This window comes from Lachnospira rogosae (ex Hitch et al. 2025) (genome assembly GCF_040096455.1).
In the GTDB taxonomy this organism is placed as follows: Bacteria; Bacillota; Clostridia; order Lachnospirales; family Lachnospiraceae; genus Lachnospira; species Lachnospira rogosae.
In genome coordinates, this window is record NZ_JBBMER010000007.1 from 57,672 (window position 1) to 173,014 (window position 115,343).

A 115,343-nucleotide genomic window follows, 5' to 3' on the forward strand; every position below is an offset into this window, starting at 1 on the left:
GACTTTAATCCGTGAACTAAAGCAGCCTTTGTTGCTGTCTCTGCTGCCATCTGTGCTGCATATGGAGTAGACTTCTTAGATCCTCTGAATCCGAGTCCACCTGCTGATGCCCAAGATAAAGCATTACCTTCTGCATCTGTTAAAGTAACGATTGTATTATTGAAAGATGACTGAATATGTGCCTGTCCTCTTTCAACGTTCTTCTTAACACGCTTCTTTGTCACTTTTTTTGTAACTTTCTGAGCCATGATAAATAACCTCCTGTGAGTTTAACAATTTAACAATTATTATTTCTTCTTATTAGCTACTGTCTTCTTAGGTCCCTTGCAAGTTCTTGCATTAGTCTTAGTCTTCTGACCTCTAACTGGAAGACCCTTTCTATGACGAATTCCTCTATAACATCCGATTTCCTTTAATCTCTTGATGTTCATGGCAACTTCTCTTCTTAAGTCACCTTCTACTAAATGCTCTGGATCTGCATCTATAACTTTAGCGATCTTTGCAACTTCTTCATCTGTTAAATCCTTAACACGAGTATCTGGATTAACACCAGCCTCTGCAAGAATCTTAGTTGCTCTAACTCGTCCAATACCATAAACATAAGTAAGTCCGATTTCGATACGTTTTTCTCTTGGTAAGTCTACACCTGAAATACGAGCCATGTGTTCTTTAACCTCCGTTAATCAAATATATATGTTATTAATAAATTACCGTGTAGTGATTATACATACGCAGCCCGTCAGTTGCCTGCCGTCTGAAATGTGTGCGTTGCCATAACAACTACTATATAAAATAGCAATGTCCACCTTACAACTTAGCCGGGTGGTTCATCGCTGCAGCCGCAAAACTACATTGTCTGTCTATCATAGTGATTAATAGAACAAACATCAATGTTATGACATCAACTAGTGATATCGATATCATAACGCACAAACATGAGAAGTATCAGCTACTTCTCTCCATAAGGATTAACCCTGTCTCTGCTTGTGCTTAGGGTTCTCACAAATAATCATGATTCTACCCTTTCTCTTAATGACTTTGCATTTTTCACAAATTGGTTTAACTGATGATCTAACCTTCACTGCAAAAGCCTCCTTTCAGACAAGTTCGTTGACTATTATAGCATAGTCATATTTTTAAATGCAAGTTAAAATTGCAATTTAAAACAAAAAAATTTGCACAAAAATATTATATATTTTTAGATGTTTTTTGAAATAATTACTTATCTCTCCAGATAATTCTTCCCTTAGTAAGGTCATATGGAGAAAGCTCTATTGTTACCTTATCGCCTGGAAGAATTCTGATAAAGTTCATTCTTAACTTTCCACTGATAGTTGCAAGTATCTGATGTCCATTCTCAAGTTCAACCTTAAAAAATGCATTAGGTAACTTCTCAACAACTTTTCCTTCGATTTCTATTACATCTGCCTTTGACATATTTGCCTCCTTATTATTAAATCTCTGTTTGCTTTACCGGTTATTATACTTCTTAATTGCAAGTTTAATATCTTCATTGGTCAGCTTAATATTACGACTTATCTTGTCTTTTATTGTATCGTCACATATTTTGATAAGCTGAATATGTTTTAACTTTTTCTTTTTAGGCTCATCAACCTGCCTGAGCCTGCCATCAGTTACATATACATATTCATTATCAACACCTGTAATAACATATGTTAATCCCTTATCGTGTCCTGCTAATGATGTAGCAAAATATCCTATATAATTATTCAAATCCTGCCCTCCATTATCAGTTATTCTACTAATGATAGTATTTCTGGTCCAGCTTTCGTTACAAGCACAGTATTCTCATAATGTGCTGATAATGAATGGTCAAATGTTGATGCTGTCCAGTTATCATCTAACCATCTGACTTTATAATCGCCTGCTGATACCATAGGTTCAATCGCAAGTGTCATCCCCTCATAAAGCCTGATACCTCTTCTGTCCTGTCTGAAATTAGGTATCTCTGGTTCTTCGTGAAGTTCTGTTCCTATTCCGTGACCTACAAGATCTCTGATAACTCCATATCCAAACGACTCATTATATTGTGCAATTGCATTGGAGATTTCATATAAGTGGCATCCTTCTTTGGCATATTTAATACCCTCGAAGAAACTTTGTCTTGTCACTTCTATCAATTTAGCCGCTTCATCGCTTATCTTTCCAATACCGTAAGTTCTTGCGGCATCAGAATGATAACCCTTGTGTATCACTCCTGCATCAAGGCTTACTATGTCACCTTCTTTTAGTACACGCTTCTTTGATGGAATTCCGTGTACTATCTCGTCATTAACTGATACACATATTGCGGCTGGATACCCCTGATATCCCTTAAATGAAGGAATACATCCGTAGCTTTTTATCATTTCCTCACCAATCTTATTAATATGATAAGTTGTAACACCCGGTTTACATTCCTTTTCAAGTTCATTAAGGACTGTACCAAGTATCTTACCAGCTTCTCTCATTAATTCGATTTCGCGTTGTGATTTAACTGTTACAGACATATTCAGCCTACTTTCCTAAAACATCAACAATTGCATTAAATACATTTTCCATTGACTGTGTACCATCAACCTCAGCTAATACACCTTTCTTTGAATAGTAATCAATCAATGGCTGTGTCTGCTCATGATATACAGATAATCTGTTCTTAACTGTTTCTGGCTTATCATCATCTCTTAATATAAGCTTTTCACCACAAGCATCACATATGCCTTCAACCTTAGTAGGATTGAACTCGATATGGTATGTTGTACCACAACCAACGCAAGCTCTTCTTCCTGACATTCTATTGATAATATTTTCGTCTGGAACTTCTACGTTAATAGCGTAGTCTACTGTTTCATTATTAGCAGCAAGTGCCTTATCAAGTGCTTCTGCCTGAGGTATTGTTCTTGGGAAACCATCTAATACATATCCATTAGCACAGTCAGCTTCCTTAAATCTATCCATTATAAGGTCTACAACTAATTCGTCTGGTACAAGCTCACCCTTGTCCATATATGTCTTAGCTTTCTTGCCAAGTTCTGTATTATTCTTGATATTTGCTCTGAAAATATCTCCTGTTGAAATATGAGGAATTGAGTATTTTTCAGCTATTTTCTTTGCCTGTGTTCCCTTACCAGCTCCAGGAGCTCCTAACATAATAATCTTCATATGTTTACCTCATTTCTTTTTTATATACAAAGGACTCGCCCAACATTACTGTCAGGCAAGTCATCTAATACTTATAAGCTATTCGCTTAAGAATCCTTTATAATAACGATTAACCATCTGCGATTCAATCTGCTTTAATGTTTCAAGTACAACACCAACGATGATGATTACTGATGTTCCACCAAATGAAACGCTTGCATTAAAGAACCCTGTACACATAATAGGTATTAATGCGATGATGAGTAATCCAACTGCACCTACGAATACGATGTAGTTTAATATATTATTAAGATAATCACTAGTAGACTTACCAGGTGTTATACCAGGGATAACTCCACCAGCTTTCTTTAAGTTATCAGCTACTTCAATTGGATTAAATGTAATTGATGTATAGAAGTATGCAAATATTATAAGCAATACAATATACAATACTAACCCGATAGAATACTTAGGTGCTGATATTCTGCACCAGTATGAAGAGCTTAAATATCTGGTCCATTCGTATGACTTTCCAAATAACTGTGCAATAATTACAGGGAACTGCATAAGTGATGATGCGAAAATAACAGGCATTACACCAGCAGTATTAACCTTTAAAGGTATATTAGTTGACTGTCCGCCAAATGTCTTTCTACCACTAACCTTCTGTGAATACTGAACAGGAATTCTTCTCTCTCCATCCTGTAAGAAGCATACTAAAACTACCATTACAACAAGAATTGCAATAATAATTGCAGCTGCTAATACACCCTTTGCAATAGTTCTAGGTGCAACAAATGTGCTATACAATGTAGCAAAATCACTTGGCATACCAGAAATAATGTTAATTAAAAGTACAATTGATATACCATTACCAACACCATTTTCAGTAATTCTTTCACCAAGCCACATAAGCATTGCAGAACCTGCTGTAAGTGCTGCAACAACTACGATTATGCTTACAATATAATGTAATGTACTAAAGCCCTGATATCCCTTGATAAGTCCAGATCTACCAAAACCTACAGCCATAGCTATACTCTCTATAAGAGCAAGAGCAATTGTTACATATCTTGTAATTGCTGCAATCTTCTTCCTACCATCTTCACCTTCTTTTTGCATTTCCTCTAACTTAGGAATTGCAATAGCAAGAAGCTGCATAATAATAGATGAAGTAATATATGGCGTTATGCTTAACGCAAAGAGGGACATTCTTTCGAATGAACCTCCTGTAAATGCGCTAAGATAGCTCAAATCACCAGTATTAATTCCACTAAGTAAGCTACTGAAATACTCTGTATCTACTCCTGGAATAGGAAGCAAACTTCCTACTCTAACAATAACAAGAATCATAAGAGTATATAAAATCTTTTTTCTTATGTCTTTGTTCTTAAAAGCGCCTACAAGTGTCTTTAACATATTAGATCACCTCGCAAGAACCACCAAGAGCTTCGATCTTTTCCTTTGCAGAAGCACTGAAAGCGTTAGCCTTAACGTTGAGTTTCTTTGTGAGTTCACCGTTAGCAAGAATCTTGATACCATCCTTAGGATTCTTAACGATACCTGATTCAATTAATGTATCAACTGTAACTTCTGCACCATTATCAAATCTTTCTAATGTGCTGATGTTAATAGCAACAAATTCCTTACGGTTTCTGTTAGTGAAACCTCTCTTAGGAATTCTTCTATATAATGGCATCTGGCCACCTTCGAAACCTGGTCTTGGTGCTCCTGAACGAGCTTTCTGTCCCTTATGACCCTTACCAGCAGTCTTGCCGTTACCTGAGCCATGTCCACGACCTCTTCTGAAATTATCACTCATTACTGAGCCCTCTGCTGGGCTTAAATTAGATAAATCCATCTTTGCACCTCCTTATCCGATTTATTAATTAAATTTCTTCTACCTTTAACATATAACCAATCTGCTGAATCTGTCCTCTTGTTGCAGCATTGTCTGGAAGTTCTACTGTCTTATGCATCTTTGTAAGACCCATAGCTTCAACAGTTCTTCTATGCTTTGGAACAGCACTGATTGGAGACTTAACTAAAGTTATTCTTAACTTCTTATCAGCCATTTTAACCTCCATCTGTCAATAACGACTATATCAATGTTTATTTGTTAATTAGCCAAGGATCTCGCTAACAGACTTTCCACGAAGTCTTGCAACTTCTTCTGGAGTCTTCATAGACTTAAGACCTTCTATTGTTGCTAATACAGCATTCTGCTTGTTATTAGAACCAAGTGACTTTGTACGGATATTCTTAATACCTGCAAGCTCAAGTACTGAACGAGCTGGACCACCTGCGATGATACCAGTACCTTCTGGAGCCTTCTTAAGAAGAACTGTTGCTCCTCCGAACTTTCCGATGAAGTCATGTGGAACTGATGAATTCTCGTCCATAGGAACTTCTACTAAATGCTTAATGGCATCTTCTTTTCCCTTACGGATAGCTTCAGGAACTTCAGCTGCCTTACCAACACCAGCGCCAACATGTCCGTTGCCGTCACCAACAACAACTAAAGCTGCAAAACGCATGTTACGTCCGCCCTTTACAACCTTTGTTACACGCTTGATTGATACTACATTATCTCTTAATTCTAAATTGCTAGCATCAATTATTGTACGTTTCATACTGTTTGTTTCTCCCTTCCGCTTAGAATTCAAGGCCAGCTTCTCTTGCTGCCTCTGCTAATGCCTTTACTTTACCTTCATATACAAATCCGCCTCTATCATAAACGACAGTTGTAATACCTTTTTCTAATGCCTTCTTAGCAACTACTGTACCAACTACTGTAGCAGCTTCAACGTTATTAGTCTTTTCAAGTTCTGCCTTTACGTCCTTATCAAGTGTTGAAGCAGAAACAAGTGTCTTACCAACTGTGTCGTCAATAATCTGAGCGTACATATGATTATTGCTTCTAAATACAGCTAAACGTGGTCTTTCTGCTGTACCGCTGAAACGATTACGTAATTTTCTATGTTTATTTTCACGAACTACTGTTCTTGACTTCTTACTAACCATTTTGTATTCACTCCTTTAATTATTTCTTACCAGTCTTACCAACCTTACGTCTAATAACTTCATCAGAGTACTTGATACCCTTGCCCTTATATGGCTCTGGAGCTCTCTTAGCTCTGATTTCAGCTGCGTACTGGCCAACTTTTTCTTTACTAATACCTTTTACGATGATAACGTTAGTACCATCAACAGTTGTTTCGATTCCTTCTGGATCTTCCATTTCGACTGGATGAGAGTAACCTAAAGCTAATACAAGCTTCTTACCCTGCTTCTGAGCTCTGTAACCAACACCGTTGATTTCAAGCTTCTTCTCATATCCTTCTGTAACACCGATTACCATATTATGAATTAATGTTCTTGTTAATCCGTGTAATGACTTCATCTTCTTTAAGTCGTTAGGTCTAGAAACAACGATTTCTGAACCTTCCATCTTAATGTCCATCTCAGCAGGTAAAACTCTTTCAAGTGTACCCTTAGGACCCTTTACAGTCACTTTGTTATTTTCTGCGATCTCAACAGTAACACCTGCTGGGACAGCGATAGGCATTCTTCCTATACGTGACATGCCGTGCACCTCCTAATTTTGATTAAGAAAACACTTTAAAAATAGGAACGTGTTTTCTTTGTGAGTGAGTATCTATTATAAATTACCAAACGAAGCAGAGAACTTCTCCACCAACGCCCAGCTTTCTAGCTTCCTTATCTGTTACAACACCTTTGTTTGTTGAGATAATTGCAACACCAAGACCACCGAGAACTCTTGGAAGTTCATCCTTGCTAGCATAAACTCTAAGACCTGGCTTAGAAATTCTCTGGAGACCTGAGATAATCTTTTCATTCTTATCAGCACCGTACTTTAATGTAACACGGATGTCGTTGAAATTACCATTCTCAACAAGCTCATAAGACTTGATATAACCTTCATCTAAAAGAATCTTAGCTATAGAAAGCTTCATCTTTGAAGATGGGATATCAACTGTGTCGTGCTTTGCTGTGTTTGCATTACGAATTCTTGTAAGCATATCTGCAATTGGATCTGTCATTTTAAATGTTCCTCCTTAAATAATTCACTGGTTTCCCTTACCGGGACTACGTCAATTGTTCATGCATATATAGCATACGGCTGTACGCCGTATAACTATGTTAATGCATATATATCAAGGTAATAGTGGCAAACCACTGTTGATTAATTACATATTGTAATTATCAATTTATCTTACCAAGATGCCTTCTTAACTCCTGGGATCTGACCCTTGTAAGCTAATTCACGGAAGCAAATTCTGCAGATTCCGTACTTTCTTAAAACAGAATGTGGACGACCACATATTGTACAACGTGTATAAGCTCTTGTAGAGAACTTAGGTGCTCTCTGCTGCTTAACCTTCATTGAAGTCTTAGCCATTAAAATTTACCTCCTATAATTAATTCTTGAAAGGCATGTTGAACATTCTAAGTAATTCACGTGCCTCTTCATCTGTATGAGCTGTTGTTGCAATAATAACATCCATACCTCTTACTTTGTCAATCTTATCGTATTCGATTTCTGGGAAGATAATCTGCTCTTTGATACCTAAAGCATAGTTACCTCTTCCATCAAATGATTCAGCGCTTACGCCTCTGAAGTCACGAACTCTTGGTAATGCAAGATTAACAAGTCTGTCAAGGAATTCGTACATCTTCTCACCACGAAGTGTAACCTTGCATCCGATTGCCTGACCTTCTCTTAACTTGAAGTTAGCAATTGAATTCTTAGCTCTTGTAAGAACTACCTTCTGACCTGAAATAGTCTCGAGTTCTTTAACTGCTGCATCGAGAAGCTTTGAATTTTCTTTAGCTTCACCAACACCCATATTTATTACGATCTTGTCGATCTTTGGAACCATCATTGGGTTCTTGTAACCGAACTTATCTGTCATTTTTTTAGTGATTTCGTTTTCGTATAAATCTCTAAGTCTACTCAAAATTATTGCCTCCTTCCTTTATTAATCGATAACTTCGCCAGTTGCCTTAGCAACACGAACTTTCTTACCATCCTTGAAGTCATAACCAATCTTAGATGTCTTATCACCCTTAACTACATAAGCGATGTTTGAGATATCGATTGGTGCTTCCTGGTGGAGAATTCCACCCTGCTGATTAGCTGCACTTGGCTTAGCATGCTTTGTTACCATGTTAACGCCCTCAACTAATGCTGTATGGTTCTTAGCATTTACAGACATAACCTTGCCTGTCTTGCCCTTGTCTTTACCTGCGATTACCTTAACAGTATCACCTTTTTTAATTCTTACAGCTGACATTGTGGTACCTCCTATAATACTTCTGGAGCAAGAGAAACGATCTTCATAAACTTCTTTTCTCTTAACTCTCTAGCTACTGGTCCAAAGATACGAGTTCCCTTAGGAGTCTGATCATCCTTGATGATTACAGCAGCATTTTCATCAAATTTAATGTATGAGCCATCTTTACGACGTGCGCCCTTTACAGAACGAACAACAACGGCCTTAACAACATCGCCCTTTTTAACAACGCCGCCTGGTGTTGCTTCTTTAACAGTAGCGACAATCACATCACCGATATTTGCATATCTTCTTGTAGATCCACCCATAACTCTGATGCAAAGAATTTCTTTAGCACCTGTGTTATCGGCAACCTTAAGTCTGGTTTCCTGTTGTACCATAATACTACCCCTTTCAGTAATATCAATTCTAATTCTAAATTGTTAAAATTATTTAGCTCTGCTGATAATTTCAACTAATCTCCATCTCTTATCCTTAGATAAAGGTCTAGTTTCCATTACCTTAACAACGTCACCGATTAAACATTCGTTGTTCTCATCGTGAGCCTTTAACTTGTATGTTCTCTTTACAATCTTGTTGTAAAGTGGATGCTTAACGTTATCTTCTACAGCAACAACGATTGTCTTATCCATCTTATTGCTGATAACTTTACCTGTACGAGTTTTTCTTAAATTTCTCTCTTCCACAGTTATTCTCCTTTCTTAGGAAATACTTACACATTTATAAATGTAATTTAAGCATTCTTCTGAGCAATTACAGTCTGAATTCTAGCAATGTTCTTTCTAACTTCTTTAATTCTGCTAGTGTTATCTAACTGATTTGTTGCGTTCTGGAATCTTAAATTGAAAAGTTCCTTCTTAGCAGCTACTAATTCTTCATTCAATTCTGCAGCTGATTTTGCCTTTAAATCTTCTACATACTTATTAATTTTCACTGTTATCACCGCCTTCTAAGTCTGCACGTGAAACGATCTTGCACTTGCAAGGAAGTTTATGAGTTGCAAGACGTAATGCTTCTCTTGCTGTTTCTTCAGGTACACCTGAAATCTCGAACATAACACGTCCAGGTTTAACTACTGCTACCCAGCACTCTAAGTTACCTTTACCTTTACCCATACGAACACCGATAGGCTTACCTGTTACCGGCTTATCTGGGAAAATCTTTATAAATACTTTACCGCCACGCTTAATGTATCTTGTCATAGCTACACGGGCTGCTTCTATCTGGTTTGACTTGATCCAGCATGGTTCTGTTGCAACGATACCATATTCACCATTAGTGATTCTGTTACCTCTTGTTGCCTTACCTGCCATAGAACCACGGAACTGTCTACGATGTTTAACTCTCTTAGGTAGTAACATTACTTATCGCTCCCTTCCTTGTTAGTCTTTGTTGGAAGTACCTCACCTTCATAGATCCATACCTTAACACCAACTTTACCATAAGTTGTGTTAGCTTCTGCAAATCCGTAATCGATATCTGCACGAAGTGTCTGAAGAGGAATTGTACCTTCGCTATAGAACTCTGTACGAGCCATATCAGCACCGCCGAGACGACCTGAACAAGATGTCTTAATACCCTTAGCACCCTGCTTCATTGTTCTTCCCATGCAAGACTTCATAGCTCTTCTGAAAGAGATACGATTCTCTAACTGCTGTGCGATGTTCTCAGCTACTAACTGAGCATCCTTATCTGGTCTCTTAACTTCTTTAATATCAATGCTAAGTCTCTTAGCACTTGTAAGCTTTTCAACCTGCTTCTTGAGTGCTTCTATTTCAGCACCACCCTTACCAATAACAACACCTGGCTTAGCTGTGTGAATGATAATCTTTAATCTATCTGAAGCTCTTTCTGTTTCAATCTTTGAAATTCCTGCAGCATATAACTTATTCTTAAGGAATTTTCTAATGTTATAATCTTCTACAAGGTTATCTGCAAAAGTTTCTTCTGCATACCACTTAGAGTCCCAGTCTTTGATAACGCCGACTCTTAAACCATGAGGATTAACTTTCTGTCCCATAAAATCTCCTTTCTATTCTTTAGGAAATGCAATTATCTTTCATTTAATATTACAGTGATATGGCTCATTCTCTTTTCGATTCTATAAGCTCTACCCTGTGCTCTTGGATGGACTCTCTTCATTGTTGGTCCCTTGTTAGCGTAGCATTCTTCTACATATAACTTGCTTGGGTCCATACCGTTATTGTTCTCTGCATTAGCAGCAGCTGACTTTAATAACTTCTCTATAAGTGATGAAGCATATCTTGGGTTGTACATAACGATACCAAGTGCTTCTTCAAGGCTCTTGCCTCTAATAGCATCTAATACGAAACAAGCCTTCTGAACAGATACTCTTGCGTAAGATAACTTTGCGCTTGGTCTTGTGTCCTTAACAGCGTTTCTTTCACGTTTAATCTGGGATCTATGTCCTTTAGCCATCGATTAAACCTCCTTTCAAATAATACAAATTATCTACTCTTCTTTTCGTCTTTGCCGTGTCCTCTGTAAGTTCTTGTAGCAACGAACTCACCGAGCTTATGACCAACCATATCCTCTGTAACATATACAGGAACATGCTTTCTTCCGTCATGAACTGCAATTGTATGGCCTACGAATGAAGGGAAAATTGTTGAACGACGTGACCATGTCTTAATAACCTGCTTGTCGTTTGATGCGTTTAATGCATCTACCTTCTTAAGTAAGCTTTCGTCCGCGAATGGTCCTTTTTTAAGTGAACGAGCCATAGGTTGAAACCTCCTTATAATCTATCAAATCTTAGTTAAATGTTAATTAAAATGTACTATTAATTACTTAATAGCCTTTCCATCTCTTCTTCTTACGATAAGCTTGTTAGAAGCTTTTTTCTTCTTACGAGTCTTAAGACCCATAGCAGGCTTACCCCAAGGTGTCATTGGGCTTGGACGACCAACTGGTGCTCTACCTTCACCACCACCGTGTGGATGGTCGTTAGGGTTCATAACAGAACCACGAACTGTAGGTCTGATACCCATATGTCTCTTACGTCCAGCCTTACCAAGATTAATAAGGTTGTGATCTCCATTACCTACAACACCGATTGTTGCGCGGCAGATAATTGGTACCATTCTCATTTCGCCAGAAGGAAGTCTTAATGTTGCATACTTGCCTTCCTTAGCCATTAACTGAGCTGAGTTACCAGCAGAACGAACAAGCTGTCCACCCTTACCTGGATATAACTCAATGTTGTGTACCTGTGTACCTACAGGAATCTCTGTAAGTGGTAAGCAGTTACCAACTCTTACTTCAGCACCAGCACCATTCTGTACTGTCATGCCATCTGTTAATCCCTGTGGAGCAAGGATATATGATTTCTCACCATCTGCGTAGCAGATAAGTGCGATATTAGCTGTTCTGTTAGGATCGTACTCGATACCGATAACCTTTGCAGGAACGCCTTCTTTATTTCTCTTGAAATCTATTAATCTATATTTCTGTCTGTTTCCACCACCATGATGTCTAACAGTGATCTTACCCTGGTTGTTACGGCCAGCAGTCTTACTCTTCTTAGCGAGTAATGATTTCTCAGGAGTTGTCTTTGTGATTTCTGAGAAATCTGATCCAGTCATGTTTCTTCTGGAAGGTGTATATGGGTTATAAGTTCTAATTCCCATTATATTCTCTCCTTTCGAGCTTGTGTAATATTGTTTTCTACACTATTAAATGTTGCTAAATCTTAAAGTCCTTCAAAGATTTCGATATCTTTGCTATCAGCTGTTAACTGAACAATTGCCTTCTTAGTCTTAGCAGTTGTACCAACTGTTCTTCCTCTTCTCTTCTTCTTGCCAACGCTGTTCATTGTGTTAACGCTGGCAACCTTTGTTCCTTCGAACATCTTTTCAACAGCTTCTTTAATCATAGTCTTGTTAGCATCTGTATGAACTAAGAATGTATACTTCTTGTCTGCCATATCAGCCATAGACTTTTCTGTTATAACTGGTTTGAGGATTACATCATAATACTGTACGTTTGCCATTATGCATACACCTCCTCTAATTTCTCTACAGCGGCCTTAGTAACAACTAATGTTGTGTACTTAAGTACGTCATATGTGTTGATTTCGTTAGTAGCTGTAACCTTAACTGAAGGAATGTTTCTTCCTGAAAGAACTACGTTCTTGTTCTCTCCTTCAAGAACTACTAATGCGTTTTCAACCTTTAAGTTGTTCATAACTTCTACGAACTTCTTTGTCTTGATTTCATCTAACTTGAACTCATCAAGTACAACGATCTTGCTTTCTGCAACCTTTGAAGATAATGCAGAGAGAAGAGCGATTCTCTTTTCCTTCTTATTCATCTTGAATGAATAATCTCTTGGCTTTGGTGCAAATACGATACCGCCGCCTGTCCACTGTGGAGCTCTTGTAGAACCCTGTCTTGCATGACCAGTTCCCTTCTGTCTCCAAGGTTTTCTTCCGCCACCAGAAACTTCTGAACGTGTCTTAGCGCTCTGTGTTCCCTGACGATTATTTGCAAGCTGGTTAACTACTGCCATGTGTACAAGATGTTCATTAACTTCAACACCAAATACTGCATCGTTTAATTCGATTGAGCCAACTTCCTTGCCTTCAATATTGTAAACAGATACGTTTGCCATCTGTGTGGTCCTCCTTCCTTAGTAAAAACTACTTGCTAGCCTTTACTGTTTCTTTCAGTGTTACTAATGATTTCTTAGGTCCAGGTACAGCACCCTTAACTAAGATTACGTTGTTTTCAACATCAACTCTTACTACTTCAAGATTCTGGATTGTGATTCTCTTAGAACCCATATGTCCAGGCATTCCTTTTCCCTTGAATACTCTACCAGGTGTTGTTGCTGATCCGTTTGAACCCTGATGTCTGTGGAACTTAGAACCATGAGCCATAGGTCCTCTTGACTGGCCTAATCTCTTGATTGCGCCCTGGAAACCTTTACCCTTTGAAATAGCAGTTGCATCTACCTTATCGCCTGCTGCGAAGATATCAGCTTTGATTTCATCCTTTACTGAGTATTCTGAAGCATTTTCAAACTTGAATTCTCTTAAGAATCTCTTGTAAGGAACCTCTGCCTTATCAAAATGTCCTTTAACAGGCTTGTTTACTAACTTTTCTCTAATGTCAGCAAAACCAACCTGAACTGCATCGTAACCGTCGTTCTCTACTGTCTTAACTTGTGTTACAACACAAGGACCAGCCTGAAGAACAGTTACAGGTGTTAAAACACCGTCTTCATTGAAGATTTGAGTCATTCCGACTTTTGTAGCTAAAATTGCCTTCTTCATTGATATTCCTCCTGTTTAATCTACAGCGGACAAGATGATTATGCCGTTTCCGGCGTAATCATCTGGAAGCAAAATCCTAGCGGATTTTCTTCCGACTTTAGTCCGGAAGTTTCTATATTATATTGTAATAATATTTTATACGTCATAAGCGCATCCTGTCATCCTAGAACAGCTAATATAAGTGGAACCCGCACCACTGTGCTACACTTTCGTGTATCGTTACTTCTATATTAAACCCTTAGGATTATTGCTCTTAAATAATAATGAAAAATTGTGTAATGATTAGTTCATTACCTTAAGGTTGATGAATACACCAGCTGGCATTTCTAATTTAGATAATGCATCTACAGTCTTCTGAGATGGTGATAATACATCGATGAGTCTCTTATGAGTTCTCTGTTCAAACTGTTCTCTTGAATCCTTATACTTGTGAACAGCTCTAAGTATTGTAACTACTTCCTTCTTTGTTGGAAGAGGTACTGGACCACTCACATTTGCTCCTGTCTTCTTAGCAGTTTCGATGATTTTCTTAGCTGACTGATCGATTAACTGATGATCATAAGCTTTCAGTGTAATTCTTATTACCTGATTTGCCATAAAAAAAGTCGCCTCCTTCGCACTTTATTGTTTAAGCACGACAAGCGGTGACTGTACACACTCCCACGCGTATCGAGAAACCGCTATTGGTATATCCCGATTAACCAACGTGTCATTTCTGCATCTTGCAGATGATATTAGGTACAGTGACTTGTCGCCAGATTCTTCGCCGGACTTGCCGGCCTTGACATTCGCTCCACGGAAAACCTACCCTTACGGATAGCAACCTCACGCTTCTACGCTATCAATGTCACAGCAAGTATTAATATACACTACCCCTACTATAAAATCAACCAGAAAAATATTATTTTATTGTATTTTTTTAAGTACAATCATATAATATTTCTCTGGTTTAATTATTATCCATTCTAGTTGTTATTTATCCACAATATGCTTTATTTAATGAATATTTATAAACATTTCTGCTTTATTTACACACACCTTTTACTGGTTTGCAATTCTTTCCGCAAGGTCATTAAGATATACCCATCTGTCCATCTTTTCCTCAAGCTGTTGTTCTTTTTCAGCCTTCTCCTTAGATAAGTCATTAAGCTTTCCGTAATCAGTTGCACACTTAGACATCTCTGCATCTATTCTTTCTATATCATTTTCCAATGCCGCTATGTCATCATCAATAGTTTCGTACTCTTTCTGTTCCTTATAAGTAAACTTAAGACGTTCGCTTCTTGACTTATTATATTCCTTGCTTGTAAGTGTCTTACTGCCAGATACAGCCTTCTGCACACTATCCGTATCGCCACCTGATACTCTTCCTGCTGCCGTGCCTCCTGCTGTTACATCTACACCTGCCACTACACTATTACTGCCTAATGATAAATTACTTTTTGAAACTCCATTTTCTGACGCATTATATATAGAAGAAACACATTTTTCTTTATAGTCTGAATAACCTCCTTCATACTGTGTAAGGTGCCCTCCAGCCTCAAATGCAAATATTCTATCAACCGTCCTGTCGAGAAAATATCTATCGTGAGAAACAGTAATTACAATTCCTGCAAACCCATCAAGATAATCCTCTAATACTTCAAGCGTTTCAATATCCAGGTCATTGGTTGGCTCATCAAGTATGAGTACATTAGGTGCACTCATAAGCACACTTAAAAGATACAGTCTTCTCTTTTCTCCTCCAGACAGCTTTCTTATTGGTGTCCACTGCTGCTTAGGCGGGAACAGGAACTTCTCACACATCTGGCTTGCTGTTGCTTTTCCATCAACCGTCTGCACATACTCGCCTATGCTTCTTACGAACTCAAGCACTGTCTGATTCTCATCAAGAGGCTCATTCTCCTGCATAAAATAGCCTATATGAACTGTATCGCCTATCTCAACACTTCCACTGTCAGGCTGTATCTGTCCTGTTATTATCTTCATAAGTGTAGACTTGCCACAGCCATTGCTTCCAATTATGCCTATTCGGTCATCCCTTAAGAAAATGTATGTAAAATCATTAATGTATGTGTGTCCATTATAAGCTTTAGTTATATTGTTAAGTTCTATTGTCTTTCTTCCAAGACGTCTGCTTACAGAGCTCATATCCATAAGGCTTTTGTCAAACTTAGCTCTTGCCTGTCTTGAAGCTTCTTTCATATCTTCAAAACGATCTATTCTTGCCTGCTGCTTGGTTGAACGTGCCTGACAGCCTCTCCTTATCCACTCAAGTTCTCTTCTTAATGTGTTCTGTCTTTTAGCCTCTGTAGCTCTTTCCATCTGTTCTCTTTCAGTCTTTAATTCAAGGAATCCTGAATAATTAGATTCATAACTGTAAAGATCTGCGTGGTCTATCTCAACTATCTTGTTAGTTACATTGTCAAGGAAATACCTGTCGTGCGTTACCATAAGAAGTTCACCCTTAAATGCCTTGATATACCGCTCAAGCCACACAACCATATCATTATCCAGATGATTAGTCGGCTCATCAAGTATAAGTACCTCTGTAGGTTCAACTAACACTTTTGCCAATGCAACCCTCTTTTTCTGTCCACCAGATAGCTTGTCCATAGGAGCATCATATACATCTATGCCCAGCTTATTAAGTATTTCCTTCGCCTTTGGCTCATTCGATGAATCTTTGCCACGAAGCACATATGAAAGTACATTTTCATCTTTAATATAATCTGGTGACTGTGCAAGATATGTAACAGTAACTTTTCTTCCTTTTATAATATTACCCTCATCAGGTTCTTCAATGCCGGCAATTATTTTAAGCAGTGTAGACTTTCCAGTTCCATTAACTCCTATAATTCCGATCTTGTCACCCTTATTAATCCCAAGTGTGACATTGTCAAGAAGCACTTTCTCACCAAATGCTTTGCTCACTTTTTCAACATTTAATATATTCACAATAAAAACCTTCCCTTATATATAATGATATATGACAGTTTAATCATCAAGCTTATAGAATTCCTTCATCTTAGCAGCAAGCTCTGGCTTTTCTTTCTCCAGCCTGCTTATATGTTCCTTTCTATGCTGTATCATATGAGCATACGCTTCTGGATTGTTCTCTTTAAATCTCTGTAACACTTCTTTTCTATGTTCCCTTAAATGCTTTAACGCATCCGGATTTAACTTCGCAATCTTAGCCTCAAGCCTTAATCTTCTCTGTTCAATATGCTCCTCTAACTCTTCTGCATTGCTGTTCTGTGCAAGCTCAGATAAGTGCATTTCAACTCTCTCAAGAAGTTCATCTTCATCAAATAAGCCAATTCTACCCCAGGCATTCTTGCTTTCCGCCTTATCAAGAACATTTTCCGCAAACTCAGATGACCCCACATCAATACTGCTTGTAATGTCATCTGTAACCTGTACGGCATATTTATCAAGCCATTCTGCGGCGTCCTTGCCAAACGCCCACTCTATCTCTGCAAGCCTTTCGTTATCCTCAATAAAATCCTCGTGTACAGCAACCTGCTCAGGACTGCCAACAAGCGGATAAGGCCTGTCAACACCGGCATCTCTTAAAGCAAGCGATATTGTTCTTCTTGTGACACCTTCCTCAACAAGACAGCCAGCACCCAACTGCCTTAACTGGTCATTTACATGGTCAACGTGCTCAGTTATATAAAAATGTATTCCTTTACCCTTTAATATTTTATTAAATGATACAAGCCTGTCTGCTGCTGTTATATCTATGCTTCCGATACCGCTCGCATCAACTATTATAATCTTTGTATCATCATTTATGGCATTTTCTATATCCTGCAAAAATGTAGACACATTTGCAAAGAAAAGATTACCACTGAATCTATATAATAATGTGTGTTCTATCTGCAAAGCGTTCTTGTTACGATTAAGATTATAGAAACCCTCGTGTCCTGGTATACAGCCAAGAAATGATCTTGGAGGAACAACTGCCCTTATTATTACAGCTATAAATGAAAGAATAACACCTATAATAACGCCATATATAGTTCCAAATAATAATACGCCAAACATAGCCGCAAGAAATATAAAGAACTCCGCCCTGTTGACTTTTCTAAGTTTATCAGCAAGCTTATATTCAACTATTCCGATAAGTGCAGCAACGACAATTCCTGTAAGAATAGGCACAGGAAGATATTCAAGCACAGGTGTCGCAAAAAGCACGACAACAAGCATTGTAATTGAAGCTGTAACTGACATAAGCTGTGATTTACAGCCAAACTGGTCAGCTATACCTGTTCTTGATACGCTTCCGTTAAGAGGGCAGCTTCCTGATACCGAAGAAGCTATATTGGCTAAAGAATAAGCAAGCACCTCTCTGTTATTATCAACCTTATATCCATATCTGTTAGCATAGTTATTAGTGGCAAGCAGTGTCTGTGCCATAATAACAAGTGCACAGGTAAGTCCAAGTATAATTATATCTGATGTATCTGTCTTTAATAATGTAAAATCGGGTACCATAAGCTTCGGAAATCCCGAATCAACGTGAGGCAGAAGCTTAACCCCTAATCTGTCAATGTGTAAAAATGCTGTTGCCATTGCACCAAGCACCATAAGCACAACTGACATTGGAAACTTCGGAATATATTTCTTTGCAACAAGTATAATTACAACTGTTCCAAATCCAAGAACTGCCGATAACACATTAAAATATTGAAGTTGTCCCCATATGTGGATACCCAGTTCAATAAGTTCTCCTGTACCTGCAGAACCACCAAACAGCTTTGGAACCTGCATAAGTATTATTGTAATACCAATTCCACTTATAAAACCTCCCATAACCGGCGTTGATATGTAATTAACTATTCGTCCTGCTTTAATAAGACTGAATATCAAGAGCCATATTGCAACAACAAATGTAATGACCGGCACAAGCTTCATCGCTTCCTCAGAGCCTGAAGTAACGCCAAGTGCCGATAACGTACCGCCTACAAGCACCGCCGGCGTTGCATCTACACCAAATACGAACTGTGGTGATGTTGTTGTAAAAGCATATATAAGCACTGGTATAAGCGAACCATACAGTCCATATGCCGCTGGAAGCCCTGCTATCTGGGCATACCCCATAGATATTGGTATTGACACTAACGCCACAATAATTCCTGCTATAATATCATTCTTTGCTGTTTTAAAAGATATATTTTTCAAATGTGCATTTTCCTTTCCTTATATATATTATGCAATTATCAATAGTTACTTTTAACACTAATACCATATAACAATTTATATTTTTTGTCTGTTATATGTTACAGTAAAATGGTATATTTTTCAAGTTACGCAATATATGCACAACTATACATTTAACATATTACATACCGCCGCACATTAATTATATCCTAATCACTGTATTAAATGATTATTATACACTACCATACGTTAATTATATCCTAATCGCTGTACTTTTTGATTGCCCCAACCATACAATCTGTTATATACTTAATATATATGCTTAAACAAGAAAGGACTTAATTACAATATGTTTGTTGCAGATAATTGGAAAGATTATGAAGTTATAGATACATCCTGTGGAGAAAAGCTTGAACGCTGGGGCGATTACATTCTTGTCCGCCCAGACCCACAGGTTATATGGGACACTCCTAAGAACGACAACAGATGGAAACATATGAATGGACATTATCACAGAAGCTCTAAGGGAGGCGGCGAATGGGAATTCTTCGACCTGCCACAAAGCTGGACAATAAAATACGAAAGTCCTTCTGTTGATGTTCCTCTTACATTTAACTTAAAGCCATTCAGCTTTAAGCACACAGGAATATTCCCTGAGCAGGCAGCCAACTGGGACTGGTTCTCTGAAATTATAAAGAAAGCTAAAGATAATGAACCTGACAGACAGATAAAGGTTCTTAACTTGTTTGCCTACACTGGTGGTGCTACTCTTGCCTGTGCAGCCGCTGGTGCTCATGTTACACACGTTGATGCCTCTAAGGGAATAATTGCGTGGGCTAAAGAAAATGCCACATCATCAGGACTTATTGACAAGCCTATCCGCTGGATAGTCGATGACTGTGTTAAATTTGTTGAAAGAGAAATAAGACGTGGCAATCACTACGATGCTATTATTATGGACCCTCCATCATATGGCAGAGGTCCTAAGGGCGAGATATGGAAAATAGAAGAAGCTATACACCCACTTGTTAAGCTGTGTGCAAAGCTTCTTTCTGACAAGCCATTATTCTTCCTTATCAACTCCTACACAACAGGACTTCAGCCAGCAGTTCTTACTTATATGTTAAGCACAGAACTTAAAGATTTTGACGGCTACTGTAGTTCTAATGAAGTCGGACTTCCTGTATCCGCTAACGGACTTGTGCTTCCTTGTGGAGCTTCTGGAAGATGGTGCGGTTCTGAATATTAATTACCAATTAAAATGCTGCCATTTTATGTGGCAGCATTTTATACTATATTTTATTATATTATTTTTCTTGTATTATTTTTTATATATTATTCTTTATGCTCTTTTCCTTCATAATCAGTTCTTCCATAAGTCTGCTATAATCCTCCGCGCCAACCGGAAGCTTAACCTGGATACCATTACATGCTGAATAATAAGCTCCTGCACACAACATCAGGGAATTGATTCCTTCATCTCCTTTCGCCACAAGATATGTATCATTATGTTCTAAGGAAGCTCTGGCAAATCTTTCAAGCAGCTCTGTATATGGCTCTGGTGCCTTTGGAAACTCAATTGTTTCTTTCACATATTGCATATTTTCCCTTGAATTAACCATCTCCGTTTTTATATACTCTTCTACATCCTGATGTCTTGTTATAGTAAGTGTATTATCTTCAAGCAACAGCTTTGCTTTTGTTCCTATTATTTCCAGTCTTTCTTCATGACACGCTTCTCCTGTTGTCAGTACAAATGAAGCCGTCATGCCATTATCATAATCCATAATAATAGTATCTTCATCATCTACTGCAAAATCATTATATTTGCCAAATGGTATAAGTGCAAACATTCTCTGCGGCATACCAAAAAGATACTGGAACATATCAAGAATATGCTGTCCCTGGTTAATAAGTGCGCCGCCGCCTTCACCTGTAAAACTACTTCTCCATGCGCCAGAATGATGATAATATGATGTTCTTAAATATCTTGAATTAATAAGATTCACCCTTCTTAGTTCTCCCAGCTCACCTGCATCAATCATACTCTTAATCTTCATATACTTAGGATATAATCTCTGATGAAACACCATACCATATATTCTTCCACTCTTTTTAGCTGCTTCATTCATAGTAAGTGCTTCTCCTATATCTGATGCTGCCGGCTTATCGCACAAGACATCCTTTCCTAGCGAAAATGCCTGTACCGCAAGCTTAGCATGCGTTTTATGAGGAGTTGCTATAATTACTGCATCAAATAATGTATCTACATCTTCTGCTTTAAACATATCATCTGCACTTCTGAATATTTTCACATATTCACCATCAGTATTTACAAGAGTCTCTCCCCATTCCATAAGTTCATCTCTTCGTATAACTACTGCTGTTAGTTTTATATTGGATACCTCACCTGATACTATCATCTGTACATATTTTTTTCCCATATTTCCAACACCTATAAGAGCTGCTCTTAATATTTTATCTGACATAATATGTAATATTCCTTTCTACTTCTTTAACAAATATTTTCTGAATTCACAATATATTATTAAGATATTTATTTATTTTTAGCTATACATATCTTTTCAATACAGCTACTTACCTTATTACTTGTCCTTACTGCTTCATCAAGCAATATTGACGCATACGCATCTGCAAATGCATCTTCCATGCTATATGGTGATTCTGCCTCACCTCTGCTATACTTTGCTGTTCCTATCATAAGACCTGCTATTGCAGTTTCATCTTCTGACAAACCACGCATCCCTAATTCCGGTTCATACAATACATTTTCACCACACATTATTTTCTCTATTTCACGAACGATAGACAAGTTAGGATTAGTATCTTTGGTGTGCGTTGCATTCACATCTGTCACAATCTTTTGATACTGTCCTTCATTATTTTCATCAAGATAATACAGCTCATTGTTAATAAGTTCCCCTCTGACACCCTGCACCTTTATCATATTCTTTCTGATAGGTGAGCGGTACTGCTCAGAGTCAAAATCATACCATGCAACCTTTCCGCTCTCAAACTCAAATACTGCTACACATCTTTTTTTAGGAGCTGTTCTGCCATCTGTAAATTTGTCATATCTCGTAAGTGTCTGAGTTGTCGGAAATTCATATATTTTACCTGACACCGTGTAGTTTTCATCCGGTTTTATACCAAGATATGCTCTTATAAGACTGAAACCGTGATATTCGTGTGCAATGGATATATTCAGACAACTGATATCGCCAAGTACACCACTATTAACAAGATTAATCCGTGCTTTATTATATGGATATTCCCTGTATTGTTCAGCAACAACCTGTTTCTTATCTGTTTTATCATCAGACATATGATATCTGTATAACTTTTTAAGCGAATCCATATCCAATGCTGCTGGTGTCTCAGAAAGAACAGTTATTCCTCTATCCATCCATTCTATTGAAACATCACAGATACTTGTTTTATTCACTGCTACAACAGCAAAATCCGGTTTATAACCTACACACTCTTCTATAGAAGTTGTAGTGTGTATACTGAATTCTTCTGCCATCTTATCTGCTTTTTCCTGTGTCCTGCAATACATCGCATCAAGACGTAATATATCCGGCATTGCTTTTGCTATTCTGACATAATAAAGTGAACGCCAGCCTGAGCCTATTATTATAAAATGATACTTACCCATATAAGCTTCATACCTCCTGAAAATAAATAATATCAATTAATTTACAAAACATTTTCTCTTTTCAGTTTTCTACAAACATCTATAATAATACTATGATCCTGTTCATGATTAAAACCAGAGCATGTTATTGTACCTATTACTGTCTGGCAATTCTCAAGTCTTATTGGAAACGCGCCTCCTACCTGTGCATACTCTGATGGTTCTAAAGCCCATTTTTCTTTAATATTCATATCGCAATTCTCAAGCATATAGTGTGCCCATAATGAACTATGTCCAGTATGCATCGCCGTCTTTTTCTTACGCTCAATCATAATATCATTACTTACAGCATTACCATCACTGGAATAATGAAACAATCTTCTTCCGGCTATTGCAATATCTATACATATTTTATTGTCACGTTTTTTCGCTTCTTCTATAAGTGCCATCCCAATTGCAAGTGCTGTTTCTGATGAAAACTCCCTGAATTTCAATTCTTTTTCTTCAGCTTCGCATTGTTTCATAAGTTCTTTAGCAGTCATACCTTTTTACCCCTTTAATCTATTATTCTATTTTGTATTTTATCTACCATCTTGTTTTACAGTCGCTTCATTTTTTGTTTGCTATATCATAACGTATGTGTGAATTGCATAGCAATGTAGCAATCCTGATACAACAGCGAGTGACAAAATTCACTTTTGACACTCACATCATATCATTTATATAGTCTTATAAACATTAAAAAAATATTTAATAATTTTACTTTCACTTATTTATTACGATAAATTTTTTCTAACTTGTTCATCGTAAATTGACAATAGCACCTGTGTGATTGCCTGTTGAAATACTCTATTAACAACCAACCATATTATAAATAAGACCTACTATCGATAAACTGTAGATTTTATAAATGAGTCTGATGCTGTAACAGCAATCCTTTCTTGTATCAAAAATGACAAAATTAAATTTATAGAGCAATCATCACTTATTAGGATCTATGCCGAAGAAGACATAGTATTTACAAAATAGAATATTATTTGTTTCAATTTTGTTTAAAGATTATTTGTTTTATGACATCGTTTAGTCAGCGCTATTAAACTTATTTTGCTATTTTTCCATTTATTTCAGAACGAAAAAAGGGCTTCCGAAAAATCTCGGAAACCCTTAAAATTACTATAATAAATAACAATTATTCAATGATTGTTGCAACAGCACCAGAACCAACTGTTCTACCACCCTCACGGATAGCGAAACGAAGACCCTGCTCCATAGCTACGTTATGGATAAGTTCAACTGTCATTTCTACGTTATCACCAGGCATGCACATTTCTGTACCAGCTGGAAGTTCGCAAACACCAGTAACATCAGTTGTTCTGAAGTAGAACTGTGGTCTGTAGTTGTTGAAGAATGGAGTATGACGTCCACCTTCGTCCTTTGTTAATACGTAAACCTGAGCTGTAAACTTGTGGTGTGGTGTGATTGAACCTGGCTTACAAAGAACCTGTCCTCTCTGGATCTCATCTCTCTGAACACCTCTAAGAAGAGCACCAATGTTATCACCTGGTTCTGCTTCATCAAGGAGCTTTCTGAACATTTCGATACCAGTTACAACAACCTTACGGATGTCTTCGTGGATACCAACGATTTCAACTTCCTCGTTAACCTTAAGAACACCTCTTTCTACTCTACCAGTAGCAACTGTACCACGACCTGTGATAGAGAAGATATCTTCGATAGGCATAAGGAATGGCTTATCTGTATCTCTCTGTGGATCTGGAACATACTCATCGATTGTGTGCATAAGTTCAAGAATCTTATCACCCCATTCGCTGTTTGGATCTTCAAGAGCCTTAAGAGCTGAACCCTGGATGATTGGTGTATCATCGCCTGGGAAATCATATTCGTTAAGAAGTTCTCTGATTTCCATATCAACTAATTCAAGAAGTTCTGGATCATCAACCATATCACACTTGTTCATGAATACTACTACGTAAGGAACGCCAACCTGACGAGCAAGAAGGATATGCTCTCTTGTCTGAGCCATAACACCATCAGTAGCAGCAACAACGAGGATAGCAGCATCCATCTGAGCAGCACCAGTAATCATGTTCTTTACATAATCAGCATGGCCTGGGCAGTCAACGTGTGCATAGTGTCTCTTCTCTGTTTCGTACTCAACGTGAGCTGTAGAGATTGTGATACCTCTTTCTCTTTCTTCTGGAGCCTTATCAATATTTTCAAATGCAACAGCTTCACCTGTACCAAGTCTCTCATGAAGAGTCTTTGTGATAGCAGCTGTAAGAGTTGTCTTACCGTGATCTACGTGTCCAATTGTACCAATGTTGCAATGTGGTTTTGTTCTTTCAAATTTAGCCTTTGCCATTGTTTAAAATCCTCCTAATTAATTAAATAGAATATTTGTCTGCAAGCAGACTTCTCATAGCTGAAATCTATTATATTATCTTTTAAAGAATATTTCAACTATATTTTGAGTAAAAGCATAGTAAACCAATACTTTTATCTGAATTATACGGCAAATTTACATATTTATTATATACACAAATCTGCCTGATATATACCACTGCGAAATACAGTAACCCGTATTCCGCAGTACATTATATAATCAAGATAATTATTAAGTCATCTGACATCAGCCAGACACTTCTAACTATCATCTATCACTTAATAACTAATTATTTAGCTCTTGAAGCGATAACCTTGTCCTGAACAGACTTTGGAGCCTGCTCATACTTATCGAAGAACATAGAGTAGTTACCACGACCCTGTGTCTTAGAACGAAGGTCTGTAGCATATCCGAACATCTCTGAAAGTGGAACGAAAGCCTTAACCATCTTACCACCACTGATGTCTTCCATACCTTCAATACGTCCTCTACGTGAGTTGATATCACCGATAACATCACCCATATATTCTTCTGGCATTGTAACTTCAACCTTCATAATAGGCTCAAGAAGTGCTGGAGCTGCCTTAGCCATAGCATCCTTAAATGCCATAGAACCAGCAATGTGGAATGCCATTTCTGATGAATCGACTTCATGGTAAGATCCATCATAGATATCTGCTCTAAGTCCGAGAACTGGGAATCCAGCTAAGATACCTGAGTTAGCAGCTTCTCTGATACCATCAGCAACTGAAGGAATGTATTCCTTAGGAATAGCACCACCAACTACTGAAGACTCACAGAAGAGAACTGGAGGTTCATTAATTAATACTGTATTCTTTGTCTCAACATCGAACTTATCAACGTTAGCTTCAAGTGGTGAGAAACGTACTTTACAGTGACCATACTGACCACGTCCACCTGACTGCTTAGCATATTTGCTATCGATATCAACTGGCTTTGTAAAGCATTCTCTGTAAGCAACCTGAGGTGCACCTACATTAGCTTCTACCTTGAATTCACGAAGAAGTCTGTCAACGATGATATCAAGGTGAAGCTCACCCATACCAGCGATGATTGTCTGACCTGTTTCCTGATCTGTATGAGCACGGAATGTAGGATCTTCTTCAGCAAGCTTTGCTAAAGCTTCACCCATCTTACCCTGGTCATTCTTAGTCTTTGGCTCAATAGCAAGTTCGATAACTGGCTCTGGGAATTCCATAGACTCTAAGATAACTGGATGCTGCTCATCACAGATTGTATCACCTGTAACTGTTATCTTAAGACCTACTGCAGCAGCGATATCTCCTGAGTAAACCTTATCTATTTCTTTTCTCTGGTTGGCGTGCATCTGAAGAATACGTCCAACTCTTTCCTTCTTGTTCTTATTAGCATTAAGTACATATGAACCACCGTTTAATGTACCTGAGTAAACTCTGAAGAATGCTAACTTACCAACGAATGGATCTGTCATAATCTTGAATGCAAGAGCTGAGAAAGGTTCATCATCAGATGACTTTCTAGTCACTTCATTACCGTCTTCATCAACACCTGTGATATCTGGGATATCTGTAGGAGCTGGCATATATTCGATAACTGCATCAAGAAGCTTCTGAACACCCTTGTTCTTGTAAGCTGTACCGCAAAGACAAGGAATAGCTGTACCTTCGATAGTACCCTTTCTTAAAGCTGCCTTTAATTCTGGAACTGTAAGCTCTTCATCATTAAAGAACTTCTCCATAAGGTCTTCATCAAGTTCAGCACACTGCTCGATAAGCTTATCGTGGTATTCTTCTGCCTGATCCTTTAAATCAGCTGGAATTTCACCAACTTCAATATCATCACCTTTATCGCCATTGAAGATATAAGCCTTCATTTCAAATAAGTCGATGATACCCTTGAACTCGTCTTCCTTACCGATAGGAATCTGTACAAGTACAGGGTTCTTTCCAAGCTTAGTAATAAGCTGGTTGCATGATCCGAAGAAATCTGCACCCATCTTATCCATCTTGTTCATAAATGCCATACGTGGTACGTTGTACTTATCAGCCTGACGCCATACGTTCTCTGACTGTGGTTCAACACCGTTCTGTGCATCGAATACACCTACAGCACCATCAAGTACTCTAAGTGAACGCTCAACTTCAACTGTGAAATCAACGTGACCAGGAGTATCAATAATATTAATACGGTACTCTGGCTGTGTCTTATCTGGCTTACCTTCTTTTTCAGGTGTCCAGTGACATGTTGTAGCAGCTGAAGTGATTGTGATACCTCTTTCCTGCTCCTGGGCCATCCAGTCCATAGTAGCAGTACCTTCATGAGTATCACCAATCTTGTGGTTAACACCAGTATAATAAAGGATACGCTCTGTTAATGTTGTCTTACCAGCATCAATATGAGCCATAATTCCGATATTTCTGGTTCTCTCCAATGGATATTCTCTTCCAGCCATGGATAAAACCTCCTATAATTATTATTAGAATCTGTAATGAGCAAAAGCCTTGTTTGCTTCTGCCATCTTGTGCATATCTTCTTTTCTCTTTACAGATGCACCTGTGTTATTAGCTGCATCAAGAATCTCATTAGCGAGTCTTTCTTCCATAGTCTTCTCGCCTCTTGCTCTTGAGAATGTTGTCATCCAACGAAGAGCTAAAGCCTGTCTTCTATCTGGCTTAACTTCGATAGGTACCTGGTATGTTGCTCCACCGATACGTCTAGCCTTTACTTCGAGAACTGGCATAATATTGTTCATAGCCTCTTCGAATACTTCTAAAGCAGGTCTTTCAGTCTTAGCTGCGACTCTGTCAAATGCTCCGTATACAATCTTCTGTGCTACTCCTCTCTTACCATCAAGCATAATGTTGTTGATAAGCTTAGTAACCACCTTGTTATTGTAAATAGGATCTGCTAATACATCTCTCTTCTGAGTATGTCCTTTACGTGGCACGGTTCTTCCCTCCTTAACATTGTATTGTCGTCATTGTTAGCACTAATGAACGCCTTACAGCTTCATCAGCCTGACACATCACGACGTTTCATTAATTCATCGGTACTCACAAATTAAATTGTGTTCGCGCCGTATATCTTAAACCTGCAACCTTCGGATTAATCTAACTCCGGCACTAATTAATTTAATTGTTCGTAAATTATTGTATGCAATAATCTGCAAATATTCTGACTTACCCTGTAAATCAATCACAGACTTATGATGCTTAATTCTTTATGAATTACTTAGCATCCTTAGGTCTCTTAGCACCGTACTTAGAACGTGCCTGTCTTCTCTTTGCTACACCTGCTGTATCAAGTGTACCTCTGATGATATGATATCTTGTACCTGGTAAATCCTTAACTCTACCACCTCTGATAAGAACAACGCTATGTTCCTGAAGATTGTGGCCCTCACCTGGAATATATGAAGTAACTTCAATTCCATTAGAAAGACGTACTCTGGCGATCTTTCTAAGAGCTGAGTTAGGCTTCTTAGGTGTTGCAGTCTTAACAGCTGTACAAACACCTCTCTTCTGTGGTGCAGATACGTCTGTAGCCTTCTTCTGAAGTGAGTTATATCCCTTCTGAAGAGCTGGTGCTGTAGACTTCTTAACTGTTGACTTTCTTCCCTGTCTTACTAACTGGTTAAATGTTGGCATTCCTTTTTCACCTCCCGGAATTAGAATAATGAATGGTTGCACTTAGTATAATCACTAAGAAAATGCGTGAGCCTGTCCTCTTAAACTGCTCATCTTTATAATCAGCGTACATAAATAAGAACTTGCTTATTCGCACGCTTATTTAGTATATATTTTTAGAATAAATTCGTCAAGAGTTTTTCAAAAATTTATTATTAGAAATATTACTAAAATATCACATTACTATGCTGTCCTTGTTATTGATATTTTATAAAACAAAAAAGAAGCCGCTTTCCTAAGGATAACGGCTTCTATATTTATTATCTTACGCTTCTGTATCTTCTGTTACATCAGCATCATCGCTAACTTCGACATCAGCATCTAATGTATCTACATTTTCTGTAAAATCAAGTGTTTCATCTGAATCTTCAGTAAAGCTTAACACTTCATCATCTGACTCTTCAATCTCATCATAAGCTGTTGCTGTGTCAAGTTCAACATTCTGGTATCTCTTCATACCTGTACCAGCAGGTATAAGCTTACCAATGATAACATTTTCTTTAAGACCGATAAGTGGGTCAACCTTACCATTAATAGCTGCATCAGTAAGAACCTTTGTTGTCTCCTGGAATGAAGCAGCTGAAAGGAATGAATTAGTAGCAAGTGATGCCTTAGTAATACCAAGAATAATTGGTGTACCAGTTGCTTTTCTCTTACCTTCTTCTTCAAGCTTTTCATTAACCTCTGTGAATTCAAGAGTATCAACCTGTGAACCAGGTAAGAAATCTGAATCACCAGCAGATTCAATAACTATCTTCTTAAGCATCTGTCTAACAATAAGTTCAATATGCTTATCATTAATATCAACACCCTGAATACGATAAACCTTCTGAACTTCACGAAGCATATAATCCTGAACAGCTCTTACACCAAGGATTCTAACGATATCATGTGGGTTCTCTGAACCTTCTGTGATTTCTTCACCCTTAACAACAACCTGTCCTTCCTGAACCTTAACTCTTGTATCCCTTGATACAGGATAAGCTTTTGAGTTCCCCTCATCATCAGTAATTACAATATCTGTCTTCTTCTCTGTCTTAGAGAAGCTAACAACACCACCGAATTCTGCAAGGACTGCAAGGCTCTTTGGCTTTCTTGCCTCGAAAAGTTCCTCTACTCTAGGAAGACCCTGAGTAATGTTATCACCAGCAACACCACCAGTATGGAAAGTTCTCATAGTAAGCTGTGTACCAGGCTCACCGATAGACTGGGCAGCGATAATACCAACTGCTTCACCAATCTGAACTGCCTGACCTGTTGCAAGGTTAGAACCATAACACTTAGCACATACACCGATATGTGAACGGCAAGTAAGAATAGTTCTTATCTTAACCTGTGTTACACCAGTCTTAATGATAGCTGCAGCTCTCTTAGGAGTTACAAGGTGGTTAGCTGCAACGATAATCTCTCCTGTAGCCGGGTCTTTGATATCTTCTGCAAGATATCTTCCAGTAATACGTTCCTGTAATGGCTCAAGAATATCTTCCTTGGCATCACTTGAATTAGTAGCTCTATCGTTAACAAATGAATAAACATACATACCAGGTATTATCTTACCAACGCTGCAATCAGTCTCTCTTATAATAAGATCCTGAGAAACATCTACAAGACGTCTTGTAAGGTAACCTGAATCGGCTGTTCTAAGGGCTGTATCTGAAAGACCCTTACGAGCACCATGGGCTGAAATGAAGTATTCCAGTACATCAAGACCTTCACGGAAGTTAGACTTGATTGGAAGTTCGATTGTATGACCTGAAGTATCTGCCATAAGACCACGCATACCTGCAAGCTGCTTAATCTGCTGGTTAGAACCACGGGCACCAGAGTCAGCCATCATAAAGATGTTATTATACTTATCAAGACCAGAAAGAAGTGCATCAAGCAATGTCTTATCTGTTTCCTGCCATACTCTGATAACATTCTTATATCTTTCTTCATCAGTTGAACGACCTCTGTTGTAGTTAATGTTAATCTGTTCAACCTTCTTTTCAGCATCAGCTATAAGCTGCTTCTTAACCGGTGGCACTGTCATCTCCGAAATAGAAACTGTCATAGCCGCTCTAGTAGAATACTTGTAACCCATAGCCTTAATATCATCAAGAACTTCAGCAGTTCTTGTTGTACCATGCGTATTGATAACGTGCTGTAAAATATCCTTTAACTGTTTCTTTCCTACATGGAAATCAACTTCTGGAAGAAGTAAATTCTCTTCCTTGCTTCTATCTACATATCCTAAATCCTGAGGAAGTATTTCATTGAAAATAAATCTACCAAGTGTAGACTCTACAACACCTGAAATCTCTTCTCCAGCTGCATTAGTCTTAGTCATCTTAACTTTAATCTTAGAATGAAGTGTTATAATTCCATTCTCATAAGCAAGAAGCGCTTCATTAACACTCTTGAATATCTTACCTTCCCCCTTAACACCAGGTCTTTCCTGTGTAAGGTAGTAGATACCAAGTACCATATCCTGTGAAGGAACAGCAACAGGGCCACCATCAGATGGCTTAAGTAAGTTGTTAGGTGAAAGAAGCATAAATCTACACTCTGCCTGAGCTTCTACAGACAATGGAAGATGTACCGCCATCTGGTCACCATCGAAATCGGCATTGAAAGCTGTACAAACAAGTGGATGAAGCTTAATAGCCTTACCTTCTACAAGGATTGGCTCAAATGCCTGAATACCAAGTCTGTGAAGTGTAGGAGCACGGTTAAGCATAACTGGATGCTCTTTGATAACATCTTCAAGTACATCCCATACTTCTGTCTCAAGATGCTCTACGCTCTTCTTGGCTTTCTTTATGTTCTCAGCAAGACCACGCCTTACTAATTCTCTCATAACAAATGGCTTGAATAACTCAATAGCCATTTCCTTAGGAAGACCACACTGATAAATCTTAAGTTCTGGTCCAACAACGATAACTGAACGTCCTGAGTAGTCAACTCGCTTACCAAGAAGGTTCTGTCTGAAACGTCCCTGCTTACCCTTTAATAAGTCTGATAAAGACTTGAGAGCTCTGTTACCAGGTCCTGTTACAGGACGGCCATTTCTACGTCCATTATCTATAAGTGCATCAACAGCTTCCTGAAGCATTCTCTTCTCGTTACGAACAATGATTTCTGGTGCTCCAAGATCAATAAGTCTTGCAAGACGGTTATTTCTGTTGATAATTCTTCTATAAAGATCATTAAGATCAGATGTTGCAAAACGTCCACCCTCTAACTGAACCATAGGTCTTAAATCTGGAGGGATAACTGGAATTTCTGTAAGAATCATCCATTCTGGCTTAGTACCAGCAGCAATGAACGCATCCATAACTTCAATTCTCTTAATAAGTCTTGCAGCCTTCTGTGAAGTAGTAGTAGCAAGCTCTTCCTTGAGCTTAGCTACTTCTTCTTCAAGGTTGACGTTGTGAAGAAGCTCTAAAATAGCCTCAGCACCCATTCCAACTCTGAATGTATTACCATACTGATCATAAAGATCTCTGTACTCAGTTTCTGTAAGAATCTTCTTGAATGGTATATCTGTTTCGCCTGGATCAATTACGATATAAGAAGCGAAGTAAAGTACCTTCTCAAGATTCTTAGGACCTATATCAAGGATAAGGTCCATACGGCTAGGTATTCCCTTGAAATACCAGATATGTGAAACTGGAGCAGCAAGGTGGATATGACCCATACGATCTCTACGTACACTTGCCTTAGTAACCTCAACACCACACTTATCACATACGATGCCTTTATCTTTAATCTTCTTATACTTACCGCAATGACACTCCCAGTCTTTGCTAGGTCCGAATATTCTTTCACAGAACAGACCATCTCTTTCTGGCTTTAAAGTTCTGTAATTGATAGTCTCAGGCTTAGTTACCTCGCCGTGAGACCACTCTAAAATACTCTCAGGAGAAGCAAGCTTTATCTGAATTTTATCAAATTTCATTGATTTATTTGACTTAATCTCTTCTGCCATTATAGTGCTCCCTTCTATTATTCTTCTATATTTCCGTCACCGTAATCATCATAGTCATCATCTAAGCTGTCATAATCGAAATCGTCATATTCTGATCCGAGTTCTTCTATGGTTGCCTCACCGTCATCACCCTGCTTTTCTGCGTGATAACCTGCGTTCTTTAATTCATTTTCTTCATCACGGCTACTTCTCTTATAACCACCATCATCAAGAACCTTCTTGAAATCTGTAACTTCATATTCTGAACTTTCAAGAAGCTTAACTTCGTTATTGTCCTGATCAAGAACTCTTACATCAAGAGCAAGTGACTGAAGTTCCTTAAGGAGAACCTTGAATGATTCAGGAATTCCTGGTTCAGGAATGTTCTCACCCTTAATAATAGCTTCATATGTCTTAACTCGACCAACAACATCATCAGATTTAACAGTAAGGATTTCCTGAAGTGTATAAGATGCACCATAAGCTTCAAGAGCCCATACTTCCATTTCTCCGAATCTCTGTCCACCAAACTGGGCTTTACCACCAAGTGGCTGCTGAGTTACAAGTGAGTAAGGACCAGTTGAACGAGCATGGATCTTATCATCAACAAGGTGATGGAGCTTTAAGTAGTGCATGAAACCGATAGTAACCGGACTATCGAAGTATTCACCTGTTCTACCATCGCGAAGTCTTACTTTACCATCTCTTCCGATTGGAACGCCCTTCCATTCAGCTCTGTGAGCTCTGTTATCTGAAAGGAACTGGAATACGTCATCTCTTAAAAGATCCTTGTATTCAGCAGTAAATGTTGTCATATCAGCAGGATATTCTTCACCATTAGCTTCTGCATCTGCCTTTTCGCGTGCAAGCTCTTCATCATCAAATGGATGATTAGCATAAGCATTGGCCATATCAAGTGTATCCATAATATCATTCTCGTTAGCTCCATCAAAGATAGGTGTCGCTACGTTAAAACCTAATACTTTGGCAGCAAGGCTTAAGTGAATTTCAAGCACCTGTCCAATATTCATACGCGAAGGCACACCAAGAGGATTAAGTACAATATCAAGTGGACGTCCATTAGGAAGGAATGGCATATCTTCTACTGGAAGAACTCTTGAAACGACACCCTTGTTACCGTGACGACCAGCCATCTTATCACCTACAGAAATCTTTCTCTTCTGTGCGATATAGATACGGACATTCTTGTTAACACCTGGAGCTAATTCATCTCCATTTTCTCTTGTAAATACCTTAACTCCTACAACGATACCATAAGCACCGTGTGGAACTTTAAGTGATGTATCTCTTACTTCTCTTGCCTTCTCACCAAAGATAGCTCTAAGAAGTCTTTCTTCTGCTGTAAGCTCTGTCTCACCCTTTGGAGTAACCTTACCAACAAGGATATCACCAGCTCTTACCTCAGCACCGATACGAATGATACCATCTTCATCAAGATCCTTAACCGCATCTGAACCTGTAGAAGGTAAATCTCTTGTGATTTCTTCTGGTCCTAACTTAGTATCTCTTGCTTCTGTATCATATTCTTCTATATGAATTGATGTATAAACATCATCTCTTACTAATCTCTCACTAAGAAGTACAGCATCCTCATAGTTGTAACCTTCCCAAGTCATAAAACCGATAAGAGGGTTCTTACCAAGGGCAATCTCACCATTAGATGTTGAAGGACCATCTGCGATAACATCTCCTGCCTTAACCTCATCTCCCTTAAATACGATAGGTCTCTGGTTATAGCAGTTACTCTGGTTACTTCTTGAGAACTTTGTAAGCTTGTACTCGTGAACCTTTCCACTTGTCTCTTTTACAAGAATTCTGTTAGATTCTGATGAAAGTACAACACCATCTTCTTCTGCAACTACACATACACCTGAGTCACATGCTGTCTTATTCTCTATACCTGTACCGATTACTGGTGCTTCTGTCATAAGAAGAGGCACCGCCTGACGCTGCATGTTAGAACCCATAAGGGCACGTGTACAGTCATCATTCTGAAGGAAAGGTATCATAGATGTAGCCACTGAGAACACCATCTTAGGAGATACGTCCATAAGATCAATCATACTCTTATCGAATTCTGATGTTTCTTCTCTGTAACGTCCTGATACTGTATTCTTAACGAAGTATCCATTCTCATCTATCTCTGCATTAGCCTGTGCTACATGGAAATCATCTTCCTCATCTGCTGTGAAGTAATGTACTTCATCTGTAACTCTAGGATTCTTAGGGTCTGTCTTATCGATTATACGATAAGGTGCTTCGACAAATCCGTACTCATTAATTCTTGCATATGAAGCAAGTGAGTTAATAAGACCGATATTAGGACCTTCAGGTGTTTCGATAGGACACATTCTACCATAGTGTGTATAATGTACATCTCGAACCTCGAAACCTGCACGATCTCTCGAAAGACCACCAGGACCAAGTGCTGAAAGACGTCTCTTATGTGTAATCTCAGATAATGGGTTATTCTGATCCATAAACTGAGAAAGCTGTGAACTACCAAAGAATTCCTTGATAGCTGCTGTTACAGGCTTGATATTAATTAATGACTGTGGTGAAATACCGCTTAAGTCCTGAGTTGACATTCTTTCACGAACAACTCTTTCCATTCTTGAAATACCAATCCTGAACTGGTTCTGTAATAATTCACCAACAGCTCTTATTCTTCTGTTACCAAGGTGATCAATATCATCCTTGTATCCAATGCCATACTCAAGGTGCATATTATAATTAATAGATGCAAGAATATCTTCTACTGTAATATGCTTTGGCATAAGGTCTGCTGTATTCTTAGCAATAGCATCCTTGATATCATCAAGTGACTCATTATCAGCTAAAATCTGTGCAAGGACCGGATAATAAACAGCTTCGTTAATTCCTAATTCCTTAGCTTCTTCTGTTGTGATATCTACCCACTTAGTGATATCTACAGCAAGATTAGAAAGAACCTTAACTGTTCTCTTAGTAACCGCACCTTCTGCACCCTTTAATTCAGCAGCAATAAATACCGCTGAAACAGCTGCATTCTGAATCTTCTCAGCTGTTTCTCTTGTAAGCTTATCACCAGCATTAGCAAGAATTTCACCATTGCCATCTACAACGTCTTCTGCAAGAATGTGTCCTGCAATTCTGTTTCTGAATGAAAGCTTCTTATTAAATTTATAACGACCTACTCTTGCAAGGTCATATCTTCTAGGATCAAAGAACATACCAGAAATAAGTGCTTCTGCACTCTCAACTGATAATGGTTCTCCTGGTCTTAACTTCTTATAAAGTTCAAGTACACCTTCCTGATAGTTAGTAGATGTATCCTTCTCCATTGTTGCAAGAAGCTTAGGCTCTTCACCAAATATGTCAAGAATCTCTGCGTTAGTACCAAAACCAAGTGCTCTTATAAGAACTGTAATAGGTACTTTCTTATTACGATCAACCTTAACATAGAATACATCGTTAGCATCTGTTTCATACTCTAACCACGCACCTCTGTTAGGAATTACTGTTGAACTGTAGAGGAATATCTTTCCATACTTATCCTTCTGTATATCATAATAAATACCAGGTGAACGTACCAGCTGGCTGACAATAACTCGTTCTGCACCATTAATCACAAATGTACCGGTCTTAGTCATTAAAGGAAGGTCACCCATAAAGATTTCATGTTCGCTTATATCTTCGCTCTCTTTATTATGAAGTCTTACACGTACCTTAAGTGGAGCTGCATATGTAGCATCCCTTTCCTTGCACTCTTCTATAGAGTACTTTCTCTCTTCCTCACATAATGCAAAATCAACGAATTCAAGACTGAGCCTTCCGTTATAATCTGCAATTGGAGAGATGTCGCTAAAGACTTCCTTTAAGCCTTCATTTAAAAACCACTGGTAAGAATCTTTTTGTACTTCAATAAGGTTAGGCATCTCAAGAACTTCTTTCTGTCTTGAGTAACTCATACGCATCGATTTGCCTGACTTTACTGGACGTATTCTGTTTTTCTCCATTGACGTTTCACCCCTTAGTTTTCTTTACTTTACATTAATTTATTACATTATCGATATGCGTGCAAATACTATGCACACCATACCATAATAGTGCATTATTCATAGTAACAAAAAAAGTTCCAGCTGTCAATACAACAACTGGAACTTTTTCATATTTTATATAATATACCAAATATGCTTCAAAAAATCAAGTGATTATTCAGCATACCGCAATATATTAAAAATTCTGTTCATATATGCTATGCCATACTGCATATATATGTCAAGCAAGTATCAAACTGACAATCTGAATTACTTAAGAGTAACCTTAGCACCTTCAGCTTCAAGCTTCTTCTGGATTTCTTCAGCTTCTTCCTTAGAAGCACCTTCCTTAACAACCTTAGGAGCGCCATCAACAACTTCCTTAGCTTCCTTTAATCCAAGACCTGTGATTTCACGAACAACCTTGATAACCTTAACCTTGTTAGCACCAGCTTCTGTAAGTTCTACGTCAAATTCTGTCTTTTCTTCAGCTGCTGCACCTGCTGCTGCACCTGCTGCTACAACAACACCTGCTGCTGCAGAAACACCAAATTCTTCTTCACATGCTTTAACTAAATCATTTAATTCTAATACTGATAAACCTTTAATAACTTCGATAATTTCCTGAGTAGTCATTATTATAATCTCCTTTTTAATAGTCTTTTAATTAAGTTTCGTGGCAGGCTGACATAGTCACACCTGTCCGTCAATAATCATACTGATTATGCCGCGTAATTATGCAACCTCTTCGTTCTTCTCAGCAATCTGCTTAATAACACGAGCAAAGTTTGTAATAGGTGACTGGATGCTTCCAAGGAACTTAGCAAGAAGTTCATCTCTTGAAGGAATGTTAGCAATAGCTGCGATTCCAGTAGCATCATAGTAAGTACCTTCAACAACACCACACTTAAGTTCAAGCGCATCTGCTGTCTTAGCAAAGTTAGCTAAAACTCTTGCTGGAGCTGTAGCATCTTCCTTGCAGATTGCAATAGCGTTAGGTCCTTCAAGAACTTCTGCCATTGGCTCGAACTCTGTACCTGCAATTGCTCTCTTTACTAAAGTATTCTTATAAACCTTGTAAACAACACCAGCTTCTCTTAACTGCTTACGAAGCTGTGTATCCTGCTCAACAGTTAAGCCACGGTAGTCAACTACCACAACGCCCTGAGCGCCTTCTAAGCTTGCTTTGATTTCGTCTACGATAGGCTGCTTAAGTTCTACTTTTGCCATGAATATTTACCTCCTGTTAGATTATATCTGTCGCCAGATAATATTCTGCCCAGACGTACATGTATCAGGCTCATTCAACAACAACCATAACACTTTAAGTATTATGCTTCATTGCTCTAACAAAAAAGTCCTTCTATCTATAAGACAGAAGGACTGAATAAACTGATAATCAATGCTTTACGCATTAAGTCTGTCCTCGGTAGGCGTATTACCTTTAACCCTTTCGGGACCTGCTGTCTTAGGCAAAATGTGAAATCACTTTCACTTTAATTATATTATGAAACCATCGCATCAATCTGATACAGATTATAAATCTATATCCAAATCAACCAGATAGTAACACAAACATTGATAGTATACTATCATAATATATTGGTTGTCAACCGTTATTCACAAAGAATATATTAATTCTTCGTAATATTGCGTTGTATAACCCAAATCCTGCAATAAGCTAATCCATTCATCAGCTTACATATGATTAATTAATTATAATTAACCAACGTACTTAGCTGTGCTAACCTTTACACCAGGACCCATAGTAGCTGTAAGAACAACACTCTTTAAATACTGTCCCTTAAGTGAAGTTGGTTTAGCCTTAACGATTGCATCCATAATAGCCTGGAAGTTGTCTGATAACTGCTCCTCTGTGAATGAAGCCTTACCAATTGGCACATGAATGATATTTGTCTTATCAAGTCTGTATTCGATCTTACCAGCCTTGATATCATTAACAGCTTTTGTTACATCCATTGTAACTGTACCAGCCTTAGGGTTTGGCATTAAGCCCTTAGGTCCGAGTACACGTCCTAAACGACCAACAACGCCCATCATATCAGGTGTAGCAACTACTACATCAAAATCAAACCAGTTATCATTCTGGATCTTAGGAATTAATTCCTCGCCACCAACGAAATCTGCTCCTGCTGCTTCAGCTTCTTCAGCCTTAGCACCCTTAGCAAATACTAATACCTTTACAGTCTTACCTGTTCCGTGTGGAAGAACAACAGCTCCTCTGATCTGCTGCTCAGCGTGACGTCCATCACAACCTGTTCTGATATGAGCTTCAATTGTCTCGTCGAACTTTGCAACTGCACTCTTCTTAACTAAAGAAACAGCTTCAGTTGCTTCATATAATGTCTGGCGGTCAATATTCTTGGCTGCCTCAACGTATTTCTTTCCTCTTTTCATTATATAAACCTCCTAGTGGTATTATCGGAAGGATTTCATCTTTCCTCCCACATATTGAACAATCCCGAGATTAATTCTCAGCCACATGTTCTTCTATGAAAATCAACAAATTATAAAATAAAATCTTGTCTAAATGTCTTTAAAGACCTTTAGCAATCTTTATTCAAAGCCTCGTTATAGAATTAGTCTTCTACAACAATACCCATACTCTTAGCAGTACCTTCAATCATTGAAGTAGCTGCTTCGATTGTAGCTGCATTTAAGTCTGGCATCTTAAGTTCAGCAATCTTCTGAACTTCTGCTCTCTTAATTGTAGCAACCTTATTCTTGTTAGGCACGCCTGAACCTGACTTAATATTGCAAGCCTTCTTAAGAAGAACTGCAGCAGGTGGAGTCTTTGTGATGAAGCTGAAACTTCTATCAGCATAAACTGTGATTACTACAGGGATAATTAAGTCGCCCTGATCTGCTGTCTTTGCATTAAACTGCTTTGTAAATTCTACAATGTTAACACCATGCTGACCAAGTGCTGGACCAACTGGTGGAGCTGGTGTAGCCTTGCCGGCAGGAATCTGTAATTTAATATAACCTGTTACTTTCTTTGCCATTGTGGCACCTCCTAAATATAATGTGGTTTATGGCGGCTTTAAAGCCTCCCACTTCTTGTAAGACCTAAATCTTACAGTAATTTCACGTCTGTGAAATCAATCTCGACCGGTGTTTCACGACCGAACATCTCAACATTAATTGTAACACACTGCTTGCCTTCATTAATGCTGACAATTTCTCCTACTGTATCCTCCCAGGCACCTGAAAGAATCTTGATTTGATCGCCTACCTTACCAGCAAACTCAACTACTGGCTTAGCTTCTTCATCATCAGAGCTGATTCCGAATGATCTTATCTCAGCTGGAGATAATGGTACTGGTTTAGATCCAGGACCAACAAACCCTGTTACGCCCCTAGTGTTTCTGACAACATACCAGCTGTCGTCATTCATCACCATCTTTACAAAGACATATCCAGGAAACGTCTTCCTCTGAACCGTCTTCTTCTTGCCGTCCTTAACTTCCACTACTGTTTCAAGCGGAACAAGAACTTCAAAAATCTGGTCCTGAAGATTTCTGTTTTCAACAGTTTTCTCGATATTAGCCTTAACCTTATTCTCATATCCTGAATAAGTATGGGCAACATACCATTTTGCTTCGTCCATCTGATCACCTTTTCCTTACTTTACAATGAATTCAATTCCAAAGCGAACAATCAAGTCCACAACTGAAATAATTACACCTAATAATACGGATACAACCAATACAGCGATGGTTTCCTTTGTAAGTGACTTCTGGTCTGGCCAAATAATCTTAGAGAACTCTGCCTTTAAGCCCTTGAACCAGCTCTTTTTCTGTTTTTTTGTCTTAACAGCTTCACTCATCTTAATACCTCACTGATACCAATTACTTTGTTTCCTTGTGTAATGTGTGTGACTTACAGAACTTGCAATATTTCTTTGTTTCCATTCTGTCCGGATGAGCTTTCTTTTCCTTAGTCATGTTGTAATTGCGCTGTTTACACTCAGTACATGCCAATGTTATCTTTACTCGCACAACTTCCACCTCCAATTATTTATTTTGCAGGTGTTATTAACACCAATTGGTTTTTCTTTAATACCTGAACTGTTGGGTAAGTTTCGGGCATAAAAAAAAGACCGCTTCCATAGCCAGCCTAATATAACATATTTTTTGATATTTCGTCAACCAGATTTTTATAATTTATACATTATTTATATAAATATTTTCAAAAAACCTTAAACATTCTACTATATGTATATTGCAAAATCAAGCCATTCCTTATAAAATATAATAAAGTTTATGGATATAGCAAATGGAGTTACTGTATCTGCAACTGATGACAGTTAAAGTTATATATTTATGTGTTTTATATGTAATTATAGTAATATATTAAATATTTTGTGACGATACACATTATACCAATTATACATACAGACAGGGAGGTGACTGTTATGATTAGTAGTGTATACAGCTATTATTTATCCCAGTACGGGAACAAATCTAATTCCAAGTATGACTCACATACAAGAACTCAGCTTAAGAACACATATAGCAAGGTTGTTAAGATTAACAGCCAGACTCCTGTGTACAAATTAGACTTATCAACTGCTGCCCAGAAATACGCCATTGATTTAAAAGAACATGCAAGAGCGTTAGAGAATATTACTGAGGATTTATCTGACGGTGCTGATGGTACAATGACATTTAAGAAGTCTGCTGTATCAAGCAATGCTTCTGCCGTCAATGCCAGTTACATTACCGACTTTGGTGCAGCATCAGATGATGAAAGCTTTGATATAAATGTTAAACAGTTAGCCTGTTCACAGCTTAATACAGGTAACTACCTACAGCCACGTTCAAAGCATATAAAACCTGGCGAATATTCTTTTGATTTATCAATCAATGATGTTATATATGAGTTCCAGTTTAAAGTGGACAACTCCGAGACAACTAATAATATACAGAACAAGATTGCAAGACTTATCAACCGCTCCAACATAGGACTTACAGCTAATATCAAGGAAGATAGTCTAGGCAATACAGCTATTAATATTGAATCAGAATCAACCGGCATTAATGGAACAACTCCTGTTATATTCTCCATAAAGTCAGATGATGCTAACAACCAGCCGCTCATTGATACTCTTGGACTTGACAGGGTTACACAATATCCAGCCAACGCCATATTTGATGTTGATGGTGATGAACGCTCATCTATGAGCAATTCAATAACAATTAACAAAGCATATGATGTCAAATTATCAAAGGTAACAGAAGAACCTGTAACAATAAGCCTCAAGGCAGATGCAGACTCTATTGTGGAAAGTCTTAACGAACTTGTAGCTGGTTACAACAACCTTATCTCTGTTACTAATGATGAGAATAATAATCATTTTCAGGGAACAGAAAAGCTCCAGAATGAAATCGCATCAATTGCACGCTCATACAAGAAGCAGCTTGCAGACAGCGGACTTTCGCTTAATAAAGACGGAACTATAAGTGCTGACAAGGAAGTTATTATTAACGCTGATAATAAAGACGCCTTAAGCCACATTTATGAAAGCCTTAATTCGTTTAAGAATTCCATTAAAGAAAAGGCTGAGGATATTGCACTCAACCCTATGGACTATGTCAACAATAAGATTATTGCATACAAGAATCCATTAAGGTCATTCCCTGATCCTTATAACCTTTCGGCTTATACCGGAATGATGTTTAACGGATATATTTAGACTTATAAGACAAGATGTGTTTACAGCAACTGTGTTTGACAAAAATTGTTATAGGACAAAATGTGTTGATAGAAACCATATCTGAAAGAACATATAAATAACCCCTGTTCATAGAAGAAAACAACAATTCATTATCTGCTGTTTTCTTGTATAACAGGGGTTTTATCTTTTATTAAATTACATATATTATATATCAGGGCGTATTGAACTGGATTAATCTATCAATACATAATCCATCAATATATTCTATTACTTGCAGACAGCCTCTGCACAGTCCTTAAACTGTGCGATGAATGCTCTTACCTTTACAAGAGCATCAGCCTTAGCTGAATCATCACTTGACTTTAATGCAGCTGATAACTCTTTAACAGCATCATTACCATCAGCCTCATCTACTGCCGGCTGTGCACCTGCTGTTAAATCTCTTGTTGCATTATACATCTCAAGAGCTACATTAACTCCGTCAACAGTCATTCTAAGATACTCATCTGTATCATCCTTCTTATCGCCTTTAAGTTCTGGAACAACTGTATCTATACAGTGAAGTACATTTGCGCAATATCCTTTTGCTTCATTTAATACTTCTAACTGTTCTTTCTTCATATCCTCCATGACATTACCTCTCATCCTTAATTAGTCTAATAAATATATCGGCACTCACCGCATTTACTTAACACCTTACTTTTCATTAGCAATAAGTGTTTCTATTGCATTCTGGTCAATATCACCATTATCCATTCTTGGAAGTGGAGCTTTGCTTATGATTGTCTTCTGGATTTCCCAACGGTAACCCTTCTTTTCGTTATATTTATTAATAAGCCTCACAAATCTTTCTTCTCTTACATCTTTATCTATTGGCACGATAATTGCTGTAAGCTTGTCATCATATAAAGTAACATAGCTTTCTGCAACTCCGTCCAGTGCACTAATCTGCCTTATTGTAACTGTCCTGCTTATCTTCTCTCCTGTTGGAAGAAGAATAATCTCAGGGTTACGTTTTAAAAGTACAAGACGGCCTTTATCATTAATTCTTCCTATATCACCTGTATGATATACTCCATCCCTGATGACACGCTTAGTATATGCCTCATCTTTATCGTAACCTTTCATAACGCAGTCACCACTTACCACAATCTCACCATCAGCTTCAATTGCAACCTTAGAACTAGCAAATATCTTGTAAGTGCCATCCATAGTATCATTAATTCCAATACACCCTGACACCTCTGTCATTCCAAATACATTGTATACCTTCAAATCCCTATCCTTTAACGCCTCAAATAATCTGAACGGACAGCTTGCACCTCCTATAATTATAGTCTTAAGATTTTCATTAAGTGCTTTTATTCTCTTCAGATATTCAATCATAGATGGTGTTCCAGGCAGTATTGTAGGATTGTAATAATAAGTATCTGCATCTATATGTCTTAAGCCTCTTCCAATACATACACACGCACCATTATGGATTGGCCATATAAGACTGTATATATATCCAAATATATGATGAAGTGCAATCTGTGCAAGCACCTTATCCTCTGGTGCACACATACAACATTCATTAACTGCACTTACTGTATTAAGTATATTGGAAACTGTAAGCACAACCGCCTTGTCACACTCCTGTGGAACGGCTGTAAGCATAAGAATATTGCCCTCTTTTACATTTTCTTCATTATATATAAGGCCATTCACCTCATCCTTCTCCGCATCAGTTATTATAATTGCCTCATTGTCTGCAAGTATATACTGGTTAGTAGATGATAAAATATAATCAACACCCACCTTCTTTAATATATCATTTCTTGTATTCTGGGGAAGGAAAAAATCAACAAGCATAACGTCCTTACCAGCAAGGATTGTTCCAAACATATTAACTATCCATCTGTATGAAGCTGGTCCATATATTGCAATCCTGCTGCCCTCAAACCTCATAAGATGAAGTGCTTTCTTATATGAGTCCTCAAAAAGCTTCTGATAAGTAACCGTCATCGTGTCATATATAATCGCCTCTTTATCCGGATACTTCTCAGCATTGTATTTTAACATCTTATAAAATGAATTAATCTTATCCATATAATTTCTCCAATCGCATAATATTGGTGTCACATTGATATTATACTCTTTAGGTGACATAAGCCGCAAGCACAAACAATGCACATATGCAAAAATGTATATCTAATTTCTTAATATACTATCAATTCTGTCTTTCACCTTAAAGTTCTCTTTAACCTTTTTATAGCCATTATCCGCAATCCATAATCTTTCATCTTCATTATCAAGATAATACTGTACTTTCGCTATAAGGTCTTTAATATCCTCATATACCACAAGATCTTTTCCCGGCGTAAAATATTCCATTATCTCTGCCTGGTAGTTAGTTATAAGAAATCCCTTGCAGGCAAGTACGTCAAGCACACGCAGTGGAATTCCTGACTGTATTATCTTAAGCGATATATTAAGGTTAATCTTTGCATTATAAAATGCTTTGGGCATCTGGGAATAATAATCAATATATCCCCTATTATTGACATTATTTAATCTTTCATCCACATCTGTAGAATATAGATTAACATTGCACCTGTTCTGCAAAAGTGCAAGTGCCATAACCCTCTCCCTGCTTGTAACCTCTGTTGCCAGTGCATATGTAACCTCCGGCTTAATAACCGAATAACTGCCATTGGATACATTGGCAAAATTCTCATTAATATGCTTCATTATATTATCATTAATGCAGTCATCTATAATATATCCTCCATACAGCTTTTGCTGTGTTTCAACAATACCTTCAAGATAACCTTTCATATATACATCCTGATAATTACTTATATAAGAATAGTCCGATTTATACAATTTTCCAACAAATGCAACATCACACGCATAATTATCATCTTTAGCTAAAGCCGGCCGAAATGTATCTATATCAGCCGCCAGCGGCAAATGCTTCGCCCCTGCTACTCCATTTTCCATATAATGCTGTGCCTGTATTCTGTCAAAGAAATAAATTGTATTACACTTATTCTTTAATACCTCTGTCCTTCTTATATTGATAGGGCAGTCATACACCCACGAAATATAAGGAAGCTTTAATCTATTACACAAGTCCGAGATAACCGGCGAGAAATTAACTGAAAACACACAGTCGTATACATTCTTGGACACCGCTATATATCTGTCAAGACTACTCTCAAGTTCACTGTCATTATCCCAGTCTTTCATCGTGTAATAAAATGTATCATATTCTATATTAAGTTCCTTTAATGCTGCCTCTATGCCCTTCTGCATAAATGCATCCCATTGAAAAAATAGTACTTTCACAGCACATCTCCTCTGCCGATATAATAATTACCTGAATTATAATATATTACACCACTTATTAGCAATCAATAACAGACTTATGTCCGAAATATTCAAAACCATTCCAACTGATATATGCAGGTATAATGAGCACTAATGTGCTCATCTTAAAAGTTCCTTACGAAACTTTATATTCGCTGAAAAACTGCACAAAATTTATGATATAATATCAGAGATAAAATAAAAATAATACGAGGAATACTATGAGAATTCTTGAATTTGAGAACCACCACTTTGGTGTTGAAGATATTAAAGAAGCCCTTACTGAGATGGGGCATGAATTAACAGTTGTATCAACTCCACTTTTTCTGGAAAGAGCAAGCGAAGAGTTTGATAAGCTTTTTGAAGAACAGATTACAGGACAGCACTACGATGCCGTATTCAGCTTTAATTACAGTGCCGCCGTATCTACTAACTGCAACCGCCACAACATTCCATACATATCATGGATATACGACAGCCCGCTTCTTACACTGTATTCATACACTATAACCAACCCCTGCAATTACATATTCTTATTCGACAGTGAACAATATCTACAGCTTAAGAATGGGGGAATAAATACAGTATATTATATGCCTCTTGCTGTCAACACTGCACGTCTTGACCGTATGCCAATGAACACCAGGGTTCATCAGGTATTTGACAGTGATGTATCATTTGTCGGCTCTATGTACAACGAAAAAGGCAATTTCTATGAAAGACTAGAGAATATATCTCCATATGTTAAGGGCTACCTCGATGCTGTAATAAATGCACAACAGCGTATATATGGTGCTAATTTCCTTGAAGATGTACTTTCTCCTGACATAATTAAAGCCATACAGGAAATAACACCTTACACACCTAATAAAGATGGCATTGAAACTCCTTCTTATGTATATGCGAATTATTTTCTTGCAAGAAAGGTCACACAGAATGAACGCTTTGAGATATTAAAGGCTGTATCTGACCATTTTACAACCAAACTTTATACACACAACCCAACTCCAGAGCTTCCTGATGTGATTAACAAAGGACCTATTGATTTCTACGACAATATGCCTTATGTATTCAAATGCAGCAAAATCAACCTGAATATCACTCTGAGAAGCATTAAATCAGGTATTCCGCTCCGCTGTATGGATATTATGGGTGCCGGTGGATTTCTACTCACTAATTATCAGGCAGATTTCCTTGAATACTTCACACCTGATAAGGACTTTGTATATTACGAATCAATTGATGACCTTATCAGAAAATGTGATTACTACATAAAGCACGAAGATGAACGTAAGGCTATCGCGCTAAATGGTTACAATAAAGTTAAAGAATTCCACAATTATAAGGTCAGGTTAAATGATATATTCAAAATTGCTGGGTTGATTTAATATCATAATTGTAATTTATAAGCCTCTTAAGATACTCTCTGCCCTATTATCCCAAATATGTTCTTTAGAGGCTTTTATATATGCGTTCTGTGCTATACTCTCTCTTAAGCTGTCATTTGCAAGTAATTCTCTTACTACATCTGGCAGCTTTTCAAGATGTTCAAGATTAAACGTAACAATATCCTCATAATTGTTAAATTCTCTATCCAGATATTCTGTTCTCTCACTTAAGCATACCGCACCAGACAGGCATATATTAGCTATTCTTTCCGTCATTCCTGCCTTATGCCAGGTCATCACATTAAGTCCTATCTTAGATCTGCCCCATATTTCAAGGGACTCATCTACATTTACAGCATCATGCTTTATGAGATTATCTTTGCCAAGTCCCGAATATCTGTCCCAGGTATCTCCAAATACATCAATCTTAATACCTGCTGCCAAAAGTGTCTCAAGCACCTTCGTCCTATAGTAATTAACTATATTGCGGCATACATCCTGCAAAGAATCAAGCAGTGAAAGAAACTTTTGCTCATCAATATTAAAATCTTTGTATACAAGAAGCTCTTTAAGCCCCTGTTCAAATGTTATATTAGGATGTGCTTTCATATACTCATAATATTCTTTTTGAAACTCATCTTTAATAACACTCTCATCTACATAATTACACGCCCCGATAAACACTATATCAAATGGTCTGTCCTTATTAGCCGCCCAGCCAGCATCTTCTCCTGCTGGTGGAAGCTGCAAAGCATTGACCGCGCCAAAATGCTCCTCTATAAATTCAGCATAATATCTATCCTGGCACAAAAGATAATATTTATCATCTATTCCTTCAAACAGATTTCCAAAATACATTGGATTATCAAACCAGAAAATGTACTTAGGACATTTCATCTTTCTAAAATAGTCTTTAAATAACACAATAGACTGAAAACCTATAAAACCCTTTAATGAATTATCCTCAATATCAGATAGATTTACAGTCATTCCATAACTTCCATCAGATGTTATTACAGCCTGTCCTTTTTTGATAAGAGACCTGGTTATATCACCTGCAAATCTTCTTAATACTCCATGGCACGTATTATCGCCCATAATTACATAAAATGGTGCTGTATTAATCTTAATCTTTGCAAACAGCTCATCATTATTAAGAATTTCCAATAACTGTCCGTTGTATAAATCTGCACACCCTTTACTGTCAGCATATGCCTTCATTGCATATATTGCATTTTCAAGCAGTCCTTTGTGTGTCAATTCTTTCATATAAAGCTTTAAAACATAAGCATATGTAAGGAATTGGGCAGCTGTCTGTTCATCTGATATGCCTGTCACATTATACGCTTCCTGTACGTCTGATGAACCCGCTGCATTATCTGCTTCCTGTACGTCTGATGAACCCGCTGCATTATCTGCTTCCTGTATGTCTGATGAGCCTGCTTCCTGTGAAAATAAGTTCTCTTCGCTTGAACACAGCACGCCATATATTCCATTGTAATTATACTTTTCTGCATAATATGCCACTCTTACCGCAAGCTCATAATCTATGCCAGCCGTTAATTCTTCATTATAACAGCCTGTATACACGAGTATGCTTTTCTTAATGACCACACCATATACATTCATTTTAAAATAATCAATTATGTTATTAAAATCTATTTCTCCGTCTTGCACATTTTCTCCAAATATAGCCATACCATAATCCAGCAGGAAATCATTTTCCGTGATTATCTGTCTTATCTCTTCCTCACTTGTTACATTTTCATCAGCCAGTATCACATAATCTGCCTCTTCTGCCCCAATCATAAGATTTCTTTTAGCCGGACTTTTAAAATCCTCTCTATTAAAATCATACCCTTTAATTCTATTCTTGTGATAACTGCTGTTTTCCATATTATCCATCTCACTTTCTTATCTTTCCTATAAGAATTCTTATATTTATGTATATAACTTCGCCAGCTGCTTTACGCTTTCTTACTGGCAACACGTCTTTGTTTATGATAAAATATAATTCTCAATTACTTATATAGTATATATGCAAAGGAGAATTATGAACATACTTTTTTATAGATATGGAAGTATATGCGAACCCGACATTATCGCTTCCTTTAAACACCTTGGTTTCAATATAACAGAAGATACAAGAGAAGTATACAACAAACAGCTTCTTCCATCAGACTGCATTAAGGGGCTTAACGAGCTTTTAAAGCAGGACACTTATTCTTTTATATTCTCAATTAACTTTTTTCCTTCAGTATCTGATGTATGTAATATATGGGGTATTCCGTATCTGTGCCTTATCGTGGACAGCCCTGTACTTGAATTATTCTCAACTTCATTAGCTAATCCCTGCAATAAGGTATTCTTATTCGACAGACAGTTGTACAACGATTTCCACCACATCAACCCTGACGGAATATTTCATATTCCACTTGCTACCAACGTCCGTGACAATTACGCTACTGCAACTATGGCAAGTGCTGCTGACAGAGCCAGATTTTCATCAGATATATCATTTATCGGCTCTTTATATTCAGAGAAATGTCTATATAACCAAATTACTCTTCCTGAAAAAATGCGTGGCTATGTAGACGGACTTATTGAAGCGCAGCTACTTGTATATGGATATAACTTCATCGAGGAATGTGTAACCCCTGAACTAATAGAAGCATTTTGCAAAGTCAGACCTGAGCTTATCAACTTTCCTGACAGTATGAAGGTTGATACAAAAGCTGTAATTGCACAGCACATTATAAGTGTAAAGGTGGCTGAACAGGAGCGGCTTCGTTACCTGAAAGCTTTATCTGAACATTTCAACGTAGACTTGTATACAGGCAGTGATACATACTCAATGCCACTAATTCATAATCGTGGTTTTGCTAAGACAAACACAGAAATGCCTATTATATTCCACCAAAGCAAAATCAACCTTAACTTAACAGCCAAATCAATACGAAGTGGTCTGTCTCTTCGCATATTTGACGTACTTGGCTGTGAAGGTTTTCTTATAACTAACTATCAGGCAGAACTGCCAGAACATTTTAATATAGGTGAAGATCTGGAAGCATATACAAGTCTTGATGACTTAATGGGAAAATGTGAATACTACCTTTCACACGATAAAGACCGGCAGGAAATTGCTCACAATGGTTTTGAAAAGGTTAAAAAGTACCATACTTATGATATCAGGCTTACTCAGATGCTGGAGATTGCGTTTGGGCTTAAATAACATTACAGCTGCAGGTTTTGTTTAATAACCTGCAGCTGTAATAATCACCATACATATTTGATTTATCATCAACGCTTTAAATTCTACACATTTCTTATCAGCTGTTCCACAATATTACCCCACACATAATTGTCTGCCACAATATCGAAGCCATTCTGAATTATCGCTTTCGCTTCATCAGAATTATCCAGATAATGCTTTATTAACTGAGGTATTTCTTCACACGCATCAAGTTTATAATAAACAATATCTTTCTTATCCTGAAAATGCTCTTTAAGCCACTTACTTGAATCCGTCAATGGTAAAGAACCTGACAGCAGGATATTAAATATTCTATCGTGAGTACCTGCCTTAAACCACGGCATAACATTAAGATTAATCTTTGCCTTTTCCATAACTGAAAGCGTATCTGCAAATGGAACACGATCATTAATAATGTGTACATTATGTAATTCCGTTGATGGATGATTCTCCCAGCCTCTTCCTAACAGCCATATATCAATTCCTGCTTCGGCTATTATTGAAATAATCTTCTCCCTGTAATACATTCTCGCCATCCAGTCTATAGGTTCAGAAAATCTAAACAACTGCTTAACCTGCTCCTGTGCTAATGAAAGCTCCATCATATCAATAACATCAAGCACTGCCTGCTCCGTTGTTATACTATTATTGTCAATCATATACTCAGCAAGATTGTGATAAAATACTCTGAGCAGTTCATTATCTTTAAATGTATTATCAACCTGTTCCAGATAGTTCTGTGGTCTGTAATATGTCCCAGAAAATAACACATCATATGGACGTTTATCATAACCTTCAAGATTTAACTTTCCATTATAAGTACCCGCATGTGGCATAAATTCTACTCTGCCTACAGTATCACCAAAATATTTCTTAACATAATCAACGTGATTATCATCACAGCAGAACTGCACATAATTTCTTGGATGCTTCTGCATAGTCGGATGAAATCTCAATGGGTGATCCATCAAAATATTAAGTGCTACTGTATCCATAGAATCCCACAGCTCTATAAACATATCATCTTTTAAGCCTATTCCATCAAATCCTATAGCCGCATCTGCTCTTACCGAAAGGAACTCCGTAAATGCCTTAAAGGAATGGCTCCCATCCTGAGTGCTGTTAGTAAGATCTAATATAAAGCACTCATAATTTCTTTTTATTAATTCTTCTACAATTCTGTCTGTAAAATAGTTAAAGGATTCTACAGTGGAGTAAAATAGTACGAAACGCATAGGTAATCCTTTCTTGCTTTTAAAATATACGCTTATTTATGTTGACGTTTTAGTGAATCACATTTTTTTTATATCTATATAATTTCACACCTATAAATGGCTGCGCAACATTATCATTTTTTAGTTCATTTTCAAGAATATCTATCTTTGATTGCAAAAAAGTTGACGTCAGACACTTCTTTTTCTCCCATCTTGCAAACTCTGTACTCACACTATCATACATACTTCTACGTGTTGCCACTATTTTTGTAGATGTATCTCTTATTATCCTGCCTGAAGCATCTTTCTTGCCATTTAAGTGTAATACCTTATCCATATCATCATTGACTGATATCCTGCACTCAAATCTTCAATTTCTTTACAGATTCCTTTTTCAACATATAATAATTTATGTGAATTGACATCATATATGACTTTGCTTTCCAACCCATCATTCATATAGCACATAAAATCAGATATTATCTTCATAAATGTCTTATAATTTTGTGGTTCTTTATGTGCTTTTATGCTGTTCCACTCCATCTGCATACACCAATCATATACAGAATTGAGATTAAGTTTTCTGTCAAGACATCCTAAATATCCACATCTTCTATCATGTAGCTGCTTTATTTTTTTACATCTGCCTCTAAAATTGTCGTTTTACCTACTCCATTATCGCCTAATATAATGTTAAATCCTGGCTCAAATTCTAATTTAATATTATCAAACATTTTATAATTTGATATTTCTAGTTTTTCTAAATACATTTTTACCTCTCCACAATATAAAGTACTGTTTTATATTCTATCACTTATAGTAAAACTCTTAATATTTATTATTAAGTATATACTTTTTCATTTAATCATACAAGTACAATTATAATAGGACGAGTGATAACGCACTCGTCCTACTATCAGTTTATCTTTATATACTATATATATTTTGCTAATTCGTAAACGCTCTAACCCATATACCTACAAATACATCAAAAACCAGCTATAACAATAATAATCCATTATATATATCTACAAGTGTACATATGTCAAAAGTATTGTCTTTTAATACTTGATTTTTAATCTCATTAACAGCTCCTGAGTCTGCAATCGCAATTAAAATACTTTCATTTTCACATATATTATTAAATGGAATAATTTTTATACCATCAATTTTTTCATTCCATTTATTGCTATTATTATCAATTATTCCTTTTATAGAAAAACCATTTTCCCTTAAAAATTTCAATAATATCGTTCCATATTTTCCAGAACCCCATATATAGAAAGACCCTTTAAATCTATTTTTTAACCATTGAAGCAAATCTTTACTCTTATCATCCACCATAATCATAACTTCATCAGATTTTGTAATATCCGACAAATGCACTTTATCCCATTGCAAATTTCTAACTCTTATATCAGATGGTAATATATTGTTACAGAACTTTATTAATTCTTTTGATTTTGAAAAAGTAGCTCTCAAACATATAGAATCTTTCCAAAAATCATTTATGTATAACTTATAATACTCACCTTTAAAATCATTTGAAAATTCCAAATTATCCAATAAATTATATATTATTTTATTTTTTTATTATATTTCTTTATTACCGAGTCAATATATTGACTATTCTGTTCTATATAATCTATCTCTTGCATATTTTTTACAATTCTAAAATAACAGGTCGGTTTTTTTGACTGTTCTATAAAATTACTAATTCTTTTCTTATATTTTAACTGTATACTTGATAAATCTTTATTTAAATCATTTGATATATCATGCGGAAAATAGAATTTATTTTTTATGTCATAAAAACATTTAGCATTATCTTCATCGATTCTCAAATTTTCTGGCAAAAGGAAACCATCAAATTCTTTATCAATCATTGTTATTACATATTCAAAATCAGATAATATCCAGTCAAAAGGTCCTGAAAAACTTCTCAAACCTAACCTGGAGCAGGAACTTGCCGTACCACAATACCATCCTAGCGAAATACAATTTATATATTTATCCTGACTATCTAAGCACATACTTTCTCCTTGCTATGTAATGTCTTTAATTATTTTTTAATTTTTTTAATACGTAACACAATATAATCTGACTTATTTTGTCTCTCTAAATCGCTTTTCCATGCTAAATCTATTTCATTTGAAACAAAATCAAACTTATAATTTCCTCCAGGTTTTTTATTTTTTAACCAATATAGTAAGTTGCTTAAACCATATCTTTGATAATACTTAACATCCCATTCTATATCATCAATGTTCAAACAATTCAATATATATTCAAAACTCTTCTCACATAAAATCCAAGGATGTTGTGTACTAAATAAAAATGACTCATATGTTTCTCCTAAAAGTTGCCTCATAACCTCAGCATCTGTTGGTGTACCTATATAAGCAACTCCATTTTCTGCTAATAAATCATATGCTTCTTTTACAAATTGCATTGGATTTTCAACATGCTCTATTACATCAAACGATGTAACAACATCAACTTTATTTCCATACTCTTTTATAGCATCAGCTGCATAAGCATATGTTTTATATCCTTTTTTATCTAATTCTCTTCTATATATCTGTGAAGGCTCAATTGCAATTATCTCATCTGCTACTGAATATAAAAAGTCTAAAAAGGCTCCACCGCCACAACCTATATCTGCAATTTTTTTATTTCTTAAATTTTCCATACCAATATATCTAAATTTATCTTCATTTTCTCTATCATGCAGTTTATAAAAATCTTTTATGTCTGTCGTTCCTTCTAGGCTACTTCTATATTTTTCTGTTTCATAATAATTTGAATGGTCTATCACATCCTCATGCCAAATTGTATTGCAATCGCAACATTTAAACATTTGGACATCTGAAGTTGTATAATTTCCAACGTGTCCATCCCTTATTTTACCATTATATATAATATTTACATTTTTGCTATTACATAATTTACATATCATTATTAATTCTCCTTTTCTACTAGCCATTCTATAAATTCTCTAACAGCTCCGTATCCACCCTGTTTCTTTGTTATATAGTTGGCTATGTCCTTTATACCTTTGACTGCATCTGACGGACAGCCTCTAACTCCAGCAGTCATCATCATTTCATAATCATTTAAATCATCTCCTATGCATGCAACTTCAGAATACGACACATTATATTTTTTAATAATTTTTTCCAGTTCATTCTTTTTATCAGAACAGCCCTGTATGACATCTTTTATTCCCAATTCTCTACACCTATTTTGCAATATAGCAGAATTTCTTCCTGTAATGATTACAGGTATAATGTCATTTTCTGGAAGTATGTTTTTTATACCATACCCATCCTTTACATCAAATTTTTTCAAAATTTCTTTATGTTCACCCATATATATAGAACCATCTGTTAAAGTTCCATCAACATCCATTATTAAAATTTTAATATCTTTCACACATACTCTCCATAAATTTATTACTATTTTTAAAACCCACTTATCATAATACTAACACCATCTCCAATCGGAAATGCTTTATATTTTTTATTTTCTGATATAAATTTATCAACAGCTTCTCTTGGTCCCTTAAAATTAGTTGCAAAATAATCGTGTACAAGAATTACTCCATTTTCAACCATTTTATTGGAGAACAATTTCAAACCATTATAAGTCGGCTCATACAGATCTAAATCCAAATTAACGAAGCAAAATTGTCCTCTTACATCTTTAGCTGTATCAAGAAAATAGCCTTTTTTAATAATAACATTTTCCTTATATTTCATTTTTTTTAACACTTCATACTCTGATGTATTTGAATAATCACCTATTTTAGCATCTGACATTCCTTTTTCATATTGCAAATCTTTTTCATTAAATCCTTGAAAAGTATCAAATAAATATAATTTTCTGTTATAGTAATAATTATTTATCCATTTTGCAAAATCTCCTGCAAATACACCTGCCTCTGCAACTTGTACATCTCCTGAAATATATTTATGCAATTCGGCTAGTTTTTCCAAAAACACAATTCTAGCTTCTAATGGTCCATCTATATATGATGTATCTATTTGAGTACTTTTTATACCATAACTTAATAATTGTTTAATTATAGAATCTTTACCTGGGGCTGAAGTTAAAATAATCTTATCATAATCTATACTTAACGCTTCTTTTACAGATAAAATAGGTACATCATTCAACTTATCTCCCCATTTGTTAGAATCATTATCTGTAAATGCTATTATATTATGATTACTTGATATAACATCAAATAATCTCTTTCCTCCTCCAGCCGCTCCAAAACAAATTACGTTCATATCCTATTACCTTTCATTTAAAACTCGTAGTATATACTTGGTGTAACTAAAACAACTTCTAAATTTTTACTTGTCCTTTCTAAATAATTCTCAAACATTTTCCTAATAATTCTATTACTTTCTTCAAATTGCATTCCGTGTTCTGAATTAATAAAATCAGAATTGACATAATTATCTTCATTAGGTTTTAATCCATCGAATCCAGCTATCATTATTTTTTTAACGCCACATTTTTCTAGCAAATTTAATAACATCATTGTACTATTATCTGATAACTTACTATCTTCACATATTAAAGAAGCATAGTTAACCCTTATTACATTTTCTATATTTCCCTTAATATTTGATGATAAAATACACTTCTTATGTTCAATATTATTGGATATTTTATCCCAATGTATAGCATTTGCGTAAAAATGATAATCGCAGCTTATATTATCCGGTATAAAATTAACACTTACTACAATAACATCTTCTGTTAATAATTTCTTTATATCCTTTTCATAATCTATAATGCTTTTTCCCGGTGCTAACACTAATATTTTCTTATCTACTAATTTATTTCTTAGATTTAAAATTGATATATCGTCATTAATTACTGTTGAAAAATAATCATTATAAATTCTCTGAATGTTATCATAATCATATCTTTGTCTTTTTTCATCATCAATTGCTGATATAATATATTTTATATCTTTACTGTTTAATCTATATTTTTGTGTCAAATATATAATATTATTAGGATGTGATTTGTAAATTCCAGCCATAAATGCAGGTATAGAATATCCCCAGTTATATTTTTCCTTTATAGGTGAAAGATAACTATCTATTGTATCTAATATTCTATCCAAATCGTAATTCGATGCTTTTTTTCTATTTAAATAATCAACAATTAACTCTGTATTTAAATTCCCAGCACATTTACCCATCCCATTTAAGGTTGAATCCAATATAATATTTCTTTTGGAATCACAAATCCTAATAATTTCCTGAGCAAAAGCAAATGATGATTGAAAATTATTATGTGAATGAATATCTATACATATGTTAGAATTTAAATTATGTTCCACCATACCATATATATGTGTTATATCATCCAAATACATTCCACCATATGTATCCACTATTCCAAAACTGTATGGCATTACATCATTAACCATTTCTATAACATCTAACAGCTCTTTATCCGTATAACCTAGTGAATTTACACCTTGTATAAATAATTTATATCCTTTTTCTTTAACACTCTTTAATGCTTTAACAATTCCTTCTTTATCTGATTTAAATTGTTTTTTTGTAAATCCAACTCTTATTCCTTTTACTTTATTGCCCTCACATATACGAAGTTTACTAAAATCATACATATCATAATCTATAAATGCCACATATAATGTTTTATTATTATCTGGAATATATTTATTTATTTGATTTACATCTGTAAAAAAAGTGGAATTCCCATTATAATTTACAATTTTATCATCTCTTAAAAAACCCATTTCTATAATATCTATTCCTGAATATGTCAAATCACGGCATACATTTGATATGTCACTGTCTTTATATTTACAGTCTATAATCCGTCCTCCATCTCTTAATGTACAATCTAATATCATTATATTACTCATATGTATCATCTCCCCAATTTATAGTATTTTGCTACAACCTCTGCAAACTCAAAATCCTCTTGTGTATCTATATCTACTGCTTCAGTTTGTGATATTACCTGCATATAAGGCTTCCTACCAATTCTTTGATGTAATTCTGTAAAAACTTCCTTTTTAAATATAAAAAATGCTCCTGTTTCCATATACACTGGTTCTAAGTTCTGTGTTGTTACTATATCTTTCATATTATAATTAAGAGGTTTTCCCTGATACCAACAATAATCTTGAATTTCAACACAACTAAATGCTGAATCATATCCCTCATATAACACCTTATTTAGTGCATTTTCTATTGATGAAGACTTTGTAAATGGTTGTGTAACATGTGTTAGCACATAAATATCAGCATCAACATCATTAACAAATTTTTCAATTATTTCAAGTCCTTTAACCTGAAATCCATCTAAATAAGGATCTCTTTTTAAAAACTTCAATCCTTTTTCTTCAAACGGCTTTATGTATTGACATATTTTATCATCACTACAATATACATATTTTTCTTGGATTGCATCTACTTCTGTTATTGTATCAAATATATAATTACATAATGGTTTACCATCTAGATTCATCAAATTTTTTCCTGGTAACCTTTGATTATTTAACTTAATTGGTATAAAAGATACTATTTTTTTCATATTATTTCTCCTGAATTTTAAAATAATTTATCAAAATCAACTTTTGTTACATCATCCCATATTGCATTTCTTGTTGCATTATATAAATGTACATTATATTTTTTCAAATATCTTTCACTAAAAGCTAATGCTTCTATTGCAGTGTCTACATTACCCTGTCCAAAATTTTCATTTACATCTGGAGATTTATAAAAATGAGCTCCTTCATCCTGAGCATTCAAACCTAATGCTTTCATAGACATATCAACTCCTAATAGATATATATCTGAAAATCCCATATATGCCGCTATCTGAATAGCAGCATATACAACTGTTTCGCCAGTACATATTCCTTCTGATATATCTGTAGAAAAATCAAATTGTTCATCTTCCTGCACAATTGCTATAAACTCATTCGTATTAGGCATCATATCAGATACTTTATAATGAGGATTAAATCTAATAAACTTATCAATATCATAGATTTGCTTTAACTCTTCCTGCATATTATCTATTAATAAATAATCTAATGCGACATAATAATCCGGTCTCCATTCTGTATCTTTAAATCCCAAGAAAATTCTGTTAACGCCAAAACAAATTTCTTTATTTTTATATAAAATTTCCAAATCGCTCATTTGTAGACTCGGGCCATTTCCTATGATAAAGCATCTTTTCCCTTTGTGTATATCCTTATATTTTTTCAATTTAACCGATAATTCTTGTTTTATTTTATTATTGTAACTTTCCTGTAAGTTTATAGTATCTACATTTTTCTCTGCCTTTCCTATCTTCTTTTCTAGAATTATCACACAATATTTTCCTGATGCATCACTTAAATTATCCACACAATTTATTTTTAAATCATTAAGTTTTTCCTTTAATAGATTTAATATAGGATCTTCATCTGAAATTACAATTTTATCATATTTAGCCAACTCATTGTCTTTTATAATCTCCTCAATATTACAATAAAATGCCTCAAACCATGGTGCAATGCCATAACTTTCAATATGATTTTTATTTAAAAATTTTTCTATTGATTTGCTTGCAGAGTATGCTGTTATGTATATATATGCCCCTTTATCTTTACACATATAATCATCAAATGATATTATATCTACGCCACCCAATTTTTTACCTATTTTAGATGGATCTGAATCAATAAATGCTTTTATTCTGTCTCTACCAAGAAAATGTATTGCAGTTAATCCATTTTCACCCGCTCCATATAAATATATTTTATCAAAAATTTTATTGTTAACTTCCATTTTTGCTTTTCCTCCTACATTACATACTCTTTATAGCACCTGTCCGTATCAAAAATAATCCTATCTTCGTGATTATTTTTTTCATGCACTGGCACCATATAATTACCATAATATTTTCTTAATATAATGTCATATCCTGCTGGAACTGGTATAACTGTATTCTCAAATGGCACATATAACGTTTCATCAAAACAACTTTTAGGATATTTTTTATTATTCATTCTCATCTGATCATAATAATATCCAACAATATCTGATGTTCCGTAGTTCTGAAGCGTTAACTGTTCAAATAACTGCTGTGCCTTTATATAATCGTTACATAATTCAACTGTTGTATCTATATCAATAGCATACTGTTCTCCATTGAGTATTCCTCTTAATACCTGCGTTGGATTATTAATGCAATTAAACAACTCTCTTTGTACGATTTTAAACGCTTTATTAGTATGAACCTCATCATCCCATTCATCTATTGGAAATATATCTATAAATATTCCCTGATTAAACTCTGGCCCTTTATCTGGATATTCTATTGCTGTCGTTTCACTATTTCTAAGCTTGGAAAATATCCATGTCCTTCCACACGAATTATACCAATCCTGATAGTAATACTTTCCTGTGAATTCCTTTGGGGCTACTTGTTTTAACCTCTCATACTCATCTCTTAAAAGCCATACATCTATATCATCATCCCAAGGTATAAATCCCTTATCTCTTATAGCCCCCAATAATGTTCCAAAAGCAGCATAATACTTTATATTATATTTTTTACAAACTCTATCCAATTCTGAAAGCAGATCTAATTCAACAGCCCACACTTTTTTCATCTTATCAGTTATTAAATATCCATTTCTATACTCTTCTTTTAAGAAATCACTATTTATGCTGCACATATTTCTCCTTAATAAAATATATTATTGTCTAATGACATTAGTAAGATATTCATACACCTTTCTGCCACAGGAACCATCTAGATTTGCCGCTAATCCAGCTTCTTCTTCCATTTGCTTTTTCTTTATTACATCAAGTCTGTTAAGTACCAAATCATCTATAAAATCTTCTAATATATATTTTTCTGACTCATAGCAGCCGTAAAAATCACGATTATTTAATTTCATAAATACTTCTTCTGGTTTAACTTTATTTCTGGTCTTCAACATACTGTCTTCGTATTTAAGTTTATTATTTATTTTAAATACCGGCTTATTTATAACCTCATAAAGTGCTATAACGGAACTATAATAGGAACCGATATAGGCATCTGAAACAGCTACTGCTCTTGAAATATCTGCTGTTTTATCATATACTCCGACATTATTATTAATATAATAATCAACTAATGCTTTATACTTATCTGCGTATTCAGGGCGAAGTGCCTTTATTGTTGCATATAATAAAGGATGCGGTCTCCATACAATAACAATATCATTCCTTGACAAAGCTACTTTAAACACACTATACAATTTATCTATTATATAATTGTCACTCTCTAGAAAATCCTCTATTGTTGTATTTAATAACAGACATTTTTTATCCTTAAGATTAACATTCCATTCTTCTGGTGCTGACACATTTTGTTTATCTAATTCTATAATCTTATCAAATTTAGGTGAACCTAATGCCAGCACATTATCATAATACGGAAATTCTTTACACGTTTCTTTTGCCATATTAGATTGAACAATTATATAATCTGAACGATACAACAATGGAAGTTTATTGTAACCAGCTGATATAAACCCTGGATTAACGTAATAGGGTACATATACTAATTTACCACAATATTTTTTCAACTCTTCCGAATAGTAGATTGGATTAACTGTTGTAACTGTATTAAACTTATCAAAAGGATTATGCACAAATACCAAATCAGGTTTTTTTAATTTCAAATCATAATCATTAAAATCAACTATTGGAATATCAGCTTCAAACAATTCTCCATCATAACAATATTCCCATTTATTAGTTATCCTGTCAGCTTCATAATATGGTATTGCTACAACAGATGTTTCGCAATCCTTATCAGCTGCAAATTCTCTCCATATGCTTTCAAGACTATCCCACATAGAGGCTTTATATGGTAAAAAAGCCACCCTATATGTTCTTGGTATGCTATTTATGTCTTTTAATACAGCTGATATAACATCCGTCATCTGGCTTAATATATGTATATCAAGACTTTGTGTATATTCATATGCCAATTCGCAGAATTGTTCAAGATTAGATACTACGCTTAATTTCTCAATAGCCTTTTTATCTTTTTCTAATTCGATTTTTTCCAAGCCTTCACCAACTGCTATAACTGTTTCCTGACAAGTTGTTAAAATCTGCACTATTAAATTAACATCTTTTATATTCTGCAAATTTTCACATAGCTTAATAACTTTTTTTAATAATTCGTTATAACTATCCAAATCAGCCTTTATCATAGTTAATCTCCAATATTTACCATTAAAACTTCTGCTTAATTGTTACAATTATTCTGGTTTATAACCTAATTGCTGTTCTAATATAGTCTCCTGTTCCTTATAAAAAGGATATTCATGTGTCTCCTGTATTATTGGAGTCATATAGTTTTTCCCAACCTTTAAGCTCAACACTTTATCATACTCCCTAGGTATCGGTACTGTGATTGTTTCAAATGGCACTTCTATTAAATCATCAAACCACTCTTTAGGAAAATGAAAGCCTTCCTCATAAACAATTCTCCATAAACCTGTAACCTCATCTGCTTCATCTCTTGTATATATGCAGAATAATTTTTCTGTTAATGCCATTAGTTCTCTTTTTACAGGTTTTGTTCTATCAATATTTACTCCAGTTATATTTTCAACATTTTTAAGGAAATCTTCTACTTCTACCGGATCAGCATCTTCTGATGACATTGCATCTACAGCTCCAAGAATTATTCCTATAACCTGTATATGTAATATTCTCTCTTCTTCATTCCTCGACAAATAATCCATTGGGAATATATCAATCCCCAATACATATGGACACCCATGAAATTTATCCAATCTTTCTTTATTCATTGATACAGCTGTAGAATTAACAACTCTTACAATAATTGAATCATATTCTGGTTCTAAATCCATACATAATAATTTGTATTCATCTGGAAGTTCATCCTTTGCATATTTTATGAATTCATTAAGGTTATCTCTTGTCATTCCGATATCCATATCGTCATCCCAAGGTATAAAACCTTTATGTCTTACCGCACCAAGTAATGTACCATAATCCGCAAACCAGGTTATATTATGTCTTTCGCATATTTCTCTTATAGTCTGTAACACTTCCATCTGTCCTGCCCAGGCTCTTTTCATCATTGATGAAACTTCAAAGCCATCTCTTATCTCTGTTTTAAAATAATCTTCAGGAAAATCTATCATTATAACTTCCTTCCTTTGCTAAAAACATCCATTATACATTATCTACAATCTTTCTAATGCCTGTTTCATAGCTTCTACTAATCTATCATTATCTTCAAATGTTAATGCACCAAGATGTCCTACCCTGAATATCTTGTCTTTCAGATCTCCACCATTTGGACATATCCACATTCCATAATCACTTTCTAATAACTCAAATAAAGCATACGCTGATTTTCCATTTTCCATAATCATTGCCGTAACTGCATTCGATGGTGATGGACTAAATATTCTAAATGGTAAATCTTTTACTTTCTTTCTAAAATCTGCTGCCAGATCTGCTATTCTTTTATTCTCTGCTATTGCTCCTGCTTTGCAGAGTTCTTCAAGGCGTCTATGAATTTGTAATAAAATTCCGACAGCCGGAGTAAATGGTGTCTGTCCTCTTTCTCCATTCTTTAAAGCATCTGCCAAATTAAAATACATACTTCTGACATCTAAATTATATGCCCTGTCAACAGCTCTCTTATTCATAACAAGAACTGATACTCCTGGTGGGACTGCAAGTGCCTTCTGCGAACCAGTAAGCATAATATCTATTCCTAATTCACTTAAATTAAGGGGCTCTGCTAAAAATGCACTTACTGCATCTACCACTAAAAATAAATTATTCTTTTTACAGAATTCAGACACCATATTTATATCGTATAATTTACCAATTGATGTCTCATGCATATTTATTAGGAAGCCTGTATAATCTCTGCCATCATATGGCTCAAGCATTTCTTTGGTAAGTGGTTCTTCCATTGGAACAGTTATTTCTGTATATGGTATCTGATGTATCTGACATATCTGCACGAATCTTTTACCAAAACTTCCGCCATTAACAACAAGTACTTTGTCATCAGAAGTAAATGAATTCATAACTGCTGCTTCCATAGCTCCTGTACCAGAAGCAGTCAGAAATACAACTCTGGACTCTTCATCTGAAAATGTAAGTTCTTTCATCATAGCTTCATTTTCTAACATAATCTTTGAAAAACTTTGATTTCTAAAATATGGTGTTGGCTGTGCCCCAACTTCTAGTACTTCTTCACTCTCCTGCACAGGACCTACTGTAAAATTCAACATATCTTTTCGCCCTCTTTACCTAAATCAAACTCTTGAAAATTCAAATCAACCTGCCTATTTTCCACTGATGGAATAACCATATAATCATCTCCATATGCATATCTCAGATAATTATCCCAATCCTTAGGGCAATAGAACTTGTGTCCTTCAAATTCCAGTTCTGTTAATTCGTTAAAATATCTTAGTTCAAAACCATTAACATCTTCTATGCCGTGCCACCCTATAATTCCTACTTTTTTACAATTATAAATGGTATATTTTCTCGACATATATTCACTGACTTTGTATACAAATTTCCTAGGAATAATGCATACTATATTCCAGCCTAATTTTACATACCATTTATTGGTTATATATCTGGCTGTTCTGGCATATAATGTCTTTCTGCATAATTTCGCTACTTTATTATGTATTTTCTTTTCTGCATTATTATCAGGTACACCATCACAAGGAAATATATCTAACCATATTCCACTTTCCATTTTCAGCCTATCCTGTCCTAATCTTACAGCTTTAGTTCCCTGCTTTCTTAATTTGCCATATAACCAGGGATATCCTTTATCCGTATTATAATTCTGAAAAAATATTCCCTGTGAAAGTTCTTTATTAGCTATTTCACAGAACCTCTCATAATCAGGTCTTAACATACGAACATCCATATCATTATCCCAAGGTATGAATCCTTTATGTCTGACAGCCCCTAATAAACTGCCACCCTCTAAAATATATTTAATATTATATTTTCTGCATATTTTATCCAATTCAATCATCATTTCTAACTGAACATTATGCATTTTTCTTGTCTCTTCTTCATTCAAAACATACTTATCTGACATCATAGTATTCCTCTTTTTATTTATTATTTAAGATAATATACCAATGACTTGTTTCAGATAATTCCTTTTTATCTAACTGTTCAAAATAGCCTTCTTCTACTATATGAAGATCATCTGTTAAGCCGTTCATTAAATCTAAATATTCTTCTCTCGTTCTATATATCGCATCGTAATTATCATCCAAACTATCTGACCATATATGATTTAAAGTTAATCTTTCCTTTACACCAACACTCTCTTCTATATAAACAACTGCCCCATCATTTAAAATATTCTTTAAGCTGCTATAACAATTTCTTAAATCCGAGTCATTTATATACATAGAAACTCCAGTAATGATAATTGTATCAAACTTATTTTTAGCTATTAATTCATTATTAAATATATCCTGAAAAGAAGAATTAATAAACTGTGCATTGGAATGTTCCTTAAATCTTTCTCTTGCCGCTTTTACCATTTCGATTGAAAAATCCGTTCCAATATACTGACCGCATTTATCTATTACATTTTCTGCCCATCTTCCTATTCCACAGCCAATATCTAAGAATTTTTTATCAGTTCCAAGATTAAGATATTTTCCAACATAGTTCTTTTCAAATTCATCCCATTTTTTTGCATATTCAGGATTATTATCTCCAAGTAATACAGATGTGTATTGATTTTTTTCACCTTTGATAAACTTCTGTGCTCTTTTATTGTAAAACTCTCTTATGTTGTCATTATTTACATCTACTTTGTCATTATAAATTCTATTGTTCATCTCTCATCACGCTTTCATATATAACATTTAATTGTAATTTATTATTTAATAAATAATTTTTCTCCATTTAATGAATTTTTCTGTGATATCAGTTATCGCTATGGATTCTCCCGCTGTTAGTTTATAAGCATTCTCTCCTAACTGGTGGATCTTGGCAATAAACTCACTAATCTCATAGCGAAGCCCATCTCCTATAAATTTAGGTTCATAATGTTCTATTATTGATTCATCCTCATATCTTACATCAAACTTTTCAGTAAGCCACCAAGGTGATTGTGCAATCACATAACCTTTAGTTCCCGCGACTATCAACTGACCCTCAGATTTAACTGCCATTCCTACCTTTGCCGTTGCCATTGCATCTTTATAGCGGATCTGAACTTTTGTATAATCATCTGTTCCTAATTCATTATCCAGGCTGTCAAATGTAACGGACTGATAATTCTGACCCAATATTTTAATAATAGGCATTAACGCATTACCACCATACTCAAGAAATGCTCCACCATATTTAGGATCTTTTCGCTCTCTTGACTCAACTGTTGCTATTCTTGAAAAGCAGGCTTCAACATCTTTTATATCACCTATCTTTCCACTCTGTACAACATTAAGAAGCTGCTGAAATCCGGGACAATATGCTGCTTTAATAGCTTCCATTAAAACAACCCCTTGATTTTTAGCCAGATTATATAATTCAATACTTTCTTTCTTAGTAAATGCCAGCGGCTTCTCACAAAGAACGTGCTTTCCTTTCTTTAAAGCTACTTTTGCATATTTATAATGTGTTTCATGCGTAGAAGCTATGTATACAGCATCTACTTTTTCAAGAAATTCATCATATTTATCTGTATATATATCTATTTCATATTCCGAACAATTCTTCTTAAACTGATTAACACTTTCTATATCCGGATTATAGGCACTTGTTACAATAAGTCCACTGGCATATCTTGCTTCTGCAACGAATCTTTCAGCTATACGGCCAGTTCCAACAAGTCCTACTTTTGTTATATTAAACGAACTGCTCCTAAGCATTGTCGACGATATATTAGGTGTTCTCTCCAGATATACCACTTTACAGAAGGCATTAAGATAATCAAATGTTCCAATCCAGTCAGAACCTACGGTGAATATATCTACATTATATTTCTGTATATCTTCTATCTTCTGTCCTTCATGGTCCTCAACTATAATCATATCAGCAAGACCAGTATTCTTAACATTCTCTATACGTTTCATAATTGGGTCAACAACATTAAGCTTTCCTCTCGCCTCATCAAAATGCTCAGTTGTTACTCCGACTATAAGATAATCGCCCAATTCCTTTGCTCTTTTCAGCAATTTGTAATGTCCCTCATGAAATAAATCATAAGTTCCATATGTAATTACCTTTTTCATTTTATCCTCCATGATTACCGTACACTAATCAATCCATAAACATTCGATTATTCTAAAGATTAATGTGTATCCATAACATCTATAGCAAGTTATTTTCCATTAAAAATTCTTCCTGTTTCTTATAAAATGGATAATCGTGTGCCCTGCCTCTCTGTTTATCATATTTCATATAATCACTATAGGTCACTTTAAGAAGCTCATCATAACCATTAGGCAAAGGAACTGATATATACTCAAATGGAAATCTCTTTGCACTTTTAAACCATTCTTTTTTATACTTAAGCTCAGCATCATAACATATATTAGTTGGAAGATAAGTAAGATACTCACATTCATCCTCACCAAATATTCCTGCAACTTTATCTAATAACAACCATAGCTGATTAGGTATATTTCCCTCTCTGTCTATCTTGGTATTACACATTTCTTCAATACGCTTTAAATACTCTTCTAATTCCTCTTTCGAATATTGATAATACTCTCTTGCAGTAGAATATATAATTGTATACAGATTTCTGAAAACACTTAATTCTTCTTCATCACTTGGAATATAATCTAATGGAAAGATATCGACACCACATATATATGGGCATCCATAGAACTTTTTTCTTTCAGACACATCAGTAATTATATACTTAGTATTCATAACTGATGTCAACGGCTGCATATGCGTAGAATCTGAATATGAACTACTATTATAATAGCCTTGTGGCAGCTCATCTGACAACACCTTCATTAAAGCCTGATAATCAGGTCTTAACATATATATATCAATATCATCATCCCATGGAACAAAGCCATTATGTCTTACTGCACCAAGCATTGTTCCAAAAGCTGCGTAATATGTAAGTCCATATTCTTTACAAATTCGATCTATTTCTGTGAGTACATCCATCTCAACCGCCCATACACGCTTCATCATAGATGAAATCTTAAACCCACATCTTTCTTCTTCCTTGAAATAATTATCGTCCAACTCCAGCATCCTTGCTACCTCTTAAATCTTATCAATATATCCAATATACTGCTGTCTAGTAAGTCCACTCTCAATCAGCTTATATAATGCCATCTGTTTAACAAGTATTGCACTATATGGCGACTTCGTTATATCTTTAACCTCGCTTAATGCTTTCTTAGCAAGTGGAACATACCGCTCATAATCTATTGTTATTTCTCTCTGCTTTGCAAAATCAAGAATTTCATATAAATATGTATGAAGAAAATACAGCTTAATCTCCTCATAATATTCATTAAAATATGAAGTATTCTTCATAAACTCCCAGACCATTAACTGAACCTGGCTATGCTGAAATAAAGTTTCTTTCTCCTTCATATCATTACGCATAGTTCCGTTATTGTTCTGTCTATATATATATAGTTTATCGGCCATTTTCACCAATTTATTAGCATAAAACAGTAATGGGTACACAAATAATGGTTCTTCGTATATAACATTTTCTGCAAATGCTGTATTGGCATTAATAACCATTGACCTTTTATATAGCTTATTCCAGCACCCATATGTGAATTTTTCCATAATAAGCATCTTTTTTCTATCGTCTGATGACTTTATTTCAAAATACTCATCATCCATTTCATTCTTATTAGGAATAATGCCAACATTTTCAAAATAATAATTATAATTAAACTGTACTATATCAGCATCTTTCTCTTTCGCCTTGGAATATGCCTTTTCAAATAATTCCGCTTCCACCCAGTCATCTGCATCAACAAATGCTATATATTCACCGGAAGCATACTTTAAGCCTTCATTTCTTGCACCGCCCTGTCTTCTATTATGAGGAAGATCTATTATTATTATAGATTCCGGATATGCCTTTTCTATTTCATTAAGCATATTCCACGTCTGTCCATCGTCCGTGGAGGCATCATTAACAAATATCAATTCCAGATTATCGATTCCAATGCTCTGTCCTACAAGTGACATAAAGCACTTAGGCAGCCACTTTACGGCATTATAGCACGGAATAATCACGCTTACTTTTTTCATATTTCCTCATTTCTACTACAATATATTTATGGTTAATATTCCTTACACCCAGCAAGGCACCATCCATCTTATCGCTAATTATGCTCATACCACTCTTAATTTCTACGCACATTTTATTCTTAAATATTTTTACATATATGTGCAGACACAAAGCCCTATGCGGAAATTTATTTCCACACTCATCTCCATTTATCATTAAGTATATGTTATAATAATTTTATCACATATATCAGGGAGGATAAAGTTTAATATGCCAAAAGTATCAGTTATTATGCCAGTTTACAATTCCGAAAGAACTCTTATTGACAGCTTAAGCAGTCTTGTCAACCAGACTCTTACGGATATTGAGTTAATCCTTGTAAATGATTACTCAACCGACAATTCACTGAAAATACTTGCTGATTGCGAGGCACAATTTTCTGATAAAGTTCTTTTAATTAATCTTAATGAGAACCACGGTGCAGGTGGTGCAAGAAACATTGGTTTATCATATGCTTCCGGCGATTATATTGGTTTTATGGATAGTGATGATATCGCAGTTCCTGATATGTTTGAGAAAATGTATGCTAAAGCAATATCAGGCAATTATGATATTGTTGATTGTGGATATTATAACGAAGCTAAAGATTCAGCCATTGTCCACGCTTCTGATGAATTAACCGGCGAACTCAATAGCTATAAAAGAAGTGAATTAATCGCAAGTGGTGGATATTTCTGGTCAAAGCTTATTAAGAAATCTTTTCTTGACCACATAGGACTTCAATTCAGGGAACACTGTATTCTTGAAGATTTTGAAACACTTATGTATTTATTCGCTACAGCTTCCAGCATAGGCAATGTTAAAGAAATCCTTTATTGCTATAAGAATAGTGCAACTTCAATCTCTAAGCACATTGACTACAACAACTATTACAATAACGTCATCAGTGCTATAAAAGCAGCTTACAGCCAATTATCTGTTCTGCCTGATTATACAGATATTCAATATGCTGTTGAATATGGAATATATAATCTATGCTCCTTAGCCCTTAACTGCTGTCTTAATTCCAGCAATTCAGTTCCTGCATACATACTAAAGAACAGAATTACCGATATTAAGAATTATATAAATAAATATATTAAGCTTCCTGTAAAGTCCAATAAATTCATTAATAATAAAATTGATAAACAGGATTTACATTTATTATCTGATATTGATAAGATTATTTCACAGCTTGGCTAATTACAGCCAAGCCTTTTTAATCCTTTTAATGCAGGTTCATAGCTTTGACATTTCTTATAACTTAATACCGCCTTTGCTGTATTGCCAAGACATTCATATATAACTCCAATGTTATAATCAGCTTTATAGCTGTTACAACCCTCAATTTTACATAATTTATATGACTTAGCCTTATTAAATTCCTCTATCGCCTTATCAAACAATCCATTGTTCATATATGCAAGCCCCATTAAAAATACATAATCTGCACTTACAGCAAATTCACTGTATATATTTTCAAGAAACATCATTTCAGAAATCCGCTTTTCATTAAGCAGTGAATATCCATATGTTTCAACCATATCCTGAACATACTCAAGCTTTGGATCTAAATCAAATGATAAGCCTTTTTCAAAATTTTCAGATGCATTTTTATAATCTCCCTGCATATAATAGCTCTTACCCAACTGGTAATATATATACGCATCCGGACCATTTTCTTTTAATTCAAGCTCTAACAGCCTTATGTTACGCTCTGCCTTTTTCTTCTTATTATCAGCACTGCCCATATATCCTGAATGCCCAACGGTTATCGGAACATCTACGGCTGTAACTACATTTTTATCAATACTTACAACCTGCTCGTGAATTCTTCCCTCATAATGACACTGCTTTCTGTTAAACAGGCGTGTTATTCTTTCTACACCCTTGGTCAATTCACTGTCATAATTAATATTATTAATCAGTTCTATCTTCCCCGTACAAATTGCTGATTGATTACTTATAATAGCAGATACTTCATCTATATTCATCTTTTCAATCCATTCATCGCTGTCAAGCACAAGAATCCAGTCATTACCTGCAAGGCTGATTGAATAATTTCTCGCCTTTGAGAAATCATCACACCACTTATAGCTTCCACTGACATCTGCATATTTATCAATAATTGCAGGTGTATTATCTGTTGAACCAGTATCAACTACAACTATCTCTAAATTGTATTTTTTCAATGAAAGCAGACACTTTTCCAGCTTGTCCGCTTCATTCTTAGTAATTATACATACTGATATATCCAATATTATCCCTCCAATACTAATCAACACCTAATATATGCTTCAATACATAAATGTAATCAAACTTTTTAACAGCTCTATGACCATTAACAGCTATTTCCATCCTTTCTTTTTCGTGGCACATATAATAATCTATCTTATTAAGCATATCATTCTCATCAGTAAACATAACCAGTTCTTCACCATTTTTAAATAACTGTTCAATATCTTCCTGATAATTAGTAAGACAGAATCCTCCTGCACCTAATATATCATATACTCTGAGCGGAATACCTGTAGTAATTGAGCGAAGGGTTATATTTAAATTAATTCTGGACTTTCTGAATATTACAGGCATTTCACTATAATAATCTACACCACTATGAATATCAGCATTAGCAATATCCAAATCCCCGCTTCCTGTAAATATATATACCATACATTTATCAGCTATTTTTCTTAATAAATTAACTCTCTCAACTCCTGTCACATATTTATTAATCTGGGAAGCCATCACGTGTTCGTGTGGCACTGCTATATTATCCATATCAGCACACGCTGCATACAAATATTTGTCTACAAATTCATCATCTATAATATCATTAATTATATTGTATCCATATATTTTTTGCTGCGCATTGGCAAGTCCATTAATGTAGCCCTCATAATATGAAGGTACATCTTTGTTCATCAATACGCTTTTCAGGTTAGGATTCATATTTCCCACAAAGCTTATATCATACTCATAGCTTGTATTATCAATATCTTTGCCTAATTGCCTGTCAAGTCTGTCTGTGTCAACTGCAAGACTTGCATACTGCATATTACCAATGCCATATTTTGATAATAATTTAATTCCATCTCTCTCAAATAAATATACTTTATTACATTTATTATATATTGCCTTAGAAAATAACGTATAATTAGGCCAATCATATATCCACGAAATATATGTTACGCCGTAATTACTGCATATATCTGATAACATTGGAAGAAAATCAAACGATATAACAACATCTATTCCATTAGCTAATATGTCTATAACTTCATATTCAATTTCTTTGTTATCCCCAATATACTCCTTAACACTATGCTCTATAACAAACACTTCATCTGCTAATGTATCAAGTGCCTTAACCATATCCTTCTTGGAATTCTCATACCAGCTGCAATATAATACCTTCATCAAAACCTCATTATAAAAAGGACTGCCAACTATAATGACAGTCCTTGTATTAATATATATTCTTTTAATAATTACTGAAGAAGTGAAAGAACACCCTGTGTAGCCTGATTAGCCTGTGCAAGCATAGACTGTCCAGCCTGAGCAAGAATATTGTTCTTGCTGTATTCAACCATCTCTGTAGCCATATCCACGTCACGGATACGTGATTCAGCTGCTGATGTATTCTCACTTGTTGTGTTAAGGTTGTTAATTGTATGCTCAAGTCTATTCTGAATAGCACCAAGCTTAGATCTCTGAACAGATACTGAATTAATAGCCTTCTGAATAGCTGTCATTGCTTTTCCTGCTGATGAAAATGAGCTAACCTTAAGTCCGCTAATCTTAAGTGAAGATGCATTCATATTATCAATAGAAATTACAATACTCTGTCCTGATAATGCACCTACCTGCAACTTCATACCTGTAAATGTACCATCAAGTAAGTTCATTGAATTGAACTGAGTTGTTGAACGGATTCTATCAATCTCTGATGTAAGCTGATCCATCTCCTTCTGAATAGAAGCTCTATCTGTTGATGTATTAGTATCGTTAGCTGCCTGTGTTGCTAATTCATTCATTCTCTGTAAGATTGAATGTGTCTCGTTAAGAGCACCTTCAGCTACCTGTACTAATGAAATACCATCCTGTGAGTTAGAAGCAGCCTTGTCAAGACCTCTGATCTGGCTTCTTAACTTCTCTGAAATAGAAAGACCTGCTGCATCATCTGCGGCTCTGTTAATTCTATAACCTGATGATAACTTCTCTGTTGACTTAGCCTGTGCACTTGTTACTCCACTTAACTGTCTGTTAGCGTTCATCGCTGTAAGATTATGCTGTACTACCATTAATAATTCCTCCCTGAATGTCTTACTTTTCCTTAAATATATATTGTAATTAATAAACTGTATATAAGTCTTCTAAAACTTAACTGCAATATATATCGGATATTTTGATATAGACTTAACCCCTTAATTTAAAAATTTTTAAAAAGGCTGTGACAATAACAAATACTTGTTAAAGTCACAGCCTTTATGATAGTATTATAACTTCAACTACCTAATTAGCCTAAGAGTGAAAGAACACCCTGGTTAGCCTGATTAGCCTGTGCAAGCATAGACTGTCCAGCCTGAGCAAGAATATTATTCTTGCTGTATTCAACCATCTCTGTAGCCATATCTACATCACGGATACGTGATTCAGCTGCTGATGTATTCTCACTTGTTGTGTTAAGGTTGTTGATTGTATGCTCAAGTCTGTTCTGAAGAGCACCAAGCTTAGATCTCTCACTAGAAACTGAATTAATAGCCTTCTGAATAGCTGCCATTGCCTTTCCTGCTGATGAGAATGAGCTAACCTTAAGTCCGCTAATCTTAAGCTTAGAAGAATTCATATTACCAATTGAGATAGAAATCTTCTGTCCTGATAATGCACCTACCTGTAATTCCTTTCCTGTGAAAGAACCATCAAGTAAGTTCATTGAGTTGAACTGAGTTGTAGAACGGATTCTATCGATTTCTGATGTAAGCTGATCCATTTCCTTCTGAAGAGCATTTCTATCAGTTGATGTATTAGTATCGTTAGCTGCCTGTGTTGCTAATTCGTTCATTCTCTGAAGAATTGAATGTGTCTCGTTAAGAGCACCTTCAGCTACCTGTACTAATGAGATACCATCCTGAGCATTAGAAACAGCCTTATTAAGACCTCTGATCTGGCTTCTCATCTTTTCTGAAATTGAAAGACCTGCAGCATCATCACCAGCTCTGTTAATTCTGTAACCAGATGATAACTTCTCTGTTGACTTCTGCTGTGCACTCTGAACTCCGCTTAACTGTCTGTTAGCGTTCATTGCTGTAAGATTGTGTTGTACTACCATAATAGTTTCCTCCTTGAATTCTTGGTGGCGTCCCTGCCACCCATAATTAAATTGTTCAGGAATGCTCCTGTTATATATTATATCGGACTGTTGTTTATTAACTTTAGCCCTAATATAAACTTATTTTAATATTTTTTAATGCAAATGTCAAAATACTGAAATATACTTATTACCTAGCTGCATTAAAATATTGGTAAATATATGTATTATTTCTTCTGATCCATAAACTGCGGTTCAGAACTTACCCTGCTCATATTCTGATAATACTTATTAGCCATACTTACACTTCGCTTGGCTGTCTTAGCATTATCCTTTAACTGCCTGAACTTAATATCAACTCTGACTTTGTTTCTTGATTCCTGTGCCTGTATAGTCGCACTTAAGGATGTAGCTTCTCTTATAAGCTCCTGTAATCTAATTATTAATTCCTTATAATCAGCCTTATACTCTTCTACATCTTCTTTTACTCTGTCAAATACAGCTTGAAAGCCCTCATCAAGTGAATTAAGCTCATCTATATATGCAGCTTTACTCTCCATATTACTCTGAAGCTTATCTCCATCGAATTCTTTATCATCAAGCAAAGCACTCTGCTGCTCATTCAGCTCAGATACTTTCTTAAGTATCTCTATCTTCTTAAGAAGACTGTCTATCATTATCTGAAGATAATTCTCTGTAATCATATACTATTACCACCATCTTGATATCATAAAGGTATAGTTAAATTACTATTTGACCATACCTTTATATTATTAATTACCGGCTTTTACCATAACTTCTTTCCAAGTATCTCTCATTCCTCTTAATTCAGCTAATGCCTGATCAAGAACTTGTGTATCTTTCTTCATATTAGCATCAACTAAAAGGCTGTAGATATACTTGTACACATTATCAAAATCCTCTGCTACCGGGTATTTACGATTAAGTGTTGACTGAAGCTCTTCTATAATCATCTCTGCCTTTACTATATTAGTATGTGCCTTTTCTGTATCATTCTTTTCTATTGCAACCTGAGCAATATTACAAAACTTAATTGCACCTTCATATAATAATAACGTAAGCTCAGCCGGTGTCGCTGTTAATATCTTATTGCGGTTATACTGCTGTGCCATATTCTGATTATATATCATAACTTGTCCTCTCTCCTGATGTCATAAACACCTTATATTCCTATTACCATATTATCCTTAATATAGAATTAAATCAATACCCAATTATCAATTTCCAAATAAACTAGACATTGATGATGTCTGCGAGTTAAGCTTTGATAAAGCTGATTCCATAGCTGAGAATTTACTATAATAGTAATCTTCCCAAGTTGTAATCTTAGTCTCTGCATCACTTATCTTAGTTGTATATTCTGAATATTGCTTAGTCATCTGCTTGTCATTATATACTGTATAAGCACTGCTCACTGAAGATGTAGCCATCTTATTACCTAAATCTGTATAAAGCTTTGTAGCAAGCTGTGAGAAGAACGAAACTACAGTCTCCGGATCACTTGCTATTGCCGCCCTTAACTTATCATCATTACCCGATGAAACAGAGTCATCTGAATCACCATCAATATGATATACACCTTTTTCATTCTCACCTGATGAGAAATATCCCTGTGTTGCTATACCAAAGCTTGATAAAGCATACGACTTTCCGTTAATTGTAAATGATGAAGCCATATCATTCTTCATAGTATTGATAATACTGCTTAAAGTATCATCCTTTCTAAGAAGTGAGTCCTTAATCTTAGTCTCCCACTTTTCAACTTCATCATCCGTCATTGCGGACTTCTCGTCATCTGTAAGTGGTTCATAACCCTTAGAGCTGTCTGCATTGTATGCTTCATCCATTGACTTAATCAGCTTATTATAATCTGTAAACATATCTTTAATAGACTTATAGATTGCATCTACATCTGTATCTGTAGTTATTGTAACCTGCTCATCATCCTTAGTCTTAGCGGTTACCTGTATTGTAATGCCATTAATCGAATAGTTATTGCTATTACTTGTAAATGTAGCACCATTAAGCTCAATTTCTGAATCCTGTCCTACTTTTCTTGATGCGCCCTTAGAAAACTTATGTGCTGCGTTAATCATATCATAGCTATTCTTTGCTTTGTTCTGATACTGTGTTGTAAGGTCTGCCTTAATCTTAGTATTCCTGTCAGCAGTCTCAGCAGCTATATTGGCAACTCCAGCAGCTGAATCTGTCTCTTTTAGAGCTGATACAGTTGTCTTGCCATCTTTCACCTCAATATTAACATAATTTTTAAGGTCTTCCATTGATTTCTTAGCTGTATCGTAGTTAGCTATGTCTGATTTAAGTGTTTCTACAGAACTTGTAAGGGTTTTATATTGTTCTTTTTCTTCGTCTGTAAGTTTACTTTCATCAAAATCACTATCATTATCTCCGCCTTTGCCTTTTAAAATAAGTGCATCAAGCTGTGCCTGTTTTGATGTAAGCTGTGCCTTAGCATTATCTTCAGCTGTGGCACCTGTATCTGACATATATTTAGTATTAAAACTATCAACTGTAGCAGAAGCTTTACTATATGCTGCAAGCTTTTCCTGTGCTACTGTATCAAAGCTTATCTTATTACTCTCATAAGCACTATTAATAATATCATCAAGTGCTGATGTATATGTACCATCCGCAGCATTATAATAGCCAGCCCATTTTGTATACTCTGCTGTAGATGTCTTATCATCTGTATAAAGTCCCAATTCATACAAAGAGTCTCTGCCAGCTGTATCATTAGCTACTAATGAAAAATCTCCATCTTTACCAGAAGTCTTGGAACTTATAAAGAATCTCTGGTTCGCCTCATCAAAGCTTGCCTGTACACCAGCATCCTTAAGCTTTACTAAGAACTGATTAACTGTCATATCATCTGTAAGTTCTATATTAGTTGACTTACCATCAACAGAAAGTGTAACACTTCCCTGTCCAGACGTCTTATTTGTTATAGCTGATAACTTGCTTGAACCTGTTATCTTTGATGTGCTGTCTGATTTATTAGTAACTTCACCACCTGTAAGATAACCCGATGATGCAAGTTCTTTAACCTTTAATGTCTGGTCTCCAGCTACCGCACTTGAACTTGCTGTAACTGTAGCTACACTTGAATTAGATACAGTTGACTTCTTAAGGCTGTATGCTTTACCAAATCTCGCTGATGAAAGCTTTCCACTATAAAAGCTATATATGCTTGTATTCATAGTCTTCCACTTTTCCTGTTTCCAGGAAAGCTTAGTCTGAGCCTTTACAAGATTGTCTTTCTTTAACTGATATCCTGATACAAGTGCTGTTACAAGCGACTCTGTATCCATACCTGAAACCATACCTGATAATCTTATTGGCATAATATTACCTCCTATCTCTTCTCATCAACAAGGATACCAGCAAGCTCCCAGGCTTTTGCAAGCATTTCAAGAGCCTTCTCTGATGGTATCTCCTTGATGACTTCATCAGTGTCCTTATCTTTAATCTTAATAGTAATACGGTTAGTTGGCTCATTATAGCCAAATTCTGCTATTGTATTTCTATTAATTACTTTCTGTATATCTTTGAGTTCCTTGATACTCGCTTCTTTCTTCTCATTCTGCTGTGCAAGATTAGATTCACCATTGTCAGTACCACTCTTCTGTGTATTGGTTATCTGCACTGTCGATGCTGTACTGACTTTACTATCTGCTGTCATTTCTTTTGCTGCTGTATCAGAAGAAGTCTGAACATTAACCTTATTAATCTGTGTTGCCTGAACTGCCTGATTATGGTAATTGGCAGCTATGCTCATTTTATCAATTCCCATTATCCTTCACCTCCGTGTGGTTGTAAAAAATGTTCTCAAACCGATATTAACCAATATTACAATTCTGCAATATATATCCTAGTGCAGTAAAGAAATCCTTTTCCCGTATTTATTGCACTTTACTCAGTTTCTAAACCCTATATCGGCATTCTAATACCATAATATAACATTATATATTAATTATATTTATTATAAACCATTGCAATCGTTATAATAAATGTAACTATCATTTCTTAAAGAGCTGGTTAAGTGCCTTAACATCAATTGCCTGTTGTGTAGCTTCCTTATTAGCATCCTTTATCTGTACATATACTTCTTTTCTGTATATTGGAACAGACTTAGGTGCTGTTATTCCAAGCTTAACCTGATCTCCTTTAATCTCAATAACTGTAACTTCTACGTCATCGTTAATTATTATAGCTTCATCTTTTTTCCTTGATAATGCCAGCATTCTACTCACCTTTCCTTTCTTCAAGAATTGAATAAATAGGATATCTGACTTCATAATCATTGTTGTCGGCTATAAGCTGTACACCCTTTAACGTATCAGCATTGACAATGATTGGAGCTTTGAAATTAATTGTCATCTTAGTAATATCTGCTGGGACAGTAAGTACACAAAACACTATAAGATCAGCTTCTTTAATATCACTTCCAAGAGCCTTTAACATCTCATCTTCAACTATCGGATCATAGTCTTCTTTAATAAGCTCCGGCTTTAACATTGGAAGAGCAAGTTCTGGCTCATCTAATGACTGTAACCACATTATTGATGCCTCGTCTCCCTTATCCACATCATATATAAGAGTGAACTTTTTACAATTCTCAAAGCCAATAACTCCAAGGTCAAATGTTATAATCTTGTCATCGTCAATATCAACCGTTCCAAACCATCTTGTATCTACCTTCACCTTAAAACCCTCCATTAATTATCATTTTATTATCCAATAAAATCAAGTAATGTCTGCTGTACCACCTTGCTTGCTGCTGAAAGTGCCGCATTATACACAAGCTGGGCAGAAGTATAAGATATAACAACTTCCTCAAGATCAATATCTTCATTCTCAGACTTAAGACTTGTAAAATTAGTCTTCTGTTCTGTAAGTCTTGACTTGGTAAGGTCAAGTCTTGTAATCCTGTTACCTACATCAGCCTTGGCATTAGAAATCTGTTCCTGATATCCCTGCATCTGTCCAATTCCTGTCTCAAACGCTTTAGTCATCTGGCTCTTTGCTAATTCCTGCTGCTTTGTAAGTCCTTCAAGAATATCACTTAAACTCTTCTGGTCTGCATCTGATGAATATCTTTCCTCTTTCATCATACTTTCAACCTTTGACATCTGGCTCTCTATATCAAGAACATTCTGTACTGCTGATGTGAGGTCATCTATATTTCTTCCAAAATATATATTAAACGCTTCATCTGCCTGAGTATTAACCTTTAACTTCTGTGTAAAATTAATATTATACTCTATATCTTCATCCTTCTTAGCATAAGTAACGCCTGTAACATTATCAACACAGTCAAAATACATTGTTGGATTAACATCACCCTTTTTGAAATTAGATTTATCATACTGCACTGAGAATGAATTGCTTGTATATACGTCCTTATATACATTTTCTCCAAGAAGAACTTCACCAACCTGTGAATTAATAACTATCTCATCATCACCTGGTATATAATTAGTATCTGATGTAAATGATACTGTAACTGCATTGCCACTTCCATCACTAAAGAAGTTACCTGTAACGCCTGTTATATTACCATTGGCATCTGTATTAGTTGTAACACCTGTAACTGCATTACCATCTGCATCTGTTACTGATATTGTTCCGTCTGTGTTCTTAGTTATTGAAGCCGTATTGCCCTGACTGTCTGTAATCTTAAATGTTCCATTAGCATCAACCTCTGAATAAGCAAGCTGTAATCTGTGTACTGTCTGCACATTTGGTGTAATAATCTTGCCATTAGCATCTTTTTTAACTGACAGATTCATAATATCATCATTAGAATAGGCATTAGTATATACAGTCTTACTGCTAAGTGCATCTCTTGTAAAGTTCTGTGTTATTGTATAGTCCACATCCTTAGCATCTGCATCTGACTGATATGTCAGAGGCTTGTCTGTTGCATAACCTGTGAATACATATCTTCCAGCATAATCTACATCTCCCTGTGTATAGAATGAATCCTTTAGCTTATTAAGTGTCTCAACAATTGTATTACGTTCCGAAGGAGAATACGAATCTGTTGCACCCTGATTACAATAGCTGTAAAGCTGTGATACTATATTGTAACTCTGGTCAAGAGCATCGTGTGTTACCGAAAGCCATGATGAAGCATCTGGTATATTCTTATTAATATACTGTGTAACCTGATCAAGACTTGAACGAAGTCTTAATGCTCTGATTGCAATAATTGGGTCATCAGAAGGCTTGTTAATCTTCTTCTGTGTAGATAACTGTGTATCCATTGTATTAATCTGACTTTTATTAGTCTGTATATTAGCTATAGAGCTGTTTATCATCATCTGATTAGTTATTCTCATACTATTCCTCCATTCATTTACAGATATGCTATGTGAACTAATTATAAGCCCGTCTGGTTAATAAGCTTGTCGTATATCTCGTTCATAACCGACATCATCTTAGAGTTAAGATTGTAAGCCTGCTGGAACTTCATAAGATCCATAGCTTCTTCATCAGTATCAACACCCATAACCGATAATCTCTGGTTCTGAATTGTTGTCTTCATATTATTATAGTTAGAAAGAAATGTCTTAGCCTTACTTGAATCAATTGATACATCACTGACAATACTTTCAAGGAAGTAAGCACCTGTACCACCATCAAATATCTTTTTCTTCTGAAGTGCATTAATCTGTTCAATCAGATCGCACTGTGATTCGCCGTCCCCTACATTTGACTTTGTCGCAAGCTTATCAGCATCCTCTAAAAGAGCCGAATTAACAGATACTGTTGTTGCTGTAAGAACTCCAGAACCATCCTGAACAACAAAAAGTGGTATACCTTTATTCTTAGCATCAGTTGTATCCGCATCTGATACATAGCCACTTTCAAATATGCTGTTAACTGCCTGTGCAAATGTCTGTATAAACGTATTAAGCTGTACCTGATAGAATGGTACACCCTTATAATTAATATTCTCGCCTGCCTGTGCATTAGTCTCTGTTACGATATTACCATCAATATCTGTCTTGTATGTTCCATCATCATTCTTAGCATAAGACTCAATCTCTCCATTACAGCCATCTCTTATATCTATAAGTGCTTTTAACTGTCCTCCAAGTGAGTCACTGTATATATTAAAATCAGATCCGTCATTCCACTTTATATCATAAAGTCCATCTGCATCGCTTGTATTTCTTACTTCACCTCTTGCCACAACCTCTAATGTCCTGTAACTGTAATCATTAACAAGTGACTGTCCATTAATTGTTATCTGGAATGATGTAAGACCATTCTGGATTTCTGTCTCGCTTACTGTTATATTAACTGCCTTTGAAAGCTCATCAACTAATGCATTTCTCTGGTCACGAAGATCATTAGCATCACCATAGCACGCCTCAATCTGGTTAATCTGCTTATTAAGTGCTGTTATGTTCTGTGCAAGTGTATTAATATGCTCAACAGTATCCTTTACTTCGTTATTGGCATCTGCCTGTACATTTCTTAAGTTATTAGCTAATGTATTAAAGTAATCTGTCATACTCTTGGCATTATTAATAAGCTGGTTCTTTGCAGAAGTGTCAGCTGGTGTAATTGTAAGCTGGTTAACTGCATCAAAGAAATTGCCGTATTCCTTTGAGAAACCTGAAAGAAGAAATTCATTAAGATAATCCTCAACCTGTGTCATATAATTATTCTTAGCTTCGTACTGTCCATAGTTAGCACAGTTGTTACGATATTTCTCATCATAATAAGAATCTCTTGTCTGTTTAATCTCTACAACATTAACACCTGAACCAATTGTTCCGTATGTTGAATATGTTCTTAAAGCATCTGATGCCTGTAAAAGCACGCTCTGCTTAGTATATCCATCAGTATTAATATTAGAAAGGTTGTGTGCTGTTGTTGTAATAGATGTCTGTGCCGCCTGAAGTCCTTTGTATGAGATTGATAATCCAAAAAATGTAGATGCCATATTAACTCTCCATTCTGCACCTTTATACCAGTGCATTATTTACATTGTTGTATTAAACATCAATTATAATTCAATATAATCTGTAATTAATATAATCAAGAACCAAGTGATGTAACAAGATGTTCTATCATCTCACTTACAACATTAATATATCTTGATGCCGCATTATATGCGTGCTGATATTTTATCATCTTCTCAAGTTCTTCATCTGAAGATACACCTGATGTCTGTAATCTCTGGTTATCATAACCATCAACCATTGATGTCTGGTTATTAACAAATCTTGAAAGTACCTTACCAACTGTAGCAAACTCACCTATATAATCATTATAGAATGAATTAAAGTCTGCCTTGGCATATGAATCAGGATTAAGCGATGCGAACTTTTTGCTGAATGCATCAATAAGTTCATTAGCTTTAGAAAAATCTTCCTTGCCCTGTATTGTTGATAATGGAATTCTGTCAACATGCTGTGATGCTTCAGGATTAACTAAAAGCTTACCAAGTGTATAATCTGTTTCATAATCTGCTGTATTAAGATTATTGCGGACATAAGTCTTAGTTCCGTCTGCCGCTGTTATCTGGATATATCTTTCTGTCCCCTCTCTCTTGAACAGTTCAACACCCATAGTCATATCCTTATCCATACCGAAACCAGCCTTGTCTGTATCAAGTACAGAATACTTCATATTATCAATAGTCTCAGCTGTTGTTCCTGCCTGGTCAACATAAAGCTTCTCACCTGATGAATAACTGTAAGTTCCATCACCATTGGCAACACCTTTAACTTCCTTACCATATCTGTCATAAAGTGTTGCATTAACCGAAGCATTATATATGTACTCATCAGCCTGTAATACATTACCGTCATTATCTGTAAGCTCTTTTGTTGTTTCTATTGTCTTTTCTGGACAAAGAATATCATTAAGGGAAGTAACTATTCCATTAACAAGCTTATCAAATCCAGCTATCGCACTAAGTATTGCTGATGGTTCAATATATTTGTTGTAATATTCCTGCTTCTCGTTATATGCATCCATTGCATCATTATAAGCCTGAAGTCCGTCTGCTGTTGTAAGATCGTAATCTTCCTTCTCCGGCATAACAGGTACATCTGTATAATTAACTTCTATAGAACCTCTTGCTACTAAAAGACCTTTGAGTTCTCCCTTGTCTGTATCCTTCATATTATTAATATTAGAAAGATTAAATACATCCCTGTCATAACCTGGCCAGATTGGGATTAACAGTGCACTATTATCAACCTGTCTTGTTCCCATCTCAGTAACCTGTGCCGATGTAACAAATGGTACATTCTCAGCAGTTACAATCACCTCACCATGTTCATTCTCATAATAATCAAAATCAATATAACCACTTAATTCATCTAACGCATTATCTCTTGTATCTCTTAAATCATTAGCACGTTCACCACTTCCAGATTCAACCTTGGCTATCTCTTTATTAAGGTCATATATCTTTTGTCCAAGATTGTTAATCTTATTTACCATATTATTAATATCTGTGTTAAGAGTTACCTGATAATCCTTAAGCCCAGCATATATTGCTTCAGACCTGTCTATAAATGCTGTTGCATTCTGGATAAGTGAAGATCTTGCAATTGTACTTGTTGGATTCTTAGTAAGTTCATTAATTGCGTTATACAGATTCGTTATCTGTGTCTGGTATGTAACGCCCTGCATTTCTCCAAATAAATCTTCTACTTCTTCTACTGCCTTATACTGGCTTTCATAATATCCAAGTCTTGCATTCTCTGTTCTGTATGACTTATCTATAAAATCATTTCTTATTCTGCTTATAGCATCAACATCAACACCAAGTCCACACTTGCCTGTGCTGTTTCCTGTTCCGAACACATTAACATACGTACTGTCTGCAAATGTAATCTGCTGTCTTGTGTATCCTGTTGTATTAACATTTGACAGATTGTGTGCCGTTGTATTAAGTGCTGTCTGTGATGTTTTAAGTCCTGACGCTCCTACCATAAGCGATGCCATTCCGTTAGCCATAATTCCTCCATATCCTAAACCCAGAAAAAAATCACATTCTCAAAGAAAAATCCCAATTCATTCCTTTGAAAATGTGACCCTTAATTCCGAATAATATTACTTAATCTATATTGTGTAATAATCAGAGTCAATCCGTTTCTTCTGATTATTAGTCCGGATTATATTTATTGTTTTGCATCAAATCCTGTCGCTCCAGTAATCCCCTGTTCCTCATAAGCTGTTCTTCCATAATTGGAAGTCTGTGGATCCATAACTGAATTCCTGGCAAGATCAAGCTCAAACTGTATCATATCCATTGATTCCTTGAGAAGCAGCTTATTATTATCATTAACTGTTGTAAGCTGGTTCAAAGTTCTTTTAAGTCTGAGATATACTTCTTCTAGTGCATCGTGCTCTTTAGGCTTCTTCTCAAGTATCTGTACTATATGTTCTACTCTTATCTGCTCATATGGAAGCCTTAGTATCGAGCATATCTCTTTCACATCTTCCTGTCTTTTCTGTTCAACGGTTTCAAGTTCTTCTATTAACTTCTGTTCCTGTAGGAATATCTTTTGTAATTCATCAACATCTCCCTTAACAATTGCGGAAGTCTTATCATTGGACAAGTCCAGAAGCTTATTATATCCTGTATCCTCATTATTCAAATCATCGATTAATAGATCTATTAAACTTGCCATGCTTTAACCTCACTAAAATGTTAATGTTGAAATTCTGTCAAGTATCTTATCTGCAACATCTTCAGAACTTATATTATATGTTCCGGCCTGAATACGTGCCTTAACATCATTAACCATATCCATTCTGACATCTGATGTAGAAGCCACTGCTGACTTCGCTACCTGATACAGCTTAGCTGTATCTGAAATCTCATACTTGTCATTCTCTTTCTTATTAGTAACAGCCTTATTATTCTTAGAATAAGAACTTGTCTTATATATCTGACTTACAGCATTATAAGCATCTATACGCATACTTACCGCCTCACTTTCTATCTTCAAAGTCTTGTAAGAACCATTATCAAAGGTGTCTGTAACAAACATTCCAGCCCTTAACTGCCTTATTACAGCTCAGTTCTCTGCTTTATGATTAAGTTATCGGTAATAATCTGTTATCTCTTAACCCCATTTTATAATTAATTTAGATACAAATACAATTAGTTCTTATCAAGAAATCTCATCTTGGCATCGGCTGACGATAATCTCTTTTCCATATGTTCAACAGCGGCATTAGACTCACCATACATTGAGCCAAGGTTATTAGCCATTTTATTCTTACATCTTTCACAGAAACGTCCACTTTTTATCGATGCTCCACATCTCTCACATGTAATTCCAATCGGAGAATCATCAGCTATTACAAGCCTCTCGTCTCTTATCCACTGTTCAATCTGTCTTGTGCTTACGTCACATTCCTCTGCAACCTCTGTCATTGTTGCATTATGGTGATCCTGTATGTATTCCTTAACTTCAAGATACTTTTCTTCAATCTTCTCTATGCAATTAGGGCAAAGATTACGATATGGACCTCCTATATAATTATATAATTTGCCACAGCCTCTGCAATTTCTTACTTCCATAATATTCCTCCGTTCTTGTTACCTGTATTCAAAATCCTCTGCCAACGCAGAGTGTAACAGCATATACTTCTTTTACTCCTGCCCTCTTAAGACATTCTGCACACGCATCAATAGTTGTTCCCGTTGTATATATGTCATCTACTATTAATACTTTATTATATATTATAACATTATCAGCTATTTTAAAAGCCTTTTGAAGATTTTTAGTTCTCTGGATATCATTAAGATCTTTCATCGGGCTTGTGGCCCTTGTTCTAATCAGACTATGTTCATTGTATTCTATATCAAGCTTCTTACTAAGGCTTTCCGCTATAAGTCCTGCCTGATTATAGCCTCGTGACTTTAATTTGGATACATGAATTGGAACCGGCATAATCACATCAGGCTGCCACATATTTATTACATCACCGTACCTGCCTGATATTTCATCTGCGTATACCTCTGCATATTCACGCTTATTATGATATTTAAAATTATAGATAGATTGTTTTATCCCCTCTGAATACTCATACACACTCACTGCCTGATTAAACAAATGCTGTTTATCCGTGCAGTCCTTACAATATTCCCTGTTATCATCCTCTAATGCTTTGCCGCATTTAAGGCATGCAGGTTCTTTAATATATGTTATATATTTAAGACACCACGGACATATATTCATCTTCCTGTTATCAATAACAGGCCTGGGATTTGAACATATCGGACACGCAGGCGGAAACAATATATCTTTCACACCCGCTGCTATCCTTTTATATATTATGTCGTATTTATTCAATATTTTTTATTTCCTTTATCCTCTCATCTAAAGACGAATATCTTCTTGTTTCAGATACATTTTCTGCCATCTGGTTAAAAATTCGTTCATCACCTATCATACATACACACTTTCTTGCCCTTGTAACAGCCGTATAAAGTATGTTTCTGTTCATAAGCATCCTTGGCCCCTGATACATCGGTATTATAACCGCAGGATATTCACTTCCCTGTGCCTTATGTACAGTTATCGCATATGCAAGTTCAAGCTCGTCAAGCTGTGTAAACTCATAATCAACATATCTTCCATCTTCAAATTTGACAGTAACACTCTGATTATAATTGTTGATATCATCAATAATTCCAGTATCACCATTAAACACTCCACTGCCTTGCTCTACCGCAATGCCATAGCGGTTCTTTTTCTCCCATTCGAGCTGATAGTCATTCTTAATCTGCATAACCTTATCGCCCTCACGGAATATTGTATCGCCAACTTTCTTCTCCATTTTGCCACTGTCCGGCGGATTAAGATATTCCTGCATTACAGTGTTAAGCCTGTCAACTCCGACAGATGATTTTCTTGATGGTGTCAAAATCTGAAGTTCACTCACATCTGCATTAACATACTTTGGAAGCTTCTCACTTATAACAGTCTTCATAGCCGCAATTATTGCATCTGGTCCATTTCTATGTATAAACAGGAAATCCTTACTGTATTTATTAAGTGTCACCTTATCGCCTTTATTAATCTTATGGGCATTGGTTATAATCTCGCTCTCAGCCGCCTGCCTGAATATCTTTTCAAGCTTAACAACAGGAAAGCACTCAGATGCTATTATGTCTTTAAGAACATTTCCAGGTCCAACACTTGGAAGCTGGTCAACATCACCTACAAGTATAAGTCTTGTTCCAACTGCTACTGCTTTAAGAAGCGAATTCATAATATTAATATCAACCATTGACATCTCATCTACAATTATTACATCTGCTTCCAACGGGTTGTCTTCATTTCTGTCAAAGCTCATTCCAAGACTTGATGTCTGATTTTTCTTGTCTTCTTTATCAGCCATAGTACTTCCAACTATTTCAAGAAGTCTGTGAATTGTCTGTGCCTCAAAACCACACGTTTCTGTCATTCTCTTGGCAGCTCTTCCCGTCGGTGCCGCAAGCCTTATCTCAAGACCTTCCATCTCAAAATATTTAATTATCGTATTAATTGTTGTTGTCTTACCGGTTCCCGGTCCACCTGTTATTATAACAAGTCCGTTAAGTGCAGCTTTTACAACAGCTTCTTTTTGTATGTCATCAAGCACAATGCCCTCTGATCGTTCAATCCCTGCTATTCTGTTATTGACCTCGTTGATATTTTCATCGCATTTTATATCAAGTCCTGCCAATGCCCTTGCAACATTCTGTTCCATATAGAAATACATCGCAGAATACACATTTTTAGATTCTCCCTCTGTTCTTACAACAATCTTCTTATCTATAGCAAGATCCATAAGAAACTTATCATAATCACCAATGTCAATAAGCAGAAGTGATGACACCTGCCTCTTTAATTCTTCATAAGGAAGATACACGTGTCCCTGCAATGCCGCCTGATTAAGACAGTAGAACATTCCACTTCTTATTCTGAACTCCGAATCAACCTTAATTCCAACTCTGGAAGCAATCTCATCAGCCGTCTTAAAGCCTACGCCCTCAATATCATCAGCCAGCCTGTACGGATTTTGTTCTATGATTGTGTAAATATCATTGCCATATCTTTTAAATATTTTATTGGCTAAATTCATCTGGATTCCATAATTCTGCAGAAACATCATCGCACGACGCATATCGTGCTTATCCGCAAGCTGGTTAGCAATGTCCATTGCTTTAGCTATGCTTATCCCTTTAATCTCTGCAAGACGTTCTGGTTCATCTTCCATAATGCGGAATGTATCATCGCCAAATGTATCTACTATACGTTCAGCCATCTTGCTGCCTATTCCTTTAACTGCACCAGAACTTAGATAACGCCTCACTGACTCCTTGTCCGCCGGCGCCTTGAATTCATAAGAAGAAATCTTAAACTGCATATAATATACTGCGTGTTTGACAAATTCGCCATTCGCAGTAATAAATTCACCTGTGTTGATATAACTTAACGTACCAACACAGGTGACATCTTCACCCTGATATATTATCTCAAATACTGTATATCCATTGTCTTCATTACGATAAATTATATTATCTATAAATCCTTCAACGTATTTAACAGACTCGTAATCCAATCTGCTTCCCTCTCTTTAATAATATATTAATATTAAAACCACATTGTGTTTAATAAAACCGTCCACTTAAAACACACTGCAATCTATAAATCCGAAGAATAATTACGCTTCATCTGTTCATATAATGTCTGGGCTATTCCAAGCCCTTTTCCATTATTAGACTCTGTAAATACTTCTGCGTAGTTCTTTATCATCTCATCGCCAAAGTAACTTCCCATTGTACTCATAGCCGAATCCGAACTGCCTGAAATAGATGCCATACTGCTGAATAAAGATGAGTCGTCGTCATCATCTGCATCTATCTTAGCCATTTTCTGCATTGACTTTAACATCTGCTCAACAAAGTAGCTTTCAAAGTCCTTGCAAACGCTCATAAGTTCATCGTCTGATGCCTGTGAGAAATCTGTACTTGTAATCTTATCACTAAGCTGTGATGAAGTTTTATCATATGTATCTGCATAACTTGTACTTATTGATGTTGAATAATCCATACCTATTCTCCCTTGTCATTACTGCAAATCATATCTATTTTATTTATCTCTTTAATGAGTTAGCCTGTTCCATCATTGTATCTGATGTTGTGATTGCCTTAGAACATAACTCATATGCTCTCTGTGCTGTAATAAGGTTAACCATCTCTGTTGCCACCTGTACATTTGACGCTTCAAGATAATTCTGCTTTAACTGACTCTTCTTAGCAACTCCGTCAGTCTCCTCATTCATTGGAACTCCTGATGCTTCAGTCTCTGCAAGATAGTTACCACCAAGCTTATCAAGACCTGATGGATTAGCGAACTGGAAAAGTCCTATCTTAACACCTATATTAGCAAGATTACCATCTTCACCTGGATACATAAGGTCACCCTCTGATGATACCTTAATATTAGCCGCATTGTAATCTGATGATAATACGATTGGCTGTCCATCTGTGCTAAGTACAGGATAACCATCTGCTGTACATAACATCATTCCTTCTGTTGCTGTTGAGAAGTAGAAATTACCATTACGTGTATATACTGTCTCACCTTCTTCATTCTGTACAGCAAATAATCCGTCACCACTAATCGCAAAATCAGTTGAGCTGTCACTTGCATTCATAGCACCCTGTGTAAAATGTGATGTAACTGACGCAACTCTTGCACCAAGTCCTACCTGTGCAGCTACCGGCTTATATTCTCCATTCGCAGATGTTGTTCTCGACTGGAGATTCTGATATAATAATGATTTAAATTCTGTTGATTCTGACTTATAACCGACCGTATTAACATTAGCCAGATTATTAGATATTGTATCTACACTTGTCTGCTGTGCCATCATTCCTGATGCAGCAGTCCATAATGATCTCATCATAATCTTATCCTCCTATGTGATTACAATTCGGAAATACTTACCATCTTGCCAAGCATTTCATCAATCGAATTAACAATTTTCTGATTACTTTCAAATTCTCTTGCTATGTTAATCATATCGACCATTTCTGATACAACATTAATATTAGATGTTTCAAGATACCCCTGATTAACACTTGCTGTTGAATCTTTAAATGTTGCACCGTCTACAGCTCTGTAAAGATTTTCTCCATATGCTTCTATGTAATTATAATCTTCAAAATCTACAATTCCAAATGTATCTACATACTGTCCGTCTGCATATATTCTTCCTGTAGAATCAACTGTAAGCTTGGATATGTCTGTTGGAAGAACGATTGGATCTCCACTCTCTCCAAGCACATAATCACCATCCTTGGTAACCAGATAGCCTTCGCTGTTCATCTGGAACGATCCATCCCTGGTATAAAGTGTTGATGTCTCACCTGCTTTGTTAGTGAATGATATAGAGAAAAAGCCATCGCCTGCAAGTGCAAAATCATAAGAACTCTCAGTATTCTTTAAAGAACCCTGATCCCAGCTTCTGTAAGTTTCTCCTATCTTTACTCCAAGACTCATCTTGCCTATATTCTGATTCATATAACCAACTGTCTCATCTTTAACCTTAATCCCATATACTGAATCAAAGCTCTGGGTAGTCATGCCCTCTTTCTTGTAACCTGTTGTTGTAGAATTTGCCAGATTATTAGATACAATGTCCAGTCTCTTCTGCTGATTCACCAATCCAGTATAAGCAGTATATAAACCTCTTACCATACCTGACCCCTTTTCTTAAATCTATTCTTCTCTGTATCCTGAAAGGAATTCAATAAACTTACCAGTTCCTATAGCAACTGCTGTCATAGGGTCTTCTGCTGTCATTGTGTTAATTCCTGTCTTAGACTCTATAAGATCTTCAAGACCTGAAAGAAGACTTCCGCCTCCTGTAAGAACAATACCTCTGTCTGCAATATCAGATGCAAGTTCTGGAGGTGTCTTTTCTAATACGCTGTGTACAGCTTCAACAATCTGTGAAGTAGCTTCTCTTAATGCTTCTTCTGTCTCTTCAGATGTAACTTCAACTGTCTTTGGAAGACCTGTAACAAGATTACGTCCTCTTACATTCATTGTAACTACTTCTGGTCTTGGATACGCTGATCCTATCTTTATCTTAATATCTTCGGCTGTTCTTTCACCGATAAGAAGATTGTGCTTCTTTCTCATATATCTAACAAGTGCTTCATCGAAATCATCACCTGCAATCTTTATAGATGTACTAACAACAGTACCTCCAAGTGAAATAACAGCGATATCTGTAGTACCACCACCGATATCAACTATCATATTACCGCAAGGTCTTGAAATATCAATACCTGCTCCAATAGCTGCCGCAATTGGCTCTTCGATAATTGCAACTTCTCTTGCTCCTGCCTGAAGAGTTGCATCCTCAACCGCCTTCTTCTCAACTTCTGTAACTCCTGATGGAACACATACGCTTATTCTAGGCTTCTTTAACATTCTTCTACCAATTGCTTTCTGAATGAAATATTTAAGCATCTTTTCTGTTACTGTGTAATCAGAAATAACGCCCTGACGAAGAGGTCGTACAGCGACAATATTACCAGGTGTTCTACCAAGCATAAGTCTTGCTTCCTCTCCGATAGCTTTAATCTTATTAGTATCTCTGTCAAAGGCAACAACTGATGGCTCTTTTAACACAACACCCTTTCCTTTTATATATACAAGAATACTTGCAGTACCTAAATCAATACCAATATCAGTAGATAACATACTGTTCTCCTCCCTAACCTTCTATAATTATCCAATCTATTACATAATTCTGTTAAAGCACTATACATTAAATACTATAAGTACTATACATTGTAAAATGCTATACTATATTAAGTATAAAATACTATATACCAGCATCACACTTTAACTTTTCCAACAATTATATCTTGTTAATATACCTGCTATCAAAAACATTTTTCATAGCTAATCAACATTATATACATAAATACAGAATTTTAAAAGTCCTAAACGCTAAAAAAAGAAAAATTTTTTTAAAAGCATAAAATAGCATTAGATTTGTGTTCCATATTCTTGATATAACACCGAAATAATCAAAAACTCACATTATTGACAAAACCTACATAGCAGAAAATTTACATTTGCATTCTTACAAAAAATCAAAATATGGCGGATACATTTTATTAATTCTAAAATGTATCCGCCATATATCCATTATAATTATATTAATTCCTATAATTTAACTAATTAAATCCATCCAATTATATCTTTATTAAAGATACTTCTTAAGTGCATCAGCCTTATCTAACTGCTCCCAAGGAAGGTTAAGATCTGTACGTCCAAAGTGGCCATAGCTTGCTGTCTGCTTGTAGATAGGTCTTCTTAAGTCAAGCATCTTGATAATTCCGTTTGGTCTTAAATCGAAGTTCTCTCTTATGATTTCTACAATCTTCTCATCGCTTAACTTACCTGTGCCAAATGTATCAACACATATAGATGTTGGATGTGCAACACCTATAGCATATGAAAGCTGGATTTCACATCTGTCGGCGATACCTGCTGCAACTAAGTTCTTAGCTACATAACGGGCTGCGTATGCTGCCGAACGGTCAACCTTAGTGCAGTCCTTACCAGAGAAAGCTCCACCACCGTGTCTTGCAGCTCCACCGTAAGTATCTACGATAATCTTTCTACCTGTAAGACCTGAATCCCCATTTGGACCACCTATAACGAAACGTCCTGTTGGATTAATGAATATCTTAGTATCTGCATCTACCATAGCCTGGTCAACGATTGCATCGATAACATACTTCTTGATATCTTCGTGAATCTGTTCCTGTGTTACATCCGGTGCATGCTGTGACGAAACAACAATTGCATCAAGACGGATTGGCTTGTTGTTCTCATCATATTCAACAGTTACCTGTGTCTTTCCATCTGGTCTTAAGTAGCTTAATGTACCGTCCTTGCGAACCTTTGTAAGCTGCTTGGAAAGCTTCTGTGCAAGTGCTGCTGAGTATGGCATATATTCTTCTGTCTCGTTAGTAGCATAACCAAACATCATACCCTGATCTCCAGCACCAAGGTCATCATCTTCCTTATCTACACCTTCCTTAGCTTCAAGTGCCTTATCAACACCCATAGCTATATCTGCTGACTGCTTATCAAGTGCAACCATAACAGCACAAGTATTACCATCAAAGCCTTTTTCTGAACTATCATAACCAATCTCTACAACTGTATCACGTACAATCTGAGGAATATCAACATTTGCCTTAGTTGTAATCTCACCCATAACCATAACGAAACCTGTGTTAGTAAGTGTCTCGCAGGCTACTCTTGAATATGGATCCTGTGCATAAAGTGCATCAAGCACTGCATCTGAAATCTGGTCGCAGATTTTGTCAGGATGTCCTTCAGTTACTGATTCTGATGTAAATAATCTTTTTTCCATTCTTTGTCTTTCTCCTTCTTAATATCTAATCCTTTAGTCACTGTGATTAATATCACTTATCATCCTTGGTGTTTCCGACTTTTTAAATGTAATAGCAAAAACCGGAGCCCCCTAAGGGACCCCGATTGTTTATCTCGAAATCCTCTCATTGTTCGAATTCTCTCGCTCAGGTTGGCACCTTCCTAAAAAGGGGTTGCCGGGCTTCATAGATCCTATGTATCTCCACCGCTCTAAATAAGGGATATAATCATTATTTAATTAACTGCATATAGATACTACACAATTGATGCTAATACGTCAAGTCTAATTGACTTTTTTATATATTAAATTTATAATATTTTTATCATTTAATCGTAATATGATTACTAATATTCAACCCATATAAGAGGATTTAACTAATGAACGAACTTACAATATTTATATTTGATGCAGAAGAAGGAATGGAACTTTCCCGTGACGTAATACTTAATGATGGTTCTATCCTTTTGACAAAAGGAACTGTCCTTAATCTTGACCTCATTTCAAGAATTTCAGGACATCATATTCTTGAAATATCTGTATATGATAAGACTGAGGCTGATTCTGCCATAGATAATCGTACTATAAGCAGCATTTCTGCTGTAGACGGAGCTAAAGAAGCTGCCAAAGCCGCTGATGATGAGAACACCAAATACTACGAAACTGTCCGTAATTCAGAAGAATTCAAGACATTTGAAGAACATTACAATGAACATATTGACACTTTCAAAGATGACTTAAAGAAGTTAATCTCATCTGATGATGAAGTTAACACAAAATCTTTAGTCAAAAATACTATTGACATCGTTGCTGAGTCTAACAACTCATTACAGTTATTTGATATGCTTCACGCTATGCGTGACGTTGATGACCTTACATATGTCCACTCTATGAATGTCGCTTTAATCGCTTCTGTCATTGGCAAATGGATTGGCTACAATCAGGAGAAGATTAAGGTGCTTACACTCGCTGGACTTATGCACGATATTGGTAAGCTCCTTATACCTGAGAAGATTCTTAACAAGCCCGGAAATCTTACTGATAACGAATACGAAATCATGAAAAAGCACGTCAACTTAGGTTACGAGCAGGTTAAGAACAAGTTTATGCCTATGTCTGTTAAGGAAGCTATTCTTCTCCATCACGAAAAATGTGACGGAACTGGTTATCCTTTCGGACTCAAGAGCGATAAAATACCTGAAACAGCCAAGATTATTGCAATAGCTGATGTATATGATGCAATGACTTCAAGCCGTATATACAGAGCTCCTATATGTCCATTTGAGGTAGTACGCCTTATGTATGAAGACGCATTTACCAAGTTTGACCCTGTATTTGCAATACCTTTCCTTAAAAATGTAGCTTCATCTTACATTCACACTGATGTACGTCTGTCTGACGGACGTGTAGGAAAGGTCATACTTATTAATGACAGTGCACTTCACAAGCCAGTTGTGCAGGTTGATGGGGAATATATTGATCTTTCTAAGAAGAAGGATTTGAATATTACGGCACTGTTATAGAAGCGTTCCGAAAATGTCTCATCTAAGTATGAAGATATTGCCGAATTACAGATTTAACCAATTAAAGGATTGAGAAATAACTCAATTACAGTTTTGCTAATTTGTGGATTGACAACAGACGCAGCAAGGACTGCTATATTACCGCCGGGCACGTTCGCATCATAACCATACTTTGGATTTTCTGTATACAATATGCTAATATTGTATACAGTTTTTTATTTAATCTCTTTATGTCTTGTTTGACTATTTTCCAAAAGCTTCTATGCCGGCGTATGTGGCGGACTCGCCTAGTTCGTCTTCTATTTGTAGGAGTCGGTTGTATTTGGCGATACGCTCGGCTCTTGATGGTGCACCTGTCTTTATCTGACCCATATTAAGAGCAACTGCCAGATCTGCTATTGTTGTATCATCTGTTTCACCTGAGCGATGGCTGGCAATTGCTGTGTACCCGTATCTATGTGCCATTTTTACTGCCTCTAATGTCTCTGATAATGTTCCAATCTGGTTAGGCTTTATAAGAATTGAATTCGCACAACCCATCTCAATTCCTTTCTTTAATCTTACTGTATTAGTTACGAATAAATCATCTCCCACAATCTGTACTTTTTCCCCAAGTCTTTCTGTAATGCTTTTCCAGCCACTCCAATCTTCCTCATTAAGAGGGTCTTCAATTGAAATAATTGGAAATTTATTAACCAGCATTTCATAATAATTAATTAATTCTTCAGTACTCCTTTTTATTCCGCCATCGGCTGAGTTTCCAAGAGCTGCGTATTCTCTTGCAAATTCATATAATCCGCTCTCTGTATTGTAAAGTTCTGATGCCGCAGCATCCATAGCAAAATACACATCCTTACCCGGTTCATATCCTGCTGCCATAACTGCTTCCTGCAACACAGCAAACACTTCATCTGCCTTTGTTATGGCAGGTGCAAATCCGCCCTCGTCACCAACAGTTGTAACATATCCCCTCTGTGAAAGTATGTCCCTTAATGAATGAAACACTTCTGTTCCCATTCTTAAAGCTTCCCTGAAACAAGGTGCTCCTGCTGGAACTATCATATACTCCTGAAAATCGCTTCCAACGGCATGTCTTCCACCATTAATTATATTCATAAGTGGAACCGGCAATGTAGTACCAGCCACTCCTCCAAGGAAACGATACAGCGGCATATGCAGCGACTGTGCTGCAGCTCTTGCTGCCGCAATTGAAACTGCAAGTATCGAATTAGCTCCAAGCCGTGCCTTATCATGCGTTTTGTCTTCGTCAATCATCGCTTTATCAACTGAATATGTTTCTGACGAATCCATCGCAAGAACGCTGTTATTAAGCTCGACATTTATGTGATTAACTGCTTTAAGCGTACCTTTACCACCATATCGTTTAAGATTCATATCCCTGAGTTCTACCGCCTCAAACGCACCTGTTGACGCACCGCTTGGTGACTTTCCCATTCCAACTGTTCCGTCTTTTAGCATAACCTGTGCCTCAACTGTCGGATTGCCCCTTGAGTCAAGAATTTCCCTGCCTATAACCTTTCTTATCTCAAGCTTTCTATGTTCCATAACCTTATGTGACCTGTTATGGCTTCCTGCTGGAATACACGGATTATCAAGATATCCTGCCGGAATTCCATCACTATAAGCACTTGCCGCTGGTGCACAACACCTTACTGCATCCGGCTCATTCATTGGTACACCACCTGCAAAGTCAGACGAATTATAATTCATTCTACAACCTCCATTAATACAACAACTAATATTTACTAATAAAATGTGTGTCTGTCACATTTATAATTCCAGTTATATTATTGGTAGTTATGTCTGATTTATTCAATTTTCTTTTTATGTATAACGTACAAAGTGCAAATTGTAAAATACAAAGTGCAAAATATACAATATAAAGTGCGAAATATAAAATGTAAAATATAAAAATTATTTTATCTTGTCATATGTGAATATTTTTCTTTGGTTGCAAGTCCACCCCTTATGTGGCGTTCCTGCTTATTAATATCCAGTATTTTCCTGACCTTCGCTGCAAGCTGTGGGTCTATCTCCAAAAGTCTTGTCGTAACATCTTTATGTGCTGTGCTTTTGCTCACCCCAAACTGCTTAGCCGCCTTGCGCACTGTTGCATTATTGTCGATTATATAATCAGCTATATCTATAACCCTTTCTTCAATATAAGTTTTCAAATAAAAACCCCTGCATATCTGTTTGTACAGTTTATGCAGGGGTGGGGAAAATATACTATTTAATTAAAGATTCATAAGAACTTTTAGCAATCCTTCACAGCCTTTTCTTACATCTTTATATGTCGCCTCAAAATCTCCTGTATACCAAGGGTCTGCCACATCCGAACCTGAACCTGCAAATGTCATAAGCTTGTATACCTTTTCGTCAGGATCTCCACCAGATAGTCTCTGCATATTGCGGATATTCTCTGTATCCATGCCAATCAGGTAATCATACTCCTCATAATCATTAAGTGTCATCTGCACTGCTCTATGAGGAATTACAGGTATTCCCTCCGCTTTAAGCTTCGCCACGGTTCCGCTATGTGGCGGATTGCCTATTTCTTCACAGCTTGTTGCCGCCGAGTTGATGTAAAATTGATCTTCAACTCCTGCCTGTTTAACTAAATATGTCATAATGCTTTCTGCCATAGTGCTGCGGCAGATGTTGCCGTGGCAGATGAAAAGTACTCGTATCATATATTTTTAACTCCTATCTTATCTCGGTTTTTCCTTATTTTTCAAGCATTTGCGTGCTTTTTTAGTCTGCCGACCATTTTCCATAAATCATTCCTCACTAATCACTCTTAACATTTTATCATATCTCCACATACAACACCATTTAAAATTGCTTAACATTATTCACATTTCCATACTTTTTTTCATATATTAGTTGTGTTTTTCATACTTCTATGATATACTGTATAATATTAATTTAAGGAGTATTTCTAATGTCAGTATGTTACAAAAAACTACAACATATGTTAATAGAACGGGAGATTTCTCACTCTCAGTTAATGCGTGAAGCTCATATATCTGCGAATATTATTAGTAAGATTAAGACTGGACAATATATTGCGCTTGATAAAGTCGAAAGTATATGTAACGCTTTGAATTGCACACCTAACGATATATTAGTATTTTTACCTGATAATCCAGATAATAACTCCAACAATAACAAAGGAGCAAAGTCATGAATTATATAGGTTCTAAATATTCTCTTTTAGACTTTTTAGAAACAACTATTGCAGATGTAACCGGATATCATAATGGCGATAATTACATTTTTGCTGATTTATTTTCCGGAACAGGAATCGTAGGACAGACATATAAAGCTAAGGGGTGCTCAGTCATTTCCAATGATATTCAGTATTACAGCTATGTTCTAAGCAAGCATTATATTGAGAACACTCCCGAATTAAATTCAGAGCTTTTGTCATATTTTAATAATCTAGAACCAGTCGAAGGATTTATATATAATAACTACTGTGAAGGATCTGGCTCTGGCCGCAATTACTTCACTAATTATAATGGTAAAAAATGTGATGCCATAAGAATAGAATTAGAGTGCCTTAAGGATAATAATAAAATTGATTCGCATACATATTATTATTATCTTGCCAGTCTTATTAATTCAATAGACAAATACGCCAACACTGCATCTGTTTACGGTGCTTTCCTTAAAAAGATTAAAAAATCAGCTCAAAAGGATTTTAAATTAGAATTGCTTCCTGTTATTAACGGAACTGCTGGTAAAGCATACAATCAGGACATCAACCGATTAATACGCGACATTAAAGGCGATGTTTTGTATCTTGACCCGCCATACAATTCAAGACAATATTGTTCTAATTATCACGTTTTAGAAACTATTGCACGATATGACAATCCTGTACTAAGCGGAAAGACCGGACTGCGTGATTCTAGTGACCAGAAAAGCCTTTTTTGTTCTAAACGTACTGTATGTAACGCATTTGATGACTTAATAAGACATTCCGATTTTAAATACATTTTCTTAAGTTACAATAACGAAGGTCTTATGTCTTTAGACACTATTAAAGATATAATGTCTCAATACGGCAAATATTCCTTTTACACCAAGGAATATAAAAGGTTTAAAGCAGACAAGGAAACCAACAGAAATATTGCTGCTTCCTCCACAACAGAATATTTACATTGCTTAATTAAACAATAGGAGATTTTAATGGCTCGATATAACGATTTAGATCCAAAATATTGGAAAGAATATACTGATATTAATACTGATTCTCTATGGATAATAGACAAACGTGACAACTCTGGTGTTCATTCACCCGACTATCATGGCAACTTTGTTCCACAGATCCCCCACCAGTTGTTTACAAGATATACCAAAAAGGGGGACTGGATACTTGATCCATTTATGGGTGGAGGCACTTCACTTATAGAAGCCCAACGCATGGGACGTAATTCGATTGGGATAGAACTTCAGCCAGATATCGCAAGAAATAGCGAAACACTAATTAATATTGAACATAATGACAACTGCATAACCAAAGTGATAACCGGCGACAGTCGTTGCTATAATATCAACAGCCTAATGGAACAATTTAACATTCCCGCATTTCAATTTGTTATTATGCACCCTCCTTATTGGGATATTATCAAATTCTCTGATAACATCAATGACCTTTCAAATTCTCACACGCTTAATGAATTTCTTGATTCATTTGGAATGGTTATAGATAATACAACTAAATATCTTGAAAAGAACAGATACTGTGCATGTGTTATTGGTGACAAATATGCCAATAGCCAGGTTATTCCTCTAGGATTTTATTGTATGAACCAATTCCTTGAAAGAGGATTTTTATTAAAGGCTATTCTTGTTAAGAATTTTGGTGAAACAAAAGGTAAATCTAACCAACAGGGCATATGGCGTTACCGTGCTATCACTAATGATTTCTATATATTTAAACACGAATATATTTTTATATTTAAAAAAGTAAAATAATCACTGATATGTACTGTTCTTACTGGTTTGTTCAGTAAAGAAAGTACATATCACTCTGACCACCTCACCTTTTCATTATATATTTTTTCTATACAACTTTTTCAAATGTTATATCATTATTTACAATGTCAAATGCTATGTATTCAGTTGCCGCAATACTTACATTTTGAATACTAGAATTTATAAGATCTACACTTCTAATTTTTTCAATAATATCTATATTGTCTGTTTTTCTTGCTAATATACAAGGGTGAATAACCACAGGCTTTTTATATTTTAACAAATTAGGTACTATATATTGAGATACCCATTGCAAATACCATCGTAACTGATGACTCAATATATATTCATATGGTTCTTCATCTTTAAGCTCTACAACTTTAACATGTATTTCTTCATCATTCTGCTCAATAATCAAAGTATCAATCTTCTGCATCCCGACACCACAAGCCACTTCATTTCCCACCCAGGCACTTCCATTTCCTAATGGCAGGAGAAGCTTCTTTAGTATGCCATCATCATATTTTTGCATAATATAAGCCTGCAAATGTGTTTCAAATGCATTTTTCTTACCAGCTTTATATAATAACCTCGGTTTAATATCCAAACTTCCTTTTCTGCCAGTATACTGTTTTGTTTCCTTGGCAGTAATAATTCTTACCTCTCCTTCATCAAAAGTAAATCCAGCTCCTTTTAGTTGATTATCCTGGTTCTTTTTCTTAATTTTACATAATAGATCTTCAAATTCATATGGCGTAATCATAGTACAGCCCCTATTACCTTTAAGCTTACGATAAATCAAGCTCCAACATAATTCATATGGTGCTTCTTTTCCTGTAAGATCATCAAGATACTCATGTTCGGTTATACCATAAGAATAAACTGTATCTGCCTCTATTTCAATTCGATATGATAAGCCCTTCCCCAATTCATCTGATAAATAATTCTTATTATCATTTTCATCAAAAAAAGCTGCTGATTTTGCTTTAAATATGCCAAAGAACATCCCCGGATTATTAACCGTTGCCTGTAAATAAAAAATAATCTTATCATCTGGTCTTATCCGCGAAATATCTGCTATCATTCCAACTAAATTTCTTTCTGTAGTTGGCTGAAATTTAATGTCTGATTTTTCTAAAAACAGGCTCATTCTATTTTTTGCCCCTGTACCTGCAAACATATACTCTAAATGCTGCTTAAATGTTATCTGATTAACAACAAATACATGAATATTCATAATATCACCCCATTAATAACTCTGTGTATTTTATTTTTTCTCCTGAAGATGTCTCCTAAATTCTATAGGATCATACCAATAACAGCCTATACATGCATTCTCCTCATTATTATGCTTCGCTCCTCCCTTATAGTATGACATTGGATAACCAAGTTGTTTAGCATCGTATCTTATACCCGTTCTCATACACTCTTTACAGAACTGTCTTTTGGCATCATTAGCTGCTTTACTCAACGCCTGAAAATCTGATAATCTCTGAGCTTCATTTTTCATAACCCTTGCTTCATTTTTCATTCCATTTTTATGATCAACCTCTGGATTTGACGTTCCAAGCACCACACATCTTCTTGATTTTATCTCTCTTTTTATAGACGCATTAATGTGCTGTGAATAATCTCCATTATTAAATCCATTAAGTCTTATTCTGTCGATGCTATTCCCCGGTGTATCTTTCTTATAAAATTCAACATTATATTTTTTTGCCAATGTTGATTCTTTTCTTGCCCATGAAGCTCCATTTCCAAATGTTAAATCTGCATACTCACCCACAAATTCAGACACATACACCCATCTGCTTACACCATTCTTATCTGGAGCGGCAAGCTTAAGAAAAAGTTCTGTTTTAGTCATTTTCTTTCTCCTCCATCCCTATGTACAAATATATAAGTTACATCAATATTTTAATACAATTATATAAAGCACAATGCCAAAAGTCTATAACCAACATATTATATATCTATTAAATAAGAAAACCAGCAGCACCTCCCCAGCACCAAAACAAGCCCTTCATAAGCCAACCTTCAATGCCAGCGAAAGCCACTGCTGGTTTTCACCTATTATTTATTATATGTTTCTAAGATCCAAGTATTATAGCTACAGCCAATATCTACACATTAGTAAATCTCTTAGCATGCACATTATGCATTTCTGTCATTATCTTGCCTTATTCTTTATCTCTGTATCAATCTTTTCTACGAACTCATCAAGTCCAAGTGTTGTTGTATCCTGCTGTCCGTGAAGTCTGTATGATACTGTCTTGTTCTCCTGCTCGTTAAATCCAATAACAAGAAGATATGGAACTTTCTGGATCTGTCCCTCACGCATACGATAACCAAGCTTTTCTGCTCTGTCATCAAGTTCTACTCTTACATTTTTAGCTTCAAGAGCATCAACGATTTCGTGTGCATAATTCATAATCTCATCATTATCTGTCTTAACTGGCATTACTCTTACCTGAACTGGTGCTAACCATGTTGGAAGGTTACCCTTTGTTTCTTCAAGTATATATGCCATAAATCTGTCAAGAGAACCAAGTATAGCTCTGTGAAGTACAACTGGTGTCTTCTTCTCGCCATCCTTGTCAACATATGAAAGGTTGAACTTAGCTGGAAGACAGAAGTCTAACTGGCATGTAGATAATGTGATTTCATTACCAACAGCCGGCTTAACATTAACATCAAGCTTAGGACCGTAGAATGCAGCTTCACCGATTTCTTCTGTATATTCAATACCAAGACTGTTCATAACATCTCTTAAAGCATTTTCAGCCTTATTCCACATTTCATCATCATCGTGGTACTTAGTCTTATTTTCTGGATCTCTAAGTGAAAGAACACAACGATAATCTGTAATTCCAAAATCCTTGTATGTTGAGAATATAAGGTCAACTACCTTAGATATTTCATCTTTAATCTGCTCTGGTGTTACAAAAAGGTGGGCATCATTCTGGCAGAAATGTCTTCCTCTTTCAATACCCTTTAATGTTCCACTTGACTCATATCTGAAATCATGTGCTATCTCACCAATTCTTATAGGAAGATCCTTATATGAGTGAAGTCTGTTAGCATATATCATCATATGATGAGGGCAGTTCATTGGTCTTAATACAAATGCTTCATCATCAACTTCCATTGCCGGGAACATATTTTCCTTATAATGATCCCAGTGTCCTGATGTCTTATAAAGATTAACTGTACCAACACAAGGTGTCATAACGTGCTGATATCCAAGCTTTCTTTCTTTATCTTTAATATAGTTCTCAAGTTCCTGCCATATTATATAACCCTTTGGTAAGAACATTGGAAGACCACGTCCGATAAGGTCATCAACCATAAAGAGTTCCATATCCTTACCGATTTTTCTGTGATCTCTTTCCTTAGCTTCTTCAAGCTCCTGAAGGTGTGCTTCAAGTTCTTCTGGTGTTGGGAAACATACACCATATATTCTCTGGAGAACCTTATTATTGCTGTCGCCCTTCCAGTAAGCACCAGAATGTCTGAGCAACTTAAAATTACGGCATAACTTAACATTATCAACGTGTGGTCCACGACAGAGATCTGTAAAATCTCCCTGCTCGTAGCAAGTTATTGTTCCATCTTCAAGATTAGATATAAGGTCTAACTTATACTCATCATCCTTGAACATTTCCATAGCTTCCTCTTTAGAGATTTCCTTGCGGATAATCTTCTTTCCTGACTTAGCTACCTTCTTCATTTCCTTTTCAATCTTAGGAATATCTTCATCTCTGATAACATCATCTCCAAGATCCACATCATAGTAAAAACCTTCTGCTACAACTGGTCCAACCCAGAATTTAGCCTGTGGATAAAGATGCTTAATTGCCTGTGCCATTAAATGTGCACAAGAATGGTTTAATGTGCTTAACTGTTCGTCTTCTTTAAAATTAACCATTATTATTAATCTCCTTTGCGTATTAGTCCGGACTTAGTTACCTGTTAAATGTGCTTTTTACCTGACATATAAAAAGCACCCACAAGGTACACTCTGCCATATACCTAAGGGTGCATTTGCACGGTTCCACCTTATTATTTCACTCTTACAGCCTGTAACGTATGCCACACGGTAACGCTTCAAGATTATATATTATAATCTCTTCTACGCACAGCTCAGGAATGGTCTTCATATAATAGTAACATAAGCTGATTTCACCACTACAGCTCTCTCTGTATGCTCCGCATATACTACTTTTTCCGTCATTGCTTTTATTTATTCAATCTGTCTGTCATTGTACCACGACACTTTATTTAAGGCAATACCTGAATTAAAATACAATTTACAAAATATAATTTATAAAATACAGCTCTTTAAATATAATTTTATAAATGTATCTCTACAATTCAAGCTTTCCCTGATTACATATTTCAATTCTTACCTTACATTCACTCATCTGCTGCCCATTAACATCCATGGTGTATTCTAGTGCTATATTAATCTTATCTTCATCCCTTTCTATATCCAGCATGCTTGTATATATAGACATCGCAAGGCCTCCATAAGGTGTGTTATAACAGCTTACAGTCTTTTTATCCTGTATGAACTCCATAATTGTTGTTATTGCACCTTTTTTACTTATCTCAACTCTGTCCTCTGATATTTTAATAAGCGTGTCCGATTTTGCACTTTCTCCATCATACACTTCTTCATAGCGTATATATTCCTTGCCTGCCCTCCTAGTGTATCTTCCAACGCTTATTATCTCAATATCTTCTGCCTCTTTATAAGCATCGCCCGCCTCTTGTGCCGACAGTCCTCTTATCTTAACATATACCTTATCATTCATATTCTCGTGTGTACTCCCTTTCTTATTCTCTGATTATTGATAAATATAATCACCCTATATCAGTAATTTCCTGATACTTACAATCTTTTTATGCTTATAATTACTGAATGTCAACAATCGCCTTATATCCATAATCTTCTGATACTTACAATTATTTTATGTTTATAATTAATTTTACATTATTTTACAGGTTATTTTACATTTACAGCTTATTTCTTATTTAAAAATTTAAGATACTTGAATCTGTACTGTACCTTTTCTCCAGACACTACCCTGTACTCATCTTCTGTCAGTACATTTTTAAGCTCATCCTTTGACTCATCCGGCACAACACCATATACTGCATCCACAAAACATAATGGTGGATATAATACGCACCACCAGTTCCTGCCTGAAGCCTCTCCTATATCTATTCTAAATGCCTCATATTCCCCTGGCGGAAATGTCATATCCCCGTAGCTTTTCATCGGAAAATAGCAATTTTCAAAATAAACGCTTACATCTTCCTTACTTCCAAGGCTCCTAAGCTTATCAACAGCAACATTCTTTATATTATCACTCTCATCACTTAAAATCTGTCTTGACTCCTCTAATGATACGGATTGTGAAAGCTTCGGACTTATATAATCAAGCACCGCTGCCTTAACAAGCATTTTATTATTCTGTGCCTCCTCAGAGTCGTCATTCGCCCTTATATGAAATCTTATAATCTGCGAAGCTATATCTTTTTGCATAAATGCTGCATAAGTATCACTATACAATCGTATTCCTACAATTACAAGCATAATAATGCTTAATGCCAGTATAATATAAGTTGATTTTGCACTTTTTTCATTTAATTTTAACATATATACCCCCTTGTTTGCTGGTAGTTTCTGAATGGTGGTGGGAAGCGGAAATGCTTATGCACGGAAGGTGTGACGGACGGATAGTGTTAGTGTGACGGACGGACGTTGTGAGGACTTACTATATTACCGCTGGGCACGCCCCCGCTACTTGAAACCGTAGCGGACACGTAAGCGGCTAAGGAACAGCCGCTAAGTGCCGACGGTTTCAACAGTACCCAGCTTGCAATATAGTAAGTTCTCACAACTGGGTAGCGACTGAACTGCAACTTTCTTCGGATGTATGGCAGATAATATACAATATCATTGCCACTGCCGTGTAGCGACTATTCTACAATCGTCGCTTCCCACCTCCACCTAACAGCTGTCCTGCAATCCACACTTCCGACAACCTGCCACCACCAGAAATAACTTTCCATTAAATTATCCACTCACCTAAAGGCTTTCACCGCTGCGTGCTACACTTAAACGAAAGCGGGTCGCCGTTGCTTTTGCTGCTTTCTAACATCCCCGCCACAACCTTTAAGCTGCACCAGATAATTTATATGGAAATTATCCCCCAAAAATAAAAAGCTATACCCACCCCCTATCATTTTCATAGTATGGTGAATACAGCTTTCAGTTTTCAATAAATCACAATTTTATTTAATTATATGTTAAGAAGTCTTATAATTCCCCTTTCCTGATTAGTAATATGCTGTCTTACTATAACCTTGGCTTTTTCGACATCCTTATCGGCAAGCTGCCTGATTATATCGTTATGCTCACTTATAAGTATAGAATGTGTTCTTGCATCTTTAACATATTCAAGACGATATCTGTACATCTGCTCACTAAGACTGTTGACAAGCTGGATAAGTCTCTGGTTGTCTGTCATTGAATATATAATATTGTGGAATGCCACATCTGCATTAACTATAGCAACTACATCTTTAGATACAATAGCGGCTTCAAATACCCTGTTAGCCGTCTTTAACTCCTCTATATGTTCAGGTGTTACATTCTTGCAGGCAAGTGTTGCAGCAAGTTCTTCTAACGCCGAACGCACCTCAAGGACATCTCTCATATCCTTTACAGTTATATGTGCAACCTCAGCACCTTTTCTTGGAATCATAATAACAAGGCCTTCAAGCTCTAACTTTCTGATTGCTTCTCGTATAGGTGTACGGCTTACTCCAAGCTTGTTAGCAAGCTGTATCTCCATAAGTCTTTCGCCAGGTTCCATCTCTCCTGTAAGAATAGCCTGTCTTAATGTATTGAATACAACATCTCTTAATGGAAGGTATTCGTTCACATCCATTTTTAATTCGCCTTTCATTGTCTAATCCTCCGTGTAGTAATTTAATTAAATGTCTCTGTTATATATACCTGTCTTGCATCTCCCTGACGCTTTAAATATTCTTTACAATTAAGTGCTGTCTGCTCATCAGGAAATATTCCAAATACTGTAGGACCACTTCCACTCATCATAGCATTGTATGCACCCTGACTTATCATATCCTTCTTTATCTTATCTATAACCGGATACAACGGAATAGTCACATCTTCTAACACATTGCCCATACGCTCGGCAATCTTTATTACACTGCCCTCATTAATTGCCTCTATAATTCCATCTATATCAGGATGCTTTGTGATTGCACCTGAATCCAGACTGTCATACACCATCTTAGTCGATACATTAATAGGTGGCTTTGCTACAACCATATGACAAAATGGCATAGGTGCAAGTCTTGTAAGCTTCTCTCCTATCCCTTCTGCAAGTGCAGTTCCTCTCATAATACAGTATGGAACATCAGCTCCAATCTTAACTCCCTGCTCCATAAGCTCCCTATTAGAAAGTCCAAGATTGAACAGCTTATTGATAGCAAACATAGCAGAAGCTGCATCTGTACTTCCTCCAGCCATACCTGCTGCTATCGGTATGAACTTATTAAGGTCTACCTCTATTCCCCCCGAAAAGCCATACTCATCTTTCATAAGCTTGTATGCTTTATATATGAGATTATTCTCATTAACCGGAAGAAACTTAAGATTAATATCAATCCTTATATCGTCTTCTGGTATCTTATTAATTATAAGACGGTCATATATACCTACTGTCTGCATAACCATTCTTACATCGTGATATCCATTATCTCTCTTTCCTAACACATCAAGTCCAAGATTAATCTTGGCACGTGCCTTTAATCTAATTGAGTCCATATTCATATCTCCAATATTGTATACATACATCTATTATATAAAACAGATTGTACAAAATCAAGTACATACTTTCAATTTCATATGATTATTACTAATCACCAGAAAATATATCCTGCAGAATGAATTATATATAACTATGATGCCATTTTTATTAACAAAAAATTCCCGAAACCAGAACAATCCGGCTGGCTTCGGGAACATTTATAGGGAGCACAATATTTACTTGTAATCTGATTAATTAACTGTCTGTATATTTGAAGAAACTTTTATATCTGAATCAGCCTCATTAAGAGACTTTACCTTTTCGTCTGAATTATTGCCTTCATCCTGTGTCTTTTCTATTTTAATAGTTGATTTCTTCCATATTCCTGTCCAATAGAGTATGTAGAGTATCAATGCTGATGTGGCATTACTTACAACTACCGCATACCACACACTCTCAACGCCCATTCCAAGCACATTAGCACATACCCACAATGTCAGGAACCTGAATATCCATATTCTTGTCGCATCAACTGCCATTGTTATCATGGTATGTCCACAGCCCTGAAATAACCCCTGCGTTACATTATAAAATGCATTCGTCCAGCAGCATATTGCCATAATTGACAGGAACTGTGTCGCAAGAGGCACTACCTGTTCATCTGATGTGAAAAATCTTACCATTGGTTCTGCTATGAATCTTCTTGAAAGTATCATTCCACATATGAATAAGAATACAGCTCCTATTCTCAGTGCAATATGGTATGACTTATCAGTTCTTTTAATATTGCCTGCACCCATATTCTGACCGACTATTGTAGATATTGCAGAGCCTATTCCACTTGCCGGCATTGTAATAATACTGTTAATCTTATTACCGATACCATAAGCTGTTGTAGCTGTCGGACCATAGGCATTAACATTTTTAGTCATAAGAAGAAATCCGAACTGCATTGTACTTCCACCTATTGCAGTTGGCAGACCAATTTTTAATATAGCAAGCACTTTATTTTTATCAAATTTGAAGTTCTTAAAGTTAATTCTGACAAGCTGGTTATTTCCCCTAAGTACAAGAACTCCAATAATCGCACTCGGTATCTTAGCAAGCAGTGTAGCAAGTGCCGCACCACCTATTCCCCAGTTGAATATAACAAGGAATAATGGGTCAAGTATCAGATTGATAGATACCCCAAGTATATTAAGAAGCAGAGGTCTTACTGTGTCGCCCTGTGCCTGCTTGACCGAAGTAAACAGATTAATCATAAAAAGAAATGGAAGGTCTAATACTACAATTCTTATATATGTAAGTCCATATCTATATATTTCACCCTCAGCACCAAGCCATTTTACAAGTCCTGGTGACACAAGCCAGCATATAAATGCACATACGACTGAAAATCCAAGCGATGTTATACATATATGATTAGCCATAGAGTTCGCCTGTTTGTCTTCTTTCGCACCAAGGTACTGCGATATAAGGATAGCACCCGCTGTCGTTATGCCTGCTCCAAAGTTAATAAGAATATTCTGGAATGGTGACACAAGCGTTATAGCTGCCTGATTAGCTGTTCCTATCTTTCCAAGCCAGAACGTATCTGTAAGATTATACATTGACTGTATAAAGCTGTTAATCATAACTGGTATTGCCAATGTAAGAATTGCCCTGATAAGATTCCCGTTAAGAATCATATCTCTCTTGCCAGCACTTATTGGTCGTGCCATATTTAATCCCTTCTTTCCCAATAATCTATTGCATTTTTTCTCTTTTTTATATAATATATTAGCATAAAAAACAGTGATTTCCACTTATAAATACTATTATTTAATTAACTTTACAGAAAATGTATCCTAATTTCTTACATAAGTATTTTTATAAATACTTTTTTTACACTGGAGGCTTAATATGATACAGGATATGCAGAAGAATTTTGAAATCAAAAAAATTAAACGCTCGGCATTTAAAGCTAAAAAGGTTCACTCACACCCTTTTCACGAACTTTTTTATCTTGCCCGCGGTGAATGTACGGCATTTATCAGCCACAATATATACAAATTCCACCACGGAGATATTGTAATCGTCCCTGCCGGAACAATCCACAAGACTGATTATACAGGAAAAGGTATGCACGAGCGAATTGTAATAAGCTTTAAGCCAACCGTCACAGAATGGCTCAACAATGTTGTCGGCACGGATATCGTATCTGATGTTATGCAGGCAGGTGTTATCTCAATACCCGAAAAACGAAGAGATTATATAGAAAGCCTTCTTGAAAAGCTCCTCTTTGAAAATGAAGGACAGGATCCTTTATCTCCCGGCTTTGTAAGCGTTGCACTCGCCGAGCTTATGCTTTTTATAACCCGTTGTAAGAATTATGAAGAAAATGTAATAAAAGAGATTGACGTTAATAACAGAATTATGCAGGAGGTTGCAACTTACATTTACAACCATTACAGCGAAAGGCTTATACTTGAAGATGTGGCGAAAAAATTCAATCTCAGCCGTTCGTATCTTTCAAAGAAATTCAAGAGCGTTACCGGCTTTGGTTTTAAAGAATATATAATAAATGTCCGCATACAACACGCCTGCGAACTTCTTCTTAACACTAACAAATCAATAACTGATATTGCATTTGAGTGTGGTTTTAATGACAGTAATTATTTCGGCGATGCTTTCAGGCGTACCAAGGGTATTTCACCTAATAAATACAGAAAAAATAAAGAACATATGTAAATAAAGCCTTACAAACAGCCGATTATATATATAAAGCCACGGATGGTTTTATCAGATTGCTTTTATAAGCATTTAACTATTAATTATTACAAATTGTGCGTATGCACAGAAACGGAGGAATAATATGGAATTAAACGGAGTTAATTCTTATTACACAGGCTATGCTTCAACAGCCAGCCAGACTAATAAAGACAACAAGACATCAGGAACAGCTTCTGCTAATAATTATTCAGATACTGCTGCCACTTATGAATCTTCTAAAGGCCAGACTGTTTCATCTGCTACATCAAAATCAACCAATCCTTCTTTAGTAGCACAGTTAAAAGCTGACTCTGACAATCGTATGCAGCAGTTACAGTCACTCGTAAGCAAGATGTTTGAAAAGCAGGGAATTACAATCGGAACTGCTGATGATATGTGGAAAGTACTTGCCAGCGGCAACTTCACAGCAGATGCTGATACAATTGCCAAGGCTAAAGAAGATATTTCAGAGGACGGATATTGGGGAGTTAAACAGACATCATCAAGAATCTTTGATTTTGCAATGGCTCTTGCTGGTGATGATGAAGAAAAGATGCAAAAGATGAAAGCCGCTGTAGAAAAAGGCTTTAAGCTTGCAACCAAATCATGGGGCAAAGAACTTCCAGACATAAGCAAGAATACATACAGTGCTGTTATGGACAAGTTCGATGATTATTTTGCTTCCAAGAAGACATCCACTGACACAGAATAAATCATAACCAACACAGAATAATATTATAATAACAAAGGCAGGAAAGTAAGAACCTCTTAAGCAATAACTTAAAGTTTCTCATATTCCTGCCTTTTTATTTTCTTTAATTGATAATCTAATTCTCACTCCACGAATAGTAGAACTGTATAAGTCCTATTCTTGAACTTGTATCGGTCTTTTCATTGATAGCTGAAATGTGCCTGTACAATGCAGACCTTGACATACACAGCGTGCTGGCAAGTTCGGATACATTTCCGTCCGACTCTGTTAATACCTGAAGAACCTCTTTTTCCCGCTCTGTAAGTGAATATGCCTGAACAAATCTTTCTAATTTATAATTTACAGCAGGTTCAGTACTAACCGGCTCTTTAACACTAATTACAAGCTGTGTAGAATAAGCATAAATAGCAACGCTTATTAATGCAAATAAAACAAGTGCGACAACGCTTATTATCATTGTGTTTGCACTTGATAAAAGCAGTACTGATGTAAAGCTTGTTATAACTGCTCCTGCATTATTGACTGCCCTGCCCATTCCAGCCCATAATTCTGGAATATCTGTATTGTATGAGAACTGAATAAACATTGTTGTAAAGTATACAACGAAAAATCCAGCCGACATATAAAATGCAACAAGTCCTATCATAAACGGACCACCAAGTTCTATTACTGCCACACACATAACTGAAAGAAGTGTGACACAGTACATAATAATATTAATAAACGCTCCTTTATTAATTCCAAACACATATCCTGCAACAAGACCGCTTACAGCAAGGATAACTCTTGGTGTTTGTCCAATATCGACACTTCCTTCCGCGTGTACAAGTGTTACGGCATTATCAAGTGTTGAAAATATACAAGTCATAAGTGCAACTATAATAATAAGCGTTATCCCTGCTGTTTTCTCATTCTTATAGACAATATACGAAGCTCTTCCATCAGCCGCTCTGGCACTATTAGCAGCCATGCTGTCAGTTCCAAAGCCGTAATACACAAGCACTATAAGCCCCACGCACAGCATTATACTTTCAGCTAAGTTATTATTAACGATATTATTAGCAATAAACTGTATAAGCACTCCAAGTGCATATGCAATTCCTATCGCATAGGATACCGGCATAGAATAGTTGCTTATATTAACTGCAAGTGAATAGTGCACAGCACTTCCTACAATTCCCATTATCGCAAAGAATACACAACCGCTTATGAATATTGAGACATAAGAGCTGTGTGTACCCATAACTGCTATACATATTATGCCAGTTATTACTACACATACTTTAAATATGTGCAGTAACAGCATATTATTATTCTTTCTGTATACACGCTTTAACAACGGATACATAAGAAATCCGGCAACACTTACACCCAGAATATAATTCTGTGCATTTACTACTCCATTTGAATTTATAACATATAACATCATATTATCATACATATATTCTGTACCAAGGAATACATAATTAAATAATGCAATAATGATAATGTTAATCATTGGTACTTTATTCTTCATATTAATCTCCATTTCTAATTCACGCAATCCTTATGAATACATACAAAGTTCCGCAAGGAACTTTTAAGATGAGCACTTTTGTGCTCATTATACCATATGTCCTGCGTTGCTTTTCCACGCATCCGAAGTTTCGAAGAAACTTCTAAGTGACTACGAAGTAGTCATATTATACCATATTTTCGTGCAGCCTTTCAGCACATCCGAAGTTTCGAAGAAACTTCTAAGTGACTACGAAGTAGTCATATTATACCATTGCTTTTCTCACAAGTAAAAGCTTTGTTCCTGCTGGAATTATATCCGAATCAACAAGTCTTTGTATAGTGCTGTTTTCCTCCCTCATCAAATCCCCTGTTGTGTCATATTTCTTGGCTATATCCCATACTGTGCATTTACCGTCAGATATATAACCCACCATTGAAGGGAGTGCCGAATAATCAACATTTTCTCTCTTATTGCACTCACACTCGTCAATGACATTAATATTAAATGGCTCAAAGCAAATCGTATCCAATGCGATTACTGCTTTAACCTCAATCTGTGCACTGCTGTTCATTGATGCCTGAAGCTGTTCTATTGACGGTCTTATCGTATATTCTATCAGATTCTTATTATATTCCTTTAATTCAACTACCGTTGTGAATGGAATTACTGAATTAATGCTTCCCATTGGAGAATTATCATCAGAAGTTATGTAGAATATATTAACTATCACAGCACCCATTATCTCTATTCCCTCAGGAATACATTCGTAACTGTCAATCTGTACATTAGCCGTTGCATTGACTATCTGCATAAGATTAATGTAATCTTCTACCTTGACATTACCTGAAACCCTGCATTTATTATTGTTTCTTATAATAAGCTTCTTTAACTGCTGTGTTTCCTGCTTAATATCAACATCAAAGCCCGGAATATACATATCCCACATAGCATTGCGACTGCACTCCTCATAAGATTTAATATCCATATCAAGTACCAGCTCAACAGCAACATCCCTGTTATTGCCGTCATAATCCGGTCTTACCTCTACATTTTTACTTATTACATTGTAACCAACATACGATATTCCATCAGGATTTGCTCCGCTCACATCTATTATTCCAGTAAATGGTGTGCTTGTTTCATACCATTGCACCTGTCCTGCCTCATCATCAGCAATATACATAATAAATACATTCAGCTCACCGCTTACACTTAGTCCATCCTCTGTCATTCTTGTGTTGACATTTCTTACATCTACATCGTCCCATACAAGACTTCCTATATCTGCCTTTCCATTAGGAACTGACACAGTTTCCTTAATTCTTAAGTTATCTTTCATATTAACGTCAGCCTGCACATATTCAAAATCCTTTAACAAAAGTTCTGCGTTACAGTCACCGTCCTCAATTCCTGTTGATATGGAAATATTCTTAATCTCCTCACATGTTACCGTCAAAGCCACAATTGCCTTTACACTTATCTTTCTTGAATTAATGGATTTAATTGTCAGATCCTCAAGCTGTGCCTTGCAATTTACATCAAGCCCTGTAGCATCACACGACAGATTGACATTTTCAAGAAAATTAAGTGAACCATCCATTCTTACCGGTATAAATCTTTTATCGTTCTCACTGCTTCCTGTATACATAATCGCAAATACAAGTGTTCCGTCAATCTGGGCTTTATCCTGATTAACCCTCACACCGTTAACTACTGCCATTCCCCATTCTTTGACAATTAAATCAATATCCGGTTTGCTATCCATAACATTAAAATCATCATCAAGAGTAATCTGGGTTGTATTAGTACATTTTATAACATATTCGTGAATATTTTCGTGTTTAAGATTCACAACAGACCTCCCAATATACATTTCTTATTCAATATATGCACTCTTTCCTAAGCATATTACTTAATCTGCTGTTATTCTCTTTTATTAATAATCTGACTGCAAAGTGTTTATATATCGTTTAATCTATAATATTTCATCTGCATATTATAATCTACATCTTGAACACTACTGACTCGTCACGTTTTTCATATTTCAACACAATATATGGAGTTGTGCTTACTTCATTTACCTGCTCGCCCTCTGCTGGTCCTATAAGCTTAAAATCTGCATATACCGCATTACCACTCACATATACATCATCTACTCTTATGCTGTATCCAGACGTCTCCTTAGTTCCATATCCTGCAACAATATAGGTATAGTCCTTTGTTGTATAAGTCAGTCTTAAGGTGGAC

General features: G+C 35.9%; 120 protein-coding genes, 1 riboswitch and 1 other annotated feature (2 of these 122 cut by a window edge). Of the genes, 11 read left to right on the plus strand and 109 right to left on the minus strand.

Annotation, left to right across the window (positions count from 1 at the left end):
• The 31 genes from rpsK to WMO14_RS09985 all read right to left on the minus strand — a co-directional run.
• Nucleotides 1-248, minus strand: the 5' portion of a protein-coding gene (rpsK, locus tag WMO14_RS09835) for a 30S ribosomal protein S11 (protein ID WP_022432687.1). It extends 148 nt beyond the left edge of the window; only the first 248 of its 396 coding nucleotides appear in the window; its start codon is at nucleotides 246-248; its stop codon lies beyond the left edge, outside the window.
• A 39-nt stretch (nucleotides 249-287) separates the two neighbouring features.
• On the minus strand, nucleotides 288-662 hold the full coding sequence (gene rpsM, locus WMO14_RS09840; protein ID WP_022204422.1) for a 30S ribosomal protein S13: 375 nt from the start codon (nucleotides 660-662) through the stop codon (nucleotides 288-290).
• A 306-nt stretch (nucleotides 663-968) separates the two neighbouring features.
• A complete protein-coding gene (rpmJ, locus tag WMO14_RS09845; protein WP_082421663.1) occupies nucleotides 969-1,082 on the minus strand; it encodes a 50S ribosomal protein L36 in 114 nt (37 codons plus the stop codon).
• Nucleotides 1,083-1,218: 136 nt separating this feature from the next.
• Complete coding sequence (infA, locus tag WMO14_RS09850) at nucleotides 1,219-1,437, minus strand: translation initiation factor IF-1 (RefSeq protein ID WP_012738595.1); 219 nt, start codon at nucleotides 1,435-1,437, stop codon at nucleotides 1,219-1,221.
• 33 nt (nucleotides 1,438-1,470) lie between these two features.
• Nucleotides 1,471-1,734, minus strand: coding sequence for a KOW domain-containing RNA-binding protein (locus tag WMO14_RS09855; RefSeq protein WP_022501125.1), 264 nt, complete (start codon nucleotides 1,732-1,734; stop codon nucleotides 1,471-1,473).
• A 20-nt stretch (nucleotides 1,735-1,754) separates the two neighbouring features.
• Nucleotides 1,755-2,510: a type I methionyl aminopeptidase gene (map, locus tag WMO14_RS09860; protein WP_055177153.1), complete on the minus strand. Its 756-nt coding sequence runs from the start codon at nucleotides 2,508-2,510 to the stop codon at nucleotides 1,755-1,757.
• A 7-nt stretch (nucleotides 2,511-2,517) separates the two neighbouring features.
• Complete coding sequence (locus WMO14_RS09865; protein ID WP_349153752.1) at nucleotides 2,518-3,162, minus strand: adenylate kinase; 645 nt, start codon at nucleotides 3,160-3,162, stop codon at nucleotides 2,518-2,520.
• A gap of 78 nt (nucleotides 3,163-3,240) precedes the next feature.
• Nucleotides 3,241-4,560 (minus strand): preprotein translocase subunit SecY, encoded by a 1,320-nt coding sequence (gene secY, locus WMO14_RS09870; protein WP_349153753.1) that lies wholly within the window; start codon nucleotides 4,558-4,560, stop codon nucleotides 3,241-3,243.
• Between the two features lies 1 nt (nucleotide 4,561).
• A complete protein-coding gene (gene rplO / locus WMO14_RS09875) occupies nucleotides 4,562-5,002 on the minus strand; it encodes a 50S ribosomal protein L15 (RefSeq protein WP_022501129.1) in 441 nt (146 codons plus the stop codon).
• 28 nt (nucleotides 5,003-5,030) lie between these two features.
• Nucleotides 5,031-5,216 (minus strand): 50S ribosomal protein L30, encoded by a 186-nt coding sequence (gene rpmD / locus WMO14_RS09880; RefSeq protein ID WP_022204428.1) that lies wholly within the window; start codon nucleotides 5,214-5,216, stop codon nucleotides 5,031-5,033.
• Nucleotides 5,217-5,264: 48 nt separating this feature from the next.
• Nucleotides 5,265-5,774, minus strand: a complete 510-nt coding sequence (gene rpsE / locus WMO14_RS09885) for a 30S ribosomal protein S5 (protein WP_022501130.1) — start codon at nucleotides 5,772-5,774, stop codon at nucleotides 5,265-5,267.
• 22 nt (nucleotides 5,775-5,796) lie between these two features.
• Nucleotides 5,797-6,165: a 50S ribosomal protein L18 gene (gene rplR, locus WMO14_RS09890; protein ID WP_022204430.1), complete on the minus strand. Its 369-nt coding sequence runs from the start codon at nucleotides 6,163-6,165 to the stop codon at nucleotides 5,797-5,799.
• Between the two features lie 19 nt (nucleotides 6,166-6,184).
• A complete protein-coding gene (gene rplF / locus WMO14_RS09895; RefSeq protein ID WP_022501131.1) occupies nucleotides 6,185-6,727 on the minus strand; it encodes a 50S ribosomal protein L6 in 543 nt (180 codons plus the stop codon).
• A gap of 82 nt (nucleotides 6,728-6,809) precedes the next feature.
• Nucleotides 6,810-7,205 carry a 30S ribosomal protein S8 gene (gene rpsH, locus WMO14_RS09900; protein WP_022204432.1) on the minus strand — a complete coding sequence of 132 codons (396 nt, stop codon included), beginning with the start codon at nucleotides 7,203-7,205 and terminating at the stop codon, nucleotides 6,810-6,812.
• A gap of 173 nt (nucleotides 7,206-7,378) precedes the next feature.
• On the minus strand, nucleotides 7,379-7,564 hold the full coding sequence (locus WMO14_RS09905) for a type Z 30S ribosomal protein S14 (RefSeq protein WP_012738585.1): 186 nt from the start codon (nucleotides 7,562-7,564) through the stop codon (nucleotides 7,379-7,381).
• A gap of 19 nt (nucleotides 7,565-7,583) precedes the next feature.
• On the minus strand, nucleotides 7,584-8,123 hold the full coding sequence (gene rplE / locus WMO14_RS09910) for a 50S ribosomal protein L5 (protein WP_022204433.1): 540 nt from the start codon (nucleotides 8,121-8,123) through the stop codon (nucleotides 7,584-7,586).
• 21 nt (nucleotides 8,124-8,144) lie between these two features.
• Nucleotides 8,145-8,459 (minus strand): 50S ribosomal protein L24, encoded by a 315-nt coding sequence (gene rplX / locus WMO14_RS09915; RefSeq protein ID WP_022204434.1) that lies wholly within the window; start codon nucleotides 8,457-8,459, stop codon nucleotides 8,145-8,147.
• Between the two features lie 11 nt (nucleotides 8,460-8,470).
• Nucleotides 8,471-8,839, minus strand: a complete 369-nt coding sequence (gene rplN / locus WMO14_RS09920; protein ID WP_022501132.1) for a 50S ribosomal protein L14 — start codon at nucleotides 8,837-8,839, stop codon at nucleotides 8,471-8,473.
• A gap of 48 nt (nucleotides 8,840-8,887) precedes the next feature.
• Nucleotides 8,888-9,145 carry a 30S ribosomal protein S17 gene (rpsQ, locus tag WMO14_RS09925; RefSeq protein WP_022501133.1) on the minus strand — a complete coding sequence of 86 codons (258 nt, stop codon included), beginning with the start codon at nucleotides 9,143-9,145 and terminating at the stop codon, nucleotides 8,888-8,890.
• Nucleotides 9,146-9,192: 47 nt separating this feature from the next.
• Entirely contained in the window at nucleotides 9,193-9,393 is a 201-nt protein-coding gene (gene rpmC, locus WMO14_RS09930) for a 50S ribosomal protein L29 (protein WP_012738580.1), read from the minus strand.
• The gene (rplP, locus tag WMO14_RS09935; protein WP_055177147.1) at nucleotides 9,383-9,820 is read right to left on the minus strand and encodes a 50S ribosomal protein L16; all 438 of its coding nucleotides are present in this window, start codon (nucleotides 9,818-9,820) and stop codon (nucleotides 9,383-9,385) included. The genes rpmC and rplP overlap by 11 nt, the downstream gene beginning before the upstream one ends.
• Nucleotides 9,820-10,479: a 30S ribosomal protein S3 gene (rpsC, locus tag WMO14_RS09940; RefSeq protein ID WP_055177144.1), complete on the minus strand. Its 660-nt coding sequence runs from the start codon at nucleotides 10,477-10,479 to the stop codon at nucleotides 9,820-9,822. Before rpsC ends, rplP begins: the two co-directional genes overlap by 1 nt.
• A gap of 32 nt (nucleotides 10,480-10,511) precedes the next feature.
• Nucleotides 10,512-10,898, minus strand: a complete 387-nt coding sequence (rplV, locus tag WMO14_RS09945; RefSeq protein WP_055177141.1) for a 50S ribosomal protein L22 — start codon at nucleotides 10,896-10,898, stop codon at nucleotides 10,512-10,514.
• A 29-nt stretch (nucleotides 10,899-10,927) separates the two neighbouring features.
• The gene (rpsS, locus tag WMO14_RS09950; RefSeq protein ID WP_055177138.1) at nucleotides 10,928-11,203 is read right to left on the minus strand and encodes a 30S ribosomal protein S19; all 276 of its coding nucleotides are present in this window, start codon (nucleotides 11,201-11,203) and stop codon (nucleotides 10,928-10,930) included.
• Nucleotides 11,204-11,266: 63 nt separating this feature from the next.
• Complete coding sequence (gene rplB, locus WMO14_RS09955; protein ID WP_055177134.1) at nucleotides 11,267-12,109, minus strand: 50S ribosomal protein L2; 843 nt, start codon at nucleotides 12,107-12,109, stop codon at nucleotides 11,267-11,269.
• Nucleotides 12,110-12,171: 62 nt separating this feature from the next.
• Complete coding sequence (gene rplW / locus WMO14_RS09960; protein WP_055177131.1) at nucleotides 12,172-12,471, minus strand: 50S ribosomal protein L23; 300 nt, start codon at nucleotides 12,469-12,471, stop codon at nucleotides 12,172-12,174.
• Entirely contained in the window at nucleotides 12,471-13,091 is a 621-nt protein-coding gene (gene rplD / locus WMO14_RS09965; RefSeq protein WP_055306849.1) for a 50S ribosomal protein L4, read from the minus strand. The genes rplW and rplD overlap by 1 nt, the downstream gene beginning before the upstream one ends.
• A gap of 28 nt (nucleotides 13,092-13,119) precedes the next feature.
• Complete coding sequence (gene rplC, locus WMO14_RS09970; RefSeq protein ID WP_055177126.1) at nucleotides 13,120-13,755, minus strand: 50S ribosomal protein L3; 636 nt, start codon at nucleotides 13,753-13,755, stop codon at nucleotides 13,120-13,122.
• A gap of 282 nt (nucleotides 13,756-14,037) precedes the next feature.
• Nucleotides 14,038-14,352 (minus strand): 30S ribosomal protein S10, encoded by a 315-nt coding sequence (rpsJ, locus tag WMO14_RS09975; RefSeq protein WP_022203557.1) that lies wholly within the window; start codon nucleotides 14,350-14,352, stop codon nucleotides 14,038-14,040.
• Between the two features lie 444 nt (nucleotides 14,353-14,796).
• Nucleotides 14,797-16,713, minus strand: coding sequence for an ABC-F family ATP-binding cassette domain-containing protein (locus WMO14_RS09980; RefSeq protein WP_349153754.1), 1,917 nt, complete (start codon nucleotides 16,711-16,713; stop codon nucleotides 14,797-14,799).
• Between the two features lie 39 nt (nucleotides 16,714-16,752).
• Nucleotides 16,753-18,942 (minus strand): SulP family inorganic anion transporter, encoded by a 2,190-nt coding sequence (locus WMO14_RS09985; protein WP_055306851.1) that lies wholly within the window; start codon nucleotides 18,940-18,942, stop codon nucleotides 16,753-16,755.
• 328 nt (nucleotides 18,943-19,270) lie between these two features.
• On the opposite strand from WMO14_RS09985, the gene WMO14_RS09990 reads away from it, so the two are divergent.
• The gene (locus WMO14_RS09990) at nucleotides 19,271-20,170 is read left to right on the plus strand and encodes a class I SAM-dependent methyltransferase (RefSeq protein ID WP_055177116.1); all 900 of its coding nucleotides are present in this window, start codon (nucleotides 19,271-19,273) and stop codon (nucleotides 20,168-20,170) included.
• A gap of 79 nt (nucleotides 20,171-20,249) precedes the next feature.
• Here the strand turns inward: WMO14_RS09990 and WMO14_RS09995 are convergent, their stop codons facing one another.
• The 16 genes from WMO14_RS09995 to rpmG form a co-directional block, all read right to left on the minus strand.
• Complete coding sequence (locus WMO14_RS09995) at nucleotides 20,250-21,410, minus strand: Gfo/Idh/MocA family protein (RefSeq protein ID WP_055177113.1); 1,161 nt, start codon at nucleotides 21,408-21,410, stop codon at nucleotides 20,250-20,252.
• 68 nt (nucleotides 21,411-21,478) lie between these two features.
• The gene (locus tag WMO14_RS10000; protein WP_055177110.1) at nucleotides 21,479-22,600 is read right to left on the minus strand and encodes a Gfo/Idh/MocA family protein; all 1,122 of its coding nucleotides are present in this window, start codon (nucleotides 22,598-22,600) and stop codon (nucleotides 21,479-21,481) included.
• A 41-nt stretch (nucleotides 22,601-22,641) separates the two neighbouring features.
• Nucleotides 22,642-23,121, minus strand: a complete 480-nt coding sequence (locus WMO14_RS10005; protein WP_349153755.1) for a heme-binding protein — start codon at nucleotides 23,119-23,121, stop codon at nucleotides 22,642-22,644.
• A 647-nt stretch (nucleotides 23,122-23,768) separates the two neighbouring features.
• On the minus strand, nucleotides 23,769-24,962 hold the full coding sequence (gene tuf, locus WMO14_RS10010; RefSeq protein WP_055177107.1) for an elongation factor Tu: 1,194 nt from the start codon (nucleotides 24,960-24,962) through the stop codon (nucleotides 23,769-23,771).
• Nucleotides 24,963-25,272: 310 nt separating this feature from the next.
• Nucleotides 25,273-27,435 (minus strand): elongation factor G, encoded by a 2,163-nt coding sequence (gene fusA / locus WMO14_RS10015; protein ID WP_055177104.1) that lies wholly within the window; start codon nucleotides 27,433-27,435, stop codon nucleotides 25,273-25,275.
• A 24-nt stretch (nucleotides 27,436-27,459) separates the two neighbouring features.
• Complete coding sequence (gene rpsG, locus WMO14_RS10020; RefSeq protein WP_055177101.1) at nucleotides 27,460-27,930, minus strand: 30S ribosomal protein S7; 471 nt, start codon at nucleotides 27,928-27,930, stop codon at nucleotides 27,460-27,462.
• A gap of 280 nt (nucleotides 27,931-28,210) precedes the next feature.
• Nucleotides 28,211-28,630: a 30S ribosomal protein S12 gene (gene rpsL / locus WMO14_RS10025; RefSeq protein ID WP_022501573.1), complete on the minus strand. Its 420-nt coding sequence runs from the start codon at nucleotides 28,628-28,630 to the stop codon at nucleotides 28,211-28,213.
• A 304-nt stretch (nucleotides 28,631-28,934) separates the two neighbouring features.
• Nucleotides 28,935-32,639, minus strand: a complete 3,705-nt coding sequence (rpoC, locus tag WMO14_RS10030) for a DNA-directed RNA polymerase subunit beta' (RefSeq protein ID WP_055306854.1) — start codon at nucleotides 32,637-32,639, stop codon at nucleotides 28,935-28,937.
• Between the two features lie 17 nt (nucleotides 32,640-32,656).
• Nucleotides 32,657-36,637 carry a DNA-directed RNA polymerase subunit beta gene (gene rpoB, locus WMO14_RS10035; protein ID WP_090140419.1) on the minus strand — a complete coding sequence of 1,327 codons (3,981 nt, stop codon included), beginning with the start codon at nucleotides 36,635-36,637 and terminating at the stop codon, nucleotides 32,657-32,659.
• Nucleotides 36,638-36,928: 291 nt separating this feature from the next.
• Entirely contained in the window at nucleotides 36,929-37,294 is a 366-nt protein-coding gene (gene rplL / locus WMO14_RS10040) for a 50S ribosomal protein L7/L12 (RefSeq protein ID WP_022501275.1), read from the minus strand.
• A 99-nt stretch (nucleotides 37,295-37,393) separates the two neighbouring features.
• Nucleotides 37,394-37,888 carry a 50S ribosomal protein L10 gene (gene rplJ / locus WMO14_RS10045; protein WP_022501276.1) on the minus strand — a complete coding sequence of 165 codons (495 nt, stop codon included), beginning with the start codon at nucleotides 37,886-37,888 and terminating at the stop codon, nucleotides 37,394-37,396.
• A gap of 112 nt (nucleotides 37,889-38,000) precedes the next feature.
• Nucleotides 38,001-38,149, minus strand: a sequence feature (ribosomal protein L10 leader region).
• Between the two features lie 231 nt (nucleotides 38,150-38,380).
• On the minus strand, nucleotides 38,381-39,076 hold the full coding sequence (gene rplA, locus WMO14_RS10050) for a 50S ribosomal protein L1 (RefSeq protein WP_022501277.1): 696 nt from the start codon (nucleotides 39,074-39,076) through the stop codon (nucleotides 38,381-38,383).
• 182 nt (nucleotides 39,077-39,258) lie between these two features.
• Entirely contained in the window at nucleotides 39,259-39,684 is a 426-nt protein-coding gene (gene rplK, locus WMO14_RS10055; RefSeq protein ID WP_022501278.1) for a 50S ribosomal protein L11, read from the minus strand.
• Nucleotides 39,685-39,755: 71 nt separating this feature from the next.
• Entirely contained in the window at nucleotides 39,756-40,289 is a 534-nt protein-coding gene (gene nusG, locus WMO14_RS10060; RefSeq protein ID WP_022501279.1) for a transcription termination/antitermination protein NusG, read from the minus strand.
• 15 nt (nucleotides 40,290-40,304) lie between these two features.
• Complete coding sequence (secE, locus tag WMO14_RS10065) at nucleotides 40,305-40,508, minus strand: preprotein translocase subunit SecE (RefSeq protein WP_022205588.1); 204 nt, start codon at nucleotides 40,506-40,508, stop codon at nucleotides 40,305-40,307.
• A 22-nt stretch (nucleotides 40,509-40,530) separates the two neighbouring features.
• Nucleotides 40,531-40,680, minus strand: coding sequence for a 50S ribosomal protein L33 (gene rpmG / locus WMO14_RS10070; protein WP_012738549.1), 150 nt, complete (start codon nucleotides 40,678-40,680; stop codon nucleotides 40,531-40,533).
• Between the two features lie 416 nt (nucleotides 40,681-41,096).
• Between rpmG and WMO14_RS10075 the strand changes: the two genes are divergently transcribed.
• Nucleotides 41,097-42,377, plus strand: coding sequence for a hypothetical protein (locus WMO14_RS10075; RefSeq protein WP_349153756.1), 1,281 nt, complete (start codon nucleotides 41,097-41,099; stop codon nucleotides 42,375-42,377).
• Between the two features lie 249 nt (nucleotides 42,378-42,626).
• On the opposite strand, the gene WMO14_RS10080 is transcribed toward WMO14_RS10075, so the two are convergent.
• The 3 genes from WMO14_RS10080 to WMO14_RS10090 all read right to left on the minus strand — a co-directional run bounded on the left by WMO14_RS10080 (nucleotide 42,627) and on the right by WMO14_RS10090 (nucleotide 45,692).
• Complete coding sequence (locus WMO14_RS10080) at nucleotides 42,627-42,980, minus strand: DUF8042 domain-containing protein (RefSeq protein WP_349153757.1); 354 nt, start codon at nucleotides 42,978-42,980, stop codon at nucleotides 42,627-42,629.
• A gap of 75 nt (nucleotides 42,981-43,055) precedes the next feature.
• Complete coding sequence (locus tag WMO14_RS10085; RefSeq protein WP_055177084.1) at nucleotides 43,056-44,450, minus strand: class I adenylate-forming enzyme family protein; 1,395 nt, start codon at nucleotides 44,448-44,450, stop codon at nucleotides 43,056-43,058.
• A 102-nt stretch (nucleotides 44,451-44,552) separates the two neighbouring features.
• Nucleotides 44,553-45,692, minus strand: coding sequence for a CgeB family protein (locus WMO14_RS10090; RefSeq protein WP_090140410.1), 1,140 nt, complete (start codon nucleotides 45,690-45,692; stop codon nucleotides 44,553-44,555).
• Nucleotides 45,693-45,934: 242 nt separating this feature from the next.
• Here WMO14_RS10090 and WMO14_RS10095 point away from each other — a divergent pair, with 242 nt between their 5' ends.
• Entirely contained in the window at nucleotides 45,935-47,101 is a 1,167-nt protein-coding gene (locus WMO14_RS10095; RefSeq protein ID WP_090140814.1) for a CgeB family protein, read from the plus strand.
• A 15-nt stretch (nucleotides 47,102-47,116) separates the two neighbouring features.
• Here the strand turns inward: WMO14_RS10095 and WMO14_RS10100 are convergent, their stop codons facing one another.
• The gene (locus tag WMO14_RS10100) at nucleotides 47,117-48,997 is read right to left on the minus strand and encodes a glycosyltransferase family protein (protein ID WP_349153758.1); all 1,881 of its coding nucleotides are present in this window, start codon (nucleotides 48,995-48,997) and stop codon (nucleotides 47,117-47,119) included.
• Between the two features lie 157 nt (nucleotides 48,998-49,154).
• On the opposite strand from WMO14_RS10100, the gene WMO14_RS10105 reads away from it, so the two are divergent.
• Nucleotides 49,155-50,333, plus strand: coding sequence for a CgeB family protein (locus WMO14_RS10105; RefSeq protein WP_055306860.1), 1,179 nt, complete (start codon nucleotides 49,155-49,157; stop codon nucleotides 50,331-50,333).
• Between the two features lie 83 nt (nucleotides 50,334-50,416).
• On the opposite strand, the gene WMO14_RS10110 is transcribed toward WMO14_RS10105, so the two are convergent.
• From WMO14_RS10110 to WMO14_RS10210, 21 genes are all read right to left on the minus strand, one after another.
• Nucleotides 50,417-51,589 (minus strand): glycosyltransferase family protein, encoded by a 1,173-nt coding sequence (locus tag WMO14_RS10110; protein WP_349153759.1) that lies wholly within the window; start codon nucleotides 51,587-51,589, stop codon nucleotides 50,417-50,419.
• 49 nt (nucleotides 51,590-51,638) lie between these two features.
• Nucleotides 51,639-51,905 (minus strand): hypothetical protein, encoded by a 267-nt coding sequence (locus WMO14_RS10115; RefSeq protein ID WP_349153760.1) that lies wholly within the window; start codon nucleotides 51,903-51,905, stop codon nucleotides 51,639-51,641.
• Entirely contained in the window at nucleotides 51,884-52,111 is a 228-nt protein-coding gene (locus WMO14_RS10120; RefSeq protein WP_349153761.1) for a hypothetical protein, read from the minus strand. Before WMO14_RS10120 ends, WMO14_RS10115 begins: the two co-directional genes overlap by 22 nt.
• Nucleotides 52,112-52,197: 86 nt before the next feature.
• The gene (locus WMO14_RS10125) at nucleotides 52,198-52,338 is read right to left on the minus strand and encodes an AAA family ATPase (protein ID WP_349153762.1); all 141 of its coding nucleotides are present in this window, start codon (nucleotides 52,336-52,338) and stop codon (nucleotides 52,198-52,200) included.
• Nucleotides 52,339-52,567: 229 nt separating this feature from the next.
• The gene (locus tag WMO14_RS10130) at nucleotides 52,568-53,125 is read right to left on the minus strand and encodes a hypothetical protein (protein ID WP_349153763.1); all 558 of its coding nucleotides are present in this window, start codon (nucleotides 53,123-53,125) and stop codon (nucleotides 52,568-52,570) included.
• 20 nt (nucleotides 53,126-53,145) lie between these two features.
• A complete protein-coding gene (locus tag WMO14_RS10135) occupies nucleotides 53,146-53,601 on the minus strand; it encodes a DUF1796 family putative cysteine peptidase (protein WP_349153764.1) in 456 nt (151 codons plus the stop codon).
• Between the two features lie 29 nt (nucleotides 53,602-53,630).
• Nucleotides 53,631-54,554, minus strand: a complete 924-nt coding sequence (locus WMO14_RS10140) for a class I SAM-dependent methyltransferase (protein ID WP_349153765.1) — start codon at nucleotides 54,552-54,554, stop codon at nucleotides 53,631-53,633.
• On the minus strand, nucleotides 54,530-55,003 hold the full coding sequence (locus tag WMO14_RS10145) for a KdsC family phosphatase (RefSeq protein WP_349153766.1): 474 nt from the start codon (nucleotides 55,001-55,003) through the stop codon (nucleotides 54,530-54,532). The genes WMO14_RS10140 and WMO14_RS10145 overlap by 25 nt, the downstream gene beginning before the upstream one ends.
• 29 nt (nucleotides 55,004-55,032) lie before the next feature.
• The gene (locus WMO14_RS10150) at nucleotides 55,033-55,863 is read right to left on the minus strand and encodes a TylF/MycF/NovP-related O-methyltransferase (protein WP_349153767.1); all 831 of its coding nucleotides are present in this window, start codon (nucleotides 55,861-55,863) and stop codon (nucleotides 55,033-55,035) included.
• Nucleotides 55,864-55,880: 17 nt separating this feature from the next.
• On the minus strand, nucleotides 55,881-57,488 hold the full coding sequence (locus WMO14_RS10155; protein ID WP_349153768.1) for an aldolase catalytic domain-containing protein: 1,608 nt from the start codon (nucleotides 57,486-57,488) through the stop codon (nucleotides 55,881-55,883).
• A gap of 5 nt (nucleotides 57,489-57,493) precedes the next feature.
• Nucleotides 57,494-58,162 carry an acylneuraminate cytidylyltransferase family protein gene (locus WMO14_RS10160; RefSeq protein WP_349153769.1) on the minus strand — a complete coding sequence of 223 codons (669 nt, stop codon included), beginning with the start codon at nucleotides 58,160-58,162 and terminating at the stop codon, nucleotides 57,494-57,496.
• Between the two features lie 17 nt (nucleotides 58,163-58,179).
• On the minus strand, nucleotides 58,180-59,412 hold the full coding sequence (locus tag WMO14_RS10165; protein ID WP_349153770.1) for a 6-hydroxymethylpterin diphosphokinase MptE-like protein: 1,233 nt from the start codon (nucleotides 59,410-59,412) through the stop codon (nucleotides 58,180-58,182).
• A gap of 14 nt (nucleotides 59,413-59,426) precedes the next feature.
• A complete protein-coding gene (locus tag WMO14_RS10170) occupies nucleotides 59,427-60,305 on the minus strand; it encodes a LicD family protein (RefSeq protein ID WP_349153771.1) in 879 nt (292 codons plus the stop codon).
• 21 nt (nucleotides 60,306-60,326) lie between these two features.
• A complete protein-coding gene (locus WMO14_RS10175; protein ID WP_349153772.1) occupies nucleotides 60,327-61,841 on the minus strand; it encodes a CDP-glycerol glycerophosphotransferase family protein in 1,515 nt (504 codons plus the stop codon).
• Nucleotides 61,842-61,889: 48 nt separating this feature from the next.
• Nucleotides 61,890-62,804, minus strand: a complete 915-nt coding sequence (locus tag WMO14_RS10180) for a LicD family protein (RefSeq protein WP_349153773.1) — start codon at nucleotides 62,802-62,804, stop codon at nucleotides 61,890-61,892.
• Between the two features lie 42 nt (nucleotides 62,805-62,846).
• A complete protein-coding gene (locus tag WMO14_RS10185; protein ID WP_349153774.1) occupies nucleotides 62,847-63,914 on the minus strand; it encodes a pyridoxal-phosphate-dependent aminotransferase family protein in 1,068 nt (355 codons plus the stop codon).
• Complete coding sequence (locus WMO14_RS10190; RefSeq protein ID WP_349153775.1) at nucleotides 63,908-64,753, minus strand: LicD family protein; 846 nt, start codon at nucleotides 64,751-64,753, stop codon at nucleotides 63,908-63,910. Before WMO14_RS10190 ends, WMO14_RS10185 begins: the two co-directional genes overlap by 7 nt.
• Before the next feature lie 13 nt (nucleotides 64,754-64,766).
• Nucleotides 64,767-65,510, minus strand: a complete 744-nt coding sequence (locus WMO14_RS10195; protein WP_349153776.1) for a class I SAM-dependent methyltransferase — start codon at nucleotides 65,508-65,510, stop codon at nucleotides 64,767-64,769.
• Between the two features lie 45 nt (nucleotides 65,511-65,555).
• Nucleotides 65,556-66,908: a Gfo/Idh/MocA family oxidoreductase gene (locus tag WMO14_RS10200; RefSeq protein ID WP_349153777.1), complete on the minus strand. Its 1,353-nt coding sequence runs from the start codon at nucleotides 66,906-66,908 to the stop codon at nucleotides 65,556-65,558.
• A 79-nt stretch (nucleotides 66,909-66,987) separates the two neighbouring features.
• Nucleotides 66,988-67,893 carry a LicD family protein gene (locus WMO14_RS10205; RefSeq protein ID WP_349153778.1) on the minus strand — a complete coding sequence of 302 codons (906 nt, stop codon included), beginning with the start codon at nucleotides 67,891-67,893 and terminating at the stop codon, nucleotides 66,988-66,990.
• A gap of 12 nt (nucleotides 67,894-67,905) precedes the next feature.
• Complete coding sequence (locus WMO14_RS10210; RefSeq protein ID WP_349153779.1) at nucleotides 67,906-68,919, minus strand: glycosyltransferase family 2 protein; 1,014 nt, start codon at nucleotides 68,917-68,919, stop codon at nucleotides 67,906-67,908.
• Between the two features lie 250 nt (nucleotides 68,920-69,169).
• On the opposite strand from WMO14_RS10210, the gene WMO14_RS10215 reads away from it, so the two are divergent.
• Nucleotides 69,170-70,141 carry a glycosyltransferase family 2 protein gene (locus tag WMO14_RS10215; RefSeq protein WP_349153780.1) on the plus strand — a complete coding sequence of 324 codons (972 nt, stop codon included), beginning with the start codon at nucleotides 69,170-69,172 and terminating at the stop codon, nucleotides 70,139-70,141.
• Here the strand turns inward: WMO14_RS10215 and WMO14_RS10220 are convergent.
• The 23 genes from WMO14_RS10220 to metK form a co-directional block, all read right to left on the minus strand.
• Nucleotides 70,138-71,196, minus strand: coding sequence for a tetratricopeptide repeat-containing glycosyltransferase family 2 protein (locus WMO14_RS10220; RefSeq protein ID WP_349153781.1), 1,059 nt, complete (start codon nucleotides 71,194-71,196; stop codon nucleotides 70,138-70,140). The genes WMO14_RS10215 and WMO14_RS10220 overlap by 4 nt on opposite strands.
• Nucleotides 71,197-71,212: 16 nt before the next feature.
• Nucleotides 71,213-72,358: a glycosyltransferase family protein gene (locus WMO14_RS10225; RefSeq protein ID WP_349153782.1), complete on the minus strand. Its 1,146-nt coding sequence runs from the start codon at nucleotides 72,356-72,358 to the stop codon at nucleotides 71,213-71,215.
• Between the two features lie 71 nt (nucleotides 72,359-72,429).
• Nucleotides 72,430-73,242, minus strand: a complete 813-nt coding sequence (locus WMO14_RS10230) for a flagellin N-terminal helical domain-containing protein (protein ID WP_349153783.1) — start codon at nucleotides 73,240-73,242, stop codon at nucleotides 72,430-72,432.
• 215 nt (nucleotides 73,243-73,457) lie between these two features.
• A complete protein-coding gene (locus tag WMO14_RS10235) occupies nucleotides 73,458-74,270 on the minus strand; it encodes a flagellin N-terminal helical domain-containing protein (RefSeq protein ID WP_349153784.1) in 813 nt (270 codons plus the stop codon).
• Nucleotides 74,271-74,476: 206 nt separating this feature from the next.
• Nucleotides 74,477-74,953 carry a flagellar export chaperone FlgN gene (gene flgN / locus WMO14_RS10240; RefSeq protein ID WP_022502416.1) on the minus strand — a complete coding sequence of 159 codons (477 nt, stop codon included), beginning with the start codon at nucleotides 74,951-74,953 and terminating at the stop codon, nucleotides 74,477-74,479.
• A gap of 69 nt (nucleotides 74,954-75,022) precedes the next feature.
• Nucleotides 75,023-75,400, minus strand: a complete 378-nt coding sequence (gene fliS / locus WMO14_RS10245; protein ID WP_022502415.1) for a flagellar export chaperone FliS — start codon at nucleotides 75,398-75,400, stop codon at nucleotides 75,023-75,025.
• Nucleotides 75,401-75,487: 87 nt separating this feature from the next.
• On the minus strand, nucleotides 75,488-77,632 hold the full coding sequence (gene fliD / locus WMO14_RS10250) for a flagellar filament capping protein FliD (RefSeq protein WP_055176963.1): 2,145 nt from the start codon (nucleotides 77,630-77,632) through the stop codon (nucleotides 75,488-75,490).
• 11 nt (nucleotides 77,633-77,643) lie between these two features.
• Nucleotides 77,644-78,081: a flagellar protein FlaG gene (locus WMO14_RS10255; RefSeq protein WP_055176960.1), complete on the minus strand. Its 438-nt coding sequence runs from the start codon at nucleotides 78,079-78,081 to the stop codon at nucleotides 77,644-77,646.
• A 226-nt stretch (nucleotides 78,082-78,307) separates the two neighbouring features.
• Nucleotides 78,308-78,532, minus strand: a complete 225-nt coding sequence (gene csrA, locus WMO14_RS10260) for a carbon storage regulator CsrA (protein ID WP_022502412.1) — start codon at nucleotides 78,530-78,532, stop codon at nucleotides 78,308-78,310.
• Between the two features lies 1 nt (nucleotide 78,533).
• Complete coding sequence (gene fliW, locus WMO14_RS10265; RefSeq protein ID WP_022502411.1) at nucleotides 78,534-78,992, minus strand: flagellar assembly protein FliW; 459 nt, start codon at nucleotides 78,990-78,992, stop codon at nucleotides 78,534-78,536.
• A 29-nt stretch (nucleotides 78,993-79,021) separates the two neighbouring features.
• Entirely contained in the window at nucleotides 79,022-80,632 is a 1,611-nt protein-coding gene (locus WMO14_RS10270; RefSeq protein WP_116444215.1) for a flagellin N-terminal helical domain-containing protein, read from the minus strand.
• Between the two features lie 41 nt (nucleotides 80,633-80,673).
• The gene (gene flgK, locus WMO14_RS10275; RefSeq protein ID WP_349153785.1) at nucleotides 80,674-82,248 is read right to left on the minus strand and encodes a flagellar hook-associated protein FlgK; all 1,575 of its coding nucleotides are present in this window, start codon (nucleotides 82,246-82,248) and stop codon (nucleotides 80,674-80,676) included.
• Between the two features lie 95 nt (nucleotides 82,249-82,343).
• Nucleotides 82,344-84,278, minus strand: coding sequence for a flagellar hook-associated protein FlgK (gene flgK, locus WMO14_RS10280; RefSeq protein ID WP_055176952.1), 1,935 nt, complete (start codon nucleotides 84,276-84,278; stop codon nucleotides 82,344-82,346).
• 164 nt (nucleotides 84,279-84,442) lie between these two features.
• Nucleotides 84,443-84,955, minus strand: coding sequence for a flagellar protein FlgN (locus WMO14_RS10285; RefSeq protein ID WP_349153786.1), 513 nt, complete (start codon nucleotides 84,953-84,955; stop codon nucleotides 84,443-84,445).
• Nucleotides 84,956-84,967: 12 nt separating this feature from the next.
• Nucleotides 84,968-85,318, minus strand: a complete 351-nt coding sequence (gene flgM / locus WMO14_RS10290; RefSeq protein ID WP_318295684.1) for a flagellar biosynthesis anti-sigma factor FlgM — start codon at nucleotides 85,316-85,318, stop codon at nucleotides 84,968-84,970.
• 113 nt (nucleotides 85,319-85,431) lie between these two features.
• On the minus strand, nucleotides 85,432-85,854 hold the full coding sequence (locus tag WMO14_RS10295; RefSeq protein ID WP_022502405.1) for a hypothetical protein: 423 nt from the start codon (nucleotides 85,852-85,854) through the stop codon (nucleotides 85,432-85,434).
• A 28-nt stretch (nucleotides 85,855-85,882) separates the two neighbouring features.
• Nucleotides 85,883-86,587 (minus strand): ComFC family protein, encoded by a 705-nt coding sequence (locus WMO14_RS10300; RefSeq protein ID WP_349153787.1) that lies wholly within the window; start codon nucleotides 86,585-86,587, stop codon nucleotides 85,883-85,885.
• 34 nt (nucleotides 86,588-86,621) lie between these two features.
• Nucleotides 86,622-88,886, minus strand: coding sequence for an SF1B family DNA helicase RecD2 (gene recD2, locus WMO14_RS10305; protein ID WP_055176934.1), 2,265 nt, complete (start codon nucleotides 88,884-88,886; stop codon nucleotides 86,622-86,624).
• An 83-nt stretch (nucleotides 88,887-88,969) separates the two neighbouring features.
• Nucleotides 88,970-89,377, minus strand: a complete 408-nt coding sequence (locus tag WMO14_RS10310) for a hypothetical protein (RefSeq protein ID WP_349153788.1) — start codon at nucleotides 89,375-89,377, stop codon at nucleotides 88,970-88,972.
• Nucleotides 89,378-89,420: 43 nt separating this feature from the next.
• The gene (locus tag WMO14_RS10315; protein ID WP_022502401.1) at nucleotides 89,421-90,236 is read right to left on the minus strand and encodes a flagellar hook-basal body protein; all 816 of its coding nucleotides are present in this window, start codon (nucleotides 90,234-90,236) and stop codon (nucleotides 89,421-89,423) included.
• Between the two features lie 20 nt (nucleotides 90,237-90,256).
• Complete coding sequence (gene flgF, locus WMO14_RS10320) at nucleotides 90,257-91,030, minus strand: flagellar basal-body rod protein FlgF (protein ID WP_022502400.1); 774 nt, start codon at nucleotides 91,028-91,030, stop codon at nucleotides 90,257-90,259.
• Nucleotides 91,031-91,051: 21 nt separating this feature from the next.
• Entirely contained in the window at nucleotides 91,052-92,044 is a 993-nt protein-coding gene (locus WMO14_RS10325) for a rod shape-determining protein (RefSeq protein ID WP_022502399.1), read from the minus strand.
• Nucleotides 92,045-92,555: 511 nt separating this feature from the next.
• Nucleotides 92,556-93,737 carry a methionine adenosyltransferase gene (gene metK, locus WMO14_RS10330; RefSeq protein ID WP_349153789.1) on the minus strand — a complete coding sequence of 394 codons (1,182 nt, stop codon included), beginning with the start codon at nucleotides 93,735-93,737 and terminating at the stop codon, nucleotides 92,556-92,558.
• Between the two features lie 142 nt (nucleotides 93,738-93,879).
• A riboswitch (SAM riboswitch) is annotated at nucleotides 93,880-93,978 on the minus strand.
• Between the two features lie 157 nt (nucleotides 93,979-94,135).
• Between metK and WMO14_RS10335 the strand changes: the two genes are divergently transcribed.
• On the plus strand, nucleotides 94,136-95,278 hold the full coding sequence (locus WMO14_RS10335) for an HD-GYP domain-containing protein (protein WP_349153790.1): 1,143 nt from the start codon (nucleotides 94,136-94,138) through the stop codon (nucleotides 95,276-95,278).
• A gap of 243 nt (nucleotides 95,279-95,521) precedes the next feature.
• Here the strand turns inward: WMO14_RS10335 and eno are convergent, their stop codons facing one another.
• The 3 genes from eno to WMO14_RS10350 form a co-directional block, all read right to left on the minus strand.
• Nucleotides 95,522-96,844, minus strand: a complete 1,323-nt coding sequence (gene eno / locus WMO14_RS10340; RefSeq protein WP_090140886.1) for a phosphopyruvate hydratase — start codon at nucleotides 96,842-96,844, stop codon at nucleotides 95,522-95,524.
• A gap of 374 nt (nucleotides 96,845-97,218) precedes the next feature.
• On the minus strand, nucleotides 97,219-97,473 hold the full coding sequence (gene spoIIID / locus WMO14_RS10345; protein WP_022502395.1) for a sporulation transcriptional regulator SpoIIID: 255 nt from the start codon (nucleotides 97,471-97,473) through the stop codon (nucleotides 97,219-97,221).
• Nucleotides 97,474-97,536: 63 nt separating this feature from the next.
• Nucleotides 97,537-97,992, minus strand: a complete 456-nt coding sequence (locus WMO14_RS10350) for a low molecular weight protein-tyrosine-phosphatase (RefSeq protein ID WP_082421657.1) — start codon at nucleotides 97,990-97,992, stop codon at nucleotides 97,537-97,539.
• A 281-nt stretch (nucleotides 97,993-98,273) separates the two neighbouring features.
• Between WMO14_RS10350 and WMO14_RS10355 the strand changes: the two genes are divergently transcribed.
• The 3 genes from WMO14_RS10355 to WMO14_RS10365 are packed head-to-tail and all read left to right on the plus strand — an operon-like array spanning nucleotide 98,274 to nucleotide 100,285.
• A complete protein-coding gene (locus WMO14_RS10355; protein ID WP_349153800.1) occupies nucleotides 98,274-98,489 on the plus strand; it encodes a helix-turn-helix domain-containing protein in 216 nt (71 codons plus the stop codon).
• Entirely contained in the window at nucleotides 98,486-99,487 is a 1,002-nt protein-coding gene (locus WMO14_RS10360; RefSeq protein WP_055176916.1) for a DNA adenine methylase, read from the plus strand. The genes WMO14_RS10355 and WMO14_RS10360 overlap by 4 nt, the downstream gene beginning before the upstream one ends.
• 9 nt (nucleotides 99,488-99,496) lie before the next feature.
• A complete protein-coding gene (locus tag WMO14_RS10365; protein ID WP_055176912.1) occupies nucleotides 99,497-100,285 on the plus strand; it encodes a TRM11 family SAM-dependent methyltransferase in 789 nt (262 codons plus the stop codon).
• Between the two features lie 88 nt (nucleotides 100,286-100,373).
• Here the strand turns inward: WMO14_RS10365 and WMO14_RS10370 are convergent, their stop codons facing one another.
• From WMO14_RS10370 to WMO14_RS10405, 8 genes are all read right to left on the minus strand, one after another.
• Nucleotides 100,374-101,522 carry a hypothetical protein gene (locus WMO14_RS10370; protein ID WP_349153791.1) on the minus strand — a complete coding sequence of 383 codons (1,149 nt, stop codon included), beginning with the start codon at nucleotides 101,520-101,522 and terminating at the stop codon, nucleotides 100,374-100,376.
• Between the two features lie 30 nt (nucleotides 101,523-101,552).
• A complete protein-coding gene (locus tag WMO14_RS10375) occupies nucleotides 101,553-102,152 on the minus strand; it encodes an NlaIII/IceA1 family type II restriction endonuclease (protein ID WP_055176905.1) in 600 nt (199 codons plus the stop codon).
• A gap of 303 nt (nucleotides 102,153-102,455) precedes the next feature.
• Nucleotides 102,456-104,213, minus strand: coding sequence for a threonine--tRNA ligase (thrS, locus tag WMO14_RS10380; protein ID WP_022502393.1), 1,758 nt, complete (start codon nucleotides 104,211-104,213; stop codon nucleotides 102,456-102,458).
• A gap of 439 nt (nucleotides 104,214-104,652) precedes the next feature.
• Nucleotides 104,653-105,102 (minus strand): YwiB family protein, encoded by a 450-nt coding sequence (locus WMO14_RS10385; RefSeq protein WP_022502392.1) that lies wholly within the window; start codon nucleotides 105,100-105,102, stop codon nucleotides 104,653-104,655.
• A 209-nt stretch (nucleotides 105,103-105,311) separates the two neighbouring features.
• Nucleotides 105,312-105,950 (minus strand): stage II sporulation protein R, encoded by a 639-nt coding sequence (gene spoIIR, locus WMO14_RS10390; RefSeq protein WP_022502391.1) that lies wholly within the window; start codon nucleotides 105,948-105,950, stop codon nucleotides 105,312-105,314.
• 646 nt (nucleotides 105,951-106,596) lie between these two features.
• Nucleotides 106,597-107,265 carry a GntR family transcriptional regulator gene (locus WMO14_RS10395; protein ID WP_022502390.1) on the minus strand — a complete coding sequence of 223 codons (669 nt, stop codon included), beginning with the start codon at nucleotides 107,263-107,265 and terminating at the stop codon, nucleotides 106,597-106,599.
• 23 nt (nucleotides 107,266-107,288) lie between these two features.
• Nucleotides 107,289-108,152: a 4-(cytidine 5'-diphospho)-2-C-methyl-D-erythritol kinase gene (ispE, locus tag WMO14_RS10400; RefSeq protein WP_022502389.1), complete on the minus strand. Its 864-nt coding sequence runs from the start codon at nucleotides 108,150-108,152 to the stop codon at nucleotides 107,289-107,291.
• A 234-nt stretch (nucleotides 108,153-108,386) separates the two neighbouring features.
• Nucleotides 108,387-109,856 (minus strand): MATE family efflux transporter, encoded by a 1,470-nt coding sequence (locus tag WMO14_RS10405; RefSeq protein ID WP_082421656.1) that lies wholly within the window; start codon nucleotides 109,854-109,856, stop codon nucleotides 108,387-108,389.
• A gap of 181 nt (nucleotides 109,857-110,037) precedes the next feature.
• On the opposite strand from WMO14_RS10405, the gene WMO14_RS10410 reads away from it, so the two are divergent.
• Together WMO14_RS10410 and WMO14_RS10415 are read left to right on the plus strand one after the other, a co-directional pair.
• Nucleotides 110,038-110,865: a helix-turn-helix domain-containing protein gene (locus tag WMO14_RS10410; RefSeq protein ID WP_055176898.1), complete on the plus strand. Its 828-nt coding sequence runs from the start codon at nucleotides 110,038-110,040 to the stop codon at nucleotides 110,863-110,865.
• A 124-nt stretch (nucleotides 110,866-110,989) separates the two neighbouring features.
• A complete protein-coding gene (locus WMO14_RS10415; RefSeq protein ID WP_055176896.1) occupies nucleotides 110,990-111,598 on the plus strand; it encodes a hypothetical protein in 609 nt (202 codons plus the stop codon).
• Nucleotides 111,599-111,713: 115 nt separating this feature from the next.
• Here WMO14_RS10415 and WMO14_RS10420 read toward each other — a convergent pair whose 3' ends face one another.
• The 3 genes from WMO14_RS10420 to WMO14_RS10430 form a co-directional block, all read right to left on the minus strand.
• A complete protein-coding gene (locus WMO14_RS10420; protein ID WP_055176893.1) occupies nucleotides 111,714-113,114 on the minus strand; it encodes a helix-turn-helix transcriptional regulator in 1,401 nt (466 codons plus the stop codon).
• 244 nt (nucleotides 113,115-113,358) lie between these two features.
• Nucleotides 113,359-114,948 carry a DUF3794 domain-containing protein gene (locus tag WMO14_RS10425; RefSeq protein WP_055176890.1) on the minus strand — a complete coding sequence of 530 codons (1,590 nt, stop codon included), beginning with the start codon at nucleotides 114,946-114,948 and terminating at the stop codon, nucleotides 113,359-113,361.
• A 151-nt stretch (nucleotides 114,949-115,099) separates the two neighbouring features.
• On the minus strand, nucleotides 115,100-115,343 hold the 3' portion of the coding sequence (locus tag WMO14_RS10430; protein WP_022502383.1) for a protease complex subunit PrcB family protein. It continues 233 nt past the right edge of the window; the window shows 244 of its 477 coding nt (coding positions 234-477); its start codon lies beyond the right edge, outside the window; it ends in the stop codon at nucleotides 115,100-115,102.

What these genes read in the sequence shown, in the direction of transcription:
- rpsM (WP_022204422.1), bottom strand. Translation starts at nt 662, where the DNA reads ATGGCTCGTATTTCAGGTGTAGACTTACCAAGAGAAAAACGTATCGAA.
- infA (WP_012738595.1), bottom strand. Translation starts at nt 1,437, where the DNA reads ATGTCAAAGGCAGATGTAATAGAAATCGAAGGAAAAGTTGTTGAGAAG.
- map (WP_055177153.1), bottom strand. Translation starts at nt 2,510, where the DNA reads ATGTCTGTAACAGTTAAATCACAACGCGAAATCGAATTAATGAGAGAA.
- WMO14_RS09865 (WP_349153752.1), bottom strand. Translation starts at nt 3,162, where the DNA reads ATGAAGATTATTATGTTAGGAGCTCCTGGAGCTGGTAAGGGAACACAG.
- secY (WP_349153753.1), bottom strand. Translation starts at nt 4,560, where the DNA reads ATGTTAAAGACACTTGTAGGCGCTTTTAAGAACAAAGACATAAGAAAA.
- rplO (WP_022501129.1), bottom strand. Translation starts at nt 5,002, where the DNA reads ATGGATTTATCTAATTTAAGCCCAGCAGAGGGCTCAGTAATGAGTGAT.
- rpmD (WP_022204428.1), bottom strand. Translation starts at nt 5,216, where the DNA reads ATGGCTGATAAGAAGTTAAGAATAACTTTAGTTAAGTCTCCAATCAGT.
- rpsE (WP_022501130.1), bottom strand. Translation starts at nt 5,774, where the DNA reads ATGAAACGTACAATAATTGATGCTAGCAATTTAGAATTAAGAGATAAT.
- rplR (WP_022204430.1), bottom strand. Translation starts at nt 6,165, where the DNA reads ATGGTTAGTAAGAAGTCAAGAACAGTAGTTCGTGAAAATAAACATAGA.
- rplF (WP_022501131.1), bottom strand. Translation starts at nt 6,727, where the DNA reads ATGTCACGTATAGGAAGAATGCCTATCGCTGTCCCAGCAGGTGTTACT.
- rpsH (WP_022204432.1), bottom strand. Translation starts at nt 7,205, where the DNA reads ATGACAGATCCAATTGCAGATATGCTTACAAGAATTCGTAATGCAAAC.
- WMO14_RS09905 (WP_012738585.1), bottom strand. Translation starts at nt 7,564, where the DNA reads ATGGCTAAGACTTCAATGAAGGTTAAGCAGCAGAGAGCACCTAAGTTC.
- rplX (WP_022204434.1), bottom strand. Translation starts at nt 8,459, where the DNA reads ATGTCAGCTGTAAGAATTAAAAAAGGTGATACTGTTAAGGTAATCGCA.
- rplN (WP_022501132.1), bottom strand. Translation starts at nt 8,839, where the DNA reads ATGGTACAACAGGAAACCAGACTTAAGGTTGCCGATAACACAGGTGCT.
- rplP (WP_055177147.1), bottom strand. Translation starts at nt 9,820, where the DNA reads ATGTTACTACCTAAGAGAGTTAAACATCGTAGACAGTTCCGTGGTTCT.
- rpsC (WP_055177144.1), bottom strand. Translation starts at nt 10,479, where the DNA reads ATGGGACAGAAAGTTAATCCTCATGGTTTAAGAGTCGGCGTTATCAAA.
- rplV (WP_055177141.1), bottom strand. Translation starts at nt 10,898, where the DNA reads ATGGCTAAAGGACATAGATCCCAGATTAAACGTGAAAGAAACGCTGTT.
- rpsS (WP_055177138.1), bottom strand. Translation starts at nt 11,203, where the DNA reads ATGGCTCGTTCACTTAAAAAAGGACCATTCGCGGACGAAAGCTTACTT.
- rplB (WP_055177134.1), bottom strand. Translation starts at nt 12,109, where the DNA reads ATGGGAATTAGAACTTATAACCCATATACACCTTCCAGAAGAAACATG.
- rplW (WP_055177131.1), bottom strand. Translation starts at nt 12,471, where the DNA reads ATGGCAAACGTACAGTATTATGATGTAATCCTCAAACCAGTTATAACA.
- rplD (WP_055306849.1), bottom strand. Translation starts at nt 13,091, where the DNA reads ATGGCAAACGTATCTGTTTACAATATTGAAGGCAAGGAAGTTGGCTCA.
- rplC (WP_055177126.1), bottom strand. Translation starts at nt 13,755, where the DNA reads ATGAAGAAGGCAATTTTAGCTACAAAAGTCGGAATGACTCAAATCTTC.
- rpsJ (WP_022203557.1), bottom strand. Translation starts at nt 14,352, where the DNA reads ATGGCAAATCAGGTAATAAGAATTACACTGAAAGCTTATGATCATCAG.
- WMO14_RS09990 (WP_055177116.1), top strand. Translation starts at nt 19,271, where the DNA reads ATGTTTGTTGCAGATAATTGGAAAGATTATGAAGTTATAGATACATCC.
- WMO14_RS09995 (WP_055177113.1), bottom strand. Translation starts at nt 21,410, where the DNA reads ATGTCAGATAAAATATTAAGAGCAGCTCTTATAGGTGTTGGAAATATG.
- WMO14_RS10000 (WP_055177110.1), bottom strand. Translation starts at nt 22,600, where the DNA reads ATGGGTAAGTATCATTTTATAATAATAGGCTCAGGCTGGCGTTCACTT.
- WMO14_RS10005 (WP_349153755.1), bottom strand. Translation starts at nt 23,121, where the DNA reads ATGACTGCTAAAGAACTTATGAAACAATGCGAAGCTGAAGAAAAAGAA.
- tuf (WP_055177107.1), bottom strand. Translation starts at nt 24,962, where the DNA reads ATGGCAAAGGCTAAATTTGAAAGAACAAAACCACATTGCAACATTGGT.
- fusA (WP_055177104.1), bottom strand. Translation starts at nt 27,435, where the DNA reads ATGGCTGGAAGAGAATATCCATTGGAGAGAACCAGAAATATCGGAATT.
- rpsL (WP_022501573.1), bottom strand. Translation starts at nt 28,630, where the DNA reads ATGCCAACATTTAACCAGTTAGTAAGACAGGGAAGAAAGTCAACAGTT.
- rpoC (WP_055306854.1), bottom strand. Translation starts at nt 32,639, where the DNA reads ATGGCAGAAGAGATTAAGTCAAATAAATCAATGAAATTTGATAAAATT.
- rpoB (WP_090140419.1), bottom strand. Translation starts at nt 36,637, where the DNA reads ATGGAGAAAAACAGAATACGTCCAGTAAAGTCAGGCAAATCGATGCGT.
- rplL (WP_022501275.1), bottom strand. Translation starts at nt 37,294, where the DNA reads ATGACTACTCAGGAAATTATCGAAGTTATTAAAGGTTTATCAGTATTA.
- rplJ (WP_022501276.1), bottom strand. Translation starts at nt 37,888, where the DNA reads ATGGCAAAAGTAGAACTTAAGCAGCCTATCGTAGACGAAATCAAAGCA.
- rplA (WP_022501277.1), bottom strand. Translation starts at nt 39,076, where the DNA reads ATGAAAAGAGGAAAGAAATACGTTGAGGCAGCCAAGAATATTGACCGC.
- rplK (WP_022501278.1), bottom strand. Translation starts at nt 39,684, where the DNA reads ATGGCAAAGAAAGTAACAGGTTATATTAAATTACAGATTCCTGCCGGC.
- nusG (WP_022501279.1), bottom strand. Translation starts at nt 40,289, where the DNA reads ATGGACGAAGCAAAATGGTATGTTGCCCATACTTATTCAGGATATGAG.
- secE (WP_022205588.1), bottom strand. Translation starts at nt 40,508, where the DNA reads ATGAGTGAAGCTGTTAAGACAAAAAAACAGAAAAAGAGCTGGTTCAAG.
- WMO14_RS10075 (WP_349153756.1), top strand. Translation starts at nt 41,097, where the DNA reads ATGATTAGTAGTGTATACAGCTATTATTTATCCCAGTACGGGAACAAA.
- WMO14_RS10080 (WP_349153757.1), bottom strand. Translation starts at nt 42,980, where the DNA reads ATGAAGAAAGAACAGTTAGAAGTATTAAATGAAGCAAAAGGATATTGC.
- WMO14_RS10085 (WP_055177084.1), bottom strand. Translation starts at nt 44,450, where the DNA reads ATGGATAAGATTAATTCATTTTATAAGATGTTAAAATACAATGCTGAG.
- WMO14_RS10095 (WP_090140814.1), top strand. Translation starts at nt 45,935, where the DNA reads ATGAGAATTCTTGAATTTGAGAACCACCACTTTGGTGTTGAAGATATT.
- WMO14_RS10100 (WP_349153758.1), bottom strand. Translation starts at nt 48,997, where the DNA reads ATGGAAAACAGCAGTTATCACAAGAATAGAATTAAAGGGTATGATTTT.
- WMO14_RS10105 (WP_055306860.1), top strand. Translation starts at nt 49,155, where the DNA reads ATGAACATACTTTTTTATAGATATGGAAGTATATGCGAACCCGACATT.
- WMO14_RS10110 (WP_349153759.1), bottom strand. Translation starts at nt 51,589, where the DNA reads ATGCGTTTCGTACTATTTTACTCCACTGTAGAATCCTTTAACTATTTT.
- WMO14_RS10115 (WP_349153760.1), bottom strand. Translation starts at nt 51,905, where the DNA reads ATGGATAAGGTATTACACTTAAATGGCAAGAAAGATGCTTCAGGCAGG.
- WMO14_RS10120 (WP_349153761.1), bottom strand. Translation starts at nt 52,111, where the DNA reads ATGGAGTGGAACAGCATAAAAGCACATAAAGAACCACAAAATTATAAG.
- WMO14_RS10125 (WP_349153762.1), bottom strand. Translation starts at nt 52,338, where the DNA reads ATGTATTTAGAAAAACTAGAAATATCAAATTATAAAATGTTTGATAAT.
- WMO14_RS10135 (WP_349153764.1), bottom strand. Translation starts at nt 53,601, where the DNA reads ATGTGCTTAGATAGTCAGGATAAATATATAAATTGTATTTCGCTAGGA.
- WMO14_RS10140 (WP_349153765.1), bottom strand. Translation starts at nt 54,554, where the DNA reads ATGGCTAGTAGAAAAGGAGAATTAATAATGATATGTAAATTATGTAAT.
- WMO14_RS10150 (WP_349153767.1), bottom strand. Translation starts at nt 55,863, where the DNA reads ATGAACGTAATTTGTTTTGGAGCGGCTGGAGGAGGAAAGAGATTATTT.
- WMO14_RS10155 (WP_349153768.1), bottom strand. Translation starts at nt 57,488, where the DNA reads ATGAGTAATATAATGATATTAGATTGTACATTAAGAGATGGAGGACGG.
- WMO14_RS10160 (WP_349153769.1), bottom strand. Translation starts at nt 58,162, where the DNA reads ATGAAAAAAATAGTATCTTTTATACCAATTAAGTTAAATAATCAAAGG.
- WMO14_RS10165 (WP_349153770.1), bottom strand. Translation starts at nt 59,412, where the DNA reads ATGGAAGTTAACAATAAAATTTTTGATAAAATATATTTATATGGAGCG.
- WMO14_RS10170 (WP_349153771.1), bottom strand. Translation starts at nt 60,305, where the DNA reads ATGTGCAGCATAAATAGTGATTTCTTAAAAGAAGAGTATAGAAATGGA.
- WMO14_RS10175 (WP_349153772.1), bottom strand. Translation starts at nt 61,841, where the DNA reads ATGATAAAGGCTGATTTGGATAGTTATAACGAATTATTAAAAAAAGTT.
- WMO14_RS10180 (WP_349153773.1), bottom strand. Translation starts at nt 62,804, where the DNA reads ATGATAGATTTTCCTGAAGATTATTTTAAAACAGAGATAAGAGATGGC.
- WMO14_RS10185 (WP_349153774.1), bottom strand. Translation starts at nt 63,914, where the DNA reads ATGTTGAATTTTACAGTAGGTCCTGTGCAGGAGAGTGAAGAAGTACTA.
- WMO14_RS10190 (WP_349153775.1), bottom strand. Translation starts at nt 64,753, where the DNA reads ATGATGTCAGATAAGTATGTTTTGAATGAAGAAGAGACAAGAAAAATG.
- WMO14_RS10195 (WP_349153776.1), bottom strand. Translation starts at nt 65,510, where the DNA reads ATGAACAATAGAATTTATAATGACAAAGTAGATGTAAATAATGACAAC.
- WMO14_RS10200 (WP_349153777.1), bottom strand. Translation starts at nt 66,908, where the DNA reads ATGAAAAAGGTAATTACATATGGAACTTATGATTTATTTCATGAGGGA.
- WMO14_RS10205 (WP_349153778.1), bottom strand. Translation starts at nt 67,893, where the DNA reads ATGCTGGAGTTGGACGATAATTATTTCAAGGAAGAAGAAAGATGTGGG.
- WMO14_RS10210 (WP_349153779.1), bottom strand. Translation starts at nt 68,919, where the DNA reads ATGAAAAAAGTAAGCGTGATTATTCCGTGCTATAATGCCGTAAAGTGG.
- WMO14_RS10215 (WP_349153780.1), top strand. Translation starts at nt 69,170, where the DNA reads ATGCCAAAAGTATCAGTTATTATGCCAGTTTACAATTCCGAAAGAACT.
- WMO14_RS10225 (WP_349153782.1), bottom strand. Translation starts at nt 72,358, where the DNA reads ATGAAGGTATTATATTGCAGCTGGTATGAGAATTCCAAGAAGGATATG.
- WMO14_RS10230 (WP_349153783.1), bottom strand. Translation starts at nt 73,242, where the DNA reads ATGGTAGTACAGCATAATCTTACAGCGATGAACGCTAACAGACAGTTA.
- WMO14_RS10235 (WP_349153784.1), bottom strand. Translation starts at nt 74,270, where the DNA reads ATGGTAGTACAACACAATCTTACAGCAATGAACGCTAACAGACAGTTA.
- flgN (WP_022502416.1), bottom strand. Translation starts at nt 74,953, where the DNA reads ATGATTACAGAGAATTATCTTCAGATAATGATAGACAGTCTTCTTAAG.
- fliS (WP_022502415.1), bottom strand. Translation starts at nt 75,400, where the DNA reads ATGATATATAATCAGAATATGGCACAGCAGTATAACCGCAATAAGATA.
- fliD (WP_055176963.1), bottom strand. Translation starts at nt 77,632, where the DNA reads ATGCCAATAAGATTATCAGGTATGGTTTCAGGTATGGATACAGAGTCG.
- WMO14_RS10255 (WP_055176960.1), bottom strand. Translation starts at nt 78,081, where the DNA reads ATGGGAATTGATAAAATGAGCATAGCTGCCAATTACCATAATCAGGCA.
- csrA (WP_022502412.1), bottom strand. Translation starts at nt 78,532, where the DNA reads ATGCTGGCATTATCAAGGAAAAAAGATGAAGCTATAATAATTAACGAT.
- WMO14_RS10270 (WP_116444215.1), bottom strand. Translation starts at nt 80,632, where the DNA reads ATGAGAATAACTAATCAGATGATGATAAACAGCTCTATAGCTAATATA.
- flgK (WP_349153785.1), bottom strand. Translation starts at nt 82,248, where the DNA reads ATGGCATCTACATTTTTTGGATTATCAATCTCATACAAAGGACTTCAG.
- flgK (WP_055176952.1), bottom strand. Translation starts at nt 84,278, where the DNA reads ATGGCTAACGGAATGGCATCGCTTATGGTAGGAGCGTCAGGACTTAAA.
- WMO14_RS10285 (WP_349153786.1), bottom strand. Translation starts at nt 84,955, where the DNA reads ATGGCAAGTTTAATAGATCTATTAATCGATGATTTGAATAATGAGGAT.
- flgM (WP_318295684.1), bottom strand. Translation starts at nt 85,318, where the DNA reads ATGTTTGTTACAGACACCTTTGATAATGGTTCTTACAAGACTTTGAAG.
- WMO14_RS10295 (WP_022502405.1), bottom strand. Translation starts at nt 85,854, where the DNA reads ATGGAAGTAAGAAATTGCAGAGGCTGTGGCAAATTATATAATTATATA.
- WMO14_RS10310 (WP_349153788.1), bottom strand. Translation starts at nt 89,377, where the DNA reads ATGGATTATTCAACATCAATAAGTACAAGTTATGCAGATACATATGAT.
- WMO14_RS10315 (WP_022502401.1), bottom strand. Translation starts at nt 90,236, where the DNA reads ATGATGAGATCATTATGGACTGCTGCATCAGGAATGATGGCACAGCAG.
- flgF (WP_022502400.1), bottom strand. Translation starts at nt 91,030, where the DNA reads ATGGTAAGAGGTTTATATACTGCTTATACTGGATTGGTGAATCAGCAG.
- WMO14_RS10325 (WP_022502399.1), bottom strand. Translation starts at nt 92,044, where the DNA reads ATGTTATCTACTGATATTGGTATTGATTTAGGTACTGCAAGTATTCTT.
- metK (WP_349153789.1), bottom strand. Translation starts at nt 93,737, where the DNA reads ATGGAAAAAAGATTATTTACATCAGAATCAGTAACTGAAGGACATCCT.
- WMO14_RS10335 (WP_349153790.1), top strand. Translation starts at nt 94,136, where the DNA reads ATGAACGAACTTACAATATTTATATTTGATGCAGAAGAAGGAATGGAA.
- eno (WP_090140886.1), bottom strand. Translation starts at nt 96,844, where the DNA reads ATGGAACATAGAAAGCTTGAGATAAGAAAGGTTATAGGCAGGGAAATT.
- WMO14_RS10350 (WP_082421657.1), bottom strand. Translation starts at nt 97,992, where the DNA reads ATGATACGAGTACTTTTCATCTGCCACGGCAACATCTGCCGCAGCACT.
- WMO14_RS10355 (WP_349153800.1), top strand. Translation starts at nt 98,274, where the DNA reads ATGTTAATAGAACGGGAGATTTCTCACTCTCAGTTAATGCGTGAAGCT.
- WMO14_RS10360 (WP_055176916.1), top strand. Translation starts at nt 98,486, where the DNA reads ATGAATTATATAGGTTCTAAATATTCTCTTTTAGACTTTTTAGAAACA.
- WMO14_RS10365 (WP_055176912.1), top strand. Translation starts at nt 99,497, where the DNA reads ATGGCTCGATATAACGATTTAGATCCAAAATATTGGAAAGAATATACT.
- WMO14_RS10370 (WP_349153791.1), bottom strand. Translation starts at nt 101,522, where the DNA reads ATGAATATTCATGTATTTGTTGTTAATCAGATAACATTTAAGCAGCAT.
- WMO14_RS10375 (WP_055176905.1), bottom strand. Translation starts at nt 102,152, where the DNA reads ATGACTAAAACAGAACTTTTTCTTAAGCTTGCCGCTCCAGATAAGAAT.
- thrS (WP_022502393.1), bottom strand. Translation starts at nt 104,213, where the DNA reads ATGGTTAATTTTAAAGAAGACGAACAGTTAAGCACATTAAACCATTCT.
- WMO14_RS10385 (WP_022502392.1), bottom strand. Translation starts at nt 105,102, where the DNA reads ATGAATGATAAGGTATATGTTAAGATAAGAGGACTGTCGGCACAAGAG.
- spoIIR (WP_022502391.1), bottom strand. Translation starts at nt 105,950, where the DNA reads ATGTTAAAATTAAATGAAAAAAGTGCAAAATCAACTTATATTATACTG.
- WMO14_RS10395 (WP_022502390.1), bottom strand. Translation starts at nt 107,265, where the DNA reads ATGAAAGGCGAATTAAAAATGGATGTGAACGAATACCTTCCATTAAGA.
- ispE (WP_022502389.1), bottom strand. Translation starts at nt 108,152, where the DNA reads ATGGACTCAATTAGATTAAAGGCACGTGCCAAGATTAATCTTGGACTT.
- WMO14_RS10405 (WP_082421656.1), bottom strand. Translation starts at nt 109,856, where the DNA reads ATGGCACGACCAATAAGTGCTGGCAAGAGAGATATGATTCTTAACGGG.
- WMO14_RS10410 (WP_055176898.1), top strand. Translation starts at nt 110,038, where the DNA reads ATGATACAGGATATGCAGAAGAATTTTGAAATCAAAAAAATTAAACGC.
- WMO14_RS10415 (WP_055176896.1), top strand. Translation starts at nt 110,990, where the DNA reads ATGGAATTAAACGGAGTTAATTCTTATTACACAGGCTATGCTTCAACA.
- WMO14_RS10420 (WP_055176893.1), bottom strand. Translation starts at nt 113,114, where the DNA reads ATGAAGAATAAAGTACCAATGATTAACATTATCATTATTGCATTATTT.